Below are 115,343 nucleotides of genomic sequence, written 5' to 3'. Positions count from 1 at the left end.
TCAAAACGTAATTGCTTACGGCTCTGGCGTAATGAAAAACCGTGGCGTTAACTTCGGTGGTTGGTCTGGTGGCGGCGATAAAGAAGAATCACTATTCTTGACTTCTTACGGTGTGCTTAACATCTCTGAAAGATGGCAACTAGGCACGGAAGCAGTGTACTTTACAGCTCTTGACGAATTGTTTGGTGCTGACGGTTTGACTCGTTACATGGTTGCTGCTCGTCCTTCTTACAAACTGAACGACAACGTTCGTTTGGAAGCAACGGTTTCATACGGACATGAAGAAGGCGATGAAGGCTACTTTGGTGGTCGTACTGGCGATGCTGTAGAAAGTAATATCATGAACCTTGAAATTGCAACGGCATTTACAGCAAACTCTGACTACTTTGGTCGTCCTCAAGTTAAGCCTTACATCAGTTACATTAAAGCTGATGATGAAGCAAGTGCAGGTATTATCGGCATCAATGACGGCGATGATGAATTTGTATTCGGTGTACACACTGAAATTTGGTTCTAAACCGTTTAAAGTATAAGGCAGCCATTGGCTGCCTTTTTCTGTTTCCCCCAACAACAACCAATAGTGAGAGAGATTACAATGACAAATAAAAGCTCTATGTTAGCCGTGGTACTAGGTGCCTTGCTAAGCGGTTGTGCTTCCGATGCTCAGGTTCAAACTAAACTCGATGCACCTACCAATGCAGAAGTATGCTGCAGCGATTTTTCGCAGTTCCCATACGCACAATTGAATGATAATGAAGGTTTAAAGTTTGATATCGATTTGGGATCACCTGTCGGTACATTTACAACAGGCAATAGCCACTTTGCAGCGTTCAAGTTCAGCGAACGCTCAGGGGAAATGGTCGTTAAGCTATCGAGCTTGATGATCGATGATTCAGTTTTTGCTCCAGAAGCCATGCTTCTAGATGAAAACTTTAAGCCAGTGCAAACATTGAAGTTTGAAGACTTTAAAGTTCAAGCATCCGACGCTTTTACTCGCACGAGTTACATTGAACGCTTGCGTGTTGATGCGAGCAAAACACCTTATATTGTTATTTACACGCCAGCAGATGAGCTTGGTAATAAGGTGAAAGTTGATCACCCAGCAAAGGTGCGAGCGAAAGAATTTGGTGAAGTGATGCCTATGGTCACCGATCCGGTATACACGAATCAACTAGGTGGTCGTTTAGAGTTAGAAATCGAAACATTAAAACTTCGCCCTTACCGTGCTAAACCTGCCGTAGCGCCAGTCGCGACTCCTGCTGCTGCTTTGGCAACGACTACAGCTGTAACGGCGACGGCAGTAGCAACGAATAAAGCAGACACACAGATACGTGTGCAGCAAGAGACAAAAGACTTCTATTTGTCTGCTATACAAAATGCGGTGAAGTCAGGTGACATACCGAAAGCTTTAGGTTTGTTAGATGAAGCGAAGGCGCTTAATGTTGAAGGTGCACAAGAAGCTTTTGTTCGAGCCGTCAACGCAAAATAGCTTGTTAGTTAGTTCGCTTATTGACCTACTAACTTAATAGATTAGTAGGCTGAATGGTTTAGCAGTCCAGTATCTTAGTCGCTTAGATAAAGATAAAGACAGAACGCTCCTTTAAAGGGGCGTTTTTTATATCTGAATTTATAGACGCTTCAAGTCTAGAGGTCGTAATGCAATCTGAATTGATTATTATCGATGAGTTCTTTATTCCACAGTTGAATCGAACTCGAACGCTCCGCATTTACCTTCCTGCGGGGTATCACCAAGCAGAGCACGCTTATCCTGTCTTATACATGCATGATGGGCAGAATGTCTTTGAGAAGTCTACAGCGACGTATGGGATGTGTTGGGATGCACAAACGACACTTGATGAGATGCAAAGGAGCGGTAAGTTATCAGGGGTAATTGTTGTCGCAATCGACAGCAGTCATGAGCTTGATGGCATGGAGCGTTATAATGAGTATTCGCCTTGGCGCGCAAATCAAGAGATAAAAGAGTTGGGTGTTGGTGATGAACTACTTAAATTTGGTGGTGAAGGGGATGAGTATATGGCGTTTATCTGTCACATATTGAAGCCTTATATAGACCAAACATACAGAACAAAGCCGAACCGAGAGTTTACGTACCTTGCTGGCAGTTCCATGGGCGGACTAATTAGTTTATATGGTGGCTCACTGTACCACAATACCTTTGGCGTGCTTGGAATTTTCTCTCCGGCTTTTTGGTTTAATAAATCCTCATACTTCGAATATATGAAAGAGTTTGATTTTCAGTATCCAACGAAAATATATATGGATATAGGAACGAATGAAGCTCGTGAAGAGACATGCGTAGATTTTGCTGACGTTTATCTGAGTGGTTCAAGGGAGATGAATACGTTGCTCGCTCAAAAGCCGAACGTGACGCTGTTTTATCAAGAAGGGCGAGGCCATAAACACAATGAACTGGCTTGGTCGTTGCGATTCCCTGATTTTATCGACTTTGTTTTTAGATAATAAAAAAAGGCCTAACTCCGCTCTTTTTCTCGTAATCGGTGTATTAGGCCTGTTTTTTTATCGCTTTATAGCTGTATCATTTTATACGTCTATAAAGCGATAGGTTTAATATCAGGGAAGTTAGTCCTTGGCAGCCGATAATTTTTGCTTATTGCGTTTATTCAACAAGTAGTCATTGCTAATCAAGCTGTTGTGTTGCCTTGCAAAGTCGGGCTTGGCAAATTGTAAATCGCGTAAGATGGCGTTATTTGGCTTTGGCTGAATCTCAAACTGCACTTGTTTGTCGTTAATCGTGACCTGTTGTTGGTGACTGTCGGTCATGATTTCTAACGATTGTGTTAATGGTGTCGAGATTACGGCAACAGACTCATGGTTGATGTCTAGCGTAAGCACCAATGAGATTTCGGAACTTACCGTATCTTCAAGATTTGACTGAATCTTGTAGCGAGAAATACCACATTCAGATTCAAATGACAGCCGTAGCTGGTTTCCTTGGCCAAAAGGCAGCGAAGCCACTAATTCACTCCAACAACTTGGAAAATTTGGTGTTAGGTGTATCTCTTTATCTAATAAGCGTGGGCAGTATCCCAAATAGTCCTGTTGCGCGTTACGAGCATATTCGGAAACAGACCAAGCTTGAGCGAATGTGCCTGATTCTACAAGGTCGCGGTCACCTTCTTGGAAAGCATCCAAATTTTCACTCATTGTCCCTCTACAGCCTTGTGTAAGGATCTGTTTTGCCAAGTTTTTGGATAGCTGGTAACTGAGATCTTGCTGCTTAAACTTGTTGAGCGCAGTAATGGTAAAGCCCGCATTCCACCCCCAGATCGTCCCGTTGTGATAAGCCGCGTCTTTATGGTACATGGCTTGATTATCGTGATAAGGGTGAAAATCGACATGCTCTTGTTGTAACGAGCAGATCCCCCATGGGAACAATAGCGTTTCTACCGCGTTCTTGACGATGTATTGCTCTCTTTCATTCTGATTAAGCTGACTTTTCTGAGGAATTGAAATCGTCATCAACTGATTCGGGCGCACGCTATAATCAGGCACATCACCTTGTGATAAATGATCGGCTAGGCGATGGTTTTTATCATCCCAAAACTTGGTGGCGAAATTCTCTTTCACTTTTTCTGCTTGGATTGTCCAGCTCTTTTCTGATTCAGAGTCACCGACCAGAATAGCGAGTTGAATAGCGCAGTTTAAGCTTTCAAACCACAAAGCTTGGATGTCATTGGCTTTAGGACCGCGAGGAGACCAAGGTGTCATCCCATCAATTTTTGCATCCATCCACGTATCAGGGTGGCGATGTGCCATCAGGCTATCTTCATTCAAGCTACCTTCATTCAAGCCATCATTATTCAAGTAGTGTTTTTCGACACCCGTGATGAAACGCTTGAGAGTGGGATAAATGGCCTTAGCGAACGCCACATCGCCAGAGTAGTTGATGTACTCAAGGGCTTCACGAATCATCCAAGGAGTACCATCGGTGGTGTTATAAATGATGTTCGTTTTACTCGTCACTCGATTCGGGATTCGTCCGTAATTCGCGGAATTTTCGTCGAGCATCTGCATGGACGCAAAGTTTTCAATGATCTCTTTTGCTTCACTAAACAGCCCATTAACCAAGCTTGTGCCCGACAAGGCGATAAAGGTGTCGCGGCCCCAACAGTCCTTGAACCAAGGTAATCCAGCCCATATGCCCGTGCCGAACTCATGACTCACAAAGGTTCGGCTTGCAAGGCGCGACCACATAACCGCTCGGTTGTATTCAAGGTCGTTGGTCCACAAATAATTATGGGTTAAGAACTCATAAATCCGCTGTTGGTGAAGAACGTGTTCGTTATTTGTTACAGCTTGATTAACCAATGAGCTAGCGGTTTCAAGAGTTTCAGCAAAGCCGAGGTAGACGACGAGTTCAGTTTGTTTATCTGACGTCGTGAGCATTAGTTTTGCGTTGCTCTCTGAGAGCTGAACTAGATCGCGAAGTTCAGGGTGAGCGTCTAGCGATATCTCTCGCGCATGTACTGCATGGTTGCTCGCGATTGCGACAAACCTTGGGCAGCCGTCTGGGCAAACTTGAGGGTTGAGTTCTATGACGATATTTGAGTCTGAAATGTGAACTTTAGAGTGAGTCGTCGGTACGTTGAGTTCTGGAATTAGGCTTAAAGCGCTCGGTTTGTTTGACGACACAGTAAGCGATACGAGTCTGGAACCTTGAATCAGGCTCAGGGACTCTCGACTATTCTCATAATGATGTTCAATACCATAAGGCGTCAGGCTGGCACGCTCAGCCTCTAACTTATTATTGAATTTGCCATTGGTATAGCTGGCGAAGGTTCCCAGTATCCAACCTTGGTGGTGACGATATTTACCACCGTTTACATAGCTATAGGTTGCTCCATGATAGTAACCATCGACATTATCCCCGAACACAAACGGAAATGACTGTGTCTCTGAGATGGTGAGCTCTTGGTACAGTTGGTCATGTGGCATTGCAAAATCAGGGTGTTGCCAGCTAGGTAGCGCTCCCTCTATATCTATCAGACGTGTGTTAACAGGCTCTCGTTGAGGTGTTGATAGATCATTGTATTCCCCTTTGGTTACGGTGATCGTTGGCGTCGAAGAGCTGAATTGAACCTTCAAGGAGTATTGACCAGCGACAGTAGGTGAGATCAGTAGATCATTGCCAATACCTTGTGTGTTGATAAGCGGCAATGCTTGTTCCAATTCGCAGATCGTGGCTTCGCTTTCATGCCCTGAAAGCGTCCATTGCTTGGTGCCATCTAAATCCGAAATTTTGAAGCGATAAAGGTCGGTAGATAAGCATAGGTTTGCTCTGTAGGAGCCGTCTTGCTCTTTGAAAAATGGGGTGTCTAACCCCCAGCCATTGAACGTACCTTTTAGGTAAAGAGTAGGGATTTGCATAGCGAGTTGATTTCCAAAACAAAAAAGGCACAGCATGCGCTGTGCCAAAGGACAATAGGATATTAATATGAGGAAAGGGTTATTAATATGAAGAAAGCTTATTTGGTAATTTGCTTAGCTGCTGTGTCTAATGCTTCTCTAACGGTTTGCTTACCCTGCATTGCGTTATCAATAGCCGCACCTTCAGCGAACCAGTAAGCCGTCATTTGCGGGATGTTTGGCATGATTTCGCCGTTTTCAGCATTCGTCATGGTTGATTTGATGCGATCATCGCTCTCAAGAATTTTTTGGAATGATTTTAGTGTCACCGCGCCAAGAGGCTTGTCATCATTCATGGTTTTCAGAGCGTCGTCTTGGAATAGGTAGTTTTCTAAGAACTCGACAGCAAGATCAGTATTTGGACTCGCAGCATTGATACCAGCACTTAGGATTCCAACAAATGGGTTACCTTTACCGCCATTTAATGTCGGCAGTTCAGCAACGCCATAATTAACACCAAGTTTGTCTAAGTTACCCCAAGACCAAGGGCCATTAATGGTCATTGCCACATTGCCATTGGTGAACTCAGCTTCTGCTACTGAGTAATCCATATTTGGGTTAACTACCCCTTGGTTTACCATATCAACTAAGAATTGAAGGCCGCGAACACCCGCTGCATTGTTAACACCTGTGCTTTTAGCGTCATAGCCTGTCGCTGTTTTTTCAAACGCAAAGGCACCACCTGCAGAGATCATCGGCCATGTGAAGTACGCGTTTTTTACATCCCACATGATGGCTTTTTTGTCTTGCTTAGCCATCTCTTTCTGAATGGCAGCAAGCTCTTCCCATGTTTTTGGTGGGTTTGGAAGTAGGTCTTTGTTGTAGATTAGAGAGGGTGCTTCGATTGCTAGAGGATAGCCCACAACTTTACCGTTGACTGTCACCGCATCCCAACTGAAGTCGACAAGCTTTTCTTTGAATTCTTTACTTGGATTAAGTTCGTGAAGTAGGCCTGATTCTGCGTAGCCACCAAAACGGTCGTGTGCCCAGAAAATGATGTCAGGACCACCGCCAGTTGCTGCGTGTTGTTGGAATTTAGCTTCCAGTGAGTCTGGATACTGAACGTTAATTTTTACACCAGTATCTTCTTCGAATTGTTTACCAATTTCAGCAAGACCGGCATAACTTTTATCGCCGTTGATCCAGATTGTTATTTCACCTTCTTCCATAGCAAAAGCCGGTGCATTGAAAAGAGCAGCAAGGGTACAAATAGACAGTGTTTTCAATAGAGGTTTCATAGTTTTATTCCATATTCAGAAGGTTATCCATAACGATAATCACTTCTATCAGTTCTTATTATCTAAGAGTGATCTTAGCGATTTCCTCTCTTCTTGAGAAATAGGTAAACAGATAAGAGATATAGTAAAAATCTATATCATTATTGTGAGCCTAGTGTTTTGGAGGCAGCGGGTAGCTTTTGTGATGTTGAACGTGAAAAGAAATGTGAAGACGGGCTCAAACAAATTGATGGTGATTTGGCTATCGTTCGCTAAGAAGAGCGTTGCCTAAATTGGCTTGTTCGATGTCGGATTCAACATACGGATATGTCGGCTAGGTATGCGGCTTTGACAGTTAAGTTTTCGCCCTAAAGAACAACGAAAAAGGCAAGGGGTTACCTTGCCTTTATTCGGAGATTAGCTCTTATCGTGCTATAGCTTCATAGCTTCATAGCTTCATAGCTTCATAGCTTTAAAGCGAATGCTTCATAAGGGGCTAAGTTGAGCTGCGCGTCGAGACTCGAAACCTCACCATAATTGTTGATTAGGCAAGTTGCTGTTTGAGTGTGATATTGCTCTGGGACGTCAAGCTTTAATGAGTCACCAGAGAAATTACATACGACAAATAGCTGCTCACCATCCAACTCACGTACGTAGGCGAAAACTTTGTCGTGTTCTTCAAAAACAGGAATAAATGAACCGTAGACAATCGCTGGATGAGCTTTTCGTAACTCTATCAATGTCTTGTAGTGGTAAAATATTGAGCCAGGATCGGCCAACGCACTTTCGACGTTTATCTCTGGGTAGTTTGGATTCAGCTCAATCCACGGTGCTCCCTCAGAGAACCCTGCGTTAGTTTGGTTGTTCCAGTGCATTGGTGTTCTAGCGTTGTCACGGCTGTTCTCGTGAATGGCGTCCATCATGTGTTCATGAGTGACACCCGATTCCGTTTTTACTTTGTAGAAATTGTGCGTTTCAATATCTTTATATTGGTCTAGATTGTCAAAAGCGACATTGGTCATGCCAATCTCTTCACCTTGGTAGATATAGGGTGTGCCTTTTAAGAAGTGCAAACACGTCGCCAGCATTTTTGCTGACTCAACTCGGAAATTTTTGTCATCACCGTATTTTGAAACCAAACGTGGTAAATCGTGGTTGTTCCAAAAAAGCGAATTCCAACCACCATCGGCCAGCTCAAGCTGCCACTTGGTCAGCACATTTTTGAACTCTCGAAGATCAAGCGGAATAGGGTTCCATTTGTCACCGTTTTCCCATGTCAGGGTGATGTGTTCAAATTGGAATACCATCGAAAGTTCATTTCTATCTTGTCCGCTGTATAGCTTGGCTATTTCTGGTGTCGCGCCCCAAGTTTCTCCTACGGTTAACAAATCCTTGTTACCAAAGGTCGCCTGATTCATTTGTTGTAATAGCTTGTGCAGCCTTGGCCCGTTCCCAGTGATTCCTTTATCGATCTCTTTACCAATAAGATCAATCACATCTAATCGGAAGCCGCCGATGCCAAGGTCAATCCACCAGTTCATCATAGTATGAACTTCTTCTTGAATCTTCGGGTTTTCCCAGTTCAAATCTGGCTGACGTTTCGAAAATAGATGGAAGTAATATTGTTGTGTGAGTTCATCCCATTGCCAAGCACTTCCGCCAAAGATAGAGCCTTGGTCATCCGGTGCACTGCCATCCGGTTTTGCATCGCGCCAAATGTAATAGTCTCGATACGGATTGTCTTTTGAAGAGCGTGCTTGTTCGAACCAACGGTGCTCATCTGACGTATGGTTTACCACTAAATCCATAACAATCTTAATGTCACGTTCCTTCGCTTCATCCATCAGGTGTTTCATCTCTTCCATCGTGCCAAACTCTTCAGCAATCGCTTGGTAATCCGAGATGTCGTAGCCATTATCATCCATTGGAGATTGATAAACTGGAGATAGCCAAATGACATTAATGCCAAGTTCCTTTAGGTAATCCAGTTTGCTGATGATTCCATTTAGGTCACCGATACCGTCATTATTCGAGTCTAAAAAGCTACGCGGGTAAATTTGGTAGACCACTGCGTCATGCCACCATTTCTGTTCCATTTCAATGTCCACTTAATGATTTAATTGACTTTACTATAATGATTTCACCTTTCTGTGGGAAATAGCATTACTAATGCTCTCTATAGAAAAATCCTATATCATGAGTTCTATCCACTGCGCGCTGTGTTCAGTGGTTTAATTCGTTGAATTTCTAACCTCGCATTTTGTGATCGAATGCAAACTAAGAGAATCCTATGAACAAGCTATACCGATATTTTCTGATGGTTGCGCATACAGGCAGCATTAAAGGTGCGGCGGAAAAGCTGAATATTAGCCAGCCCTCCTTGACCGCGGCGATCAAGAAATTAGAGAGTGATGTTGGTGTTGCTATTTTTACTCGCAAGTCAAAAGGCGTTGAACTTACCGAGTATGGGTTGTTGTTTCAGGAGTTTGCACAAGAACAGCAAGAAAAGCATCTGTCGTTGATGCACCGCTTTACTGATATGCAGCAGCGACAATTAGGTAAATTGAAGCTTGGAACCGGCGAAGCTTGGTGGGAACAATTTGTTTGCAAGGCGGTTGAGGAATACAAGCAACAAGAACAAATGGGCTCGCTACATTTAGAGTTCGGTAACAACTTGTCTTTGATGCACCACTTGGTTCAAGGCGATATCGACTTGTTTGTAGGCCATGAAATCTACGGGCTGCATGAGCGATGTAAAGTGACGTTTTACCCACTTTTTCAAGACAAAGAAGCGGTGTTTGTTCGAGTCAACCATCCATTGTTAACGAAGAAACATTTAGACCCGAGCTTGTTAAGGCGTGAGATGTTGGCGTTTCCAATACTCCAAGTGACCCCCGATCACTCTAGACATAACTCTGTGCTGTCTGATCACGTAAATTCACAGCCTGGCGGGCGTGATACCGAGGTGGTTGGGCGAGATGTCTATGATGTTGACTCTCTTTTTGCGAGCTTAGATATGCTAAGAATGTCTGACGCTGTCATGCCATACAGTCATAAAATGTGTAACTGGATGAAAGACAAAGGCTTTGAAACGTTACTGATTGACGATTCTAAGCGCGGGAACGTTGGTCTTTACGCGAAGCAGGGAGCGGACGATCTGAAGATTAAAACCTTCATTGAAATTTTACAAAAGGCTAATTTTGATTAGGCTTTAAAAACTAATAGGATTTTGTTAATTGTCGATGGTTTAACATCTCTACTGCTCATGGCATTTAGGTACTTAACATGTTTGATATTTACGTTAAGTACCGTTTATCCTTATTTCGATGCAACAATAATTAATGACTTCGAGAGCCAGTATATTAGATAGCTAACACCCACGCGAAAGCGGCTAGGGGTTTTAATTCTGCACTGAAGTAACCGACACCATTTTCCACATACAGCGTCTGTTGTTGGACGCCTTCAATATGTTCTTTGAGCGCATAGCTTCCGTCAGTAATGCCTAGTTTTTGAATAACCTCTGCCGTCACCTCCAACTGAATGTGGTCTGTTTTGCTTTGGCTGAAGTTAGCCGCGGCGATAACCAGTTCTTGATTATCAAAACGCAAGAAAGCATAAACAGAATCACTTAGTTGATTGGATTGGTGTAAATCTTGGTATGCTCCGGTCATCGATGAATGATTCAGTGAAAAGGTCATCACTTGTTTGTAGAAGAGTCTGAGCTGCTTTTCGTCATCGTTGAGTTGCCCACCATCGAATTTTCCTCCGTTCATCCATTTTTGATGTTGAGGAACACCGATGTAGTCAAATATAGACGTGCGAGAAGGTTGCCCAAAGCCTGCGTTCTCCGCGCCCGGCTCGCCTACTTCTTGCCCGAAGTAAATCATAGTGGGAGAGCTACTTAATAGCGCACTGACTAACATTCCTGGTTTGGCTATGTGTGGGTTACCAATAAACTCAGGAGACGCGACACGCTGCTCATCGTGGTTGTCTAAGAAGTGCATCATGTGGTGTTCGATGTCCATCATTTGATGCTGGATCTCAGGAATGATTGCCGTTGAAGCCTTACCTTGCATGACTGCTTTTAGGCCGTCGTAAAGATCGACTTTGTCATACAGGTAGTCCATTTTACCCAAGCGAATGTAATCACGATAAAGATCCGGTTGATACACTTCCGCCATCAAAAAGGCGTCTTGATTCTTTACTTTGATTGACGAATTGAGATAGCTCCAGAACTCGACCGGTACCATTTCTGCCATATCGTAGCGAAACCCATCGACGCCTTTTTCTACCCAATATAATGCGATGTCTCGAAACTTAATCCATGAATCCGGCACATCAACGTGCTGCCAGAAATGGTAGTGGGCGAGGTGATCACGCATCGCATAATCATTCGGTAGTTCAGGGAAGTCTTTTGAACCGTCTGGTCGCACGCCATAGTTAATTTTTACGGTTTCATACCAATCATCAAAGCTCGGCTTACTTAAGCGAGATCCATTCCCTGTCCATTTGGCTGGTGCTTCTAGGAAAGGGGAGGTTAAAGCTGGATGTTGCTCACCACCAAGTGGAACAAATGCAGGAGCGATCTCTGGTAGTTCGAATGAGCTGTTAGGGATGTAATAGAAATTGTTGTTACGATGATACTCAACGTCTATTTTATCTTGAGCGCCAAAATCGCTGATGCCTTCAGGGTTATTCAAACCTTCGTAATTACGAGCGATGTGGTTAGGGACGATATCGATGATGACTTTTAAGCCATTGTCGTGACTTCTTTTTATCAAGGCTTCGAATTCCTGTAAACGCTGCGCTGGGCTGTCAGCAAGATCTGGGTTTACGGAGTAGTAATCTTTGACGGCATAAGGTGAGCCAGCCCGTCCTTTCACAACGCTTGGATGATCGTCTGAGATGCCGATGTGCTTGTAGTCGTTGATCACAGCATGATGTGGTACTCCGGTGTACCAAATATGAGTGATGCCGAGTTCTCTAATTTCTGTGAGCGCTTTATTGGTGAAATCACTGAACTTGCCCACGCCATTTTGCTCAATGGTTCCCCAAGGTGTGTTCTGTGTATTCTGATTGCCGAACAAACGTGTAAAAACTTGATAGATTGAATGTTTCTTGTTGTACATACTTATATTCCATCTTGAGAAGTGGAGGTGTAGGGCTTTGTCGTTCTTGTTGTGACTGTGTAGACGTTATATTTGGTATAGACGTTATATTTGATATAGAAGTTATCGTTAGGAGGCTAGCTCAATCAGAATGTTGCTTTATCCTCCTTAGGTAAGAAAATCGGGGCGTAGTTGATGTGGTATGTGAGCGGCTGCTCAAAATAGGATGGTGTGAGGCTTATTTCACTGCAATCTCATGAGAGTTAATATAGAAAAAGGGAAGCTTAATGCCTCCCTCTAAACCTAGTTTTTTTCCTGTATAGCTTACTGCTTGGCCACAGAAACCACGGCCTTATCCACACTGCTGTTTAACTCATGAATCGCATTCAGAGTGAATGTGTAGCTGCCAGCTTCAGTTACGCTCAATTGGCAGTTACCACCAGTACCAAGATTGATAGAGCCATCTGCAAGTTCAACAGAGTCGCAGCCCAAGTTAGGTGTTTTCCAATCTGCATCCGCAAATTTGAAGCCATAGTCACCTGCTTCCAAAGTGGTTGTTACGGAATAAACCCCATTAGCAATAAAGCTCATCGCCCAATCATCAGTTGCGCCCCATCCGTTCATAGTACCTTGAACATAAACAGTCGTTTGGCCGTAAGGGGGAATGCTAGATACATCCTTGTCTGAGTTATCAACTGGCAAACCAGCACCTTGCGCACCGTCTTGAGCTTGCACAAATACTGCAGTGGTTAGTGCTGGTACAGTGAAGGTTTCAGCGGTAAAGCTTGCGCCTTTCACTCTGTCATCAGCGGAGCTCTGTTGAACGGTATGAAGAGCAAACCCCGTCGCTCCTGTGATTTTGAATGATTGAGATTCATTGGTGGAGTTTACAACCGCGACAATCGCATCGTTCGCTGGATCGAGGTTTGTACCTGCGGATACACCATCATCGATAGACATCACGATTAGGCCTTCGACTTGATCCTCACCAACATTACGGAAGTCGACACGCTTCATGACTTCGTCTGCTGTATCTAAACGGAACAGTTCGCTTGAGCTACGGATTTTCAATAGCTCTAGGAATTGTTGTTTAGTTAACTTAATGTCCTCTTCTTCTGGTTTAGCCGTGCTATCAGCTATGATGGTTTTGATCAAATCCCAGTTAGCACCATCTTTATCTTCACGTGGTAAGCCAACGTTCCAGTTATTGTCCGTACCATCGAACATGACGCGGTTGTACCAATCACCAGAGTCGTAAGAATCGCGCTGCATAGACTTAGAACGAAGTAGTTCAGAGCCCATATGGATGAATGGTATACCTTGACCTAACATCACAGTAGAAAGCGATACAGACTGCATGCGAGCACGCTCAGCAGAGCTAGTACCAGTGGCGATCTTGTAAGCGTTGTTGTCCCAAAGCGTTTGGTTATCGTGTTTGGAAACGTAAGAGATGTTCTCTGAAGGCATCTTGGTATAGCCTGCGGGTGCACCGTTGTAATCGACGTTTTTACCCAGTTTGGTGTCGCCTTTGTAGTCAATCAACACGTATTCTGCGAGGTTACCTGCCATCCCTAAACGAACAAGGTCTTGGTTGTGTAAACGACCATTGATAGAGTCTTGGTCGGACTTTGTTTCTTCGTTGGCAATCGCTGCGTTACCAAAGCCTTGGTTAAAGCGAAGTGGGTGGTTGCCTTCTGAATCGACGCCACCATCAAACGGGCTACCGCCACGTACGGCGTCACGCAGACGGTCCGAGAAGGTACCGATCTCAGTGCCTGCCATGTTGATTTGGTTCGCTTGATCGAAGCGTGCGTTATCCGCTACTTCGCCGAAATCCCAACCTTCACCGTAGAACAGTGTGTTCTCGTCGATTTTACGAACTTCAGCAAGAGCTTCTACCATTACGTCTTTTGGCTGGTGGCCCATCAGGTCAAAACGGAAACCATCCACTTTATAATCGTCAGCCCACACCTTAAGTGAGTCGACCATCAATTTACCCATCATTAGGTTTTCGGTCGCGGTGTTGTCACAACAGGTTGAGTTTTCGACGCCACCTGTGTTGACGTTAAGGCGGTGATAGTACCCAGGGACAATCTTATCCAGTACTGATTTATCGTTCACACCAGACGCATTGGTATGGTTGTATACCACGTCCATGATCAGCTTAAGATTCATGTCGTGCGTGGCTTTCACCATTTGACGGAATTCGAGAATACGTTGAGAACCGTTTGGATCTGTCGCGTAGCTGCCCTCTGGAACTGTGTAATGGAATGGGTCGTAGCCCCAGTTGAAGCTGTCGAGCATGCGCAGGTCGTTCATTAGTGCTTGCGCATCGCCTGTTGAAGGATCATAACCATCGAGTACATCTTCGATGATTTTGTTTTCGTCTTCGTTTCCACACAAGGTAGCAGCAGGTTTTACATCACATAGTTTACCAACGGTGTCAGTAATATCGACACGGCTCGTGGCATCTTCATCGACGGTAGCGATATCGAATGCCGGTAAGATATGCAGTGTGGTTAAACCTGCTTTTTGCAAAGCTTGTAGGTGCTTGACCGACTCACGATCTGCTTCTGTGAGAGCGAGGTATTTTCCATTTAAGTTAGCTGTGCCGAGCTTATCGCTGAAGCTAAAGTCACGAAGGTGAGACTCGTAAAGTACATGGTCTTCGTCTTTTTCTACGGTTGGTCGTTCGTAGTCGTCCCAGTTCGTTGGTTTCAAGGTTGAATCATTAAGGTCGATAACTTGAGAGTATGCAGAGTTCTTTGACAAACTAAGTGAGTAAGGGTCGGTTACTAGGCGAGTTTCGATATTGCCTGTGGTTGGGTGGTAAACCTTCACTTGGTAACGATAGTAACTGTTGACTGCATGAGACACAGCATCAGTCGCCCAAATACCCGTCTCAGTGCTTTCTGTCATCGGATAAACTTGTGAGCTTTGTAGATCTTCGCTGTAAAGAACGAGTTCTACATCTTGCGCTGTTGGTGCCCAAAGCTTGAAGGTAGTTGCACTGCCTTCAACAACCGCGCCTAATTCTTCACCCATTGCATTACCAGCATCTTCGCTAGCAAATACGGCATCAAGCACACCAGGTTTTTGAACCTCAGTTGAAGAGATAACATCGCCATTGGCATTGTAGGCAACAAAAATTATCTGAGATTTTAAGATGGTGCGTAACGTATTGCCGTCAACGTCGATAGCAAGGGCAGGTAAGCTTGCAAGGTGGCGGAAACGCTTTTTCAATTCAGAAGACAGCTCCCCGTCTTTACTTAGTTCAATTGCAGTGCCGCCGACAATTTCTTTGTCGTCGTTCATCGTGATGCTGTTATCTAGTGCATAGAAGAGTTTTACAGAATCGGCATTACTAGCGGCTTCCCAAGCAATGGTGGTCGCGTCTAACCAATGTGCCTTTTGGCCATCAATATTGACTGGTCGTTCTGAGATTGGGTCGTAGTATAACTCGCTGCTACCATGGAACCCGAATACACCTTGTGAATCACCAAGCTTGGTTAACTCGATTTTTGAGTTGGCACTACCAAACGCTTTTTCGTCGCCATTGTGTAAGATGAAATTCATGCATTTATGTGGGTCAGAAGCACCTGGATCGACTTTCAACACATAGTAAGCGCCGTAGGTATCACTGATACCATCAAATTCGTAAGGTGCTTCCCAGTTAGTACCACTTTCGCTCAATCCCATACCGATTAAGTCTGTGCTGGTACAGCCATCACCATTCCACAAGTGTAGCCCCCAGCCGTCGTAAGTAGAACCCGAAGTGCTTGCAGCTGCAACATCACGTTTGTAATACACAACGACTTCGTTTTCGCCTGCTTCATATAGTCCGCTGTTTTCTGGATCTGTATTCATACAACCACTAACTATCGTTGTTGTCAGAATGGGTAGAATTGCTTTCGTTAAAGCTGAGCGTTTGAAACTTCCTACTCTTTTGAATTTTTCTGTATTCACGTTTGGTATCCATGTTTTGTTTTTATTAAGGTGGATATCGTAATACTTCTAACAACAAGCCATTTGTGATGTTTATGTATAAAGTTTATTAAATTTGATAAATATAAGAAACTCAGTGATGAAATCACACTTTTAGTAAGGTCCTCCCTGTTTTATTGGCTCAATAGCTCATAAAATACAGTTAGTTAACGATAGGCGTAGAGGGTGGGAGTAGTGACTAGGGATGATAACTCATCCTTATTAATGTGATCTCAGTATCTTTTTATGTACCAGCTATTTTTTATCTAGAAATAAGTTAGTGTTAATCCTCAACCATTAGTACTTTTAGTTCTACAGGGCGTAACTGCTACAGTATGTGAGCTGTTACCCAAAAGGAGTTGATGTTGTCCTCATCTATTCAAATCGCTATCACTTATCTGGTTCTGGTGGCGGTGTCTGTGTTGTTTTCAGAAAGTTCTAAAGCGCTTTTGGTGTGGTATTTAGTTATCGGCGCAGTGACGTTTGTTGTATACGCGAAGGATAAGCGAGCGGCGATTAATGGCAATTGGCGTGTGCCAGAGAAAACCCTGCACATATTTTCTGCTGTTGGTGGCTGGCCAGGGGCATTGATTGCTCAAGATAAGCTGCGTCATAAAACACAAAAACAGCCGTTTAGATCTATATATTGGCTCACCGTTGCTGTGAATATAGCGGCGTTTGTATGGACGTTAACACCGATCGGACAGTCAATATTTGGTCGTTGGTTAAGTGAGATTATTGGATATCTTTAACCATAACCATAACCATAACCATAACCATAACCATAACCATAACGATGACTAGCACTTGTGTACTAACCATCGCAAAGTAAGAAACTATTCGATTAGAGCATCGGAATCGTCGAGGCTATCAACAAGCCCGCCATACCGTAGTTAAAGCTTTTAATGCGCACTGGTGTTGTTAGCCAGTGCTGGAGCTGTTTACCTGCCGCCGTCCAAAATGTCACTGATGGCAAGTTGGCTAGCGTGAAGATACCTGCGATGATGGCAAGCTCCCACCATGAACTGCCGCTGCTATACACTGAGATTGCAGTTAGCGCCATTGACCAACCTTTAGGGTTCACCCATTGAAAACTCGCTGCGCCAATGAAGGTCATCGGTTTATAAGCCTCGGTACTTTTGGCTTTGCCGCTCAATGCAATCTTAATTGCTAGATACACAAGGTAAGTCAGGCTTAGATATTTCAATATTTGGTGAGAGACAGGGTAAGCGTTGAAAATGCCCATCAAGCCAAAACCAACTAATAACAACATCGCGGCAAACCCTAGAGCTACCCCAAGCATGTGCGGAATAGTACGGGCAAAGCCAACATTGGCACCTGATGTCATGAGCATGATGTTGTTTGGACCCGGCGTGAAGGTCGAGACAAACGCAAACAAGGCAAGTGCGCTAAGTTGTTCTAAAGGCATAATGGTTCTCCAGCAATAAAATGAACGAAGTGACTGACCGATCATGACTTTCACGTGTTGAGAAACATAGTAGGTGGAAAGTGAGGCAATTATGTGCTTTTATTTCACTTATTATCACTAAATGCACAATAATAAGTACCTATGAATAGATTTGACGAAAGGATATTGCAAGAGCTTAAATTGGACGGCAGAATCTCCAACATTGAGCTTTCAGAACGAATTGGTTTGTCGGCTTCAGCGACCTTAAGGCGAGTACAGGATCTCGAGCGTAAAGGGATCATTCAAGGTTACCGTGCGGTTCTGGACAGTGGCTTGATGGGAGTGGGTTTTATTGCTTACGTTTCGATTGGTTTATCGAGCCACAGCAAAGCAGCACAGTTGGAGTTTGAACAGCACGTCAGTATGGAAAAAGAGGTGGTGGAGTGCCACAACATTACTGGTGCCAACGAGTACTTGCTACGGGTAGAAACTAAAGATCTACCGGGCTATAAGAAGTTTCATGCCGATGTGCTTGGGGAATGCGCTCAGGTTCAATCCATCACGACCATGGTTGTGATGGACACCCCTAAAGACGAACGCTAGTCGAGTTTTATTTCAGGAGAGGCGCAGTGCCAAATACTAATCAGTTGTTATTGTTCTTAGATGTGGTTCAACAAGGGTCGTTTACCAAAGCGGCAACCTTGCATGATATGGACAACTCGTCGCTCTCTAAGCAGATAAAAAAGCTCGAACAAGATTTAGGTGTTCAGCTGCTTAACCGTTCGACACGCTCGTTTTCTTTGACGTCGGCAGGGGAAGATATTCTCGCGCAAACCTACGTGCTAAAAGATACTATCAATCAGATTCAAGGCATTGCAGATTCATATCAGTCTGAACCCAAAGGTGTGCTGCGAATTACATCGCCAATTTATTTTGGACAGCAATATCTGCAACCTATCATCACTCAGTTCATGAGAAAGTACCCGGATGTTCAGATCGTGTTGTCGTTGGACGATAAGATCGCCAATATTATCTCAGGGCAATTTGATATCGCGTTTCGCTTCAGTAAGCTTGTTGAATCCAACTTGATTGCAAAGAAGATTGCCGACAGTAACTTCATGCTCGTCGCGTCGAATGACTTTGTTAAGCAGCATGGTGAGCCTAAGACGCCGCAAGACCTACTCGCGTTACCTGCCGTGATTTATACCAATGGCGATATGACGGTCGATCATCTACGTATCAGTGAAGAGCCGCATGGCAACACTTTCCAAAGCCTGACGATTCGTGGCAACTATAAGGTGAGTGATGTTCGCACCATGGTCTCTTGTGTTAAGGATGGTTTAGGCTATGGTTTCCTTGACCAATCAAACCTGTATGCCTCAATGAAAGAGTTGGGCTTGGTTACTTTACTTCCAGACTATCCAATCTCTACTGCTGATACCGCTATTTATGCTGTTTACCCGCACCGTAAGCAGACCAAGCTGGTTAAAGAATTCATTACTACGGTTCAAGATTATATTGGCTCTCCCACGATTTGGGAGAAGATGCAGCAAGCACAATTTCCCTACAATAAAACAAGTTAAAAAGGGAGCCAGATCGTCACACGAACCGGCTCCCTCTTATTATTTCGACCATCACTAATTTACAATGTAAAGCACAGCTATAGCTGGCGTAAGCGATTATTTCTGTCTACGAAAGTACATTATCATCGAGACATGAAATTAGTGGTCCTGAATCACTTCTTTGCCACTAGGGTAAGCTTTTGACCCCAATACATGGCCGTCGACTTCTTTGCCGTAGTAGCCTTGATGGTTGTGGTAACGCCTAGACCTTATAGATCTTAGCCGGAAGCGCTTGTCTGGCTGCTGCGCCGACAACCCAATCTAACATGACGCCTTTTCCTTCTCTCGTCGGATCAATCAAGCCAATATCATTGATGTTAACGCCATCGTTTGACTTCATCTTCACAGGTTGTTGTGTGTCACCAATCCAGTGTGCACGCTCACCGAGTTCTTTATGACCAAAGCCGTGTTCAAAGCCTAATGTTCCCGGTTTGATGCCATCAATCACCATCGCCAACGCATATGTGGTTGAGCTCGGTGTTTCAATGGCAAATACATCGCCTGTTTTGATGCCAGCAGAAGACGCGTCTTGCGAGTGAATGTAAACCGGGTTCACGCCTTTAATCGACTCTAAACGTGGTGACAAGTTAGACACCGCACTGTGAATGTTGGACTTAAAGTTGGTTAGCGTAAATGGCCACTCTTTGGTCGGGAACTGCTCTGCTAAAAGTGTGCCGTCTGCCAGCTTCTGTGGATACCATGTCGGGCAACCCATGTACTGTTCGCCACTGATGGTGTTGCGAGAGGTACCCAGCTTTTCATTCCAGATAGCCAAAGGTTTGGTCCATTTGTACTTCATTGTTTCGTTGGTGTAGGCATTGGTTGCGTCTTCAAAACGACCGCCACGCGCAAAGATATACGCCACTTTGAGCATCTCTTCTGGCTTAAGCGTTTTGTTCATCACAGGCACTAGGCGCTCTAGACCAGACCAAACGATATCTTCGGCATCTACATTCGGCACTCCGCCTATAACGAACGCTAGATTAGCCGCAGAGCGTAGGTAGAAATCTTCCGCACTATGGATGCCGTGCCAGTTACCTTGGCTGTCTTTAATTACGTTGTCGCCGAAGCCACCCAAGTCGAGTGTTTTCGCTAGATCAATAAAGAAGTTTTCTAGGTTGATGGCACGTCCGTCTTGAGTGCGTGAGGTTTTAGGCTCAACTATCGGCCAACGAGCGGTGATCGCTTTAGTTGCGACGCCGTGCCACGGTGTTGCCATGCCCCAGCTTTCGTAGGTTACTGTGTCGGGTACTAGGTAATCTGATAATGCTGTTGTCTCATTGATGAAGGCATCGATAGACACGATCAAACCCAGTTGCTTTGGATCTTTAAGCTTCTCGCCCAGCAGGTTGTCTAAGCCAGGAACGCCATAAAGTGGGTTCGCCATGTGGTTGATCCATGCTTTTGCACGATAAGGGTAACCATCAATCGCAGCTGATAAGTGCTCGGTTAAAAGTGGCGCAGAGATTGGGTACCACGGAGCGCGTGTTGGGTAGGGTGATTCACCGGCTGCAACACGACGTTTGTACTCGCTGGTCTTGTGGTAAGGGAACTTGCTGCGGGACAAGAACACACCTTGCGGCTTAGTCTTACCCTTGAACTTGGTAAAGTCGTAACGTGGGCCTGCAACCGAAGTTGGGTAACCGCCCGCTTTCGCCATCGCACCGCCTTTTGCATTGATGTTACCGATCAGCGCGTTCAGCATTAGGATAGAGAACGAGTTGTAGAAGCCGTTGGTGTGCATGTTTCCACCGTGAGTATCCACGACTGCTTTCGTTCCGTAGCTGGTGAAGCGTTTCGCCAGTGCAATAATCTGGTCTTGTGGAATTTCACACTGCTCACTGTAGTAAGCAAGGTCATATTTGAAGGCTTCTTCCTTCAATCTTTGTAGAGAAGACTTAACACGAACGGTTTGACCATCGATTTCTACGTCTTGATCGACGAACAAAGCCGCTTCATTCACCTGAATATGCGATGATATTAGTGACGTTGTCACATCTAGTGCGATAAATCCATCATCGTCAGACATCGGTTCGCCTGTTTCTAGCAAACCCATATCCGATGCACGAAGCATACGCCCGTTCTGAGGGTGTGTTTCATCGCTGATCACAAGGTGAGATGCATTACACCAGTGTGTGGTGCCTGCTTTCTGCATCGCTTGCGCACTTGGGCGAGACAAGAAGTCGTGATTGTAGCGTTGGTTTTCGATGATCCACTGGATCATACCCAATACTAGTGCTGAATCAGTGCCCGGTTTGATTGGAAGCCAGTTATTGCGATCGGCCGCTGCAAGGCTTGAAGACCCGGCAGGAAGGCTTGGTGTCACGATTGTGTAGCTCAGTTTCCCGTTAGTACGAGCCTCAGCCAGTTGTCTTGCTTGACGCTTAAATGGATTACCCGCTTGAGCTGGAGACATACCGATGAAAAGAATGAACTCTGCGTTATTAAAGTCGGGCTTTAAGTGCGAGAACTTGTCTAGATCGTTCATGATCGCGCCTGAACCTGCACGGAACGCGTAGCCACAGTAAGAACCGTGATGACCAAAGTTACGAGTGCCGTAGCTGTTAAATGCAAAGCGCTTCAAGATGTCGTCACGACCTTCATTACCGGCATTGGTCACAAGCAGTTGGTTGGCTTTTGGTCCGTATTCAGGGTTGTTTGGATCTAGTGGTGTTTCAATGTCGCGAATCGATCGTAAGCCTTCAACTTCGCCTTCACCGAACAAGTCACCACCTTCGGTGATCTCAGAGATAAGTTGCTCGTAGCTGATCTGTTCCCACTTACCTTCACCACGTTTACCAACACGTTTTAACGGTTGAGTGATTCGGTATGGGCTGTTTTGAATCTCTAACATGCCGTTGCCACGGGCGCAGGCTGTCGAGCGGTTATTGATGCCTGACTCGCCAGACAAGCCAATGTAGGCATCTTTTACGGGCGTTTTGAACGGGATTTGCTGGTCACTTGATAGCGGATGGTACGGATTGCCTGAGATACGTAAGATCTCGTCATTGCGATTATCGATACGTACACGCAAGCCACACAGTGTCCAGCAACCAAAACACATTGATGGTGCAACGCGTTGGTTTGGATTCGGCGAGATCTTACCTTGCTCATCCACACTGTATTCCGTCTCTAGTGAGTTACCGTGATGAATGTGATTGGTTTTCGTACCTGCGGTGCCATCAATAGCACCGTGAACCATATGCTTTGTGGTTGTCGCATAACCTGCAGCAAAAGCTCCAACACCACCGGCAGCAAGACCTGTTTTCAAAAATTGACGACGTTTGTTATCCATGATGATTCCTCAGACTACAAGCTATGTGAGCGGTTAAGTGGTGACGATGTATTTTGGTTTGGCTTAGATGCTGTTTTTGTCGCAGAGCCAGTTGTTCTTTTAGATCCAGTAGACACGATTTCAGAAGCAAACAACGCAAGCGCAAGCCATAGGCCACACATACCAACAATGCCGAGTAATCCTGCGCTACCCATAGGCAGTTCATAAGGGAATGGACCCACATCAAAACGGGGAATGGTTTGAACCTCCATCATGGTGACCCAACGTACCGCCCATGCGGAAACGATGGTCGCTAACGCTACGCACACAATTCCTAGCTTGCTTTGAGGTAGACGTTGCAGTGGTAAAACTAAGATCATGCATAGCAAAATGTTGGTGGTCATGATGCCTAAATTAATGCCCCAAGCGTCGTTCTCATACAGGTTGAAGTGGCCATGGTTAGATGCCCAAATCGACGTAAGAATGATGGCAAGGCCACCCGTTAACGTAATAGTTCTTTGCACTATAGCGAGGTCTGTTGGTTTTAAGCTTGGCTTACTTGAAGGCAATATAGCCCAAATCAGCAGAGTCAAGCCTGTTGCAGCAAAGAACGCGGTCGTGAACCAAAGCAGTGGAGATGCCGGTTGATGCCAAAGCGGACGGCTCGCCAAAATCGCAATCTCTGCGCCAGTGTAAAGCGCGATACTTAAGCCAGAAATAGCCGTCGCAGCAGCGAGTGCAATCATCAGCTTTGTCGATACCTGCCATTGCCCTAATGTTAGCCAAGACAAGCGTTTTAGAAGCGGGCTTTCACTCTCTTTAAGCTGTGCGATGTCATCGCGTAGGTAAACCCAAGCGGTTGCGACAGACAGGCCAGAAAACAAAGGTAGAAACAGAGAGCCTAACGACATCCATGACCAAGGCGTGACGTGAGCGTAGAAGTGCCACGCACGTCCTGGTTGATGTCAGTCACCAGTTAGAGCCAATGGCCCAACAATTGCGCCGATGGCCATCACAAGCACAAGCGCTGAACGGAATTGGTGGCTGGTTGAGTTCTTGAATATAAGTGCAATCAAAAACAGAATAGCGGCCGCGTAAGCCGAACCAATGTAGAAGAAATATTGAACCGCCCACGGTAGCCAAGCGATCTCTTGAGCGGGAACTAACACCTCAGTGATATTCATGCTGTCTCTCCTTGTTTGTCTTGTGTCGCGATTGCCAATTCTTGTTCGCCAAAGGATGAGTTATCAATGGCAGCTGGATCATAAATCGCAGGCTGACCTTCGATATGGCTAACGAAACGCTCGTTCATGCCGATATAGAAAACATGTGGGTTGGTATTCTGCTCTGGCTTAAGCACCTTGATGTCGTCTTGGTTTTCATTGAGCAGACGGTTGATCTCGCTGTTTGGATCTTTAAGGTCGCCAATGACACGCGCGCCACCGACACAGGTTTCTACACAAGCAGGCAGTAAGCCGTCTTCAAGGCGGTGTGCACAGAAAGTACATTTGTCAGCGGTAAGGGTGTCGTTATTAATGAAACGAGCATCGTAAGGGCAAGCTTGAACACAATAAGCACAGGCTACGCAGCGTTCGTTGTCGACCATCACTATCCCATCTTCACGCTGGAAGGTCGCTTGAACAGGACAAACCTTGATGCAGGGTGCGTTGTCACAGTGATTACACAGGCGAGGTAACATGAATGACTTCACGTCTTGTTGAGCAGTCGAACCATCATCAAGGGAGACTTCATACTGTTTCACGGTGGTTCTGAACTGGCCAATCGGCGCTTGGTTTTCAACGCTGCAGCCAACGGTGCATGCCTGACAGCCAACGCACTTGCGTAAATCAATCGCCATCGCGTAGCGTTTGCCTACTTCGCCCTTGCGGTCCGGCTGGTTGTTATTGCGAATGGCTGTGCTTGCGACTGCGGTGTTGATTCCGGCAATGGGAATAAGCGCAGCACCAGCGGAAACCTTACCGAACTGGCTGAGAAACCGTCTTTTCAATGAGTCCATGTTGGTACCTATAAATGGGTATTCAATCTGTTGGGCTCATTGTCAGATTTTAGGTGTACGCGGGGTATTGTGGATTTCCACATACCCAGATCAAAGTTGATCTAGAACAAATGTGGTTTTCGCTATCTAGCTGTTATGCTTTGTTTTAGGGGCTTGTTTAAGGCGATCAAAAGCATAAGTTAAGCTTAATCATGTCGTCAGCGTAAAGGCGAAGTGAAATGACGAGAGAATCAGTTGAATAAACAATCTGCTTGGAGAAAGAGATTTCAGTGACCGTTCGAAACCTAATGACAGTCGTTATCCTTTGTTGGCTGAGCCTAACCGCAGGAGTGTGTTTTGCGGCTCAATCGGAGCAAGAGATTGCAACGACAAGCACTGTTGAGTCGGAGCAGGTTATTGAGGTCGGTGTGCTGGCGACTCGAGGTAAGCTTTCCGCGCAACAGCGTTGGCAGCCGACAATGGATTGGTTGTCGGAGCGCATTCCTGGAAAGCACTTTGTTCTCAAACCTTTCAACTTGGAAGAGATGGCCGAAGCGGTGAAAGGTGTCACAGTCGATTTTGTTATTACTAACCCAGGTCAGGCGGTTCGATTAGGACGTCAGTATGCGCTTTCTTGGATGGCGACCATGACCAGCCATAACTTTGAAGCTCAAGGCGCCAGTAATACCCGCAGCATTGGTTCCGCTTTGGTGGTGAGAAGAATGTCGCCTTATATATCTCTCGAACAACTCAGCGGTAAGCCGATTGCGGCAGTATCTGAAAATGCTTTTGGTGGTTACCTCACGATGCGTTACCAAGTGATGCAACAAGGACTTAACCCCAACCATTTTTTCTCTGATACTCAGTTCTTAGGTTTCCCTATCGATGCCAGTTTGTACCAACTGCGAGAAGGGCATATTGAAGCGGCTGTCGTTCCCGCTTGTTTGGTCGAGAGCATGATCAGTGAAGGTTTGTTGATCGCTGGGCAATATCGAGTGATTGAAAACCAAGCTCCGGAAGGATTCCGTTGCCAAGTATCTACCCCTTTGTATTCCAACTGGTCGTTTGCCAAAACAGAGCGGGCTTCTTCGGCACTGGCGAAACAAATGAGTCAGGTGTTACTTGCGATGCCAAAAAGCAGTGCGCCAGCCATTGCAGCGAATGCATCGGGCTGGACGTCACCGACAAGCCTGCTGTCGATCGATAAGCTATATCAACAACTCGACATGCATCCACTGCAACAACCTTGGTGGAAAGAAGCGTTAATCTGGCTCAAATACAATCAACAGTGGGCATGGGCGTTCTTTATTCTTGTGGTGTCGCTGAATGCTTACCACTTCTGGCTGGAATACAAGTTCAGTCGCAGTAAAAAGCAACTAGAAGCGACGCTGTACAAGCTGAAAAATAAGAGTGAACAGCTAGAGCACTCTCAACGTATCGCGGTAGTTGGTGAGCTGGGCAGCAGTTTGGCACACGAGATTAATCAACCTTTAGCAGCAATTCGGAATTATAGCGAAGGTGGTTTACTGCGGATTTCAAAGAACAAACCGCTGACTGACATAGAACCTGTATTTGAGAAGATCCAGTCTCAAGTGGATCGTGCTGATGCGATCATCCAGCGCTTAAGAAACATGATCAAAAAACGCTCATCAGAGAAATCTCAAACTGATATAGAAGTGCTTCTTACAGAGACCATTGAGTTGCTGCAATTTCGATTACAGAAGCACAAGATAACCATTGAACGCTATGCCGTAGGTAAGCCTATTAAACTAAATGTTGATCCTGTGGGCTTGCAACAGGTGATTGTAAACCTGATCAACAATGCAACGGACGCGTGTAATGCACAACAGTATCGCGAACAAAGTGCTGCGTCTGATATTGATAATAAAACCAGTGAGTCAGCGACAATTAAAGTGATTACCGAGTATCAACCGGATAAAATGATGCTGTCGATTATCGATAACGGCACCGGTTTAGATTTTACTGAGCAACAAGTCACTCAAGCCTTTGTGAGCAGTAAAGAAAACGGCTTGGGGTTAGGGCTTGCGATTTGCCAAGACGTGATTGAAGACCACAGCGGCCAAATGGTCATCAAATCATTGACTCCTCATGGTTGCCATGTCGCGGTGACACTGCCTTTCTCTCTTTCAAATGATTCATAAGGAATCTTGTTATGTCTGAACTTCATCAAACGTTGCCGGTTTATGTAGTTGATGACGATGAGTCGGTGCGTGACTCATTGGTGTTCTTATTGGAAGAGCATGATTTTACGGTATCAGCCTATCAAGATGGCCGGAGTTTTTTGGATTCGGTTGATTTGAGTGCACCTGGGTGTGTCGTTTTAGACAGCAGGATGCCTGAGATGAGAGGGCAGCAAGTTCATAAATTGATGGTGAAAGCGCAGAGTCCATTGTCGGTAATTTACCTGACGGGCCATGGCGACGTGCCAATGGCGGTTGAAGCCTTACAAGCCGGTGCGGTGAACTTCTTTCAAAAACCAGTTAAAGGCAGCGAACTGGCTACGGCAATCAAGCAAGGGCTAGAGGCTTCTGAAAAGCATTTACACATGAATGTGTACCGTCAAGCGTATGCGTCGTTAACTGAGCGTGAGATAGACATACTAAAGCAGATCATTGATGGCAAACGTAACCAGAAAATTGCCGATGAATTATGTATCGCCATGAGAACGGTGGAAGTACACCGAGCGAGTTTGATGAAGAAGTTTTCTGCGAAAACGGTTGCCGAGTTGGCATACATTTATGGACAGCTTACCTAATCACGATTGTACGAGATGAAGGATGGAAAATCAGTAACGTTACCATTGATTTTCTGATGAAAGGTGGTCTTCATAAGTAATCGATATTGAAGCAAGATCACACCATTTATGGAGTGCATAAGGATAGGTCTCAGTAGACTTTTTATCGCTATGTATTCCTGAGATACTGAACTAAGTTCATTTTAGGGCGGAACGTTTTAAGAACGGCGCTTTTCCCTGTAATTCGAAACATTCACTATAGGTTGATAGCACCTCGACATCGAGGCTGATATCAACCGAGTTAGGTTAAAATATTTTATGAGTACAATGGGAATCGCAATTGGTGCAACGGCTCTTTCGTTAATACTGGTTGCCGTCTGGCTGATCTCTTTATCGTTAAGAAAGCAGCGCTTGGAACAAGAGCGTAAGGCTCGCGCTGTCGCTTACCGAAAGGCGATTGAAAAAGCACGCATCCAAGAGCAAAAAGAGCGTCATTTCAAAGCTGAAACCGGACATGTACCGTCGATTCTGTATTTGGCGAAAGAAGCCGAACGTAACAATATTAAAGAAGCTCTGTATTGGTACGATAAAGCAGCGCAACTCGATAATATCAATGGCATGTACGGCATTGTGCGTTTGAGTATGAAGCGTAAAGAAGACCTGATTTTAAGAGAGAAAGCCAACTTTTGGCAGCTTGCGATATCCGCATTGGACAATGACGTATCGGCGAAATTCGAGATGGGTAAAGCGCTCGTCTTTGGTCGCGGAACTGACAAGAATATCCCTAAGGGTTATACCTATATCGAAGAGTCTGCGGCTGGTGGTAATACCGAAGCGATGCTGTTTATTGGTGACTGGTGTCTAGATAAAGAAAACCCAGACTACTCTGCCGAAAGCTCTGTCGAGTGGTACCAAAAGGCCGCGGAAAAGAATAGCTTAGATGGCAAGATCAAACTCGGTATGAGTTATTTAAACGGTGTTGGTGTTGAGCCTAACCATGGTGAGGCTGTTTACTGGTTTGAGACGGCTGCAGAAAAGAACAGTGCAGAAGCGATGTTTAGAGCGGGTGAAGCTTGGATCGACCATGGTGAACACGGCAATGCTATTGCTTATATCTGGCTATTTCTATCGGCTCATTTTGGTTACTCCGAAGCCAAGCATTTGAGGGATAAAGTTGGTGGGGAGCTTGGTGTGGATGCTGTCGTGGGCTTACAGGCTCTAACTAAACCGATAATGACCAAGCTGACCCAAGAAGCGATCACTAAGCACTCAATCATTAAGGCGCTCAACAAGCTCTACAAACGCAATGTCCCTGTCCCTAAGAAGGTTAAAGAAGCGTCCGGTGAAGAAAGTGATGAGTTAAATGTCGATGGTAGTCATTTAGAGACCAAAGCGTCGAATGAGCAAGGCTCTAACGTCGATTATAGGCAACAGGCGACGTCAAACCATGATAGCGGTGCTGCGAGTCAAGGGTCACCCAGCGATCAAGCAACGCATAACAAAGAAGCAAGTCCTAACTCTCTAGACTTCAGTCAGGCAGCAGTGGATCCAAGCTGGAAAAGCAACCACTAAAACGTATTGGTTAGCTTTGATGAGTTGGACAATAATGACTGAAGCTATAAAGCTATAAAGCTATAAAGCTATAAAGCTATAAAGCTATAAAGCTATAAAGCTATAAATCTATATAGCTTCTAGCCGTAACCTAGGAAACCAAGACAACAAAAAGGGAAGCAGATGCTTCCCTTTTTATTTGTGTGCTATTTGCTTTTAGAGCTTAGAGCTTAGAGCTAAAGCCTAATACCCAAGAGTTGTTAAGCTTTGTTTTGCTCAGCTTTACATACAGCCGCAGTGAACACTACGTCAGTTGAGCTGTTAAGCGCTGTTTCAGCCGAATCTTGAATCACACCAATGATGAAACCAACCGCTACAACCTGCATCGCTACATCGTTTGAGATGCCGAATAGGCCACAAGCTAGAGGGATAAGCAGTAGTGAACCGCCAGCAACACCCGATGCACCACATGCAGAAATTGCAGCAACAAGGCTTAGTAGAATCGCAGTGAAGATATCAATCTCAATCCCCATTGTGTGCACAGCTGCAAGTGTTAACACAGTGATGGTGATTGCAGCACCAGCCATGTTGATGGTTGCGCCTAGAGGGATAGATACAGAGTAAGTATCTTCATCTAGCTCTAGTTTCTTACAAAGGTTCATGTTCACTGGGATGTTCGCAGCGCTTGAACGAGTGAAGAATGCCGTTACACCAGATTCACGAATACATTGCAGTACAAGTGGGTATGGGTTCTGTTTTGTCTTTACAAAGACAAGCAGTGGGTTAACCACAAGAGCAATGATCAGCATTGAGCTTAGTAGAACCGCTAGTAGTTGACCGTAGCTTGCTAGTGCATCAAAGCCCGTTGTTGCGAATGTAGCCGAAACAAGGCCGAAGATACCGAATGGTGCAAGACGAATAATGAAGCGAACAATGTGTGAAACACTGTGGCTTAGGTCTTCGAAAACCGCTTTTGTTGTTGCTGATGCGTGGTGCAGAGCAAGGCCAAGACCGATTGCCCAAGCAAGAATACCGATGTAGTTCGCGTTCATTAGCGCGCTTACTGGGTTATCTACAAGCTTGAATAGAAGCGTATGAAGAACTTCTGCAATACCTTGAGGAGGGTTAGCACCTTCAGCGCCAGCAACCAGTGTCAAAGTGGTTGGGAACATGAAGCTCAATACTACAGCAGTCAGAGCAGCAGAGAACGTACCAATCAGGTAAAGCACAATGATTGGACGCATATGAGTATGCTGACCTTTCTTTTGGTTTGCGATAGAAGCTGCAACAAGAATGAATACTAAAATTGGGGCAACAGCTTTCAGAGCACCAACAAACAGACTACCTAATAGGCCTGCATCTTGAGCTGCTGAAGGAGAAACCATGGCGAGAACGACACCGAAAACAATACCAGCAAGGATCTGTAGAACGAGATTTCCACGAGCGATGCGGGCGAACATGTTGTGATTTTGCATAAAATACCTGCAATTGTTAATTTATTATAGTGATGTATCTTTTTATAAAGTTGTACCAAATCCAACTATACACTAGTGGAATGGGCGGTCATATTAGCGGGATCTAAGAGGGTGTCTAGGAATAGTTTACTTTTAGGGTGATTGTTTGCGCTACGTGGTGTTTTTAGAGCTAAATGTTAATTTTTTGTACTCTGATTGAGATATAAATCTGTGTGACAATGCTCATTAGGGTCAATGTTCTGGCATTGGTGCCGTCATCGCTGATTAGCAAGATCATTGTGTGCAGAAATGATCCCATTGAGTTCCTGTTGATACAAAGAAGCCCAACTGATACAAAAAAGCCCCAGCCTAATGCGTGAATAAGCTAGACAAGCTAAGGCGCGATAGGGACATGGGGCTTAATTATGTGTTGCGAAACTAATCTAAGAAACGGCTATTTAGACGATTTCTTGATTTTACGATTCTCTGACTGCACGGTTTTGTACATTTTAGAAAGTTGTTTGCCGTTTGCTCTCTGCTCTGCCAATGAGGCTCCATTCCTTGCTTGCTCCCTGAGTAGCTTCTCATAGTTAGAGAAGCGTCTTTGAGAAAGCTCACCGCTTTCAATAGCTTTACGTATTGCGCATCCCGGCTCTGATTCATGATGACAATCAGAGAAACGACATTGCATCGCCAATTCTTCTACGTCTGAAAAGGTTTCACTTACTCCATCAGCACAGCCTGCGAGTTGTAACTCTCGCATACCAGGAGTATCGAGCAATAAGCCGCCCGACCTTAGCAAGTGCAGTGAACGCGATGTCGTCGTGTGTCGGCCTTTGCTATCGTCTTCACGAATGCCACCCGTGGCTTGCTGAGCCTCCCCAAGTAACGAGTTGACCAGCGTGGATTTTCCGACACCAGATGAACCCATCAAAGCAACAGTCTTGCCTGTTTTACACCAAGGCGACAATGCTTGAGTCGAATCTTGATCTAGGCTATTGACGGATTCGATCATTAGCATCGGATCTAAGCTTTGCACTTGTTGTACTTTGTCTTGGTAGTCATCACACAAGTCTTTCTTGGTGAGTACGATAACCGCTTCAACCTGTGCTTCGTTGGCGAGCGCTAAGTAGCGTTCGATACGGCTTAGATTAAAGTCGTTATTTAACGAGACCACGATAAACACCGTGTCGATGTTCGCTGAAATATATTGCTCAGCTACGCGACTGCCTGCTGCTTTACGGCTGAAGAGCGATTGACGGCCTAGCAAGCGGTCGAACTGCAGATCAGAGTTCAAAATCACCCAGTCGCCAACGGTCATTGCTGGTTGGTTTTGATGGATGGGCAGAACAATTTCGCCTTGCTCTGACGCTAATGTATAGCCACTACGGTGGTGTGCGACGATACGAGTAATGACGGAGTGGTCATAGTCTTCGAGTGTCAGTTGTTGTTGGAAAACAGGTTGCCATCCAAGTTGTTGAAGTGACATTGGATGAGAAAATGCGTTTTGTGAATTCATGTCTATTTACCCAGACGTGCGAGCTTTCTTTTCTTGTGAGAGCATTAAAGTCTTATCAGTGCATTAAAGTCTTATGAGAGCATTAACTTCTTGTGAGATCTCTTATTGTTGATGAGATAAAAAGAGTTAATGAGACCAAAAAGAGTTGCTGAAATTAAAAAGCGTCGAGACGTCAAAAATGTTTTGAGCTTGGGTCGAATTCAATTAGATAGGACCCCGGATTTAGTCATGCGCTGTTGGCATGAGAGATTGATCACTTACGGATCAATAGCAAACCGGGTAAAAGTGTGCGGTAGTCAACGGGTGACGAAATGTTGGTCTATCGATATTTAAGTTGGATTAACCATACAAATTAACGCGTTACTTTTACTGCCAGTTTTAGTGTGTTGATTACAATCATCTTCTATTCTCCTTGGGTTATTAATGTGTTCAGGCTTCGAATAAAAAGCGAATCCAGTTTAACAAAAAGCCACGATGGCGAGAAGTCATCGTGGCTTAATTTTGTCTAATTTTTGTCTGATATTCACTTCTACTTATAATCAGTATCGTTGAACATCAAGTGGTACCAAATTAGTGATGATCGTGATCCGTCTTTTTCATGCCGCTCATTACTTTCTTCACTGGTGCATCGAATGTCTGAGTTTCACCGTTTGCGAAAGTTAGAGTCATCTCGATTTGCTCACCTTCTTTTAGGCCATCTTTTAGGTCGAACAACATGATGTGTAGGCTACCTGGTTTTAGTACCACTTCACCATTTGCAGGGATGGTTATCTGTTGAATTTGGCGCATTTTCATCACATCGCCATCGACGATAACATCATGAAGTTCTACTTTACCTGCTGCAGGTGTCGTTGCCGCTATGATAGAGCGTTCTTTATCGCTGTGGTTCATCAAAGTCGTGAATACCGCACTGTTAACCGCTGAAGGCGGCGTTGCACGAGCGTAAGCGTCATGAACCATAACGTCGTTATTTGCCTGAGCTAGAGGAGTGAGCAATAAGCCTGCTAAAGCGAGTGCTTTTAACTTCATGTTGTTGTCCTTATTATTTATGTTTTTGGTCGGGGACCTGACTTTTTTGTTCGAACTTTACTGAGTAAGTTCTTTATTTTTGTACACGTTGTTCTTAGTCGTTGATGACTTGGTACGCTAGCGCGTTAACTTGTTGATGGCTTCAACAATCGGCGCAGGTGTCAACGTGTGCGGTACTTTGGTAATCAAGGTACCGTCGGGCTTTAAAAAATAAAAGTACGAGCTGTGGTCAAGGGTGTATTCCAACTCTGAACCTTCAAGCTTGGTCTTTCTGAAAATAACACCATAGTTATGTGCCAGAGTGGTGGTTACATCCAATGGGCCACTTAATCCTTCCATCATCGGGTGGAAGTATTGCGCGTATTCGTATGAGGCTTCAGCTGCATCACGTTCTGGATCAAGAGAAACAAACATTGGGCGAATTTTCGCTTTTGCTTCATCAGAGACTTGGTTAAGTGCTCCGGCTAGCATAGCTAAAGAAGTAGGGCACACATCTGGACAGCGTGTAAAACCGAAATAAACAATACGAATTCTGTCATCGGTTTGGTCAAAGATTTCCGTTGGCTGGTTGTCTTTGCCGAAAAGAGTCGTTGCGGAGAACTCTTGTCTTGCTGCGTGTTGTTCTTGAACTTCGTTTTGCCCATCAAGATAGCTTTTGACACCAAAGCCAAGTACAAAAGCGACAACCAATGCTAACGACCAATTTCTACTCATCTTGCCATCCTTATTGCAGGGTTTACAGTATCGACACCATCAGTGAGTTCACCGATCCATGTCATTTTATCTAAAGTACATACAGGTAAAATCACATCACCTTCATAGGTATTATTGCCAATGCTCTTTAATTGAAAACGCGCTGATCCCATTTCCATTTCTAAACCTGTGAGTGATAACATCAATGTCTCAGATGCAGCACCTTCCCAAACTACCTTTATCTTCGTGGGTAGAAGAGGTTGCGCGGTTTCTCGGTCAAGCGACATTGAAATGGATTCCTGCTCACACGATGTGGTTGAAAGCATGCAGTAATCATTTAAGTTTACGTCAGCAGAGGCTTGCTCCATCGCTGATTTAAATTGCTGAATTGCTTGCGGCCCATAAAAACCTGCCACGAGAGCAATGCCAAGAGCAGCAACTTTTAATGCTGGGTGCATGTCGTGTTCTCATCTAATTTTATAAGAGCGGCGATGTTATCATACCCACCAATACGTGCTTGTATCAAAAAGCAATTTTGTGCGTATGGTAGAACTAAAAAAGCGAAGCCATTGGCTTCGCTTTTGTCTGTTTATCGAGAGGTGAGCATAGTATTTCTAAGCATTATCCGTTCTAAACGCTTTCCAGATGTTGGTTGATTAGTCAGTATTACGCTCTGCAAACTTCTCTAGTCCTAGAACCAATGCAATCGCAACAAACATCATCACAATCGCCATGACAAGCTGAGAAGGCTGAGAGGTTACGGCTTCAAAATCAAACGGTGACAGATTTTCTTGAAGTAGAGGAACTTGTTCACCTTTTGAATTTGTACGCCAGCTGATCGTTTCTTTCCACGGCCAAATCTTAGGCAGCGTGCCGATCATCAAACCAGTTAAGAACACTAATGTAAAATCACGGAATGAACGTAATAACCAAGAGAGTACGTGCGAGAAAGTCAGTAGGCCAATCACACAGCCACTAAGGAATAGCGCAAGCACATCGATTTGGAACTCTTTAACCGCACCAAGAACCGGACCATACATACCAATTAATAGCAGAATGAAGCTCCCCGAGATACCCGGCAAAATCATCGCACAGATCGCAATTGCACCCGCAATGAGAATATTGATGCTGGTAGGCTCCATTTGCAGCGGCTTAAGCACGGTAATGCTGTAAGCGAAGGCAACACCAAGCAACAAAAACACGAATCGAATCATATCGCGCTTTTCTACTTGCTTAAGAATATGGAAAACCGACACCAAGATCAGGCCAAAGAAGAAAGACCAAAGAGGCACCGGGTGAGTGACCAATAACCAAGAAATCAGTTTTGCGAATGTCGCAATACTCGTAAATACGCCAGCGAACAGTGAAATCAGGAAAAACCCGTTGATGTGGTTAAACGCGGCTTTGAAGCCCTCACGTTTCCACAAGCCAAGTACGCTCGGGTTAATTCTGCGAATGCTTTCTAGCAGAGTATCGTAGATACCAGTTATGAATGCGATGGTTCCGCCCGACACGCCAGGAACAACATCTGCTGCGCCCATTGCCATGCCTTTGAAAAAAGTACTTAAGTAGTTCATTGCTTCATAGAGTTGAGGGTAATTTTGTGCAGTATACAAACTTTAGTGTAAAAAAAGTATGAATATGCCTTTGGCGAGGTGCTTTTATTACCTTCTTAATTGTAAGGCAATAAGTTGAAGTGAACATTTGCCTAATATCTAAAATACAATCACTTAGTGATTTGTCATTAAGAGTATCGGTGAAACTGGTCCCTTATCAATATTGCATTTTGGTTGCATTATGCAAATGCACTTTGCAATTCGCATGATGAATTCATGGTTTTTATGCGATGCAGGGCTTATAAAACGCCGAATTAAAGTTGGCACGCTAACTGCATTATGTACATTGACCCTTCTTAAGCCGAGGGTCACCTAGCCAACTGACGTTGTTAGTGAACCTATTGATTTGTTCACAAATATATAGAGCCAATCGCGATTATTGCGGTTGGCTATTTTTTTGCCTGTCGTTTGGTGATTGTCTTTTTTCTTTTCCAGTTGCTACATTTTTAAGCTCTAAACTTCAGATGAAAAAAAAGCCAGCCACCATTAGTGACTAGCTTAAGCTTTTCTCGAATTAATCTCGAATCAATCTCGAATCCGTTTTAGTACCCCATCAACTGCAGCAAGTTCTCAGCAGTGCTGATTGCTTCTTTGCGGTTAGCAATGTTCAGCTTTTGATAAAGGTTACGGATGTGAGTTTTGATCGTGGTTCCCGCTACATCGAGTTCTTGAGCTATTTGCTCATTACTGAACCCTGAATAGATCAGACCAAGTACTTGCCATTCACGCTGGGTGAGTGGGCTAGTGCGCACAAGCTCAGGAATATTCGGGTGATTAACCAGGTTTTCGACAAAGTCTTCATCGAAATGAACCGAGCGGCTGCGTTGGGTCGTTGAGATATCTTTCATGATTTGTTGAGCACGATGGCGTTCTAAATCACCTAAGCCGGGCTTGTTGCTCAACTTATCCAAGATATGCCCGATAGTTCCACCATCTACCAAGAAGTTACCGACCATACCGGTCTGGTTAGTCATATGAAGCGCTTCTTCAAGTAGGACGCGTGCGTTGTCTTCATCGTTAATTTGTGTACGCAACACTGCTTCAACGATCAAGTTTCGGTTGGTGTCTGTAATCAGATGTGAACGCTGCGCTTCACTCTTAAGGAAAGTCAGTGCTTCTTCTGCATCTTCATACTGTTCAAGGATGATGTGAGCACGGACGATGTTTCTCCATTGCAGTTGGCAGAAGTGATTACTTGCCGATTCAGGTCGAACAGCCACACTCAACCAATCACGAATAGCCTCTTTATCGCCTTTTACTTGCCAGAACAAAATTAAAGAAAGAGAAGCGTTTGCGGTCCAATCTACGTGGTAAGTTGATTGACGTAGCAAGTGTTGAATTTGGTCGATAAATTTCGACGCTTTATCAATCTCACCGCGACTCAATGAAATACGAGCCAGCATTGAATAACTGTGTAGGTGTTTACTTGGGGAGTGATGACCAAGGATATCTAAGCCCTTGTAACAACACTCTTCCGCTTCATCTAATCGGTTCCAACACCAGAAAATCTGAGCTCGAACACGCAGCAAGAACTCATGCAAAGGCACGTATTGCAGTTGATGCTCTTCAATCAATTTGAATGCACTGTCTTGCAACTCAAATGCCGCTTGAACATAACCTTGAGCAATCAAGATTTCACTTTGTTGCAGAATCGCCCATAACGCCTGATGATAAACTTGATACTGGCGAGCCAGTTTTTCTGTTTGTTGCATCATCGGTAGGGCACGGCTGAGGTTCCCCATCACGTGATTGACTTCACCAACAACCGACGTTGCCACAATACGGCTACGATAGACGGTGGTGTTCAGTTGGCTCAGCGAAAGCTCAGCCAATTCCAATGCCTTTTCAGGTTCATTGCTGTTGATAGCAACTTGCGCGCGTAAGGCGTTGTATTGACCTTGCTGCTGAGTATCGAGTTCAATGTTTCGAGCTTGATATTGAGTCTCAGCCTCTTCCAACAAAGTTCCTACCTGATCGTAACGGTGCTGACTTTGTGCAAGCCACGCGCGCAGCATTGATAGCTTAGGTTCACTGTAAAGTTGATCGGTTGTTAGTTGCTTGATCGCCATCTCTAGTGATGAAAGCTCACCTTGGTTGAACATCGGCCAACCGTGCTCAGTCAGGATTTGAATGATCAGCTCTGGATCTTCAGCGCGTTGTGCATGTCGTAGTGCTTGATGAGGTGTGTTTTGCTTGATCCATGCTTTCGCGGCACTTCGATGGAGTTCTGCTTCTTGTTGAGGGATGCGAGCTTGGCGCTCGTGGGCAAGGAACTCACCGAATAGATTGTGGAATCGGTACCAGTTCTTCTCGCCTTCAAGAGGGTAGATAAATAAGCCGAATCGGTTGAGTGATTCGATCATGCCGAGCGCGTCTTCACGCTGTGTTAGTGCACATACCAATTCGTCATTGAAGTGATCAAGCACTGAACATTGCATTAAGAACTGTCGAGTTTCTTTGTCTAGTAGGTCGAAGACTTCTTCAACCAAGTAGTCCCAAAGGTGGGCATGGTTAAAGTGAGAGAAAGACTCTGCCGATTGCGCCAACGTGCGTTTTTGATGTTGGGCTTGCAGCGCAATAAGTTGAAGAGCAGAAGGCCACCCCTCAACATAAGTACAGATACTGTCAGCGGTGGTGTCATCTACGCCATCAGCGACACGTTGATTGAAGAAGCGTGTGGTTTCTTCAGTATCAAAAGCTAGAGAGTCGTTACCAATCTCTATCATCAAATCACGAACGCGAAGGTTTGCTGTGCCAAGTGGTGGTGTCCCACGGCTAGTCACAACAAGCGTTAGGTTGTCGGGCATGTGTTTAAGGAAGAAGCGCATTGCTTCGTGGATGTCGTCATTGTTGACCAAGTGATAGTCATCCAACACCAGAAAACATTGGTGGTGGAATTCAGACATCTCAGCAAACACTTCACTTAACAAAGAATGCAAAGATGAAAACTGTCGTTTTTCTGCCAGCTTTTGAGCATTAGGGCAGGCATTTTGAGTCGCTTTATTGAGTGATTGCATTAGGTAGTTGATAAAGCGGAAGGCATCGTTGTCACTATCATCAATGCTGTACCAACCCACATTGGGTTTATCTACCAGCCATTGTGCAGCCATGGTGGTTTTGCCGTATCCCGCTGGAGAGCGGAATAATACAAGCTTATAGCAATCTGCGTGTTGGAGCAGATCGAGAACCCTAGGTCGTAGGATTGCATTGTGTAAGCGGCCGGGACGAGTCAGTTTCGAAGGGATCCACATGTCGAAGTTTTTCACCTATTCCGTGGCTTATGTTCTGGATTACCCCAATCTATCGTTGAGTGTAATCAAATGACATCAGCCTAATTACTTAAGTCTTCAACCATATTACGTGAAGCAAAACGGCACAGACTATGATCCTCCTCAGAAACCTTGCACTCCTGCATGTTTTTAGGCTTCTACGCCCTTTATTTGAGATATTGCTCACATTGTGGGTTGGTTTGTGAATGTGACTTCCTTCATCCCTACACGTAAATTTATGCAAAAGATGATTGGTAGAAATTATTTTCGTGATCTGAACACCAAATTTGACAATGACTTTAATCCGGTTAAATAAAAGTCACATCAATTGAATGTAAGTTATCGAACGGGAGCTTGTGATCTTAGTCACTTCAAGTTTTTGTTCGAAGTCTGAACATGAGAGTCAGATCACTAACCCTATCTCGGTACGCCCCCTACGCCCTCCCATCTACTCCTAGTTAGTCGTATTAGCGGGAGGATGTTTAGTTAATGGTGTCCATGCACGATATGTAACAGATGAATTAGAACTATTAAAAGCGAGATTTCTGAAATGAAACCAACTCAGCAAAAAACTTTCGATAAAGTGTCGTTCCAAGAAAGCGTTAAGAAGCATTTATCTGCAACCTACGCAACAACGATTGAAAACGCAGATAGCCGCGCATGGTACCTAGCAATGGGGCGTGCGCTAGCAGAATTGACAACATTTGACCTGCTAGAAACTGAAAATGATGAAAAAATTAAGAACGCGAAGAGCGTTAACTACCTTTCATTAGAGTTTTTGATTGGTCGTTTAACAGGTAATAACTTGATTAGCATGGGTCTGTACGAACAGATCACTCATGCAATGGAAGAGTTAGGTCAAAACTTAACTGATCTTCTAGAAGAAGAACGCGACCCATCACTAGGTAATGGTGGTCTTGGTCGTCTTGCTGCATGTTTCATGGATTCTTGTGCCGCTCAAGAATACCCAACAGTAGGCTACGGTCTTCACTACGAATACGGTCTATTCAAACAGTCTTTCCAAGACGGTCGTCAACAAGAAGCACCAGACGCATGGCGTGGTGTTGAAGGTTACCCATGGGAAGTCGCTCGTCCAGAACTAGCACAACACATTGGTTTTTACGGTCATGTAGAAGTTGAATACATCGACGGTAAAGAAGTTCGTACTTGGGTTCCAGGTATGGAAGTAAAAGCAATGCCTTGGGATCTACCTATCGTAGGTTACGAGTCAAACACGGTTTACCCATTGCGTCTTTGGGAATGTCAGGCAATCGCACCATTCTCACTAGCAAGCTTTAACAACGGTGACTACTTTGAAGCGCAACACTCTCTAATCGATGCGGGTAACATCACCAAAGTACTTTACCCGAACGACAACCACGAGAAAGGTAAAACTCTGCGTCTAATGCAGCAGTACTTCCACTCAGCAGCGTCTGTTCGCGATATTCTGCGTCGTCACGAAGCGGCTGGCTTCTCTCTAGAAGACCTTCCTAAGCAAGAAACAATTCAACTGAACGATACGCACCCAACTATCGCTATCCCTGAATTGATGCGCATTCTGATCGATGAGAAAGGTTTAACTTGGGACCAAGCTTGGGAAATCAGTGCTCACACGTTCGCGTACACGAACCACACACTACTTCCAGAAGCGCTAGAGACTTGGTCTGAATCTTTGATCAACCGTCTTCTTCCTCGTCACATGGAAATCATCTTTGAAATCAACCACCGCTTCATGCAAGAAGTTCGCAAGATGTGGCCTGGTGACGGTGAGAAGCAAGCGAAGCTTTCTATCATCCAAGAAGGTTTCCACCGCATGGTTCGCATGGCAAACCTATGTGTGATTGGTTCTTACAAAGTAAACGGTGTAGCTGCGCTTCACTCACAACTGGTTAAGAAAGACTTGTTCCCTGAGTTCAACGAAATCTTCCCAGGCAAACTGACTAACGTAACGAACGGTATCACGCCTCGTCGTTGGTTGAAGTTCTGTAACCCAGGTCTATCTACGCTAATTACTGGCAAGATCGGTACTGAGTGGCCTGCGAAACTTGAGCAGCTAGAAGGTATTGCTAAGTTTGCAACAGACGCGAAATTCCAAAAAGAATTCATGGCTGTTAAGAAAGAAAACAAACAGCGCCTTGCTGATTGGGTTCAAGAGAACATGGGTATCGAGCTAGATACTAACGCTATCTTCGACGTGCAAATCAAGCGTCTTCACGAATACAAGCGTCAGCACCTAGATTTGCTACACATTCTATCTCTGTACCACCGTATTCTTAACGAACCTGGTTTCGAGTGTGAGCCTCGCGTATGTTTCTTCGCAGCAAAAGCAGCACCGGGTTACCACCTAGCGAAAGAGATCATCTTCGCGGTTAACAAGATTGCAGAGAAGATCAACAACGACCCTCGCATTGGCAACAAGCTGAAAGTGGTATTCATCCCTGACTACCGTGTAAGCATGGCTGAAATCATTATTCCTGCGGCAGACGTTTCTCAGCAAATCTCACTAGCTGGTAAAGAAGCATCGGGTACGGGCAACATGAAGATGGCTCTAAACGGCGCGCTAACTATCGGTACGATGGATGGTGCAAACGTTGAGATTCGTGAAGAAGTTGGCGATGAAAACATCTACATCTTTGGCCTAGACGTTGATGGTGTAGTGGCATTGCAAGCTCAGGGTTACAACCCATACGATTACTACAATGCAGACCCACTGCTGAAAGCATCTCTAGACCTACTGACTGGCGATGAGTTCTCTCCAGGTCAACCAGGCCTTCTACGTGCAACGTTTGATAGCCTACTAGACGGTGGCGACCCGTACCTATGTCTTGCTGACTTCGCATCTTATGTGAAAGCGCATGAAGACATGGGCAAGCAGTACAAAGACCAAGCAGGTTGGGCTAAGAAAGCGATTCTTAACACAGCATTGGTTGGTAAGTTCACATCAGACCGCTCTATTCGCGATTACGTGAACAACATTTGGAAACTTGAAGCGGTTAACCGTTAATACTTCCAAAGTAGCCAAGGCAGTTTCTGCCTTGGCTCAATTAGCTTGTGAGCAAATAGATGGCTTATAAAGATAGCGATGCTTACAAACTGATTGTCACAAGCTAATTGATTAGTAACAAATTAAATAACAACCCTACAAAATTGAAAGCGTCAGAACGTTTTCGGAGAGAGCGATGAAAGAACAGACCGTATTAAAACAAGTCGCAGAAATGGCAAATATTGCCGACAGTTACGTTAGTGCGTGGGGCGATGAAGCACAAGTATCAAACGAGACGATTACGTCTCTATTGGCTTCGTTGGGCTACGATACAAGCAGCGATGATGCACTGCTTAAATCTGCAGAAAGAAAACACAAAAAAGATGTACTAGACCCAGTTCTTGTCTTGCGTGACGGTGAGCCAGTAGAAGTGGCGCTTAATCTAGGTGTAAGTGCTCGTGAAAGTGAGTTCAGCTGGCGCTTAGAAACCGAGCAAGGAGAGGTACTTGAAGGCTATCTTCAATCTCAAGTCGTTCGTGATGAGCGTGCCGAGGGTGGCCCTTTAGTGTTTGCACTGCCAAGTGATTTGGCATGGGGGTATCACAAGCTCATTGTGAGCCGTAAGCGCCGTAAGAAGCCTTACGAAATGACGCTGATCATTACGCCAAAAGCGTGTTTTAAACAGGCGCCAATCGAGCAAGGCAAAAAGCTTTGGGGCCCGAGTGTTCAGCTTTACACGTTAAGAACTCAGCATAACTGGGGTATTGGTGACTTTGGCGATCTAAAACAGCTTGTTGCAGATATTTCATCTCGCGGCGGCGATTTCGTTGGCCTAAACCCAATTCACTCATTGTTCCCTGCGAACCCTGAAGGTGCGAGCCCATACAGCCCGTCGTCACGTCGTTGGTTGAACATCTTATACATTGATGTGAGCTCAGTACCTGAATTCGCATTAAGTGCTGAAGCACAACAAACGGTAGGCAGCGCTGAATTCCAACAGCGCTTACAAAAAGCTCGCGAAGCGCACTGGGTTAACTACACCGAAGTGTCAGAGCTTAAGATGAGCATCTTGCCTCTGTTATTCGCTGAGTTCAAGACTCGTCATTTAGACAAGAATAGCGATCGTGCACAAGCGTTCTTAGCGTTTGTTGAAGAAGGCGGTGAAAGCCTGATGCATCAAGCGGCGTTTGATGCGCTGCACGGTGAATTACACGCTGAAGATTCAGGCATGTGGGGATGGCCGGTATTCCCTGAGAAGTTCCGTACATTCGATAGCCCAGCCACACAGAAATACATCAAAGAGAACCAAGAAAACGTTCATCTATACATGTACCTGCAATGGTTAGCTGATTGCCAAATCAACGATGCTCAATCGCTTGCTGAAGAAAAAGGCATGGCGGTTGGCCTATACCGCGATTTGGCTGTTGGTGTTGCTGACTCAGGTAGTGAGACTTGGGCTGATGAAGGTAACTTAGTGATGGATGCGAGCATCGGTGCTCCGCCGGATGTTCTAGGTCCTCTAGGTCAAAACTGGGGCTTACCACCGCTTAACCCTGAAGTACTTCAGGAAACAAGCTACGATGCTTACATCAAGTTACTTCGTGCCAATATGAAGCACTGTGGTGCACTTCGTATTGATCACGTATTAGGCCTACTGCGTTTGTGGTGGATTCCAAAGGGTGAAAACGCAACCAAAGGCGCGTACATCTATTACCCAGTACAAGATATGTTGTCGATTCTGGCGCTTGAATCTCATCGTTACCAATGTAGCGTTATCGGTGAAGACTTAGGTACGGTACCGGATGAAATTGTCGACATCCTGGCTGATGCTGGTGTGCATTCTTACAAAGTGTTTTTCTTCGAAACATCAGAAGACGACGGTGGTTTCATTTCACCTAAACACTACGCATCACAATCAATGGCGGCACTGTGTACCCATGATATGCCAACGCTTCGCGGCTTCTGGCATTGTGATGACTTGAAAATGGGTCAAGAGATTGGTTTATACCCAGATGCAGAACAGTTAGAAACCTTGTTCGATGACCGTCTAGAGTGCAAACAAGGTATCTTAGATTCTGTAGCATGGCATGGCTTCCTGCCAGAAGGTGTTGGTCGCGATGCGGCTCATGTACCAATGGATTCATACTTAGCTGAAGCGCTTCAACTGCACGTCGCTGCTGGTGGCTCAACATTATTGAGTGTACAACTTGAAGATTGGTTGGAAATGGACAAGCCGGTTAACATTCCAGGCACGGTTGATGAGTACCCTAACTGGCGTCGTAAACTATCAATGAACTTGGACGAAATATTTGCTCACGAAGGGGTAAATCGTATCGCTTCTAAGCTGACTGACGTTCGAGAAAAAGCAGGTAAGTAATGATGTCGAGTGGCTTGAAAATAGGTGGTTTTTTGCTTACGCCGTACGAAACCACAACCTCGATCACTCAATAATGAATGCTCATCTGGTAGAATAAACCGTCGTTATATTGCCCGCACTAATAGCGGGCATTTTTGTATTATGTTTTTTGGATGTTTGGTTAGGGAGAAGCGTTTTGGAACTAAGTTCGATTTCAAAGCAAAAACAAATATATACCCAACTATCACAGGCTTGTTTCACTGACCCATTTGCGTTTTTAGGGCCATACTTACCTTCTGAGCAAGGTGCATTACGTGTGTGGATTCCTGGGGCAAATAAAGTCGAGTTGATTGTTGGAAAGGAACCTCGTATTGAGTTAGCGCGAGAGGGTGAAAGTGGTTTCATTCTCAAGCAAGAGAGAGACTTACGTTTTACTCACTACAAGCTCGCGGTTGATTGGGCTGGAGTAGAACAGATCATCGACGATCCATACCAGTACCACGATCTGTACGCGAGTTATGAAGATCTTCATACACCGAAAGACATGTATCATCATATGGGGGCTCAGTTTATTACGCTAGAGCGTGATGGACAGACAATTTCCGGTACGCGTTTCTTGGTGTATGCGCCGAATGCAACAGCGGCAAGCTTAGTGGGTAACTTCAACGCTTGGGATGGCCGTCGCCACCCAATGCAACGCTTAGATTATGGCATGTGGGGCCTATTCATTCCTGAACTGGAAGAAGGCGCTCAATACAAATTTGAATTAAAAGGGCCTGATGGCGAAGGCTTACCACACAAAGCTGACCCATGGGGTTTTTACTCTGAGCAGTACCCTTCATTTTCTTCTGTAACTTATGATCACGCTCGTTATGAGTGGCAAGATACTCAGTGGCAGAATCGCCCAGTAACGCAAAAGCGTAAAGAAGCACTTTCGTTCTATGAACTGCATGCTGGTTCTTGGAAGCGTAACGCTGAAGGCGAATTCTTAAACTACCGTGAACTTGCTGCTGAACTTATTCCATATTTAACGGACTTGGGTTACACGCACGTAGAGTTAATGCCGGTTTCAGAGCATCCGTTTTACGGTTCTTGGGGCTATCAGCCAATAGGCTTGTTCGCACCAACGAGTCGTTTTGGGTCTCCTGATGACTTCAAATTCTTCGTCGATCAATGTCACCAAGCTGGTTTAGGTGTTGTTCTGGATTGGGTTCCAGCGCATTTCCCTAGTGATGATCACGGCTTAGCTAACTTTGATGGAACACCTTTGTTCCATGATCCAGATCCGCGTCGTGGTTGGCACCAAGATTGGAATTCATACATTTACGACTTAGGCAAAGAGCATGTGCGCCGTTTCTTGGTAGCAAACGCACTTTACTGGTTTGAACAATTCCATATTGACGGCATTCGTGTTGATGCGGTTGCTTCGATGTTGTACCTCGATTATTCGCGTAGCCATGATCAGTGGATTCCGAACGCAGACGGCGGCAACGAAAATTACGATGCCATCGCAACCCTTAAGTGGATGAACGAAGAAGTTTACAAGCATTTCCCTAATGCGATGACGATTGCTGAAGAATCGACGGCTTTCCCTGGTGTTTCGGCCCCAACCTTTATGGGTGGCTTAGGTTTTGGCTTTAAGTGGAACATGGGCTGGATGCACGATAGCTTGTCTTACATCCAAGAAGATCCAATTAATCGTAAATATCACCACGATACAATCACCTTCCCATTGGTTTATGCACACAGTGAGAACTACGTATTGCCTCTATCTCACGATGAGGTGGTTTATGGTAAAGGATCTATCCATGAAAAAATGCCTGGTGATGAGTGGCAGCAAACGGCAAATCTACGTGCTTACATGGGTTACATGTATGCGCAACCGGGTAAAAAGCTGAACTTCATGGGCGCTGAGTTTGGTCAGACGGCTGAATGGAACCACGATGATCAACTGCAATGGTTCTTGCTAGATTATGAACGTCATCAAGGTGTTCAGCGCTTGACGAAAAATTTGAACAATCTGTACCGCTCTGAAGCTGCAATGCATGATCTTGATTTCGACCCGAAAGGTTTTGAATGGCGTTTACAGGACTCTGCTGAAGCGAGCATCTTAGCTCATGAGCGTATCAGTGAATCAGGCGAGCGTGTATTGGTTGTTTCTAACTTTACACCCGTTCCTCATGAGCACTTCCGCTTAGGTGTTCCAGCGCAAGGTCAGTACTCTTTGTTACTGAATACAGACTCTGCGGATTATGCGGGCAGTGGATTTGAAGTTAAACAAGTTGCAAACGTTGAACCAGTGGCAAGCGAAGGCCTAGATACATCGATAGAGCTACGTATACCACCGCTATCGACGGTCTTTTATAAACTGAATTAACCGGTCGTTAAAATAAAAATGGGAGCATTAAGCTCCCATTTTTATTGCTTCAAAACTAATTAGATGGTGTTCCAAAGTTCGTTAGATAAAACATTGAACGTCCTATTGCCGTTTCAAGGATACGAACAGAGTCTGCTCCAAAGCTATCAAACATTTTTTCACGAAACAGACCATCAGAACTGACATTGAATACTTCTGGGCTTTTGACTTGTGAGGCATGGAAAAACATCAATTTAATAACGTATCGGAACTGTTCATTATCCAAAGCATTTTGCCAAGATTGAAGAAATACCTTTTCCGAAACGAAGTCTAGGTTATCTATAACAATCGACAACATGTGCTTGTGAAGTACAGTTCGGATAGCCCGTGTTGATGGATAATAGCCCTGAAGCGTCGTTAAACTAATGCCAATTTCTTGAGCAATCCTTGCATAAGTTAGAGCTTCATGTCCTTCAGCTAGAAAAAGGTTCAGTACGATTTCATCGTAGTTCTTTTGATTTTCTAGTTTCTGTAGTTGAGTTATTCGAGCCATTAAAAACCCATATTAGGTGTGACATTCTGTATAGAAATTACGGATGGGAGATGTTAACAAAATATCCTCCTATCGACCTCAAAAAACGTCTGAAAAGATATAATCAACTCACATTTTAGACGTAATTTATTGTTTTTTTATTTATATTGCTTGCTGATCGGTACCGCTTAGAAAGGGTACCAAAACAACTGTTCTTCGAGTGCTCTCTTTGTGATTGCGAGTATCACGACTAATGCAATAACCGTTAAGCAAACAAAGTCGACACGCTTCAACGGTGCATAACTATACCAAGTTCGTGCCTTGTGTCGGCCAAAGCCTCGTAGCGTCATTGCATTTGAAATCTCGTCTGCGCGGTCCAAGCTAGAGAAAATGAGCGGACCTAAAACCTTAGCCACGTTTTTGATTCGAGTAATAAGGGGCGCTTTCTTCGAGAGCTCTACACCACGAGCCTGCTGAGCGTGCATGATGTTGATGAAGTCTTTTTTAACTTCAGGTAAGTAACGTAGCGTTAAGCTTACTGCATAGGCGATCTTGTACGGAACACCGATACGGTTGAGGCTTGCTGCAAACTCAGTCGGATGCGTTGTGAAGACAAAGATTAGCGCTATTGGGAACATACTCATGTACTTCAGGGTCACGGTAACCAAGTAAAACAGCGTCTCTTGGCTCAATGAGTAATTACCAGGAAGCATTAGCAATATGGTTTCACTACCGATGAGTTCAGTACCTTGCTGTGGAGCAAGTAAGTACATAAACAGAGCATTTAAACTTAGGACACTTGCGGTACCCAATAGCAAAGGTTTATAGACGTGCACGGGCACTTTGGTGAGCTTTAGCAGGTATAAACCGATCACGATAAGTAGAGTAATCAATCTCAAGTCAAACGTAGTTAATACTACAGTTACCCAAGCTAAGAAGAGTGCAAACTTAGTGATGCCATTGAGGGCGTGCAGAGGGGATTTAGTATCAATGTAGTTGATACCGAATTTTACTTTTGATGCGTTCATAGAGAACTTCTCTCGTAGTCGATGAAGTGCTGCATAAACGCATTGGTATCGTCGATTTTCATCATAGTCGCGAGTTCATAAATACTGGTGGTGCATAGGTTGGCACGTTCTAAAAGCGATGGTTGGCTAAACACTTCGGTCATCGCTGCATTGGCAATCAGTTTACTGTCTGCAATGACGATTGAACGTGTGGTGTATTCTAAAACCAAGTGCATATCATGGGATATGATTACTACCGTAATACCTAAATCACGGTTGAGCTTCTGGATAAACGCCAACATAGATGTGTAGTTACGGTAATCTTGACCAGCAGTTGGTTCATCTAAGATCAGAAGTTCAGGCTCCAACACTAAGATAGAAGCGATCGTTACACGCTTTTTCTGACCGTAGCTCAAAGCTTCGATAGGCCAGTGACGAAACTTACTCAGCCCACACAGGTCAAGAACGTTCTCTACTTTTTCTTTTACTTCATCTTCTGTAACGCCACGGTTACGAAGACCAAAAGCAATCTCGTCAAAAATCATATGATGCGAGATCATATGATTGGGGTTCTGCATTACTACACCGACTCTCTGACTTCTCTCAAATATGGAAAGCTCAGATAAGTCTTCACCATTTAGGTATGAAGAACCAGAATCGGCATCTATCACACCCATGATGAGTTTGGTGATGGTAGATTTGCCTGAACCGTTCTTGCCCAGAATCGAAACAAACTCGCCTTTGCCGATCTTGAAGCTCACATCTTCGAGTGCGTTCTTCTCGCCGTCGTAAGAATAAGTCAGCCCATGAACTTCGAGTATAGGTTGATACTGTTTCTCTGCTACCGGAGTTGGACGATCAGCAAACCAAGCTTGAACTGCTGGGCGGAACCTTTTGTAATCCAAAGCTTTGAGGTTTGACAGTTTATCTTCGTTGGTCAGTGGGGCTTTCGCCGCTTTAAGCGCAGATAAGTAAAGAGGCTCACGAATACCATGCGTATCTAGTAACTTAGACGCTAAGATTTCATCGGGAGTCATATCCGCGACGATTTCTCCGCGCTCCATTAAGATCACACGATCGATACCGCGATGCAGAACATCCTCAAGGCGGTGTTCGATAATCACGATAGTCTTGTTGGTTTCTTTATGAAGTTGGTCGATGATCTCAATCGTTGCCTTGCCTGTTTTAGGGTCAAGGCTTGCTAAAGGCTCATCAAACAACAAGATGTCAACGTCATCAACCAAGATACCGGCTAATGATACGCGTTGTTTCTGGCCACCAGATAGATCATGTGGAGAGCGCTCAAGCATCTCGGCTAAGTCGACCATTTTTGCCGTCGACTTCACTAGCGCGTACATGTCAATGTTCGACATCAGCTGGTTTTCTAATGCGAATGCGATATCTTCTCCGATACTCAAACCTACAAATTGGCTGTCAGTATCTTGCAATACTGTGCCTACCTGCTCGGTATAGTCGTGCATCGAAAATTCAGAGATATTTTTGCCGTTGATCTCTAAAGAACCGGTTACCTCACCTTTAATCGCATGAGGTATTAGACCGTTGAGGCATTGACCTAGGGTCGATTTACCGCTGCCGCTTGGTCCAATAATGACGATTTTCTCTCCTTTCTCTATCCTTAGATTGATATTTTTTAGCGTCGGTTTATCCAGCGACTCATATCTAAAAGAGAAGTTCGAAAATGCTATAGTCATTGGCGCTTATGCCTCAGTCAGGTTGCGACTTTGTTTGTTACGTTTAGCAACTGATTTCAGGATTAGGAAGCCTACAACAGCGATCAGAACGGTGTTACCCGCTGCGATGATAGACAGTTGAGTGAAGACTTTAGTAAACGGTTCTGCGTATAAAATGGTATCTAGGAATGCAGAACAGCCGTAACCCACGACGTTACCCGCGAGAGCCAGAACCACAAACAACACAAAATCTTTCATTGGTAGATCGCCTTGCTGAAGGCGGTTTTTGGTCATCATCGGGAACAAACCGATAACCATCCCTACGATACCTGAGCCTAATACCCAAGTTAACCATACGCCCCAACCAGCAAATAAATCCGTTACCCAGTGACCAATAAAGCCAACCAAGAAGCCAACGATAGGGCCGAACAAAACAGAAAACAGTGCTAAGACTGCCATTGCTGGTTTCAATGTCGTGTTAGCAAACACTGGGACACCAAACATAGGTAAACCACCAATGCCGTACAGTGCCGCACCAATAGCGATAACGACCACTGTTTTAGCTGAAAAGTTCATAGATAACCTCAAATACTGAAAGATAAAGCATAATAAAGAATGAATATTCACCATTATTAATATGTGTCTCAATGAGAACGTTTTTTGGGCAAATATAAAAAATAAGGCGCGCATTATACAGTAGAATCCTTCCATAAGGGAAGGTAAGTGTCTAGATGTCTAAAATTCCATCCGAACACTCAAATATCATGTACAAAGCGCACTTTTACGGTTAATCAAGCAACAAAAAAGCCAGAACGGGTCTGGCTTTTGATTCATCTTAACAATGTGTTAAACGGGTTCGTCGTATATCTACGACCATTTAGTGGCTCAGATATAATTAGTGGTCTAGGTACAGTTAATGGTCTAGGTATAGATAGTTTTGCCAGCTCTTCATGCGAATAAGGACCTTACGCATGATAGACACGTGAGTGAAGCTGTCAGAATAAACGGCAACTTCAACTGCGGTACCCATAGGTAAATGGTAATCAGACAGGTCATCTGTGATGCTTAGTGTAACAAATACACGACCGCTAGTACGCAGGGCATCAGTACCAAGTAACGCACCTCGAGCTTGGAATTGACTCTCGCCGATAGCCGGAATCACTTCATTAATACGTCCCTTAAACACCTTTCCTGGTAAAGCTCTGAACAAAAACTCAGCTTCGTAACCCGGTTGTAGGCGTTGTAAGGAATTCTGTCTAAACGCAGCGGTATAGAACTGTTTCTCTGTGTGAACAAACGTCATCACAGGAGCCAAAGGAAGTGGTACTGCCATTACACCTGGGCGCAATGCTAGTTGTGTAACGTATCCATCAGTGGGAGCTCGAACCACGGTTTGTTCTAAATCAAACTGAGCTTTACGTAATTCCGCTAATAAACTTAAAACCGCTGTATTCTCGCCACCTATTTCAGAGTTCAAGGCTATCTTTGTTTGTTCTAGATTTGCATCTGCAACTTTCACGGCCGCTTCCGATGCTTTATAAGCTTGTCTGCGAGTGTCTAATTGTTGCTCGGTAAAAGCGCCACTGTCGTAACCGCGCTTGTAACGAGAAAACTCACGTTGGGCTTTATCTCTTTCCGCGATGGCTTTAATTTTTGCAGCTTCGGCTTCAGCCACTTCAGATTCCATTCCAAGAGCACCTTGGCTTGCTTCTTTTACCTTGGCTTCTAACCTTGCAACCTCAGCTTCGAACGGAACAGGGTCGATTTTGAAAAGAATATCCCCTTGCTTTAGAGGTTTGTTTGCTTCTACAGGCACTTCAATAACTTTACCTCTAACGCCTGAAACGACAGGTGTGGTTGAGTAAACTTGGTTACCGATTTGCGTAAATGGATGGTTGTAGTTCATTAGTAGGATTAGGGTACCTACTATGATCACACCTCCAAGTACGGCAGTAGGCACTGTCCATTTATTTAGCGGGATATTGAACACCTTGAAAATGGTGATACAAAGCGCCGCATAGGTCATTATCAGCAGTAAATCCATTACTTAACCTCCTGATCTTGAGCGTTGTTTGCTTTTTTCTCTGGGCTTTTTTGCGTAGTACCCGCTTGTTTGAGCTGAGCGATTTCTTCCTGAAGAGTGCTAACTTGATCAATTAAAATATCGACGCGATGATGAATGTCGTGTTGCTCTTCCTCAAGCTTGGCAAAACCCCAACCGCGATCTTTACGCCAGAGCGTGGCCCAAATCCAAAGAAATGGCCAAATAGTATGTAAGGTGAATAGGCTAACCCAGCCTGAAACATGAATAGCATCTTGATGAGGGTGATTGCGTTCTTTCGCTATTTCGTAAGGAATATCGTGAATAACGATGATGCCGTAAAAGATAACCAATGCTACGAAAATAAGTAGACCGAGTGCAAAATAGTCTAAAAACATAACAGTTCCTTGTAATGTTAGATATTAGTTATAAATATACTACGCTATCATCCAAGTAATTGTTATAAAAATGATTTACCCAGTTATAAATAATGTGTTTTCGCTTCTAATGCGAACAAAACCACTGTTGTATCTTATAAAATCCTAACCATATTTGAAGAGGTTTTAGGGATTTACATAGGAAACTTAGTTGATGCGATCTAGGACTCGATTCTATATGACGAACACAACCACAAAGGATAAACACAGATGTATATAGGTGAATTGGCGGCTATTGGTGCTGCGATTGTGTGGGCGTGTGCGACATGGATTTATGGGCAGTTTGGACACCGCTTCTCTGCGATGCAATTGAACATTGTTAAAGGTGTCGTGGCGTCTGGCATGATGTTACTCGTGATGCCTTTAATCCCAATGCCCGAATTTGAATTGAGTACCAACCATTTTCTGATATTGGCGATTTCAGGTGTTATTGGAATTGCGATTGGAGATAGCGCCTATTTTGCGGCATTAAAAAGAATCGGAGCGAATAAGACTTTGCTGCTGGAATCATTAGCACCACCGCTTTCAGGTGTGCTGGCAATAATGTTTCTAGGTGCTGCATTAACATTGCAAAGTTGGCTCGGGGTCGTGATAACGACATTAGCGGTGACCTTTGTGGTTTTTCAGCCGTCGAAATCTGCGAACGGTAATAACCTCTCCAATGACAACGCACAATGGGGGGGGATTGGTTATGGGCTTGTGGCGAGTGTTTGTCAGGCATCTGGTGTGGTTATTTCTCACTACGCATTAGTGGCGGGTGATATCCCACCATTATTAGGTGCACTGATTCGCCTGACGATTGGTGTGTTTGCCGTAATGCTGATTATCCCTTTCGTTGAAAAGAAGCCGTATTCATCGATAAAAAGAGATTTATGGGAAATGACCAAGCTCGATAAACTTTGGTTATTAGGGGCAATCTTTGTCGGAACCTTTTTGGCATTGTGGCTTCAGCAAGTTGCATTGAAGAATGCGAACCCTGCGATTGCACAAACATTGATAGCGACCAGTCCGGTCTTTATTTTGGTGATTTATGCGATTAAAGGGGAGAAGGTGTCAAAGCAAAGCGTCATAGGGACGCTTGCTGCCCTTGTTGGAATATCTCTGTTCTTTTATCAATAAGATGCAGGCTTACCTACAGACCTACAGACCTACAGACCTACAGACCTACAGACCTACGTGGCACTATTCTGTACACACTTGATTACGGCCATTGGCTTTAGCTCGGTATAAGGCTTTATCTGCGCGATAGAAGGTACGTTGCGTATTCTCTCCCTCACGATGTAAAGTGATACCGATACTCACGGTTAAACCGCGCTCTCCGAGTATTTCATGCCATCCGAATTGGAAGATGCGCTCTCGATAATTTTCAGAGTGCATTTGTGCCTTAGCGAGATCACTGTTCTCCAGGATGACCAAGAACTCTTCTCCACCAAATCTGACACATGACGCGCCTCTAAACTTAAAGTATGAACGCAACTCTTGAGAAACGCTTACAATTGCTTTATCACCCACTAGGTGGCTTAGTTCATCATTGATAGACTTAAAGTGGTCGATATCAACAACCATCAAGGCGAAAGGTGTTTCGTGAAGTAACAAGTCTTTTAGCTTCACATCTAACCATCGACGGTTGTGTAGCCCTGTCAGTGGGTCGGTGAAAACATCTTGTTGTAGTTGAGCTACTGTATTCTTGTGTTGTTCAGTCGTCTCTTTGAGTTCTCTATTTTCTTGTTCAGATAGAATAAGTTTGAGTTGTAACTCAAAACGCGATAGGCGGCGTAGTTGGCTTGCACCGAGTTCACTGATTGGGATCTGCTTCATCAGATCCGTTTCAATTCGGTAACCTTTTTTCTCATAGCTCAGTGCTTCTTGAAAACGCCCCTGATTCATACATACATCACTCAAAGAGTCATAGAAACGCTTCGCAAGCACCGGCGATGAGTAGGCTTTTAAACGTTTGTCTGTGCTCGACAAGATCATGCTTGCATAGTCTTGCTTTCCGGTTGCGCTTAGGCAATGTGCTAACTCGAGGCGAGTCATGGTCGCAAGCCAACTTGCTTGAGCGCTGTTGGCTGGATATTGGACCTTTGACAGGCAACGTAGCGCTTCACGGTGTTTTTTCTTAGCACGAAGTACTTTCGCTTGGTAAAGCAATATCTGAGCGGTGAGTAACTTGTCACTCACTAGAATACTTAACTCTTCGCACTCATTCAGTAAATCGCTGGCCGCGGTAATGCGGTTGAGTAGTAGTAGGCTTGCTACCATATGCAGCTTGAATTTGAGGCGAAGTGAGCGACTGCTTATCGCGTGGTCTATGCTGCTGATTTTTTGGTAGTAGCGAAGGGCTCTGTTGTGATCACCGTAGGCATCGCAAAGGTTCCCCATACCTAAAATTGCTAATACATACTCATCGATATGGCCATGTTCAACCGCGATTGTCGATGAACTGACGAATTCATTCAGTGCCGACGTGTAGTCACCAATTTCAACTAAGCGGTCGCTTAGGCTGGTCTTTACTGTGAGAATGTCTTCGATATCTGCTGGAAGGTGGAGTAGGTCGAGTGCAAGCCTGAGTTCTTCGATACTGGTTTGATTTTGTTGTAACTCGGCACGGTACTCAGAGCTGATGATATAGCAGTGCGCTTGCTCTGTTTGCGTAGTCGAAACGTGTTGGCGAATGTGGTTCCAGAATATGATCGCTTCTTCACCCGATACCGATGAAGGGTCTAAACCAGCATCTGTGATCTTGCGTAATAGGGTTTCCATTATTCTGTTACCTCAGCATCGTCTTCTTCTAATTGTTCAAGAGTGAACGGGAACGTCAAAATATCATTGAGGCTGACGCTAGGTCTTGAACCTTTTAATCCTTTTCTATGCCATGGATATATTTCTAGCATGGTGCTGAGAGTTTGGAAGGTTTGTTGTGCGGCCTCGCCTTTCTCAGAAAGCATCATAGCAACACGTTCTGAACTCAGCCTAGCGATGAAGTCGTTTTGATTACATAAGGTATGAGCAATCTCGGTACAGACATCTAAGTAATCGGTATCGACATGATGGAACATAATGATGCTGTGGTTCGAACGCTTAAGCTCTGTCTTAAAGAGGACCAGTTTCTCCCACCAAAAGGTTTCAGAGACGACATAAGATAGGTGCTTTTCAGGATCGTACTCATGCTGGCCACGAATGCGGTTAATCAGCTTTCGTGCTCTCTGTTCAAGCTGGCGTTTTGAACTGCGCGCTTTATCTAAACCGACACGATTAGTTTGCTCTTTAAGCATACCGATAGAATATTGACGGTACTTTTTAAAAGCGACCAACGCAGCTTTGAAATCTTGGTTTTCTTCTGCAACCAAGGATTGTTGGTAACAAATTTGGCTAAGCAACTCACCATTATCGAATTCATTTGCAGAGTGTTCAGCGAGTTTCAGCAATTCTGCCGCTTGTTCTGGTCTTTTTCTCAAGAGCTCCAGTCGAGCTCGACTGATGTAAGAGTGTGCTTTCATCCAGACGAGGTTATGTTCTACAGCTAGTTTGTGCGCTTTGGCTGTAGCGCGCTCTGCATCATCTAAACGTTCAAGGCCAAGCAGGGCAAGGCCTCGAAAGTCCCATACTTCTGCATGCCAAGTGTTATCTTTATGTTCTTTTAACGCTTCTTCTGCACCGTCGAGTACTGATAGCATTTCAACATAGTTGTTGAGCAGGTAGTAATCCCAAGCGAGCAGTATTCTTGCTTTGCCTTCTAGCCAACCAATGCGGCTGTTGTTAGCCACTTTAACAGCAAGCTGGTGGGTAGAACGTGCAAGCTTATATTCATGAGTCATTCGCCAAATGTTGCCAAGCCCAATGAGACATTCAATTTGAATCTCGATTTCATCAACCAGTGCAGACTGCTCTAAAGCATTGATCCAGTATTGTTGGGCGGAGTAATACTTGGCTTGTCCCCAGTACTGGAGCGCGTGTAAATGGAGGATTTCAGGGAGGAAAAGGTCGGTATCTAATCGGCTCTGGCGCTTGTAGGCTTCCTTGATGTATTTCAAGCCTTTCTGGTAATCCATCAGGTTCCAACAGCATTTTGCCATTAACATCAACGACTGGATCGCCCCCTCTTCAAACAGAACTTGCTCTGATCTGACTAGGCACTGTTGAGCAATCTCTAAGATCACCGATGGCTCAGAGTCGACACGAGTTTTGAGCTGTTCTAGTTCTGTTTCAAGAAGGTACTGATTTTTGTCCAAGAGTTAGATCCATAATTATCGAACATATTGATAACACAATCATTATAAGAGTGTGATTTGAGATAAGCACCAATTATCTTTCTCAGGACCTTAAAGGAACATGTATCTTTTCCAATTATGGGTGTTACCTCATGTTGTTGCTTTAAAATCAATGAGTTCCCAAATAATTGTCTAGAGGTCCGTTTCTATGAGAGTAGTTGCTTTAGGGTCAATGGCAGCTCTGCTACACCTAAGCGCTGCGCTGCCGTGAGCCCTTGCTTATCTTGGTAGCACAGATTGTGCCAAGCTCTAAATATGTCGAGTAATGGAAGAATGCCCCCAGGACGAAGCTTGCGTCTGGGTTCATTAATGAAGCTATCAAATAGCAGCTGGAAGCGTTGTTGATAGAACTTGGTTTGCTGAATTGAGGCGGTGTTAAACCACTGTTTTGGTTCTGGATTGTTACCCGTTAGGTAGCAAATGCCTTTCTGGTTATCACCTTGATTTGCGATAGCCCAACGATCGCGCCACCAACTCATGTGAACGATATCGATCTTTTCGAAACCGTGATCGTCTTGCCAGCCAGAATCTTCCTCTACATACATAAGGTCAATATTTTGACGCTGAATGCGCGGCAAACAGACACTTAAAGCGGCAGATCTTAGTAATGGATCTTGTGGCATATAGATGGTGACATGTTTGTCTTCATTACACATATCAAGCACATGTAGGAAGTGAGCATAAGAGGTATAAGGCGGTCGAATTAGCGCGCCTTTTGAAGGGTAGTTAAATGTGGTGAGGTTACCCATAGGGTCCTCAACATTACCTCTCGCTAGAATTACTTGGTACTGCTGTTCAATACGCTCTTTCAACTTGTCAGATGGCTGAGGTTGTTCTAGGTTCGCTTCTGACGAGTGCTCTTTGGATACAAAACGTGCAATATCATCGTAAGGATTATGATCAGCATTCCCTGAAGGCACTTCGTTTTGAGAATAGTTGACGTGTTGGCAAAGGATGTAGCCAGAATGCGCTTCACCAGTCGCTATCCAAACCACACCATTGTTGCTTTGCGGTTGTAGACGTTGATAGTGAGAAGCGAATTGATAATCTTTTGCATGGTTAACCCATCGTGCATCGATCATCGCTAATTTACGACGGCAACGGCTCGCGATATGGTCAACATGATCATAGAAAGTCTTTGGGTTGATTTCTAATTTTCTGCAGATTTCACGTACGGAATAACCCATGAACAATAAGCCCATGAGGTTTTCTTGAAACTGAAGTTTTTTATTGGATCCAGACCACTTGTCAACGAAGGTTGATTGGCAGTCTTTGCATCTGTAACGCTGCCTATCACCACTGTAGCCGAAGGCATGATAAAGATGTTTGTGGGTATGAACCGATAAACCGAAGTTATCGCAATCATTATTACGACAAGCAGGGAGCCCGTCGCTGTGAAGTTGTCTTAGGCGATGAAGTTCGCTTAACACTTCACGATTGTTAAGTAAGGGGGGGAAAGCTCCACATTCACGACAAACCATCGCTGGACGCTTGGGGTTTGCGTGTTGCAAAACATACCGTTTTGCATCGCTCAAGCCAAAGTTGTCACACGCCAATGTTTTACAAAAGTTGAGTTGCAAACCATCCGCATCTTTTGGCAGCTTGTCGTTAGACACGATCTCCCCCTCGGGATTATTTGAGCAGCCAAGTAAGCTTGGCTGCGGGGTAACGCTTTTCAATGTATCTTATCAAATCGTTAGATGTTGATTGCAGTCTCTAGAGCAACTTTCATCATGTCGTTGAAAGATTTTTGACGATCTTCAGAGCTTAATTTCTCACCACGGATGATGTGATCAGACACTGTTAGGATAGTTAGTGCTTTAGCACCAAGATCCGCAGCAACGCCGTAGATACCAGCCGCTTCCATGTCAACACCAAGGATGCCTAGCTTTTCCATTTTCTCGAAAAGGTCAGCTTCTGGAGTGTAGAAAAGGTCTGCAGAGAATACGTTACCAACTTTTACTGGAACTTCTTGTGCACGTGCTTGGTTTACAGCTTCTTCTAGAAGACCGAAATCAGCGATAGCAGCGAAGTCGTGGTTGTTGAAACGAATGCGGTTTACTTTTGAGTCTGTAGAAGCACCCATACCGATTACAACGTCCATTAGTTTAACGTCGTCACGTACCGCACCACAGCTACCTACACGAATAACGTTTTTTACGCCGTATTCAGCGATAAGCTCGTGTACGTAGATGCAGCATGATGGGATACCCATACCGTGGCCCATTACAGAAACTTTCTTACCTTTGTAAGTGCCTGTGTAACCAAACATGTTGCGAACGTCACACACTTGCTTCACGTCATCAAGGAATGTTTCTGCAATGTATTTTGCGCGAAGCGGGTCGCCCGGCATAAGTACTGTTTCTGCGAAATCACCAGCTTGAGCATTAATATGAGGTGTAGCCATGGTCGTTCTCCAAAGTTTAAACGGTAATGATAGGAACAGGATTTAATCAATTACCGATTCTGTTGAATTGAATTCGTTTTGTTGAGGCAATATTAGCGAGTTAAAACGAGGCTCCATGAGACTTTAGTCACAAAATGGCTTTGCCATTATAGTTTTATTAATATTGATAACCAAATATGTTGAAAGCGTAAAGGCAATCGATTTTGTATTGGGTAAATTGCGGCATATTCAAAGAGAAAGCTCGAAATTTAAATCTGTTGCATATTATCTTCGAAGCAACAATACGTTGTAGAGATGTTTGATCAGCGATAATCTAAACTTTGATAAAGAGACAAACCAAGGAATTGTATGTCGTATTGCGCTAACTCGATGTCTTTGCACTCGATGACAACACCGTTACAGACGAAAACACAATTACAGACTAAGACAAAGTTACATAAGCTAGCGTTGATTGCTGTTAAGTCCACACTGATTACTGTTAGAACTACGTTGCTTACTGTGAGATCTGCTTTACTTGCTCAGGTAGTAATTTTGCTTGCTGGCGGTATGGTTTCGTCGTGGGTGTTTGCTGCAACCTTTGAGTTGCCACCAACTGAAAGTCGTATTGTGGGCAGAATACAACAGCATGAAGTGGTCGCGGGTGAAACCTTGGCCATCATTGCAAAGCAATACGATATTGGCTTTCTCTCTTTAATGGCGGCAAACAAAGGAGTTGATCCTTTTCTTCCTGCTGAAGGTTATGTGTTAAGCATTCCTAGTCGTTTGATTCTGCCGGATACTCCGAGAAAAGGCATTGTGATTAACCTTGCAGAGTTGAGGTTGTACTACTTTGAGCCTGAGAAAAACCAGGTGCATGTATTCCCTGTCGGTATTGGTCGAGTAGGGCGTGATACTCCCGAGATGATCACTAAGATAAGCCAAAAACGTCCAAACCCGACTTGGACTCCTCCAAACTCAATCCGCAAAGAGTACTTAGAAAAAGGGATTGAGTTGCCAAGAGTTGTTCCAGCTGGGCCAGAAAACCCTTTGGGCGAGTATGCATTACGACTTGCTTATGGTGCAGGTGATTACCTGATCCACGGTACCAATAAAGATTTTGGGATAGGCTTGCGAGTCAGTTCCGGATGTATTCGGATGGAACCGAAAGATATTGAATGGCTTTTTGAACAGGTTAACCGCGGTGAGCAAGTCACAATCATTGATGAACCGATCAAAGTCTCTTTAGAACCCGATAGAAGTGTGTTTGTTGAAGCGCATGAACCATTGACGCGAAGTGATGGTTCTAAGAAGGCGTTGCAGATTCCGGTTGAACTACAATGGTGGCTTGAAGATGCTGATTTGCCAAATTCGAAGGCTAAAGCGGTTATTTTTGCTCAAAATGGTGTGCCGGTTGAGATAGCACCACCGCACCACCTGTGATTAGGTTTTAGTTGGAAAGGTTCTTTGAAAAGCATCACTGCTGTTTACTTTCTCTCACTTTTTTTATCCTTTCTTTTTTCTTTATCCCAAATAAAAAACACCACCTCTATTTGGAGGTGGTGCTATCAATTTACTGCATTTTGCGACTGATATAATCTACAGCTTAATTGCGTATGTCTTTATTACTTAGTGTAAGACTCAGCAATGTTATCGATACGATCGTTAGCTCGATCCGCTTCTTCTTTTGCTGCCATAGCGGCTGCAGATGCTTCTTGAGCCTTCATTTCAGCGGCTGCTTTGTCACTCTTAAGCGCTTCAACTTCGCTGCTTAGTTCTGCAACTTGGTTAGTCAATTGATCCATTTCTGACATTGCAGCTTCTTCTGGCTCAGAAGAACAACCAGCTAAAATGAAAACTGAGGCTGCAGCTGCGATTAACGTCTTATTCATAAGAACTCCTTGCTTATTTATCATCAAAAGATGCGCTATACATTCTTTATCATATAGTCGCTTCATTAATGATTGTAGCGACTAATTTTTTAACTGCAAAAACAATAACTAAAGAAATTGCTAAATTTTTGAGGTAATTAGCTAAGCATCACGTTCTGTCTCATTTGTGAGATGGCGGGATTAGAATCAATTTTTGCCTTATTTGGAAGACCTATCCCTTTAGTGCCAGTGCATACAATATCCTAGGCAACTTGAGATATAAGGATAAATTTACTGTGATCTCTATCCTTATAAAGTACTTTCGCGGTATCATGTCACGTTAAATTAATTTTATTCAATACCATCATGACTGGAGAGTCCTTTGCACTTTAAAGATTTAGGCTTAGATAACCGCTTACTGAAGAACTTAAAACATTACGACTTCAAGAAAGCGACAGAGATCCAATCAAAAGCGATCCCTGTTGCTATTGCCGGTAAGGATCTATTGGCTTCATCAAAAACGGGATCAGGAAAAACGTTGGCGTTTGTGTTGCCAATGATACACAAAGCATTAAAAACCAAAGCGTTTTCTGCTAAAGATCCTCGTGGTGTAATTTTGGCTCCTACTCGTGAGCTAGCAAAGCAAGTTTACGGCGAACTGCGAAGCATGCTTGGTGGTCTGTCTTACGAAGCCACACTTATCTTAGGTGGTGAAAACTTTAACGACCAAGTTAAAGCTCTGCGTAAGTACCCTCGCTTTATTGTTGCGACTCCAGGCCGTCTTGCGGATCACCTTGAGCACCGCTCATTGTTTTTAGATGGTGTTGAAACGCTAATCCTTGATGAAGCTGACCGTATGCTGGATTTAGGTTTTGCACCTGAATTACGTCGCATTGCGAATGCAGCTAAACACCGTCGTCGTCAAACGTTGATGTTCTCTGCGACGCTTGATCACGCGGAAGTGAATGGCATTGCAAATGAAATGCTAGACGCACCTAAGCGTATTTCTGTTGGTGTTTCTAACGAACAGCACCTTGATATCACTCAGAAGTTCTACCTGTGTGACCATCTAGATCACAAAGAAGCGATTTTAGATCGTGTGATTGAAGAAGCCGAATACCGTCAGGTGATGATCTTCACTGCAACTCGTGCCGATACTGATCGTTTAACGGATAAGTTAAACGAGAAGAAGCTTAAAGCAGTTGCATTGAGCGGCAACCTAAACCAAACGCAACGTAATGCCATCATGAGCCAGTTCGAGCGTGCGGTTTACAAGATCTTGGTAACAACCGATGTTGCTTCGCGTGGTATCGATATTCCAAACGTAAGCCACGTTATTAACTTTGATATGCCTAAGCATACAGAAGAGTACGTGCACCGTGTTGGCCGTACTGGTCGTGCGGGTAACAAAGGTGATGCAATCTCTTTGGTTGGTCCAAAAGACTGGGACAGCTTTAAGCGTGTTGAGCTTTACCTTCAACAAGATCTTACTTTCTCTGTGCTTGAAGGCTTGAAAGGTAAATTCAAAGGTATTAAGCCTCGTAAACCTGCTTTTGCTAAAGGCGGACCTGCGAAGAAGAAGACCAGCACTCAAGTTAAGAAAACACCGAAGAAACCAGTTAAGCGCGATAAGAGCTTCCACCAAAATGTGGCGGTGGGTGATACCGTGTTTATCCCTAAGAAGAAAGTCGCACCAAAAGTGGATGATGAGTAATCATCTCGCGTGACCTAAAGTCGATGTTTATAAAAACAGATCTTTATAAAAGTTGACGTAAATAAAAACCGCCGGTGATGGCGGTTTTTTTGTATCTGTATTTTGTCCAAATTTTTTGTTTCTCATATTTGCAGACGGTATCTGATGATACTGAAAAGAGCTCGTTAGCTAGAAATTAAACGTCGAGAACGAGTACGCCAAGATATGGTCTGCGATGTATTTGTGAGTGGCAGTCGTTGGGTGTGTAACGCCCCAGAATACATAACTGTCTGAACCATAGGTCGCGCAATCATTAGTTAAGCTGTGGCTTCGTAAATAGTCAGCTGCTGAGCTTCTATTGATATCAAGACAAGCATCACTCGCGTTTCGAAAACCATGTTGTTCTGGATTGTCGGTAATGCTGGCGAATAGTGCGCTCGCGTCGAACAGCACCACGTTTTTCCCCATACCTTGGTAATACTCAGCTTGGGATTTGATGAACTGGTTGAATTCTAAGATTTTGCCACGAACTTTAATGATTTCTTGCTCAGTCGAGTATTTGAACTGAGGTGCCTTTGTAGCATCAGGTAATGTGAACAACAAAATGTTGTTGGCGCCAGATTCTGTTAAATGAATTAAAGCACTGCTGAAATCTGCTTTTACATCGGTGACTTCTCGGTTGTAGTTCATGAAATCATTTAGGCCGAATTCTAGAGTAAATAGTGAATTCTCAGGGCGATAGTTTTTAGCCATTTTCATGTAAGTTAAATACGACGCTACTTGGTCTTGAACGCCTGTCAATGCTACATATTGATTCGTACCTGCTGCGCCGCCTACGGCCCAGTTATAAAGAGGAAGATCTTTGGCTTTTGCTAAGTATTCAGTCCAAACCAAACCGTTTGAAAAGTGCCCTAAAAACCATGAATTCGCATTTGGAAAAACCCATTGAGAGCCATTAAATAGGTTCCCAGTATCAGAGAGACTGTCACCAAAAGTGACAATGCGATTAATCGAATTGGCTTGAGTAGCGTTATCGTTGGTCCAGATGGAGTGATTGTAAGAAAAACGATTGTCTGCGGCAAAATAGGTAATATCTGCTGCGTCATGTTGGATGCCGAGAGTCTGTTCACAACGCTTTTTGATTTCAGATTGTGGGGCATCACTGTAAAACATGTTTTTGAAAGAAACGGAAGACCACCAATATCCGTTGATGGTGTAATCGTCACCGTTTTCTTTTTTTGCCCACTTCCAATCCGTGGCTGCAGAGTCGTGTGATGCATCGGTTCGATACCAACATCGGACATAAGAATAGGTCTCTGACCCCTGCGTGCTGAAGACTTGTGCAGATGTAATGGATTCTGGTGTGGGTATTGAGTCTTCTGCAGCATATGCCCCAAACGGTATGGTTAACGCGAGTATTAAAGCCGTATTTTTCATCACTGTATTCTCTTTTATATTTAGTGAGCCAAACAAAACGTTGTTGCTTGTTGAGTGTTGCTATTGTTTGTTGCCTATTGTTTGTTGATAAGTGGATAAGTAAATATCTGGTACGACCTATATCTAATATTAATAATTTTCGTCAACACATTCAGGTTGTTAGTGTTTGATAACTGGCATAAGTATCAAACTTCCAACGACTTTTTGATTGAAAAACAAGCAACTCAAAGCGAGAGATTTATCATTAAATATTCGATTTCAGTGAGTTATGACTCGCCATTTCACCGTCGTAGATCTAAACGAGATGAACCATCCTATAAATTTCGAGGTTATATTTGGTTAAGACAATTGAAGTTGTAGCTTGATGTTTTTCATTAAATGGCATTTAATCAATAGCTTATGGTGTCGGCGTTTGGTCTGGTTCTATTTATCTAATGTTCATCACAACTGTTTAATTCAAGTTCAATATCACAAATATCGAGTTGATATTTTCTGTTTTATAAAATCATCAACTACGGTTCTCTTTACTCATCAGAGGTCTAATCTGTTTAAGGAAAGAGCATTGAAAAAGATATTAATTTGGACGATAGCCTGTCTATCCAGTTTTGGTGTCTATGCCGGAACGAGCGCATCTGCATTAGAAGTCAGCGGATATACGGAAACGAAATACCCCATTATGTTGGTACATGGTCTGTTTGGTTTCGATACATTAGCGGGTGTCGATTATTTCTATGGCGTACCTGAATCCCTAACCAAAGATGGTGCGAGCGTCTATGTAGCGCAAGTATCAGCGACCAATAGCTCTGAAGTCCGTGGCGAGCAATTGTTGGCTCAAGTTGAAACACTGTTAGCCGCGACAGGGGCAAGTAAGGTCAATCTGGTCGGTCACAGCCACGGCGGACCAACAGCGCGCTATGTGGCATCAGTACGTCCTGATTTGGTTGCTTCGGTGACGAGCATTGGTGGTGTTCATAAAGGCTCGAAAGTCGCTGATCTCGTGCGTGGAACTGTATCGGAAGGTTCAACCGCGGAAGGTATTGCGGTTAAGCTGGCTGGTGGGTTGACTACGCTCATCAACCTATTATCTGGCGGGACGGATCTTGATCAAGATGGCCTTGCTTCTCTTGAAGCGTTGACCACCGAAGGCTCGCTTGCATTCAATCAGTTTTACCCTGAAGGCGTACCGACGTCAGAATGTGGTGATGGTGAATGGCAAGCCAATAACGGTGTTTATTACTATTCATGGACAGGGTCTTCCACTTTTACCAACCTTCTTGATCCTACCGACGGAGCGATGACAATCCTTGGTTTAGCCTTTAATGAACCTAATGACGGGTTAGTGGGCGCATGTAGCGCGCATTTGGGCAAAGTGATTGGTGATGATTACAAAATGAACCACCTAGACGAGATTAATGGGTTGTTGGGTATCCATCATCTCTTTGAGACTGATCCCGTGACGCTATATCGCCAACACGCTAATCGATTGAAGTTGGCTGGCCTTTAAGTTGCACTGCCCATTCATAAAGAGAACAAGGAAAGTATGATGAAAAAGACCGCCATTTTGTCGATAACCACGATAGCCCTGATGAGCACAGCGGCGGTCTTTTTATATCTAAAGAAGGAAGATACAAGTTCATATAATAACAACGAACAAAGCGCTTCTTCATTGAAAGTTAGCTCTCAGCAAGACACCGCAATCGATAGTGCGTCAACTAAAGACATGATGGAATATTTCGTCTCAGGCAATACAGAATTAACCCTCGAAGAGATTCGTGACAATGTGGCAAAACATCACGAGCAATCACAAGCCGCGGTGGTCGATGAAGCATTGTTCGCAAAGTATCTTGAGTACAAGTCGGCACTGACAGCATTGGATGTTCAATTCGACACCACCTCAATATCTGCAGAGGACTTACGCGCACTGAATCAAGCTCTGCTTGACCTTCAAACTCAATTTTTCAGTGAGAGCGAGATAAGTATTCTGTTTACCCATGACAATAAAATGAGGGAAATCGCTTTAGAAAAGTTACTTCTGAAACAAGAAGGGCTAGACGAGTCGGAATATCAGCAAAGGCTTGAATCTTATCTATCGGAACAACCCGATTATGTTCAAGCTAGTCATCAAAATCAGGTATTGCTCCCACGGCTATTCAGTTCAGAAGGTCTAGACGAACAAGGTAAATACCTGAAGAGAAACGAACTGGTTGGCGAAGAAGCGACGCAGAGGCTCGAAGCACTTGATCAACAAAGGGCGGACTTTGATGGAGCTTTAGAGGTCTACTTTGTCGAACGAAATGACATTTTGAATGACTCAGCACTCTCTGAAATTGAACAAAAAGAGACGATTGCCCAGCTTCGAGAAGCTCATTTTCAGCCCCAGCAGCTTAGAAGGGTAGAAGCCATTGAGAGAATCAGAGCTGCTGAGTCTAGTCAATAATGTCTAGCGATTAAAAAGCCAACTACTGATGACTCAATAGTTGGCTTAATAATGAAGGTCTGTTACTGCAATCTATGCATGCTAAGTAAGTCCTAACATATTAGCGGCAAGGTTTATATCTGAGAGCCTGTACCATAAGCCCTTACACCTTAAAATAGTCCAACTGCTGCTTTTGCTGCTCGGCTAGGTTCGATAGCTCGTGACTTGCTGCAGCGGCTTGGGTAATGCCAGTTACGTTTTGGCTTACTAGGCTGTAGATGTTTGAGATATTGCGGTTGATGTCTGCGGTCACTTGGCTTTGCTCTTCTGCGGCAGAGGCAACCTGAGTGTTGATTTCCGTCATGTCGGTTACTGAGTTAGCAATGCCAGAAAGGGCTGTGCTTACCTCGCCCGAGAGCGTTTGGTTGTGCTCTAACATCGACAATGAACTGCTCATACTCTCATTGGCATTACCCGATTGAACTTGCAAGCCTTCGATAATCGCTTGGATTTCTTTGGTTGAATCTTGGGTGCGTGCCGCCAGCATTCTTACTTCATCAGCAACAACCGCGAAACCACGACCACTTTCTCCAGCGCGAGCCGCTTCAATCGCTGCGTTAAGCGCAAGAAGGTTGGTTTGTTCAGAGATGCTTTGAATCACCTCAATCACGTTACCAATCTGTTCTGAGTGTTCTTTTAGCGTGCCTACAACGTTTGCCGCTTCGCTCAGCTGAATCGCCATTTGCTCATTGGCTTGGTTGCTTTCATTGAACAAGCTCATACTGTGCGTTGCCATTTGATCGGCTTGTTTAGACGCTGAGTCGGCCTGTACTGCATTTTCGTTAACGTGTGCTGCTGTGCTCTCTAGTTGGTTCACGGCAGAAGCAACCTGTTCCACTTCTTGCTTCTCTTGGTCTGAGTTGGCACTTGATTGTGTCATTACCGCTGCTAGTTCTGTCGATGCAGACGCTACTTCGATACTGATTCGAGACAGTGAGCTTACTGTCTCGCGCAATTGCTCAACCGACTTGTTTACGTCTTGGGCAAGACGCGATATCTCGTTATCACCATATTCTTCAGCTTTAACCAACAGATTACCTTTCGCCACTTCACGCATGGTTTCTTGAATATTGCTAAGCGGCTTCACAATGATGCCAGCAAGCGTCCAGCTGATGACTAATGCGATAGAAAGAATCACTAACAAGGCAATGGTTGCTGTATTAAGTGTGCTGGTGTGTTGTTGGCCATTGATGTCGACTTCTTGAGTGGCAAGCAGGTTTAGCTTTTTAGAAAGCGTGTTGATTGCCTGCACCATGTCATTACCTGCATGACGGTATTGGTCGATTGCAATCTGGTAGCGGTTATCAAAATCTGAAGCGAGTGATGCATTGCCGTGTTTCGCTCTTAATAGAGGGAGCATGGTAGTTCGAGAAAAGTCGACATAGTGATTCATCGCCTTGTTCATCGCCGCCACTTCATCTTGCATGCCTGGCACTGTGTCTAGTGAATTCAGTAGGCGAGTATTTTGGTCACGTTTTTGGTTTAGCGTTTCAACCAGTGTTTTTACATCGTCCGCATTAAATAGGCTGTAAATCGCTTTAATACGCATACCGTAGCTGTTGTCGACGATTTCACTGAGTTCTTCTTTATGTAGAATGAGTTGATCTGTTGCTGTTGATACATCTTTGAAGGCATTTTCCAGTTTGTCACCACCGATAATGACACCTGTCAAAAGTAGTACGACGGAAAAGAGCACTGGGATAAGAATTTGTATTTTTATAGATAAGCCACTGAGAAGTTGTCGCATGTATTGTCCTTCTTTAAATAAGTAAATGAGCAGAAGCAATTGTTATTATTGTTATTAGCTAGTGATTCTAACTATTGAGAATGACAATTCAATCAGTAATGGATGCTATTTTTATATATGCGATAGGTAATTCATAAATTCTGATTATTTATTGTACAAACAAGGCGTTAGCCCTTTTTAAGATAGGGTTATTGGCACGGAACTCTGTGTTGTATTCGGCATGAAAGGTGTGGTGAGATATTGAGCGGTTTAGTTTAAATAAGTTGAATTGAATGTTCAGTGTCTATGAATCAGGCCGATTTATTACTTTAAGGCTATCTGGTAGGGGAAAAGCGAGAAAATAAATTGCAGTTGTCATATAGGCTTCAATTAAGTGAAACACAACTGTCATATTTGGATTCTAAAGTGGGCACCGTTCAAGCAAAACACAACATTACGGCAATAACGCCATTAAAGGAAATTTGTGATGAAAAAGACAGTTATCGGTGCAATCGCTCTTCTAGGTGCACTAACAGTGACTCCAGCTTCAGCTAAAGAAACTATTTCAGCAGTTGGTTCAAGCAGCGTGACTCCACTGATGGAAGTTTTCTCTGAAACATACATGAAAACGAATTCAAACGTATTTATTGAAGTACAAGGCCCTGGTTCTTCTGCTGGTGTAAAAGCAGCTAAGAATGGCAGTGCAGATTTAGGTATGTCTTCTCGTAACCTTAAAGACAGCGAGAAAGAAGCAACACTCGTTGAAGAAGTTGTTGCTCGTGACGGTATTGCAGTTGTCGTTAACCCGAAGAACGGCCTTGAAGGCTTAACAGCTGAGCAAGTAACGGCTATCTACAAAGGCGAAGTAACAAACTGGAAAGATGTTGGCGGCGCAGACAAGCCAATCGTAGCAATCACTCGTGATACAGCGTCAGGTACTCGTGGTGCATTTGAAGACATCATGTCTTTAAAAATGAAAATTTCTGGTACAAAAGTATCAGCAATCTCTCAGCGTGCTCAAGTTGCAAATGGTAACGGTGCACTAAAAACAATGGTTGCATCTAACCCTTACGCAATTGGCTACATCTCTCTTGGTACAGTAGACAGCTCAGTTAACGCACTTGCTATCGACGGTACTGAAGCATCTGTAGACAACGTTAAGAACGGCTCTTACAAAGTAGCTCGTCCTTTCCTAGTCCTTTACAAAGAAGGTAAGCCTTCTTCTGAAACTCAAAAGTTCTTAGATTGGATGCTAACTGACGAAGCTCAATCTCTAGTTGAGAGCAGCGGCTACATCGCAATTAACTAATCTAAACCCTAATAAACAATATTGCTCAGCCTACCTTTTCAGGCTGAGCCTTTTCTATCCCACTTCGAGTTAATCCAACGCTCACGTAGCGTGTTAAGGATTATCGATATGTGAGACTTGTTATGACCATCGCAACGAATAGTGAACAGCTTATGAATAGCGAAGCGACTCAACTGAAACGCAGCTTACGTCAAAAGAAGCGTGTAGATTGGAAAGAGCGTATTTTTCACGGCTTATTTCTAACAAGCGCAATTATTGGTATTGTATCCCTTGCTGTTATTGCTTACTTCATCGTTAGAGAAAGTATCCCTGCATTCCGCGAAGCGGGCCTATCGGGTATCGTTTTAGGGCAAAATTGGCTACCACCAGCACTTTACGGTGTTGCTACCATGATTGTGGCATCTGTCGTATCGACATTAGGTGCGGTAGTGGTTGGTGTGCCAATTGGTGTATTAACGGCAATCTTTATTGCTGAAATCGCGCCAAAGCGTCTAGCGGATATCATTCGTCCTGCCGTTGAATTGCTAGCGGGTATTCCTTCGGTAGTTTACGGGTTCTTCGGCCTAGTTATTATCGTTCCCCTGATTCAAAACGTATTTCAAGTGCCTGCGGGTAACACGATCTTGGCTGGTATCATTGTACTGGGTGTGATGATCCTTCCGACGGTAATCACGGTTTCTGAAACCTCAATCCGCGCTGTACCAAGAACGTATAAAGAAGGCTCTTTAGCGTTGGGTGCTTCAAAGGTTTTTACCATCTTCAAGCTTCTCGTTCCTGCTGCTCGTTCTGGCATTATGACGGGTGTGATTCTTGGTATTGGTCGTGCGCTAGGTGAAACAATGGCAATCATCATGGTGATGGGTAATGCACCAGCAATGCCTGAAGGTATCTTAGATTCAGCTCGTACACTAACCGCAAACATTGCAATTGAAATGTCTTACGCAAGTGGCATTCACGCAAGTGCACTATACGCGACGGGTGTTGTTCTTCTTGTTTTCATCATGTCTCTTAATGCGATTCTCCTTTATTTAAACCGTGAGAAGGCGAGGTAAACATTATGTCTTTAGAAAATAACGTAACACCTCAAGCTAATCCTACGAATTCTCAAGGTAAGACGATGAATAAAGTCGCGTTAAAGAAAGCTCGTGCGCGTAAAGACGCCGTGTTAAGCGGATTCATCTGGGCTGCTGCGGCCCTAACCGTGGGCTTCTTGTTCTGGATTATGTGGTACATCCTTTCTAACGGCTTACAGCACGTTGATTGGAAATTCATTACTGACGATTACACTCGCACTGGCGATGAACACGGTATTTTTCCGATGATCATCTCTACGATCTATATGGTTTTTGCTTCGATAGCGGTTGCCGCACCATTGGGTATCATGACGGCAATCTATCTGACTGAATACGCAAAAGTGGGTAGTAAACTTGTTAAAATTATTCGCTTTTGTACCGAGTCATTAGCGGGTATCCCGTCGATCATCTTCGGTTTGTTTGGTATGACATTCTTCGTCGCTATTTTAGGTCTAGGTTTCTCTATCCTATCTGGTGCGTTGACATTGAGTATCCTGATTCTTCCTGTGATTATTCGTACTACTGAAGAAGCCTTGATGGCGGTATCTCAAACTTATCGCGAAGGCTCGTATGGTTTAGGTGCATCTAAAATCTACACGATCTGGCGTTTGATTCTTCCAAGTGCAATGCCGGGCATCATCACTTCAATTATTCTAAGTATTGGTCGTGTTATTGGTGAATCAGCACCCGTATTTTTGACCGCTGGTATGGTTGCTCGTATCCCAGATTCATTGATGGATTCAGGCCGAACACTAACTGTTCACTTATATAAGCTAACCACAGAACTGTTTACCATTGAAGAATGGAATCAAGCATACGGCACAGCAACAGTACTGATTGTTCTTGTACTGCTGATCAACACATTTACCAAGTTGATCGCAAGACGTTTTAATACTGCAACTTACTAAGCAGGGTTTTCTTGAGCTAAATGAGCTCTTAAAACAAACACAGTACAGACTTTGACGAATTACGAGATTACGAACATGAACAAATTTAATATCAAAGATTTAGACCTTTTTTACGGCGACAACCAAGCACTTAAATCAATTAATTTACCAGTGCCAGAGCGTCAAGTGACTGCTTTGATCGGTCCGTCGGGTTGTGGTAAATCAACATTATTGCGTTGCTTGAACCGCATGAACGATCTTATCGAAGGTGTGAAAATCACAGGTCTTCTTGAGATGGACGGTACTAACATTTACGGCAATATCGATGTTGCTGACCTACGTATCAAAGTGGGCATGGTTTTCCAAAAGCCAAACCCGTTCCCAATGAGCATCTACGAAAATGTAGCCTATGGCTTACGTGCTCAAGGTATTAAAGATAAAAAGCATATTGATGAAGTGGTTGAAAGCTCGCTTCGTGGAGCTGCATTGTGGGATGAAGTGAAAGATCGTCTTAAAGCACACGCATTTGGTCTATCTGGTGGTCAACAACAACGTCTGTGTATTGCTCGCACGATCGCGATGCAGCCTGACGTGATTTTGATGGATGAACCAACTTCAGCATTGGATCCAATTGCGACTCATAAAATTGAAGAGTTGATGGAAGATCTGAAGAAAGACTTCACTATCGTTATCGTAACGCACTCAATGCAGCAAGCGCGTCGTATTTCAGACCGTACTGCTTTCTTCCTAATGGGAGAGCTTGTAGAGCACAACGAAACGAGTGTTATTTTCAGCGAACCCAAAGATGATCGTACTAAAGGTTACGTAAACGGTGACTTTGGTTAATTCGATTAACTAAGTGCTGTTTTAGTTTTTTCTAGACAGTACGCTAACTGAAACGCAGGTTAGATAATCGAATCGATCGACAGAATTATCACTATAACTATAAGCGATGGAAGTTTTGCCCCACTTTATGTGGGGCTTTTTTATGTCTTTTTAACAGTTCTAATGTCGATGAAATTTTGGGCAGGAAATCCCATTTTTGTCGTCCTTCTCATGCTTGTGATAATGTAAAAAGTGAAATTGCGACCCGCTTAACATCTCATTTTTAGTTACATTGATTGCATATCAATGCTTCGGTATTTTTGCGTTATTCTCAATAGCCAATGGACGGAAGCTGTGCCTGTTAAAGCCTTTGCAAAACAAATATCTGCTACGCGCGACCATCGTTTGTTGGCAGAATTTCTTTTTGGTTACCTGGTTGAGGTACTTGCCCCAAAAGGGATTGGAGTATTTGCAGAGCCAACACCGGCAGGCGATTCTTTTCCCTTGTTTTCTTACGGCGAGCTAAGCTCTCTCGACAAGTATCCCTCAACATTTTGGCCTTGGGTTTCCCAGTTTGATACCGCGGATGGTGTGCTCCCAATGTCTATCAATACTTGTAAGTGGGAACACATGGAGGTGTTGGGTGGAGAGTCATTCATCATGATGCTAGATAACGCGCCAGCCTGCAGAACCTATTTGATTGTTCAAAATTGTAATGCTCAGCAGCTAAGCCAAACCTTCGAACAAGATCTTGATGTTCTTCAGCTCGCGGCCGCTCGTTGGCAGTGTATTCGCGCAGAAAAGAACGCTGCATTAGAGATTAAGCATAGAGACACACGTGAAGCGCAGTATCTTGATGAAATTAAGCAGCGAGAGCTATTTGTCGAGAACATGAAACTAGTCCATCAAGTTGCGTTGGAGCTTTCGAACCCTGACTCTTTGGATGCTTTGTATAAGGCTTCTGTTGAGGCAGTGCGCGACCGTCTAGGCTTTGACCGTGCGATCTTCATGTTACTCGATATGAAAAAGCGCTGCTTTAGTGGCACCTACGGCACTGATGAAGCGGGCAAGACCAACAGCGAGCATCATACTCAGTACGATTTACACCAACTTGAAGCTGAATACATTGAGGCGTTGTCTGACAATCACATCAGCCTAGTTATTATTGAGAAAGCGCCGTTATACACTGAAGGCAAGGTTGTAGGGCAAGGGTGGAATGGCATGCTGATCTTACGTGAAGGGGATAAACCCGTCGGTTGGATTGCTATGGACAATTACATTCACCGTTCACCCATCAGCAATTATCAAAAGCAGATGCTTGAATCCTTTGGTTCTCTGCTTTCTCAGATCTACATTCGTAAGCGCCAAGAGCAGAATATACGGATGTTGCACTCAAGCATGGTGGAGTTGTCTCGCTGCGATAGCGTCAGTGAAGTGTGTAAATCGGCAGTGAGCTTTGCGATTCAGCATTTAGGCATCGACCGACTGGCCGTTTTTCTCACCGATAAAAATTGCAGTTACATGCAAGGCACGTGGGGCACGGACATAAAAGGTGACATCGTCGATGAATCCTACTATCGCTCTGAGCTGGTGGAGCGTGACATTGTTGCTGCTGCACGTGCTTGTCCCAATCAAGTCGCTTTTGAAGAATCGGTGCCTATCTATCATGATTTCAATATTGTGGGAGTTGGTTGGACGGCAATGACAATGCTCACCACCAATACGGGTGAGCCGATCGCGTTTATTGCCGCGGATAACTTGTTAACCCGTAGCCCTTTAACCTCACAACTGCGTGAAGTGATACGTATCTTTGCTTCTAGTTTAGCTGAGGTGCTACAGAGAACCATGGCGCAAGAGGAGCTTAAAAAGCTTAATGAAACGCTAGAGCAAGAGGTCAGTAAGCGCACCCAAGAGCTTGAACGAGCCAATGAGCAGTTGGATATTATCTCTAAGCTTGACCCGCTGACGCGTCTTGGTAATCGCCGTATGTTGACTCAGGTGTTAGAGGACTTGAATTGTCACGATCAAGGGGCATTTTCGACTCAACATGAGATCACTTTTGGATTGATTCTCATCGACCTTGATCACTTTGGTTTATACAACAGCGTTTATGGTCATACGGAAGGTGACGCCGCTTTGCGCACTATAGGCAAGATACTTAATGCTCATGTTCATAGCGATAAGGAAACCTTTTGCCGTATTGGTGGTGAAGAGTTTATGTTGTTGATGATCGGCACTCATCACTCTGAAACTAAACAGCGTGCGGAGTCGATCAGAAAATGCATTGAAGAGGCGAAGATCCTTCATTGTGAAAGCAGCACCAGCCAGTATCTAACAGCATCCGTCGGCTACGCGTCGATAACTTCAGATCAGCATCAATTCGACTTTGATCTTCTGTATGGCAAGGCCGACAAAGCCTTGTATCAAGCCAAGGATTCTGGACGAAATCGAATTGTCTCTGCTCTAAAGCGAAGAAAGGTCGCGACGCCACTGACTTAGTTTTGCGTTTATTTTTCTCTATCTCAAAAACGACGGAAGCCGCGATGATCACAATGTGGTCATCACGGCTTCGTTCTTTTTTGCTTACTTAAACTTTTAGCTTACTTAGAACGCCGGTTAATTAAAGCCTTTCTAATGTGCTCTTGTGTGTTTTGTTCGAGATGCGTTTTGGTTTCTTAACCGCTTTGATTGCTAGAGATGGATCCCATGTCTGACTTGGTGACCCAGCTTCTGCATAGAGGCTTTGGTTGAGCTTGGTTAGCTCGACTTCAATTGCTTCTATCGTCTCACCACTCAAGTCTGAGTTTTCTGTTTTCCATTGCTCAAACAAGGTTCTCGTCATCACACCATCTTTCGCTTTCAGCGCGGCGATAAGTGCTTCTGCCGTATCGGATTGACGTTCATCTTGGCGCTTTGGTTTTACTGCGGTACCGCGGCGTGACCAAAAGTAGAAAGCAAACGCCGAGCTGATTAACCATAATGTTGCAAATAGCGCCGTTAGATAAGGCCACATTCCTGGTTTTTCAACGGTAACGATCTTCGGGCTAGCTTGCTGAGTTGGTGTCTCTATAACAGGCGCTGGCGAGCTTGAGCTAGCGCGTTCACTTGCCTGAACTGATAACTCAAGACCAAGAGCTTTACTGGTTTCTTGTGATTGTGAGTCAGTGTTAAACCAAGCTTGAGAAACATCTGGTAGAGAGATGCTTCCAGATTCCTTAGGGATTAGAACCTGCTTATAAACAACGATAGCATTACCGGATTGGGTAGTACCAAATTGCGGTTTCTCTTCATAAACTCGCACCGATTTAGGGTAGGTGATATTTAGTTTCGGCAGTTGATGTTGGGTCAAGTTGCTGGCTGTCATGGTGATGGTTCGAGTTAACGAATCACCGGCTTCCATTTCAATCTTTTGCTTGTCGTCACCTAAAGCATTGCCATCTGTTAGCTCGTTGCCTTGGCTATCTGACCATTGTTGTATCAACTTGAAGTTCGATGTTGGTAACCACTCACCTTGATAGCCTTTTGGTACAGGATTCACTGTTATATCTAAGGTTTCAACAGGCGTGTCGAGCTGGAAAAGGCGTGTTGTGCTTGAGTTGTTGGTTGAGTAAACAGCAGCACCGGTTAACTTTGGCCCTTGAAGTTGAAATTGTCCTGCTTGCTGTGACGATATATGGAAAGATTGCTGAACAACCGTGACTTCTTGTCCGTTGATAACATCTTGAAATTGCTTAGACTCTCCAATTGGTTCCACGTCTAATTGCGCTGAACTTGGTGGCGCAATTTTAGGATCTTGAAGTCTTCTCGGATCAGCCTTAATGATGAGTTTTACATCAAGCTCAGCGACCTCTTGAGGGTATAGCGAGTCTTTACTGAGATTAAGTTGAAACTCGGCCATATCACTCTGCTTTGGAGCGGCTTTATTAACCGAAACGTTGATGGTGATCGGTTGGGTTTTTGCGCCGTCAATATCAAAGCTAGGTATCTCAAAGCGGCCTAATCGAAGTGGGGCAAGGGTAATATTCCATTCGCTAGACACCGAACGGCTGCCATTGACGATTCGCATCGACGACCCAAATCTTGGGGTGCTGACGTAGAAGTCTTTCTGAAGGGGGGATAGATCTAAAGCACCGGACGATACTTTTTCATCGGTCGCCACTCTAAGTAAGAAGACTTCATCTTTGGTAACACTGTTTTGCGAAACACTCGCAACAGCGGTTGCTGCGAATACAGAATGTGACGAGAAAACACCGATTAGCAGTGTCAGTAGTATTGATAAAAATGGCTTGTTTAAAAATTGCATGGTTACCACTTTTTGTTTTGGTTGTTAGGAGCACTTTTTTGTCGTGCTTGTAGAATCATTTGCGCTTTAAGCAGTTGGCTCGGATCACGGGCGCTTTCTACTTGCTCAAGTTTTCGCATATCAGGATCGCTCGACGTAGGTTGACCTGATACTTGCGTTGCGGCTTGTTGAGCGCTGCTATCACTGTCTTCCTTAGCAGTTTCTTGTGCTTGGGCAGTCTGAGATGCTGAGTCATCTTTATCTTGTGACTGCTTACCTGCTTGACCCGCTTTGTTTTGTTGCTCAGCTTGCTTGTCGTTTTCTTCATCCGTTTTGGAATCAGAGCGGCTATCAGCTTGGCTTTGGTCGGTATTCTGCTCTTGGCTTTCACTTTGATCTTGTTTGTTGCTTTGATCTTGGCTGCCGCTTTGACTTTGCGACTTGCCATTGTCAGCAGAGCTTTGTTGTTGATCCTGCGAGCTTTGCGAAGAATCATTTTGCTGACCTTGTTCGTTTTGGTCTTTGGATTCAGAATCGTCCTGTTGCTGTTGCTGTTGCTGTTGCTGTTGCTGTTGCTGTTGCTGTTGCTGTTGCTGTTGCTTCTGAGCCTGTTCGACAATCTCTAGATTCTTCTTCGCGTAAGCATGTTCAGGGTTACTTTCGAGAATACGTTGATACTCTTTTATCGCTTGGTCGTACTTACCTTGCTTTGCTTGTGCATTGGCGAGGTTGTAGCGAGCATCTTCGCCAGAAAAACCTTGTAGCGTCTGTTCGGCCGCTTCGAAATCACCGGCTTTGTATTGCGCGATGCCTTTCCATTCTTGCTGTTCGAACTGTTCTGCGGCTTGTTGAAAGTCCTCATCTTGATACAACTGATAACCCATTTGGTCATCGGTTTTCCAAGGGCTCGCAAACGCCGTATTCGGTTGGCTGAACGAAACAAGTACAGCTAGGCCACACCAAATGACCCCTTTTCGAAATAGCCCAAGTGCAGGAAGTAACAGAAACGGCAATAACCAGAAACCGTTATTCACTCTGGTGTTGAGTGAGTTATTGGTTTTAGTCACCTCTGACGTTGTCGCAATGCGGTCGAGGTAATTTGCGATGTGTTCAACGTCTGAGTTATCAAATTGCACTTCAGTAAACGTGCCACCAAAATGACGAGTCAGGTCGTGCATATTGCCTACGTTGGTTTTCGCAACCACGGTTTGTCCTGAGCCGGTTTGTAACATCGAACCTGTAGGTAACGAGATCGGCGCGCCGCTTTCCGTGCCCACAGCCAAGACTGATAATGTCCAATTACTACCAGAGAGTAGCGAGTCTATATCTTTCTTCTCTTGATCATCAATATCATCGCCAATCAGTACCAGATCGCCTTGATAGATATGAGCACGAGTCATCATCTCAATGGCAAGTTTAACTGCCGATGCTGCATTGCCGCCTTGGAAGGGCATGATATCTGGTGATAGGTTGGGTACGAGGTTCTTGATGGTGTTGATGTCAGACGTTAGCGGACTGATGGTGTAAGCATCTCCGGCGTAGGCCACCATTCCCGTCAGGCCTTCTTTCCAGAGTGATAGTAGATCCAGTGCCTTGTATCGCGTCTGTGTTAAACGGTTTGGTTTAATGTCAGTGGCATACATAGACATCGACATATCCATGATCACAACTCGTGCCTGCGTTTTTTCAAAGCTTGGCTGTTCGTTTTTTTCAAAGCTTGGGCCGGCCAATGCGATGACACCGACCAACCACCAAACACCGAAATAGGTGCTGCGGTTTTTTGATGGCTTGCTCGATTCAGGAGCCAAATAACGGGCGATGTGTGACGCCAATAACCCTTGCTTGGGTTGTCTCTTGCTAAGCCACCAAATAGTGGGCAGCACGGCAAGAGCCAAGAACCAATATGGGTAGATAAAAGTAAAGTTAGACATTGTTTCTCCTAATGGCTAACAGCATAAATGCGAAGAACATTGCCGCAGACAGTGGCCAGACAAAGCACTCTTGTTGTGGTCGCCATATCTTAGTGGCATTTGTCACGGGCTCTAACTGGTTGATGGTGTCGTAAATCGTTGCCAGCTCTTTGCTGTCACGCGCTCGGAAGTACTGACCGCCAGTGCGTTTGGCGATTTCCATTAGCGTACGTTCATCCAAATCTTGAGCGGTATTGACCTTACGAGTCATGAAGAACTCTTTGACCATCATTTCACCCGCACCGACACCTACGGTGTAAATTGTGGCGTTGTATTTCTTTGCAATATCCGCCGCTTCAAGTGGATCTAATACGCCCGCGGTATTACTGCCATCACTGAGTAGAATCATCACGCGCTGAGGGGCATCACTGTCGACGAAGGTTTTGGTGGCAAGGCCGATACCATCACCGATCGCAGTTTGAGTACCAATCAGCTTTAGCACTGCCTGATTGAGTTGCTGTGACAGCGTGTCTCTATCTAACGTCAGTGGCGTCTGCAAGTAGGCGTGATCAGCAAATAGCACCAATCCAACTCGGTCGCTTTTACGGCGATCAATAAAGTCACTCAATACGCGTTTCACAGCCGACAAGCGGTCGATGTATTCGCCATTGAACTGCATGTCTTCTTGGCTCATCGAGTAGGAGAGGTCGACAACTAACATCAAATCACGATGCTTCGGCTGAAACTCCACCGGTTCGCCGTACCAAACTGGGCGTGCCATCGCCGTTACCAATAAAAGCCAAATGATGACGGACAAAGCTTTGGGTAAGCGGCTGCTCGGCGTTTTGGTATTGCTGTCCTCTGGCAAAAACGGAAGCCTTAGAGCGCTACTTGATTCTGATTTTGGTGAAAACAAGTAAACAAGGATCGGCAAGGGCGCTAGGAACAGCATCCACCACCAAACGAACTCAACGTTTAGTATGCTCTTGCTTAGAAACATAGAGTTTAGAAAACCAAAGCTTAGAAAACCAAAGCTTAGAAAATCACTCATAACGACCTCGCTTTGGAGGAAGGGCTTTACGAAGCCAGGTTTCGCAGTCATTAACCAATTGCTGTTGAGCCTTTTTCTGTTCGTCGCTCATTAAGGCTGTATCTTGGTAGAGCGCTTGTTGCCATTGCGATTGTTTTGCGGCGAACAACGGCTTCGCCAATTGCGCATCTAAGAACGTCAACCAATCATCACCAGATAAGCCTGCCACTTTGTCGCGTGGAAAATAGCTCAGTGCAGCCTGACGAACGATGTTTTGAGCTGCGCTCGGAGACAAAGCATTTGAAGGCTGACTATTACGAAAGCAAGCAAGTGCCTCGTTCTTAGCGCGTTGGATCTTTTGTCTGCGTTTTATAATGAAAAACACTAAGGCGATCAGAGCAATAGCCGTGATAATCAATACCCACCAACCCCATGCCAAAGGCCACCATGACGGTGCGCTTGGCGTAATAATAGGGCTCAAGCCGAGAGGTTGATTCATGACTGAACTCCTGATACTTGGCTCATTAACGATTGCGCACAAGACAATGAACTGTATGGGATAGCGAGAGAAAGGCTCATTTTCATAAGCTGTTGTTGCTTCTGATCAAATGCGAGACTTAGCTTTTCCTTTTCCTTCCTGGATGAAAAGTTAAACCATTGGGTTTTATTGCCGTCGGTGATCTGTTTTGAACCTTTGAATGCAGTAACACCTTGCTCTAGTGGATCGTAAAAATGCACTAAGCGAACTCGATTATGTCGACGTATTTGATTGATAAGTGAGTAATTACTTTCGTTATAACGAACAAAATCACTGAGCATAATGATATCACTGCCTTTCGGGCAAAGTTGCTGTAGAGACTTCAGCCCATGCTCTAAGGTTGTGTCGCTGTGATTGTCTTGGTTGGTCAGCGCTGCATTATTGATTTCTATGACTTTTTGTAAAATACGCAGCGGAGCGTGGTTGCTAGCACTTGGTTTAATCTCAATGATCTCTTGGCCAGTATCTATCACTGCGCCTATACGGTCTTTTTGAGCGACGGTTAACCAGCAAAGTTGGCTGGCAAAGTGTGCGAGTTGAACCGATTTAAGCAACAAGGTTGAGCCGAAAATCATACTGCTCGACAGATCTAAGAACAAAATCACAGGCTGTTCTCTTTCTTCAGAAAACAGTTTGGTATGCGCCTTGCCCGTTCTCGCCGTGACGCGCCAATCAATGCTGCGGATATCGTCACCCGCCTGATATTGACGAACCTCAGAGAAATTCATCCCGCGACCTTTGCGATTGCTCTCGTGTTGACCGTTAAGTTGCGACCAAAGACTCTTTGCAGGAGGTAACCATCGAACAGACTGCGCTTTATATTGCAGCAGTTCGTCCAGATTTAACGTGACACCGTCACTGTGGTTGGGTAATTGATTATTCATGCGCGTATCCCTATGCGCTACCAACCAACGAGATAAGGTGTGCGATCACTTGGTTTGCAGTGACCCCTTCGGCTTGTGCGTGGTAGCTACGAAGCAGGCGGTGGCGTAATACAGGGAATGCCATCGCTTGAACATCTTGTGGAGTAACATAGTCGCGGCCAGCAAGCCAAGCGTGAGCGCGGGCACAACGGTCTAACGCAATGGTTGCACGCGGGCTAACACCCATGTCTAACCATTGGTCAAGTTGATCGCTGTATTGCTTAGGCTGGCGAGTCGCCATTACCAGTCTGATGATGTACTGCTCAATGGTGTCTGCCATGTGAATGTTGAGTACTTCTTGGCGAGCTTCGAAGATCGTTTGTTGAGAAATAGGCTCTGGTTGAACAGGTTGATTGCCTTGAGCTTCGCCTCTGTTTAGGCGCAAGATCTCCAGCTCACTTTCCATGTCTGGATAAGCCACTTCTAAATGTAGCAAGAAACGGTCTAATTGAGCTTCTGGTAGCGGGTAAGTGCCTTCTTGCTCTATCGGGTTTTGCGTTGCCATTACCAAAAACAGATCGGGTAAGGCATAGGTTTTTCGACCTGCGGTCACCTGTTTCTCAGCCATCGCTTCTAGCATTGCGGCTTGCACTTTCGCCGGAGCACGGTTGATCTCATCCGCTAGAATCAACGAGTTAAAAATCGGGCCAGATTGGAAGGTGAACTCTCCCGTTTCTGGACGAAATATATCGGTACCCGTTAAATCAGCGGGCAATAGATCTGGCGTGAATTGAATGCGATGGAAGTCCCCCTCAACGCAATCAGCCAGTGATTTTACTGCGCGGGTTTTTGCCAACCCTGGAGGCCCTTCAACAAGGATATGACCATCTGCCAGTAAGGCGATCATCAGTTGTTTTACGAGCTCTTGCTGACCAATGATTTGAGACTCTAAATAGTTTTGAAGGACTTCGAAATTTGTTTTGTGCATTTTGGACTCTCTGGGTATCCATTTGATTTTTATTTTGAGTATTGGTCACTGATTACCATGAAAAAGTTCCAGTACATTTGCGGAATTTATTTTTTCAAAATTGGAAAGATTTACAAGTGTTTAGCTAGAAAGTAACTGAACATTGGATTTTTACCATATCAATCGCTATTTATACAATAAAGCGCAAAGGTGTGATGTTGCCTGACTTAGATGAAACTTAAAGATTTGGATAATAAGGGTGAATGTCAGAAGGAGTTCGCATTTAGTTAACTAATCTCTAACCAAAAGAAAATGATTGAGTTGTTACACCGCATTTGCAAATTTTTGAGAGAACGCTCTCTAGTTCTATTAAATGTGGCCGATATATAGCTCAGGTTGTGCATCACTTTGTTGGGACGCACTAACCAAGTCCTGTTTCAGGTCTACTAATAATGAGCGATTCTTTTTAAAGGTCCAAACATGTTTAAAGCTAAATCTTTGAGTATTAAGCAGAAAGTTGTACTCGGTATTACTTTCGCGGTTCTTGCATCTACGGTTATCGTTGGTGCGATGGCGCAACAGCAAGCAAGAGATGTATTGAGTCATCGATTGGTTAATATTGAGCTTCCTGGGATGCTTGAGCGAATCAATGGTGAAATTGACCGTGAAGTCTCTCAGTTATTATTAGCGGCGGAGCAAATTGCTTCAAATGAATTCATTTCTGATGCTATCGAATCGACCGATCGCGATCCGGAACTAGAAAATAAGCTGGTTAAACAACTGAACAATGTTCGTCACCAATATCAGTTGAATGATGCCTCGGTAGCGAACCGTCAAACCGCATATTACTGGAACCAAAACGGATTCTTGCGTCAGTTAAACCAACAACAAGATGGCTGGTTCTTTGGTTTTACCCAGTCAGGGCAACCAACAATGGTGAGCATGTTCCAAGAAGCCAACGGCGAAGTGAAGATGTTTGCTAACTACCAGCAGCCTTCTGGTTTGGCAATGTCTGGTCTATCAAAGTCTATGGATGACATGGTGAGCTTGCTTAATGGTTTTAAAATCGAGAATACAGGCTTTGTGTTCTTAACCGATAGCCAAGGTGATGTTCAAATTCACCGTGAACGCTCACGCAGCGACTCCTCACTTCAACAACTTTACGGCCCTCAAGCAAGCCAACTATTGAACAAATCAGGCTTCAACTTAATTACTACTGAAAGCCAAGGCCAAGAGCTGTTTGTCGCGAGTTTGTATGTGTCGTCAATGGACTGGTTTGTTATTGGTGTTGTTCCAACTGATGAAGTATTTGCAGAGTTAGATGAGACAGCGCAAAAGATGCTGATCATGACAGCTATCGTGGCTTTAGTCTTTATCCTAATGGGCGTAGTGTTAGCAAACAGCATTACTCAACCTATTAAATTTCTTGCGAAGCGATTTGGTGACCTTGGCGAAGGTGATGGCGATCTGGCGCAGCGTATCGAAGTGAAAGGCGACGATGAAATTGCACAGCTTTCAACGGGTTTCAATGGATTCATTGAAAAGATTCACGAGTCGATGAAAGAGGTGTGTTCTACGAGCCAAGCACTTCAAGTAGCGGCAGAGAGTGTTTCTAATAAAGCACACATCACCCACGACAACAGTCAAGAGCAGCGTGATCAAACTCTTCAAGTGGTTGCTGCCATTAACCAAATGGGTATGACCATCAGCGAGATTGCATCAAATGCGGCAACGGCTGCGGAAACGGCAACGCAAGCTTCGGGCAATACTGAAGTGGGCCGTTCTGTGGTAAACAAAGCAAAAGACGCGATCAGTCGTTTAGCTCAAGATATTGAGAGTACGGGTCAAGTGGTTGAGCAACTGGCTTCAACAACACAAGACATTGGTTCTATTCTGGGTGTTATCCGTGATATTTCAGAGCAAACTAATTTACTCGCATTGAACGCAGCGATTGAAGCAGCGCGGGCTGGTGAGCAAGGCCGTGGCTTTGCCGTGGTAGCTGATGAAGTACGAAACCTAGCAAGTCGCACAGCAGACTCAACGGAAGAGATTCAGAAGATGATCAACCAGCTGCAAAGCGATGCTAAAGATGCAGTAATGGCAATGAGTACAGGTAAAATTATTACGCTTGAAGGTGTAGCAGCATCAGATGAAGCCGTAGATGTACTGGGTGGTATTTCAGACCGTATCGTGGATATCTCCGACCGTAACACGCAAGTAGCAACGGCAACGGAAGAGCAATCAACGGTTGTGCACACCATCAACCAGAACATTGAAGAGATTAACGCAATCAACGAAGTGACAACGGGTACCGCAGAGCAACTTGCAGAGGCGAGCCAAGAACTTCGAGATCTGTCTTCTCGTCTAGATAAGATGGTAGGTTCGTTTAAGCTGTAACTTGTATAAGCTTTAATTTAGATTAGGCCTGTGGCCATATACTTAGAGTTGGATTCATTTAATTATGAATCTGGCTCTTTTTAATTTAAAGCTTGTCTTGTGTTAACTGACGTTCGCTTGATCTGGTTTCGAGCTTTGCACTTAATCGCTCTAGCATCACAGAGCGTAAATGAGTAAAATCTGATTAGGTTTAATATTTAGGTAAGTATCATGAGCGATTTTGAAAAAGAACTAGAGCAGATGACTCAAGGGATGGGCGATGAGCCAGAAGTAAAACTGCCATCAATTGAAGAGCAAAAAGCGATCGTTGCTGAATTTAAGCGACTAGAAGCGGAAGGCAAACTAACACCAGAAGTGTTAGAAAAGCATTTTGGCCAGTTCAACAAAACAAGTGATACGCCAATTCACTAAGTTTCTGCAGGGCCAACCTATATTGTTTAGATAGGGTGGCTTTTAGCTCAAACAGATAAAGGTCTAGCATCCGCTAGGCCTTTTTTGTTGCCGCTCGAAAAAGCTGATTGAGCGGTGCGCAAAGTTAAACAATCAAAGCGAAAGTAGTTGGTGTCTTTAAACAAAAAAATCCCCCTTACTTGGTAAGAGGGATTCGATATGGGCAAGTTATATCTTAAAAAGGCGAACCGATTAGTCGGTGCCGTACTCTTTGTACAAGCGACGACATGCGCGACCATCGCTATGGAACAAGTGACAACGGTGCGCAGGAATACCAATCGCTAGTTTATCACCAGACTCAATCGTCAACGTGTCTGGTTGGCGATAAATAACGTCAGCATCAGCACTTTCGAGGTTTAGGTAAACCTGAGTTTCGTTACCTAGTTTCTCGACCATCATCACTTCAGCTTCAATCGTCGCATCACCTGTTTCAGCAGACAACAAGTGTTCAGGACGAACACCCAGAGACATACGGTCACCAGCATTGACAGTGGTACCATCAACTGGGATCCAGAAAGTCATACCGTTAGAAAGTTGAACTTGTACGCGTTCTGCTTCAGCTTGCTCAATGTGAACCGACATAAAATTCATCTTCGGTGAGCCAATAAAGCCTGCCACGAAACGGTTTTGAGGGTAGTGGTAAAGATCAAGAGGTTTACCCACTTGGGAAACATAACCGCCATCAAGAACAACAATCTTATCGGCCATTGTCATCGCTTCCACTTGATCGTGGGTAACGTAGATCATGGTGCAACCAAGTTGACGTTGTAGTTTAGTGATTTGCGAACGCATTTGAACTCGCAGCGCAGCATCTAGGTTAGATAGAGGCTCATCAAGTAGGAATACGTTTGGTTGAGAAACTAGAGTACGACCAATAGCAACACGTTGACGTTGACCACCAGAAAGTGCTTTAGGTTGACGCTCAAGAAGGTGACCAAGCTGAAGGATTTCTGCAGCATGCTCAACACGCTTGTCAATTTCAGCTTTGTTTGCGTTTGCTAACTTAAGGCCGAAAGACATGTTGTCGTAAAGGTTAAGGTGAGGGTAAAGCGCGTAAGATTGGAATACCATACCTACGCCACGCTTTGAAGGCTCAACGTCATTCATGCGTTGGTCACCAATGTACAAATCACCAGACGTAATGTCTTCTAGACCTGCGATACAGCGTAATAGCGTCGATTTACCACAACCTGATGGTCCAACGAATACTACGAACTCACCTTCGTTGATGTCTAAGGTTACGTCCTTAGAAATCTGTACATCACCATATGATTTATAAACGTTTTTTAACGTGACACTCGCCATCTAGCTAGTCCTCGATCGATCAAATTTTAAGTTTTACTGCTTATCATTATAAGAAATTTTTGGGTCAGCAGTAACTGTAGGAATTGGTAAGTATTGAATGAGTAAGAAAAAAGTGGGTGAGACTTGGATTCTTTAACCAAGCCCACCCGTCATAGCCAAACTGGTGCCTATTTCCCCCACATCCAGCTAAATCTCCCCCGTGATTCAATCACAGATTTAGCTCGATGCTTAATAAAGACAACAGCGTGCAGTGAAGCCAACTAAATGAACAGTGCGGTTATACACGACATTCGCTGGTAAAGGGTTCTTACTATCCACTCTTGGATGAATGCAGTTTCGGTGAATTGGCGCAATCGTACATCCTCCCAATGAAAATTTAACGAGGGGGAGTAGGAGGGGAGGAGTAGATAAATTGGGTTGCTCTCAATTAGCGATCCAGTTCAAATAAATTCACCACATAACGGTGATGTGGATCACGATGAGTATACACTTTGTGACTTCGATCTCCAATCTGACCGGATGACGATCACGAAATTAAGCCATAATAGCTAGGGCGTAGTGGCTAGGATGATGAGTTAGGGGCTGTTTTCTCAGATCATAACCTCGAAAACTGGCTCGTCTTAATTGAATGCGCCCTACGTATAAATATAAAAAGGATATTGACATGAAAAACGCTCTAAGCGCTGTAGCTCTAGGCACAATTGTGGCTCTGGGTTCATTTGGTGCAAACGCTGCTATCGAAGAAGGTCAACTAACTATTTGGGTTGGTGGCGATAAAGCTTATGAAGGAATGGCTGAAGTAGGCAAACGCTTTGAAGAAGACACTGGTGTTAAAGTAACAGTAGCTTTCCCAGATAAACTAGAAGAGAAGTTCTCTCAAGTTGCAGCGGCTGGCGATGGCCCAGACATGATCTTCTACGCTCACGACCGTTTTGGTGGTTTTGCAGAAGCGGGTCTTCTTGCTGATATCAAACCTTCTAAAGAGACTAAAGACGGTATCGTAGATTTTGCATGGGACGCTGTTTCTTACGAAGGTAAAACAATCGCTTACCCAGTAGCGGTTGAGTCAGTTTCTCTTATCTACAACAAAGCACTTGTTCCTAACCCACCTAAGTCTTGGGAAGAAATCCCAGCACTTAACGCTGAGCTTCAAAAAAACGGTAAGAAAGCGATCATGTGGCCTCTACGTGGCGGCGCTTACTTCACATGGCCTCTACTAGCAGCTGACGGCGGTTATGCATTCAAACAAACAGCTGAAGGTTACGACATTAAAGATGCGGGCGTAGCGACTGATGGTGTTCAAAAGTCTCTAGGTTTCATCGAGAAGATGGTACAAGACAAAGTTATCTCTGCAGACATGGACTACTCAGTCGCTGAGTCTGAATTCGTTGCGGGTAACGTTGCAATGACAATCAATGGTCCTTGGGGATGGGCAAACATCGAGAAAGCGGGCGTAGACTACGGCGTTGCAACACTACCTAAGTTCAATGGTAAAGCTTCTAAGCCTTTCGTTGGTGTATGGGCGGGTGGTATCAGCACTGCTTCTCCAAACCGCGACCTAGCTGTTGAGTTCATGGAAAACTACCTACTAACTGATGAAGGTATGAAAAGCTTGAACGATGACAAACCACTAGGCGCAGTTGCTCTTAACTCTTTCCAACGTCAACTAGACAGTGACACGCGTATTGCCGCAACAATGGACAACGCGATGAACGGCGAAATCATGCCTAACATCCCTCAGTTCACTACATTCTGGTACAGCATGGAAGAAGCGATCGGCAACGTTGTTGATGGCCGCCAAACTGTTGATCAAGCGCTGAAAGGTGCAGAAGCTCGAATGACTAAGTAATACTCAAGTTCTACCTTTAAGGAGGGGGCAACCTCTCCTTACTTTTCTATTTTTTATCTATATCGTTAGCAGGTTCCTCTATGCAGTCAGTTCAAGGTTCAGATGCGATCCCGGCACCATCAAGCCTTCCAAGCAGTAAAAGCGTCTTCATCAAATGGGGGTTGCTTGGTAGTGTTGGCTTAATTAATGGCTACGCTACAATTTTAATGTATTCTCGCGGTGAGCTCGCATTTGCGCTTCTTACTGTGATCTTAACGGCTTTGGCACTTTACATTTTTGGTAGTAAGAAAACTTACGCCCACCGTTATATTTACCCAGGTATTGCCGGAATGATTTTATTCATTCTTTTCCCACTGGCATACACCGTAGGGCTTGCGTTCACTAACTACAGCGCAAAAAACCAGCTCTCTCTAGAGCGTACTCAAACCGTTCTTTTAGACCGTTCATTCCAAAGCGGTGAAAGTTACCCATTTACTTTGTACAAAACAGATAACGGTCACCAGATCGTTGTGAAAGATGGCGACCAGCTGTTAGCAACTGATGTATTTTCTCTGGAAGGTATGACAGCAACAGAGATGGACCTATCTGCAATCGAATCTGTACAAGGTGAAAAAGAGAAGATCAAAGCGATCATCCAAAACCGTTCTGCGATCAGTGGTGTAGATTTCCACTTGCCAGATGGTAATGATATCCGTATGAGTGGTTTGCGTAAGTTTGCTGCTGTCGCACCGCTTTACACCCTTCAAGGTGACGGTGAAACGTTAATCAACAATGAATCTGGTGAAGTATTGAAACCAAACATGGAAGTGGGTTTCTATCAACCGGTTGACGAGAAAGGAGAGTTTATTGGTAATACAATATCTCCAGGCTTTGTTGTAGACATCGGTACGGCTAACTTTGAGCGTGTTTGGAAAGATGACGGCATTAAAGAACCTTTCATCAGCATCTTCATCTGGACCGTTGTATTTTCTATTTGTACGGTTGTTTTCACACTTGCCATTGGTCTGATTCTTGCGAATATTGTGCAGTGGGAAGAGTTAAAGGGTCGTTCAATCTACCGTGTTCTACTGATTCTGCCTTACGCAGTCCCAGCGTTTATCTCGATTCTTATCTTTAAGGGCCTATTTAACCAGAGCTTTGGTGAGATCAACATGGTGCTTGAGAGTATCTTTGGCTTAAGCCCAAACTGGTTCTCCGACCCGATTCTTGCGAAAACCATGGTGTTGATTGTTAACACTTGGCTAGGTTTCCCTTACATGATGATTTTATGTATGGGCCTATTAAAAGCGATTCCTGAAGATTTGTATGAAGCGTCAGCAATCGATGGTGCTAACTTTATTGATAATTTCAAGCGAATCACATTCCCATTGATGATTAAGCCGCTTACACCGCTATTGATTGCAGCATTTGCCTTTAATTTCAATAACTTTGTAATGATTCAACTATTGACGAACGGCGGCCCGAACATGATTGGCACTTCAGAGCCCGCGGGTTACACAGACCTACTTGTAAGCTACACCTACCGAATCGCATTCGAAGGCGGTGGCGGTCAAGACTTTGGTCTAGCTAGTGCTATCGCAACGCTTATCTTCCTATTGGTTGGTGCACTTGCGTTACTAAACCTACGTTTCACTAAACTGACTCAAGATTAAGGAGCACGACAATGGCTATGGTACAAGGTAAAGGCCTTAAATACCGAGTGTGGGCAACGCATGCAGTGTTGTGGTGCTTCTTAGCGCTAATTATCTTCCCACTATTAATGATTATTGCTATCTCGTTCCGTGAAGGTAACTTCGCGACTGGTAGTTTGATTCCTGATAATCCATCACTGGAGCACTGGAAATTAGCTCTGGGTATGTCAGTGACCAACGCTGATGGTTCGGTAACGCCACCTCCATTCCCTGTACTTACTTGGTTGTGGAACTCGATAAAAGTAGCGGGTATTACGTCTATTTTGATTGTGGCGCTGTCTACTACATCGGCTTACGCATTTGCTCGTATGCGCTTCAAAGGTAAAGAAACTATCTTGAAAGCGATGATGGTTTTTCAAATGTTCCCTGCAGTATTGGCTTTGGTAGCGATTTACGCGCTGTTCGACAAACTTGGTCAATACATCCCGTTCCTAGGCTTGAACACGCACGGCGGTCTAATCTTCTCTTACCTTGGTGGTATCGCACTGCACGTGTGGACGATTAAGGGTTATTTTGAGACGATTGATAATTCTTTGGAAGAGGCCGCTGCATTGGATGGTGCGACGCCGTGGCAAGCGTTCAGATTGGTTCTATTACCACTCTCTGTGCCAATCCTAGCGGTTGTGTTTATTCTATCTTTCATTGGTGTTGTTGGTGAGGTACCTGTTGCTTCAATCCTATTATCGGATGTGAACTCTTACACGCTAGCGGTAGGTATGCAGCAATACCTATATCCTCAGAACTACCTATGGGGTGACTTTGCGGCAGCAGCTGTACTATCAGCACTTCCAATTACGATCGTGTTCTTACTGGCTCAACGTTGGTTAGTTGGCGGTTTGACGTCGGGTGGTGTAAAAGGATAAGCTGTACCCTATAAAAAAGACAAAGAGCGACCTTCTAGGTCGCTCTATATTGGCATTTTTATTACATCATTTGGTTTGGCCGCCGATCAGTAATAAAAATAACCCTCAGGTTACGCATAGCTGGCTACTAATCAGGTTCCTTACGCTATTAATGATTAGTGGTTTTTGTAACTCTAACCCAAGTATTTACTTGGGTTTTTTTATACCTGCTACTTTTTGTTTTCTACTTTGTCCGGATATTCGTTTTACCTGTCAGTTTTTGTGCTCATAGCTACTTTAGCCATTAAAGTTTCGAGTCACTTCTCTCCCGAATCTCTCCTGCCTCATTCCTCTTACAGGGTGACATGAACGAGTCTCACAAATCAGACACTCAGTATAAGGGGCAGTTGCTCTATTGATAGTTTGCTAATATTTCAATGCGTGATACTTCAATGATTTGTATGCAACGATTAGCCGGATTGCACAGAAAATGTCTATAACGGCGGGCTACTGTTGATGTGTTGTGAGTAGCTATCACTTGTAGTTACTGGTTTGCTTGGAAGTATCTTTCGATTCAAGGGTAAGAGGGGGATCGGATGTTGAGGTTAGAACTCTCTACTAGAAGGAGCACAGCCTAGGTGTTGCAACAACACATAGATGCTTTCTTGATCGAGTGCGACACGGCGAAATAGATCCGCAAACGTCTGGTCACCACCAAAACAAGTTTGGATGTAGTGGTTAATTTCATTGCTGTCGTAGCCTTCGACGTACAAAGTTCTAACCCATTGGTACTCAACAGCCTTTAAATTGTTCAGTGTAGATTCGCTAAGAGTGGGGCGTGTGACGCTCAAAGGTGGCTCCAGGAAATTCAAATACATCCATTATGATTGGCGGTATTTAACCAGAGCTAAATGACGACTTTATTACAGTCAAAATAAATCAGCGAATAAGTGCTGACTCATTTTAACCTTTGGCTGGGTATCACGCTCTCATAGATCGTATTAGATGTACTAGGACTTTGCTTGTGCAGAGTGGGCCATTAGATAAACCAATGCCAAGCAGGTGCTTGGCATTGTAATATGGTTTTGTAGCGTAGTTGGTAAAGTTTACTTAAGGTACTTAACGTGTGCTTCCATCTCTTCACCGATCTGTTTTCGCATGTTCATTAGGCGAATAGCCGAATCTCTTAATTCGATGTCTTCTGGTGTTTCTGGAACCCACTCCGGCACCTTAGTCGGGTTACCATTTTCATCAACAGCGACCATAATAACGATACAGTGAGTCGTTAGGCGGTTGTTGAGTTCTTTAGGGTCGCTGGCTTGAACGTCGATAGCGATGTGCATAGAAGATGAACCGGTATAGATGACCTTCGCACTTACCTCAACAAGGTTGCCAACATGGATCGGCGCTACGAATCGAATCCCCCCTGCGTAAGCGGTAATACAATATTTACCACTCCACCCAGCAGAGCAAGCATAAGCCGCTAAATCGACCCATTTCATTACTGCACCACCATGAACTTTACCACCAAAGTTCACATCCCCAGGTTCAGCTAAAAAACGCAGAGTAACGTCTCGTTTACCATCTGGTCGGTTATTGTTACTGCTCATCTATCTTCCTTCATTATTGTGCTGTATAACATGCTTGTTACTTGCTAATAACAATATACTTAAGATGACATAAATTAAAGCGGTGTTTCTCACGATTAAGACTATTTTTTCAAACGGGTGACGAACGGATGAATATTGATGTTTAAAGGCGGTAGAGGCGAGTGGAAAACGCGGATGAAGCAATGCTGAGTAGGTGCCCAGCCATATTGAGTAAGAACCGATAAATGTTGAGTTGGCAGTTGAAAAGGTCGATTGCAAAAAAAACACCTAGCGCAGTGCTAGGTGTTTCTAAGCCGTTTGGTACTCATTGCGGTACCTTATTTTGTTATAGCCAACTAACCGCTGTTAATCCGGTTTAGTTAAATTATTCTAGTACCTTTACTACTAAGGTGGTAGTAAAATTTGTTTATTATTTAGCTCATTTTTACTCTTGAATAAAGTATAGGTCCTTCGCGTAGATATTTCCTTTCGGATTATTGTTCGGGAAGCCTTTAAGTGTATTTCGCACTAATCGAGTGTGATTGTAGTGGTATAAAGGCATAACTGCTGCAGATTCGTTCAGAAGCGATTCAGCATGCTGATATAGAGCGAAACGTTTAGACTGATCTTCCGTTTTGCTCGCTTGCTGCAAGAGCTCATCATAATCAGAGTTACAGTAGCCACTCTCATTGGCCGTGTGCCCGCAAGTGAAGGCTTCTAACAGAGCTGAAGGCTCTGGATAGTCCCCAAAGGCCCAAGAACGAGCAAGCTGATAATCTCCCGCTCCTTTAGCTGCGACATACGCTTTCCACTCCATGTTCTCTAGCTCTACCTTCACGCCAAGTGGTTTCCACATTGATGCAATTGCGATGGCGATCTTTTTGTTGTTTTCACTGGTGTTGTACGTGAGTGTAAATTTAAGAGGATTCTCTTGGTTGTATCCAGCTTCTTCTAATAGCTGCTTGGCCTTGGCTTGACGTTTTGAGCTATCTAGCGCTTCGAATAAAGACTTAGGAGCTGTGTAGTTCGGGATGTTATTAGGCGTCACGCTGTAGGCTTCAGGCTCTCCTTGTCCCGTCACTTTATCGACTAAAATCTCTCGGTTTACTGTCATGCTTAATGCTTGTCGAACTCTTACATCATCAAACGGAGCTTGACGCGTATTGAACGAATAAACATATGACCCTAACAAAGCCTGTGCCTTAATCTGTTCAGGGCTTTCTTTGACAAGCTTTTGGTAATACTCAAGTTGCACGCGATTCGTCATGTCAATTTCACCAGACTGATAGCGAATTAACTCTGCGTTTTGAGATGATAAACCAAGGTAAGTGACCTTATTGATGACGGTTGAAGCGTTATCCCAGTAATTCGGGTTTCTGGTCACTTCTACGTATTCGTTAGGTACCCATTTACTCAGAGTATAAGCGCCGTTGGTTGCAATGTTCTCTGCGCGAGTCCACTTGTCGCCTTTCTCTTCAACCAACTTAGTAGGCAGAGGGAAGAAGGTTTTGATGCTCATTAAACTCATGAAGTAGGGCGTAGGCTTTGAAAGCGCAATTTCAACCGTGTGTTCATCCAATGCTTTAATGCCCAGTTCCGACGGGTCTTTATCTCCTCGAAGAATCTCACTGGCGTTAACGATATTCGCAGTCGAGAAAACAAACCCTGTATTGTTGCCCGTTTTAGGTGACACGGCACGCTGCCAGCCAAAGACAAAATCTGATGCTGTCACTGGCTCGCCGTTTGACCATTGAAGATCCTCTTTCAACATAAACGTGACGGTTTTACCGTCTTTGCTGAACGACCATTCTTTAGCTTGTCCTGGGATGATCTGCCCATCGCTGTTCTCGATCACAAAGCCTTCAAACATATCATTGACGATAATGTCGCCGGGCATACCAGAATTAACAAAGTTTGGATCGAGAGTGTTGGGCTCTGCGCCATTGCCACGCACAAAATGTTGTTCTTTAGCTAATGGTGTATCAGTAGGAACTGTGGCAGCAAAGCTTGAGGCTGAAGATAGAGCAAGCAGTGACGATATGATCACTGGGATCCTTGATTGAGTCATTGTAATTCCTTTTACAACTTAAACAGTACCCAATGCATTAAACATGAGTCGGCTCAAGGTTGCAACAACAGTCAGTACGCATTAAAGGAATTTGAAAACGGTGTGAACAGAACAGTTGAACAAAATAGGAAAACAACAATACCTGCTGAGGGAGCAGGCATTGTAAGGAGAGGGTGATTCGCGAGTTTTCGTTCGTCTAATCTAAGAAAAGCTAGCTTTGCTGAGGTAGAGCAGCCTCAAGCCTTGGTTTTCTTTTGATTTGAGCAAGAATGACACCCGAAATAACCATCACACAACCAATGATATGGAACTGATTAATCTCTTCGCCTAGCCAAGTGGAGGCTAATACGATCGCGATAACGGGCATCAAGTTCATAAACATCGCACTTGAATCTGCACCAATGGTATCAATCGCTTTCACCCACATCCAAGGTGCCAAAATAGAAGCAGCAACCGCGGCATAAGCGATCAAAGGAATAGCTTGCTGTGATGGTAATAGTTGTTCGCTCGTTAACCAAAGAGGAGTCAACATCGCGACAGCAAATAACCCTTGAATATAAATCACAACCCAACTGCTGATTGGCATTTTCCAGCGTTTGAGTAACACGCAGTAAGAAGCGTAAACACAGGCCGCGATTAACATATAACCATCGCCTTGGGTAAGGTTTTGATGGATAAAGAACAGAGGATCGCCTTTACCTAGCATTAACGCCAACCCAGCCAGAGACAATACACCGCCCACAATACTCAGGCTAGAAATAGACTTGTTCAACAAAGGCACACTAAGGAACACACTGATGAGTGGAACCAAAGACGTAATTAATGCCATGTTAGAAGCGGAGGTGGTTAGGCCTGCGTAGTAACCCAAAGATTGGTTTAACACCATGCCCAAAAAACCAAGGAAAGCTAATTTAGACAAGTTCGGCTTAATGATTGGCCACTGTTTAATCACAGACCGGATGCAGAAAGGCGTCAAAATTAACATCGCAATAAACCAACGGTAAAAACTCATCGCACTTGGTTCTATCGTGCTCGCTGCTAGCTTGTTGACGATCGCATTTGCACCCCAGATACAGACTGTGAAAAATGGTAATAGATAATACATGTGAATTCCGTCGCAAATGACTTGATGCGGCTAGTTTGACAGGTCGTTATACTTACAGATATCTTTAAAAAGACATCAGACGCGATAGGAAGACAAGTTTGAAAAAACACTCAAGAAACCTTCACCCGTCCTTATCAATCGATAAGGCACCATCCAACGTATTTATGAATTTCGAAGCTTTCTTATCGAACACCGAAACTCGTATTCACAGCCACCCTTGGGGACAGGTTCAGTTGATCAGTGGTGGGATTCTTGAAATGGAAGCAGAAGGCATACGCTTTCTCGCGCCGCCACATCTCGCTATTTGGGTGCCAGCTGGGGTCATGCACTGCAGCTACAACCGTAAGCCATTGGATTACTGCTCACTGAACATTGCTCATGAGTTAACTCAGCATCTGCCTGAGAAAACCAGCCTTATTAAGATCACCCCAATCGTGTCTTCGATTATCGATGACTTTCGCCAACGCGATATCAACGTTGCACAAAGCGAACAAGATCAAAGGCTTGTTCAGGTACTACTCGACCAACTTGCGCAGCGTGAAGTTGAACACCACTTCTTGCCTTCAACCGACAATAAGTACCTAGCGCCTATACTGGCTTCTGTGGAAGAAAACCCAACCGATGAAGTGACATTGAAAGATTGGGCTGAGCGTGTCCACACCACGGAAAGAACCCTTTCTCGCCACTGCCAGACGGAGCTTGGGATGAGCTTTACAGAATGGCGATTGCGAGTGCGCTACCTCTACTCAATGGACTTGTTGAGAAACGGCCAATCGGTTAAAGAGGTCGCTCTTACATTGGGTTACAACCAAGCAAGCCCTTTTATCACCATGTTCAAACGTTACGCGAACCAAACGCCAGAACAGTATAAGAATCGTTTGTTGTAACCCGAGCTGATCTCGCATGGCTAATATGACAAGATCCTCTGATATAGCTATCAAGTCGTCAAAGCCGCGCACCTGCTACCTAAAAGCGTACGCTTAATATCACACTAAATATAAATCGTATAAAGACGATACCGTAAGGTTTAACTATAAACCCCGTTTATAGCAAATGTAATCCCCACCAACTATTTAGACCAAAACTGAACCTATAGAATAGTGGAACACACTTATATGGACCGTTTTCATTAATGGCCAAGTCGACGGGTTCTGTTTGTTATTTTGGTTGCAACTCCCTTTTCTATTTCGAAACACACCAACTCTGTCCTGGAAACCCAATCAATTGTTAAATGAGTGATGACACGTTAAATGCGGATATGAATCGGGGCATCGAAAATCTACAAGTGAAATTGGTCTAAGTTAAACGAAATCCAAGACAATATTGAGTTTTGTGGCTGAGTTGAATGACAAGAAAGGTTCGGGCGCGACTTAATTACTAATTACGTGAACGCTCTAGCTTTTATTGCGGATGGTTCAAGTGTGGGCTTGTTGCATGTGTGCAATACGCCGAAAAATTCTCTCGAAACATCCTAAGGAATCTATAAAATGAAGATGACGCAAGTCGCTCTCAATGTTGTGGTTGCATGTGCCACTCTCTCCCCCTTTTGGGTCAATAGTGCTGGCTTAAGCATGTCTCAAATAGCGACAACCAAAAGCGTTGCAACAGCAGGGGCCGCCAACGTTACAAACAGTTCTGATTCTTCTGCAACAATCTCAAATGCTGCTGCACTTTCTGGCATTGAAGATCGATCGTATGTTTCGGGCGCTCAGTATATCAATGTATTCAACCAGTTCACTCGTGATGATTCAGGAGAGAGCACTGAAGCCTCAAAGGGATTAATCGCACCTCACGCTTCTTATGCTAAAAGAGTGAATAAGAAAGCGGTACTTGGAATTAGTCTTCATTCCGCGGGTGGCTTAGGTGCTGAATATAGCAATGGTGTCGGCGCCAATCCAATCAATGCCATTTCAGAGAACGCTATTGCTGTCGTCGATATTACAACTGGTGTTTCATATCAAGTTACAGACAAGCTCTCCCTTGGCGCTTCTTTGATTCTTCAATACATGAAAATAGACGTCGTTGGTGGCGTGAACACTCAATTGGAAGAACTTGCTACCGGTGACAGTGTTGCTCCTTCTTTTGCACTGAGCTCGTACTACACTTTGAGCGACAATACACACTTGGGTCTGCAATATCGCCATAAAACAGACCATGAAATTGATATTGAAACGTCGCTAGATGTGAATCCAACAGCGAATTTATCTTGGGTTACTAGTATCGACTTGGGGCTTAAGCATGCTCTTTCCAAACAAACCGATGTAATGGTTAACGCTAAGTTTGAAAACTGGGAAGATTATGACGACAAATATACATGGACCTATTCTGTAGGCGTTAGCGCAGCGCATAAGATGGATAAGTTTACGATTTATGGCGGCGCTAGCTACGACTCTTCTCCAGTGAACGAGAATGAGCGAGACGTACTACTGCCCGTTGACCAGCAATGGCGCATTGGGTTTGGTAGTGAGTATGAGCTTGAATCTGGCAACAAGTTAGGTTTAGCGTATCAATATCAAAATAATGGAACCGCGGATATCACAGCCGCCAACGTGACGCTCCAGCCAACAGGAAGTTATGAAGATAACCGTGTTCACTTTGTGACCCTTTCTTATCGTCACTGATTCGTTTAACAAGCCTAGATGCCGAGTTATACACTTTAAACTCACCCAGAACCAAAGCAGAAGAATATAAGAGTAGAGAGCAGAAGAAGGCTTTGGTTAATCACTAAAATGTGTCGATATTTGTCGGTGGTCGTGGATTTGAGCTATTCAGAGGCATGAACTATAAATCCTGTTTATAGTAAATGTAACCACCACCGACTATTTAGCCAGAAACTCAACCTATAGAATGGTGATACACACTTATGGACGCTTCTCACTAATTAGCCACAATGGATGGGCTGACTATAAGGTTCACTTATGCAAGCACCGAATAATTGTCACGTAATGGCCAAGCCGACCGGCTCTGTCTGTAACCTTGATTGCAGTTACTGTTTCTATCTTGAAAAACACCAACTCTATCCTGAACGTCAAACAAACTGGCGAATGAGTGATGACACACTAAGTTCCTATATAAAGCAGACCATTGAAGCTCAAAGCAACAACCATGTTCAATTTACTTGGCAGGGTGGTGAGCCAACAATGATGGGGCTCGCGTTTTTTGAAAAAGCCATGCAGTTATGTGAACAATACGGGAAGGGAAAAAAACTTGAACACACCTTTCAAACCAACGGCATTTTGCTAAACGATGCTTGGTGTGAGTTTTTCAAAAAGCATCACTTCTTAGTAGGTGTGTCTATTGATGGGCCACAAGACCTACACGATGCCTACCGAGTTACCCGCTCGGGTAAACAAACACATGCTCAAGTCATGCAAGGTATCGAATTGTTAAAAAAGCATGGTGTTGAGTTTAATACGCTTACCGTCGTCAATGGTGTAAATGTAAAACATCCAAAGCGGGTGTATCAGCATTTGAAAGAGATTGGTTCAACTTATATTCAGTTTATTCCGCTGGTCGAACGAACGAAGCAATCATGTTTTCAAACGGATTTAAAACTCGTCTTACCCGATGAACCTTTGGCGGAAGTGACATCATGGTCAGTGCCTTCGTTAGCCTATGGCGAATTTCTTTGTGATATTTTTGATATCTGGGTGCGAAAAGATGTGGGCTCAATTTTTGTGAATATGTTGGATAGTACGTTGAGTGCATGGTGCGGACAGCAGTCTGGAATGTGTCATTTTACTGAACGTTGTGGTCATGCTTTTGCTCTTGAGGCAAACGGGGACTTATACAATTGCGACCATTATGTATACCCTGAACATCGTTTGGGCAACATACATCATAAATCAATTTCTGAATGCAATAACAGCCAGCAAGCCATTGAGTTTGGATTACAAAAACAAACAACATTGACTCCTGACTGTAAAAAATGCCCATTTCAGTTTGCCTGCAATGGAGGGTGCCCCAAACATCGTTTTGAGCGCAGTTCAAGCGGACATCCAAGGCATAACTATTTTTGCCAAGGCTATAGAAAATTCTTCGCGTACAGCGCTCAATACATGAGAGAAATGCGTAGGCTATTATCTGTTGGTCGTTTTGCAGATGAAATCATGTGGGCATTGGCTTACCAAGATGTGAAGCTTACGACAGTGGCAAGCAAAAATTCAGTGACAATGGGTCGTAATCAATCATGTTCTTGTGGAAGTGGTATAAAATACAAGCATTGTTGCGGTGTAAGAAGGTAGACCATGGATTTTGATTTAAATTTGATAAAAGTATTTTTAGAGGTTTACCAATATCATTCTTATACCAAAGCGTCTGAAACTATAGGTATAACACAACCTGCGGTGAGCGCATCTATAAAGCGAATGGAACAAGAAATTGGCGAGCCCCTGTTTTATCGAGAAGGTCGGACGATGAAACCGACCGCGATGGCCATTCGTTTAGCCGCTCGATTTCGCGTTGGGTTTGATGAAATACAAAATGCCTTGAGTGAACGTTTTACTTATTCGGTTTATGTGAACGAGGCGCTGGCTTTGAATTTACCCGTTCTACCGTCAATGGTGATAGAACATACTCCATTAGATCAGGAAATATTGCTGCACCAACTAAAATCATTATCTGTCGATTTAGCAGTGGGTATATTTATGATAAAAGACCACTCTATAGTGACTGAGCCTTTGTTTAGTGAATCAACCGTTGTTGTGTGTCGTCGTGACCATCCAAGAATTCATGATCATATTTCACGGAATCAATTTTATGAAAAGGGGCATGTCGCACTAGCCACCCAATGGAAAGGAATGGATGGTTTTGAGCATATTCGCTTGGAAAGTCCGAAAAGTAGGAACATCCAGTGCAAGACCCATTCAATTTCAGCGATGCTGCTTGATGTCACCACCAGCGATAGAATTGCGATCGTACCTAGGCATCTTGCTCTCAATTGGCAGGAACGTCTAAATTTTCAAGTACTAGAAAACCCGATAGAACATAAGCCATTGGAATATTGTCTGGCTTACCATCGACGCTATCAAAAAACAGAAAACCACATAAAAGTTAGAGAAGCTATTCGAGCACACCTAAGATGCGTGAATTAGTACTATAAACCCCATTTATTGTTGATATAAACACCACGCTCTACCTGCATATCCCCCTTTTGAATAACCTTAGCACTGAAAAACTACATTGGTGCTGAGGCTGTTTTCTCTGTTCCCACGCCATTGAGTTTTACATCTCTGATCTATTTTGCTTCGCTAAATGACGGTGTACGGATGTCTTTAGCACAACAGGTAGGCCGGAGTTTATTCCTGTTCTCAAAGGTGTCCGAATGAAAAAGCTTAGTGCCATCATGATGTCTTGTTTTGCTGCGGGTTCTGTCGCACAAGAGGTATTACCGTTTCCTAGTCAACCATCAACCTCGGTGGCTAACCATATTCTTGCTGAATCTACCCATAACAAGCGACCTGTTTCCAACCATTTACCTGAAGATGCGCCCAATATCGTCATTGTGATGATCGATGATGTCGGCCCTGGCCAAACGTCGACCTACGGCGGTCCAATCAATACGCCTACGTTAGATGAAATCTCCGGTGAAGGTATTTCCTACAACCGTTTCCATTCGACAGCGATGTGTTCGCCTACGCGAGCTTCATTACTGACTGGTCGTAACCATCACCGAGTGGGTGCAGGGGTTATTGCAGAATACGCTAACGATTGGGATGGTTATGCAGGGGTTATCCCGAAAACCAGTGCCACCTTCCCAGAAGTGCTTAAAAACTATGGTTATTCAACCTCTGCTTTTGGCAAATGGCACAACACTCATCCGTTAGATTCCACTGTAGCGGGGCCTTTTGATAATTGGCCTACGGGTTACGGCTTTGAATATTTCTATGGGTTTGTTGGTGCAGGTGCATCGCAATATGAACCGACCATGGTGGAAAACACCACGTTTGTTGATCCAGAAAAAATCCACCGTGAAGGCTATCACATGAGTGAAGATCTGGCGGATCAAGCGATCAAATGGATGCGCCAACACAAGTCTTTGCAGCCTGACAAACCTTTCATGATGTACTGGTCTAGTGGTGCGGCACACGGCCCTCACCATGTAACCAAAGAATGGGCTGATAAGTACAAGGGTAAATTCGACGCTGGTTGGGATGAATACAGAAAAGACGTATACGAAAAAGCCAAGAAAATGGGCTGGATTCCTGAAAACGCGCAGTTAACACCAAGGCCAGAAAGCATGCCTGCGTGGGACGATGTGCCTGAAGATGAAAAAGCCTTCCAAGCCCGTTTGATGGAAGTGTACGCGGGCTTTATTGAACATACCGATGCTCAAGTGGGTCGTTTGGTTGATGAAATCGATGAGCTTGGCTACAAAGACAACACTGTCTTCTTCTACTTGTGGGGTGATAATGGCGCGTCATCGGAAGGACAAAATGGCACGCTTGCTGAATTGCTCGCTCAGAACGCCATTCCAACCACGACAAAGCAACAAATAGAAGCGATGAACAAGGTCGGTTCAATTGATGAATTAGGCGGTCCTAAATTCGAGAACATGGCGCATGCAGCATGGGCTTGGGCTGGAAGCTCACCTTATAAATCAACCAAGTTAGTTGCGGCTCATTTTGGTGGCACACGTCAACCACTCGCGGTGCGTTGGCCGGCGAAAATTGAACCCGATGCGACGCCACGTTCGCAATTTCACCACGTTAACGACATCGCGCCTACTATCTACGACATCCTAGACATTACACCACCTAAAGTGGTCAACGGTCATGTACAAGATGAAATCGATGGTAAAAGCATGACTTATTCGTTTGACGATGCGGATGCTAATGGGCAAAAGAAAACCCAATACTTTGAGATCTTAGGCAGTCGCGGTATCTATCATGATGGTTGGTTTGCGAGTGCGTTTGGTCCTAGAGCTCCTTGGGTTCAAGGTATGCCTGAAGGATTCAGAGAATGGAGCGCAGACACTGACCAATGGGAGCTTTACCACATTGATGAAGACTGGTCTCAAGCGGTTGACTTAGCAGAAAAGTACCCTAAAAAACTGGAAGAAATGAAGGCGATTTTCAAACAAGAAGCGCAGGATAACAAAGCATTCCCGATTGGTGGTTCATTATGGTCTACCGCAGCACACAGTCCACAAGATGCGCCAGAGAGTAAATATACGCAATGGACGTATCCTGATGAAATCACCAGAATCCCTGAAATAGCAGCGCCAAAAGTCGGCAACCGTTCTACGCTCGTTGAATTTGATGCGGTGGTTACCCCTGATACAAATGGTGTGCTCTACGCGGTCGGTGCATTCTCCGGTGGTATGACGGTGTACGTGAAAGACGGAAAGCTTAACTATGAGTACAACCTGTTTTTGATGGAACATACCCATATCCAATCTGAGAAAGTGTTGCCAAAAGGTGAGGTGACGATAGAGGTTGAATCTAAAGCTACTAAGCCGGGGCCGTTTACGCCTTTCGATATCACCATCAAGGTGAATGGCGAAACGTTCGCTTCTGGTGTGGTTCCAAAAACAGCGCCTTCGTTCTTCTCATTCAATGATGGGTTTGATATTGGCTCTGATTTAGGCTCGCCAGTATCACAAGCTTACTATGATGATATGCCGTTCAAATTTGACGGTAAAATCAAAGAAGTTCGTGTTAAGTACCTAGAACAATAATGTGTATGCCGTCTATTGATACCGATGACAATGGGTATTGATAGGCGGCTTCTTTCGTTCATTCCGGGCTCAGTGCTTAAGTGCGTAAGTATATAAGTGCATAAGTACTTAAGTGATTGGAATAGTCCCAATGGCTTTGACTTAGAGGCGGGATGATAAATTAGGAAATCGTATGAAGATTCATCCTACTACCTTGGTTTACGATGCGTATCCTTCGGTCTACAACATTCTAGAATCGACGTTGTTCATGTGGTTCATTGTGGTCGTCACATTGGGCATCCTTGTATGGACACTGAGCAAGCTATGGTATGTCCATTCTATTCCCAAACACCTTGCAAAAGAGCGTGGTTTGGCTCAGGCCAAGTTGATTTTTTGGTTGTGTATATTGGGCATGTTTTACAAACCTCTTTGGGTTATTGCGGTGCTCGCGATTGTGACGGACTGGGATAAATTACAACAGTGGATTAGAGGCGCTTCGTAATGAAAGAGATCATGCTCCCCTACATATTAGTGGTTTGGTTGTTATTCAAATTTAACGTGCTCAAACGAACCCCAAAGAATTACTTTGCGTCTGTTGTCATTGGCTTGCTGTTACTGGTGAGTTTGTTTGTTGGTCATCGTTTCTATTCGCCGATTGATTTGACCAACTCGACCACGGTTAAAGCACCTCATGCAGTACTCTCCCCAGCGCTAGGTCAACATATCGACAAAATATACGTTGACCATAATCGCGATGTAAAAAAAGGCGAAGTGCTTTACACTCTCAAAGATGATCTGATCTCTGCGTCGATTTCTGAGGTTGATTCTGGTCTGATTGAAATTGAAAGAACCATTGAAGCTCAAGAAGTGAAAGTGGCCCAAGCTAAGCGAAACCTGTCGCGCAATCAGAACCTAGAGCAGCATGTCAGCCTTAAAGAGTTAGAAGAAACTCAAGACAACGTTGAGTTTTTTATGGCTGAGTTGAACGTGTTACACGCCAAGAAAGATGGCTTGCTCGCCAAGAAACAAAGCTTGATGTTTGACCTTGATCGCCTTACGGTTCGAGCTCCGTTTGATGGCATGATCACTCATGTTTTTATTGCGGATGGGTCTCGAGTCGGCTCCCTGCATGTGTGGGATACATCGAAGAAATTTGTTGAAATGCGTATCCCTGATCAAGCGTTTGCCAATATCGAAAAAGGTCAGTTTAGCGAATTCTTTATTGATACCTTTCCAGGGCAAATTTTCCGGTCTCGTGTTCACAGTAAAGTAAAAGCAACCGGTGAAGCTCAAGGAAATTTACTACCACAAGAGCAGCGAGTTTCGACGCACATTCAAAGGGGGTCTCCAGCCATTGGCCGAACGGTTATTTTAGAAATTGATGAAGAAACGATGAAAAAAATACCGATTGGCGCCACAGGTTCAGCATGGATCAGTGCGTCTAAACCTTACCCTATACTCGGTTTTATAGACATCATTGGTGGGGCAACTTTACGTCTCGCGTCTGTTAAATCCTATTTATTGGCGATTTAATCTTTCCATTTGTTAACTTTGAATTGAGTGATGAAGCAGCATAAAGATGGATAGCTCTTTACGCTGCTTTGTTGATTAATACCCGGTTAACTCCATATAACCAGATCCGGAATGAGAACCCTTAATCACGATTGGCCCCTCCCAATAGGGAACCGACAGCGGCATTTTGGCATTTGGATCGAGTGCCGAGACGGTCAGTTCTATTTGCTGACTTGGAATCGAAACTTGCCATTCTGTTGGGTAGTCACGTCCATCGATTTCCGTTTGCTTGATGGCGGTTAAGCTGATGTTTTGTTGTTTAATTGTGATGCCGGAGCCATCTTGATTCATCAACCTCGCATGGGAATAACTGGCTTTGCCTGTTGTTGAGTTTCGAAGTTGAAACACCACCAAGCTGGTTTCATCACTCAGTCTTAGCGCAAACCAATCCCAACCTTGTTGCGAGTCGAGTAAAAACTGCGAGCTCCATTCTCTGTCTATCCAACCTTTACCGGAAACCTGATGTGTGACGCCATCAATGGTTACGTTGCCCGACACATTAATGAATGGTTGGCTGTAGTAATAGGAAGCCACTTTGCCATCGCCACTTTTGATGCTGTAACCTTGCTCGCCTTGTTTTTGATAAGGCGCGTTGTTGGTTAACTTGAGTGAGTATCCAAATTGTTCGGAGCTAGCGTTCAATGTGGCTGGGAACAGGTCATCGGTAGTCGACGTCCATTGCCAATCATCAAGGTAAACTCGAAAGGGTGAAGAATCGACACCCGCGAGTTCGTCTTGTCCGCGAGACCACTTTTCATCGGCGTAGTGTTTGTCTTTGTTCGTGACTGCACTGTGTGCCATGTAGATTTGTTGACTTTGCCACGTAGTTTTCTTAGTACCATTGCCACTGTCCTGCGGTGCAGCCGCAAAGCGAAACTGTGTCCATTGCACGCCGAGAGCATTGCCATTCTCATCGATAAGGTTAGCGGTTAAATACCACCATTCATGACGAAAACTTGGGTGTGCTTGGTGATCGGCAGGGAAGGTGATGTCGATACCTTTTACTACCGGAGAAAATTGCGCTTTATCGATTGCCGTTTCATTCTCGGTTTGTGTTTCAGTACCGAGTATCGAACCCATATTTTGAGCTGATGGTTGAGTAGACTCGTCGCACCCTAAAAGGAGCAAGATGCCAAGTGTGAGAAGGAAAACTCTTATTGGTCGATTCATCACAACACCTCGCTCTGTAAGCTGGATACCACGGGTTTGCTGACCAAACGCCACAGTGGAATCAAGGTCGCAAACACAGCAACTAAAATGGTGATGGCTGCGATGCTGAGTGCGTCACTCCAATTCCATACGTAATTTAAACTCCAACCAAAGGCGCGCAGGGTGACAATGTCCGTCAATACATAACCGACCATAGCGCCGAGTGGTAAGGCGATAATCAGAATAAAGGTGACCAGAACTACGATTTGCCCGATTACCATCGCCATCAATTTTTGCTGGCTAACGCCGAGCGCATACAACCTTGCAATAGCGGCTTTGCGTGCATCGAGCAACATGAAACAGGCGCAGAACAACCCAATCACCGCGACCATTAATGTGACGCCATTAAGCGCCCGAGTGATGGCAAAGGTTTGTGAGAAGATATCCAAAGCGATCGATTTGATCTGTGCTTGATCGTAAAGCTGGCTAGGGTGCAAATTGAGTTGTTGGCGTAGCTGTTCATATACCACTTGTGGGTCGCCAGAGACTTTGATCCCTAAGCTAGTGGGTAGGTCAGTAAAGCCGCTTTCAAGCCATAAATCAGGTGCAAGCAACACTTCACCATTCGGTGAGCCGTAATCGTGGAAAATCGCCCCGACGACGAGTGTTTTGTCTTGGATCGCATCGAGCTTGAGTAGGCTTTGTAGGGACAAGCCTAGCTTCACCGCAGTCGGTTCGCTGATCGCCACCACCTCACCTTGGTAAAAGCGCTGCCAGAAGTCATCAACGCGGGACTGGAACACCATGGTTTGTTCGAGTGTGTCTTTGTCTTTAGTGCCTAGCAAAGTCGGTAAGCCCTGCAAGTTATCATCGACGTAGTATTGCTTGTAGACGGTTTCAACGTTCTTAAATTGCTCTAACGCACGCTCCACATTTGCTATTTCACCTTGGGCAGGGCTAACGTAAATATCGGCATGTAAGCGCTGTTCAAGCCATTGTTTTAACGTGGATTCAAAGCTACCAACTAAGGTATTCATCCCTACATTGGCGGTAACCGCGAGAAGCAACGCCATCATGGCAAGGGAAAGAGGGGAGATAAGTTCACGTAGCTCAGCAAATAGGTATTGTATTAATCCCGATTGGGTGCGCTTTTCGCTCCAATTTGCTAACACGCTAAGCGTTTTGGGTAGATACAAGGGAATCGACACCACTAACACACCGAGCCAGGCCATAGTGAAGCGGTGATGTTCGCTCAACCATAACCCTGCTAACGCTAGAATGGTTAACGCCGTACCGACAACAAACAACTGATTCTCGTTAGACGTTTCCGGCGCTTGATAGAAACCACCATGGGAAGAGAGTGGTTGTCGCACTCGCTGTTTAAAGTGTTGCCAACACGCGATAAGCGTTGCGGCCAACGTGAGTAGCAATGCCTGCACTAACCATTGCCACTGCCATGTGCCGGGAAGCAGTGTTGCACCATAAAGTTGCTCAAGCGTTATTGCGACGGTTGGATGCAGCCAATGGCTGAGTTGAATACCGAGAATGAATCCAAGCGAAGCGCCCAGTGTGACTAAAAGGATCAGCTCGACTAACAGAGCTGAAAACACGATGCTTGGCGCAACCCCGGCTTGCTGAATTTGTACTAACAGCCGATTTCGTTTGAGCAAACTGTATTTCACACCGTTGTAAGCGATGAATAATCCAACCAAAAACGCCAACAAACTCATGGCGGTGAGATTGAGGTGAAAGCTATCGGTAATTGAACCGAGATTCGTGCTTTGGTTGTTGGAAATCCATTGCCCTTGATCACCGATGAGGCTTTGCCACTTATCCTGAGTATTGCTGTTAGTGTCGCTCTTAGTATCGCTCTTAGTATTAAAAACAGCGATGTAGCTCAGTTGCCCTTGTTTGTTAAGCAGTTGCTGAGCGAACCCAATGTCCATCAACATTCGGCTACCCAGTTGCCATTCATCTGGCAATACCACAACTTGGGTGACTATTTCATCGAGAGTAAGTGTGTCTACGTCGCCAAAGCTTTGATGTTGCGATTGGCTCATCATCACGATGGGCTTGCCAGCTAAAAGTTGAGGAAGCGGTAATGCGCTGTCGAACAAGGATATGTTTTGACTGTCTTCTGACGTTCTATCGTTTTCGGCTGGCTTGTCGCTAGAATAGCGAGATCTTGAGGTGAGAGCGGCGATCAACTCACTGCCTTGTACCGACCAACGTTGGCCTTGTTCGTCTCTCACTCGTCCTTCAATCACGGGCAGTGCTGCGCTTAATCCATTCTGTCTTAACTTGAAGTAGAGCGATTCTGATAAATAGTTTTGCCCTGCTGGTGGAATGATAAGGTTCTGCGCTTGGGCGCTAAGTTGTTCGGTCGACTCTGCATAACTGCGCTTGGCATTGAGGTTAATGGCTTGCACCGCGACAAACAAGGTCACCGCCAGAACAATGCCGATTAGAATCGCCGCAGCTTGTAGCGGTGATTGACGATAGTGCGCCGCGAACAGATTTAGAGTCAGTTTGATATGGGTGAACTTGGTGTTCGCAAACCTAGCTTGCTTCATAGGGCTGCTCACTGTTTTGCGACTGAGCCTTTTTTAAATCTACGTTCTTTAAACAACCATCATCTAAAACCAATTTTGTCTGCATAAAGCTGGCGCATTCCGGGCTGTGCGTAACCAAAAGCACGGCAGTGTTACCTTGTGTCGTGATTTCACTCAGCAGTTTCATTACTTCGATGCCTGCTCTGTGGTCTAGGTTGCCTGTGGGTTCGTCTGCAAGCAGCAGTTTCGGTTTATGAGCTAGTGCACGTGCGATTGCCACTCGTTGTTGTTGTCCGCCAGAGAGCGCGGATACGTGTCTTTCGAGTAGCTCGCTGATGCTCAATGCATCAACTAAATAATCGCACCAGTCACTCCATTTTTGTTGATTTAAATGGAGAGGGAAGGCGATGTTTTGTTTTACGTTGAGTGGGGTTAACAAGTTGAACTGTTGAAATACAACGCCTAGTTTTTGATGGCGGAATCGGCTCCACTTTGGATCTTTCCAGTCTGATGTGTTCTCGTCATCGAGCCACAACGTTCCACTGGATAGAGGTTCGAACCCCGCAATTACGTTCAGCAGCGTACTTTTTCCGCTGCCACTCGCCCCTGTCAAAGCAACACTTGCCCCTGTCGCTAAAGCGAAGTCGACATCTTGCAACACGTGATGGGTATCTTTGCCATCAACAAAGCTTTTGCTGGCATGTGTGAGTGTGACAATTGGGCTTTCCATTTCCTCTCCTTATAACCAAAACTAACCATCAAAAGGTGTCGTTACTTGTGGCAATTACCGAAATGGTAAGCTCTATAAAATTTTAGACAACAATTTGAAAAAGAAAGCGATTTATATCGAATTATTAATAACTTGTACTTCGAAAGATGGGAAATAGATCAGTGTGAGGAGGAATACCGATGTTCGCGGAAGCTTTGAGTCACCTCGGAGGCTTTTGGATTTTTCGTTAGATGGCTCGTGACCACGTTTTAAGTGCAATGAATCATGCTTTAACGTATTAAAGGTTTTCTTCATGGAGATGAGGTAGGTTAGTACGTTTCCTTAGCTGTTTTCTGTCTCTTTACGAGTTATGGGTATAGTTAGGTATTTTGCTGGCAGCCGAAATTCCCCACAAATAATGCTAATGTGATAACTATTAATTTGGTGGCTCTAGAGAGCGATATTTTCATAAATGTGTTCATGTTTTACATTTTACTTGGTTGAGACAAGTGAACTGGTATTTCGACACGGTGTTATCGGTACTACAATAAAACGTAGTAAATTGATTTGTAAATGGAAAGCGGCAGGAACTCAATGACTCGAGATGGTTTTTCTAATGAACTAAAAAGGCTTCGTGAAGAGCAAGGCTTGTCACAAGAAGAGTTAGCAACCTTGCTTGCTCATTCCCATCGAGCTTTTGAGGGAGTGAATCAAGTAATGATAAGCAAATGGGAAAGGGGAGAAACCAAAACGAGTTTACTGAGACGTTTGGGCATTGCCAATTATTTTGCCCAAGTGTATGAGTTTGATGCAAAAGAAGTAGACGTAATTTCACCTTCAGTTAAGTTGGGTGAAATTCCAGTGAATCAAGATATATCCTATAGTTACGCAATCGACAATGTCGTTAGCTACACAGTCAAATCGATTCCTAGCGAGTTATGGACTGATATACTATCGCTTCACTCAAAACTCTATTCGTTAGACTTTTTGAAATTTTATAACGCTGACCACCTCTCAGTTGATAACCTCGTCATTCTCAGCTTTTACTGCAAAGGGTTAATTGTGGGTCATATCGTTTATGACGATCAGACGGATATGCTGTTAAGTGTTGGCTCGATCAGCTTATCGATTAGAAAACAGATACTTCAATATATCGCTGATGATTTAAAAAAGCCTTCATTCGTTATTCCAGTCCACGACCCCGCGATGGCACAATTTTTATACGATTTGTACTTGACGCCTAAGCGTTCTATGTTTGGTTTGTTTCTTTTTAGGGTTGATCCACTGCCGCTCGTCAATAATCCTTTTTATCAAAATATGTCGGCCGACCGTGATCAGTCGTTTAAGTATTTTAGCTACTATAGCCAAAAGATGAAAAAGAAAAGTATCGAGTTCACTGTGTAATTTGCCAATTAATCGCGCGATATACCATTTGTGTTTATTTAACGGACAAACAGTATAGAGCTTGATGTTGTTTCCTTGTAAATTGCTCTTCTAGACTTTTTATTCATTTAGCAACAGGCAATTTCAATGTTCAAAAATCACACTAATTTACTGTTATCTTTACCATTATTTTTTTTACCACTTGCTGCACTTGCCTCTGATTGTTCAGAAAAAGTGGGCTGTGATAAAAAGGCATGTGAAATTCAGCACAAAATGGAGATCGCAAAAATTAATGGACACACAGAGAAACTTAATGGATTGAGTGATGCGTTAGAGCAAGTGAATGCGTACTGTAGCAACGATGATCTTAAAGACGAGCTATCAGAAAAGATTGAAGACTCTCAAGATGAAATTCTAGAGTATCGTTCAGACCTTAGTGAAGCCGTAACTTATCAAGAAGAAGATAAAATAGTTAAATACAAAACAAAGATCGAAGAAGAACAGCGTAAAATTGAACATTTTGAAAAGGAATTGTCACTACTTCCATAGCATTTCTGGTAATGGATGTCCGTGTACAACGTAATAATCAGTGTTCTATGTTCGTGTGGATAAATAATAAATAATAAATAATAAATAGAAGCTAGGTGGCTCTAAAGAAGAGGGATTCAAACGTTATTTTGAATCCCTCTTCTTTAATTACATTGATTTCTATGGGACACCTCTAGTAGTTCACTAAATTTCACCACGCTTATGCAGATAGACCATATTTTTCCATACGAACGATATCAAATCTAACTCTATTCGTAATAAGGTAGTGTCCAAAATCTTCATAGGCTGAATTTTATACGTGACACTTTCTAGCTCGAAAGTGCCCCAATATAAGCTTAATTAATAACACTGTGGCTTTCATTATCACAATTTTGGCCGACTTTTTCTAATACGAGCCTTATGAATTACGGTGTAAGCTCAAACCAGCCCATAACCCAGAAATAAGAGGCGATTGCTAACCTCTTATTCGGTAAAACGGGTGATTTTAATTAAAGTAACTTGGTTACACTCGATTGATTAGTACTATCGTTAACTTGATATCCCAAAGCTCGAATTTGCTCTCGGATTGTGTCTGCTTCATCATATCGCCCCTGTTCTTTCAAACATTGACGTTGTTCAGCGAGCTGTTGAACTTGTTTGGGGATTGTTAACTGTTCAACCTTATCAAGGTTAAGGCCAAATACTTGATCAAAATAAAGTAGTGTCGCTTTTTTATTGGCAGGCTCTATGGAACTATCAGTGACCTCCCATAATAAGGCGAGTGCTTGCGGCATATTTAAATCGCGGTTGATACGTGCAAGAAATTCAGCTTTGAACTGGTTGTCAACGTTACCACCGTCAGGCATATCAGTGATTTTCTTTCTTAATCTACGCAGTGCCTTTTGTGCGCCATTCAACCCTTCCCAAGTAAAACTGAGCTGGCTACGATAGTGACTGGTTAAGGTTAAATAACGATAAGCTAAAGGATCATAACCTTTGTCGATTAGGCTTTCTAAACGCAGTGTAGAACCCGACTTAGATATTTTCTCATTGTTAATATTTAAGAAGTAACCATGCAACCAAAAGTTTGCTTGTACATGTCCGTTTTTAGCTTGGCATTGTGCAATTTCATTGGTGTGGTGTATAGGAATGTGATCTTCACCACCGATATGTATATCGAAGGTTTCTCCCAAGTACTTCTCTGCCATCGCTGAACATTCAATATGCCACCCTGGGAAGCCATTTCCCCATGGACTTGTCCACTCCATTTGCCGTTTCTGTTCGCCAGTGAATTTCCATAGTGCAAAATCTGTAGGATGCTTTTTCTCCGCCATATCAACGCGAATGCCAGCTTCCAAACCTTCCATATCTAATCGCGCAAGCTTTCCGTAGTCGGGTAACTTCTCTGTATCAAAATAAATACCATCACTGGTTTGATAGGTATAGCCTTTAGCTTCGAGTGACTGAATAAACGAAATCTGCTCTTGAATATGATCAGTTGCTCGGCAAGTGATAGAAGGTTTGAGAATGTTAAGCCTTTCAAGATCAGTAAAAAATGCGTCTTCAAAAAAAGTAGCAATATCCCAAGCTGATTTTTCTTGTTTGCGTGCACCTTTCTCCATCTTGTCTTCTCCAGTGTCACCATCTGATACTAGATGTCCGACATCGGTTATGTTCATGACATGATTAACTTGATACCCATTGATCTGTAGTACGCGTTTTAGGACGTCAACGAACAAATAGGTACGTAGATTACCGACATGTGCATAGTCATAAACGGTTGGGCCACATGCATAAAGGCCAACCTTACGGGGTTGAATCGTATAAAACGGACTCAGTGTTCTATTAAGGGTATTAAAGAGCTGGAGTGTCGGTTGGGTCATAAATCATATCCTTATAAATACAAAAAGGCCGTGGATGAAAACATCAACGGCCTAGGTAATAGTGCGATAGGTTTGCTACGTAATAGCTACACGAAAACGGCCGTAAATAAGGTATTTACAGCAACAACATAGAGTTTGAGTGGAAGTAGTTATTGGCGTCATTTTTTTAAATTAAAATAGATGATTAACAAAAGCAATACATTTATTCGATGATTATGTTGAGCATCATCGTTGGTAGTAATGGACGTCACCTGCGCTATCAAAACAGGGGCGTTAAACTTAGCTACTTCCCATACTATTAGTTATCCATGAATTGCTAATTTAGCTGAAGCTATAGCTCATTTATGTCCAAAAACATCACAACCTGAATTTTCACGCGTGGCATTTTCTAGCTCGAAAATGCCCCAAAGTGAGCCAGAGAGGGATTGAACTCAGTTTCAAACCCTGCAACTTGCCTTACTTTTCCTCATACCTAGAGATCCAACAACGTAGTTAAATTTTCTAATCCATAACAGACTGACCTTCAATCACAGTTACGTACGAATATGTTGCTCACTATTTCTAGGCTGTTGAATAGTAGAAAACAAAGGGAAGTTTTTGATTGATAAAGTGCCTTGAATCGGAAGCAATATGTGCTCGCACGCTTTTTAATTTAAAATTAGATATAAACTGAATTATATGCATACTTTTCAGTTGGTTAGAGAGAGTGCTTGCGATATGCTGAATACATCAATTCGTGCTGGCACGATATTAAAATGTTATATTTTTTTGGAGTAAGAAGTTCATATGTTTGAAATAGCGATGAAGATTTTGTTGGCTAGTTCATTTCTTGTTTTTGGCCTGTCGCTTACAGCTGGTCCTCTAATAATATCAAGATACAAACTTCATAAAACCAGTTGGTTGAGTCATTTCGATAATTTTCTGATTATCTTTGACAAAAAGGTCGCTCTTTCGGATACGGGGAAAGCAGTTCAGAAAAAAGTGCGTTTGGTGTTTTTCTCCTCTCTTTTAGTCTTCACTTCTTTAGTGGCTTTTTTGCTTTCTATTAAATAATCTTTCTGGGTTAAAACGGGATTAACTTAACATAAAATATAACAAAACAATCAAGGTGATGCGTTTTACTCGGCATTTTTGGTATGGATTTCGGTGTGCTTTGTTGGTTCATTGGGGCACACCTTATTGTGGGCGTTAGCTTAAACATGGAAGTGAGCATGAAAATATTTAGTTTTTTATTTAATACAAACCAAAGTGAAATCGGATATGTAGTGAAATCATATCTATTGCATGCTTGTGTGACTTTTCCTTTAGTATTCGCTGCGTCATACGTTTGGGGTTCTGAACTTGTTGCTCCGGATGATAGACAGGAATCGTCATTATTGTTTTTGATTATTCTAGCTCCGGCTGTCGAAACGCTTCTAATGGTTCCAATATTAAAGCTTATACAAATGTTTAATTTTGAAGTAGTGATGACTTCAGTAATTAGCGCGCTGACATGGGCCGCAGCACATACTTTTAACAGCGTGCTAAACGGATTTGGCGTACTTTTCTTGTTTTTTATTCTTTCAATATCCTATTTAATTTGGCGTCAAAAATCATTTAAATCGGCATTTGGGGTTACATTTGGCATTCATGCCTTAAATAATGCAGTGGTGTTTTTAAGCTAACAAGAGACTATGGCGTCAATAGTTAATTTTTGGCGCTACCTTTATCCCACATTACGCCGTCTCTGATCATTGAATTAAGTATTACAACCATCTTTCTCATGCAGGCAACGATTGCGACTTTTTTTGGTTTACCTGCCGCAAGTAATTTAAGGTTTCGAGATACTTTGTCTGATCTTGTATAAACAATTTAGAGGTATAGATCTAAATCGTTTATGTCCATGAGCTTGCTAGCCCAGCGATGAACGAATGGCTAAAAGCAGCCAACGAAAAGCTCTACAACGCTCTGACATACGGTAATTGCAGCTCTTGCTTAGTTAAGACTTACTGAAATTGCTTCATCAAACGTTGTAATGCTTTTATTCGATCAACCAATACGCCCGTGCGTTCGATTGATGTTTGAGAGGTCGCTGAGGTTTCGTTTGCTAGTGCTTTGATGTTTGAAACGTTACGATTTACTTCCTGAGTTACTATCGCTTGTTGGTCAACCGCTGTGGCGATTTGCATGCTACTGTCTGAAACCATGTTTAGCTTATCAGAAATAGCTTGTAAGACATTACCACTCTCATTTGCTTGCTCTTTGCATCGAACTGACAACTCACCACCTTTCTCCATTGAATTAACGGCACGGTTTGCTGTTTGCTGAAGCTGTGCAATCATAAAGTGAATTTCATTTGCAGACTCGCCTGTTATCGATGCTAGGTTCCGTACCTCATCGGCAACAACTGCGAAACCACGACCAGCTTCACCAGCACGGGCAGCCTCAATTGCAGCATTTAGAGCAAGAAGATTGGTTTGCTCTGAAATAGTTGTGATTAGTTTAAGAATCGTTTCAATTTGTTGGCTGTCTTGTGCAAGTTGGGTGATGATAGAACGAGTCTGTGCAAGTTCATGGGTTAATGAGTTGATCTCATTAATTGTGCTCTTGATACTTCGAAGTCCTTCTTTTGATTCATTATCTGCTTCCTCAGCTAGTTTGGAAGCATTAGCCGCTGATTTGGCCACATCATCAATCGAATGGCTAAGTTCTTCAATAGCAGTAGCTACTTGTTCAGTTTCATGGCATTGGCGGTCGAGGCTTTGTCCTACGGATTGAATGGTGCCGAACTCGTCTTCAGCAGAAAGTAGGATATCACCTGAAGTTTCTGTTGCTCTGGCACAGACCGCGCGAAGTTCAGCACTTTTCATCATTAGTGCTAATTCAAGGCGCGAGTAATCATCAAAGTGATCTGTGTAAAGCATTTCCATCAGGGGGTTGTCATAGATCGACTTTGCCAACTCTTTAGCGATGTTGAAGCGGTATCTCTGTATAAACACCAGTGACATTAAAGTCGCACTGATAAGCGCTATCGCTAAGGCAATAATGGTCGGTTGTATCGTCGCTGATGCTATAGAAATAAGAGCGAGAATGGTACTAAAGGCAGCTGCAATATTGTGAAATGCGACTCTTGGCTTAACTTTATATGCGCCAATATTTATTTTTTGATAGAGCTTGGTTGCTCGATCGGTCTGCGCTTCGGTAGGCTTAGTTCGAACAGATTGATACTCAATTGTGGAGCCATCTACACCTTTGATAGGGGTGACGAAAGCAGATACCCAATAGTGCTTTTCTCCCTTACATTGATTTTTTACTAGTCCCATCCAGCTTTTGCCAGATTGAAGATAGTCCCACATCTGTCTAAATGCCGCTTTTGGCATATCTTTGTGGCGTACCAAATTGTGAGGGTTGGCAATCAGTTCTTCTTCACCATATCCAGATATATCGCAAAACTCCTGGTTAGCATAAGTTATGTAGCTTTTAGGATCGGTGGTTGATATTAAATTTGCTGATTCTGGATAGTCATTGTTGAGCTGTTTGTCGTTCACTATTAACTAGTCTCTCTATTTCTTATATCTAGAACATCTGCGTCATCGGAATATATGTCTTTACCATTTGATGCTTGCTATATTCATAATCTATAAGAATTTATGTTACGTTATACATAAGTGTTTGAAATATGATGTAGATCAAATAGTAGACTTATTTATAAAAAGCTTAATGAATCACTGTAGTGGTCAACTAAAAT

83 protein-coding genes and 2 pseudogenes (1 of these 85 running past the window's edge) are annotated in these 115,343 nt (G+C 44.1%); 39 read left to right on the top strand and 46 right to left on the bottom strand.

Annotation, left to right across the window (positions count from 1 at the left end):
* The 3 genes from BCU75_RS21175 to BCU75_RS21165 form a co-directional block, all read left to right on the top strand.
* Positions 1-517, top strand: the final stretch of a protein-coding gene (locus tag BCU75_RS21175) for a carbohydrate porin (RefSeq protein ID WP_102474999.1). It extends 890 nt beyond the left edge of the window; 517 of the gene's 1,407 nt are visible here — the last part of the coding sequence; the start codon falls outside the window, past its left edge; it ends in the stop codon at positions 515-517.
* A gap of 78 nt (positions 518-595) precedes the next feature.
* Positions 596-1,489, top strand: coding sequence for a MalM family protein (locus BCU75_RS21170; RefSeq protein WP_102474998.1), 894 nt, complete (start codon positions 596-598; stop codon positions 1,487-1,489).
* A 167-nt stretch (positions 1,490-1,656) separates the two neighbouring features.
* Entirely contained in the window at positions 1,657-2,481 is an 825-nt protein-coding gene (locus BCU75_RS21165; RefSeq protein ID WP_102474997.1) for an alpha/beta hydrolase, read from the top strand.
* Positions 2,482-2,601: 120 nt separating this feature from the next.
* Here the strand turns inward: BCU75_RS21165 and BCU75_RS21160 are convergent, their stop codons facing one another.
* The 3 genes from BCU75_RS21160 to BCU75_RS21150 form a co-directional block, all read right to left on the bottom strand.
* Positions 2,602-5,457 (bottom strand): amylo-alpha-1,6-glucosidase, encoded by a 2,856-nt coding sequence (locus BCU75_RS21160; protein WP_102474996.1) that lies wholly within the window; start codon positions 5,455-5,457, stop codon positions 2,602-2,604.
* Positions 5,458-5,507: 50 nt separating this feature from the next.
* Positions 5,508-6,686, bottom strand: a complete 1,179-nt coding sequence (malE, locus tag BCU75_RS21155) for a maltose/maltodextrin ABC transporter substrate-binding protein MalE (RefSeq protein ID WP_102474995.1) — start codon at positions 6,684-6,686, stop codon at positions 5,508-5,510.
* A gap of 443 nt (positions 6,687-7,129) precedes the next feature.
* The gene (locus tag BCU75_RS21150) at positions 7,130-8,761 is read right to left on the bottom strand and encodes a glycoside hydrolase family 13 protein (RefSeq protein ID WP_102475002.1); all 1,632 of its coding nucleotides are present in this window, start codon (positions 8,759-8,761) and stop codon (positions 7,130-7,132) included.
* A 194-nt stretch (positions 8,762-8,955) separates the two neighbouring features.
* Here BCU75_RS21150 and BCU75_RS21145 point away from each other — a divergent pair, with 194 nt between their 5' ends.
* Entirely contained in the window at positions 8,956-9,873 is a 918-nt protein-coding gene (locus tag BCU75_RS21145; protein ID WP_004732144.1) for a LysR family transcriptional regulator, read from the top strand.
* Positions 9,874-10,027: 154 nt separating this feature from the next.
* Here the strand turns inward: BCU75_RS21145 and BCU75_RS21140 are convergent, their stop codons facing one another.
* Both BCU75_RS21140 and pulA read right to left on the bottom strand, forming a co-directional pair.
* Positions 10,028-11,794: an alpha-amylase family protein gene (locus BCU75_RS21140; RefSeq protein WP_102474994.1), complete on the bottom strand. Its 1,767-nt coding sequence runs from the start codon at positions 11,792-11,794 to the stop codon at positions 10,028-10,030.
* Positions 11,795-12,097: 303 nt separating this feature from the next.
* Positions 12,098-15,739: a pullulanase-type alpha-1,6-glucosidase gene (pulA, locus tag BCU75_RS21135; RefSeq protein WP_102474993.1), complete on the bottom strand. Its 3,642-nt coding sequence runs from the start codon at positions 15,737-15,739 to the stop codon at positions 12,098-12,100.
* A gap of 380 nt (positions 15,740-16,119) precedes the next feature.
* On the opposite strand from pulA, the gene BCU75_RS21130 reads away from it, so the two are divergent.
* Entirely contained in the window at positions 16,120-16,509 is a 390-nt protein-coding gene (locus BCU75_RS21130) for a DUF1294 domain-containing protein (RefSeq protein WP_102474992.1), read from the top strand.
* 92 nt (positions 16,510-16,601) lie between these two features.
* Here the strand turns inward: BCU75_RS21130 and BCU75_RS21125 are convergent, their stop codons facing one another.
* Positions 16,602-17,186: a LysE family translocator gene (locus BCU75_RS21125; protein WP_102474991.1), complete on the bottom strand. Its 585-nt coding sequence runs from the start codon at positions 17,184-17,186 to the stop codon at positions 16,602-16,604.
* A 141-nt stretch (positions 17,187-17,327) separates the two neighbouring features.
* Between BCU75_RS21125 and BCU75_RS21120 the strand changes: the two genes are divergently transcribed.
* Both BCU75_RS21120 and BCU75_RS21115 read left to right on the top strand, forming a co-directional pair.
* Positions 17,328-17,768, top strand: coding sequence for an Lrp/AsnC family transcriptional regulator (locus tag BCU75_RS21120; protein WP_102474990.1), 441 nt, complete (start codon positions 17,328-17,330; stop codon positions 17,766-17,768).
* Between the two features lie 26 nt (positions 17,769-17,794).
* The gene (locus tag BCU75_RS21115; protein WP_102474989.1) at positions 17,795-18,748 is read left to right on the top strand and encodes a LysR family transcriptional regulator; all 954 of its coding nucleotides are present in this window, start codon (positions 17,795-17,797) and stop codon (positions 18,746-18,748) included.
* 241 nt (positions 18,749-18,989) lie between these two features.
* Here the strand turns inward: BCU75_RS21115 and BCU75_RS21110 are convergent, their stop codons facing one another.
* From BCU75_RS21110 to dsrO, 3 genes and pseudogenes are all read right to left on the bottom strand, one after another.
* Complete coding sequence (locus BCU75_RS21110) at positions 18,990-22,082, bottom strand: tetrathionate reductase subunit A (protein WP_102474988.1); 3,093 nt, start codon at positions 22,080-22,082, stop codon at positions 18,990-18,992.
* 14 nt (positions 22,083-22,096) lie between these two features.
* A pseudogene (gene nrfD, locus BCU75_RS21105) lies at positions 22,097-23,245 on the bottom strand (NrfD/PsrC family molybdoenzyme membrane anchor subunit).
* Positions 23,242-24,078 carry a sulfate reduction electron transfer complex DsrMKJOP subunit DsrO gene (dsrO, locus tag BCU75_RS21100; RefSeq protein WP_102474987.1) on the bottom strand — a complete coding sequence of 279 codons (837 nt, stop codon included), beginning with the start codon at positions 24,076-24,078 and terminating at the stop codon, positions 23,242-23,244. Before dsrO ends, nrfD begins: the two are co-directional and overlap by 4 nt.
* Before the next feature lie 269 nt (positions 24,079-24,347).
* Between dsrO and BCU75_RS21095 the strand changes: the two genes are divergently transcribed.
* The 3 genes from BCU75_RS21095 to BCU75_RS21085 all read left to right on the top strand — a co-directional run bounded on the left by BCU75_RS21095 (position 24,348) and on the right by BCU75_RS21085 (position 28,384).
* Positions 24,348-26,219 carry a sensor histidine kinase gene (locus tag BCU75_RS21095; protein ID WP_076677371.1) on the top strand — a complete coding sequence of 624 codons (1,872 nt, stop codon included), beginning with the start codon at positions 24,348-24,350 and terminating at the stop codon, positions 26,217-26,219.
* Positions 26,220-26,230: 11 nt separating this feature from the next.
* Entirely contained in the window at positions 26,231-26,833 is a 603-nt protein-coding gene (locus tag BCU75_RS21090; RefSeq protein ID WP_102474986.1) for a response regulator transcription factor, read from the top strand.
* 306 nt (positions 26,834-27,139) lie between these two features.
* Complete coding sequence (locus BCU75_RS21085; protein ID WP_102474985.1) at positions 27,140-28,384, top strand: tetratricopeptide repeat protein; 1,245 nt, start codon at positions 27,140-27,142, stop codon at positions 28,382-28,384.
* Between the two features lie 239 nt (positions 28,385-28,623).
* Here the strand turns inward: BCU75_RS21085 and sstT are convergent, their stop codons facing one another.
* The 7 genes from sstT to malT all read right to left on the bottom strand — a co-directional run bounded on the left by sstT (position 28,624) and on the right by malT (position 37,925).
* Positions 28,624-29,838 carry a serine/threonine transporter SstT gene (sstT, locus tag BCU75_RS21080; RefSeq protein ID WP_076677377.1) on the bottom strand — a complete coding sequence of 405 codons (1,215 nt, stop codon included), beginning with the start codon at positions 29,836-29,838 and terminating at the stop codon, positions 28,624-28,626.
* A 433-nt stretch (positions 29,839-30,271) separates the two neighbouring features.
* A complete protein-coding gene (gene rsgA, locus BCU75_RS21075; protein ID WP_102474984.1) occupies positions 30,272-31,336 on the bottom strand; it encodes a ribosome small subunit-dependent GTPase A in 1,065 nt (354 codons plus the stop codon).
* Positions 31,337-31,906: 570 nt separating this feature from the next.
* On the bottom strand, positions 31,907-32,365 hold the full coding sequence (locus BCU75_RS21070) for a copper chaperone PCu(A)C (RefSeq protein WP_102474983.1): 459 nt from the start codon (positions 32,363-32,365) through the stop codon (positions 31,907-31,909).
* A 117-nt stretch (positions 32,366-32,482) separates the two neighbouring features.
* Positions 32,483-33,079 carry an SCO family protein gene (locus BCU75_RS21065; protein ID WP_076677383.1) on the bottom strand — a complete coding sequence of 199 codons (597 nt, stop codon included), beginning with the start codon at positions 33,077-33,079 and terminating at the stop codon, positions 32,483-32,485.
* Entirely contained in the window at positions 33,076-33,516 is a 441-nt protein-coding gene (locus tag BCU75_RS21060; RefSeq protein ID WP_076677385.1) for a hypothetical protein, read from the bottom strand. The genes BCU75_RS21065 and BCU75_RS21060 overlap by 4 nt, the downstream gene beginning before the upstream one ends.
* Before the next feature lie 198 nt (positions 33,517-33,714).
* Positions 33,715-34,635, bottom strand: a complete 921-nt coding sequence (locus BCU75_RS21055) for a DUF368 domain-containing protein (protein WP_102466769.1) — start codon at positions 34,633-34,635, stop codon at positions 33,715-33,717.
* 581 nt (positions 34,636-35,216) lie between these two features.
* Positions 35,217-37,925 (bottom strand): HTH-type transcriptional regulator MalT, encoded by a 2,709-nt coding sequence (gene malT, locus BCU75_RS21050; RefSeq protein WP_102474982.1) that lies wholly within the window; start codon positions 37,923-37,925, stop codon positions 35,217-35,219.
* 568 nt (positions 37,926-38,493) lie between these two features.
* Here malT and BCU75_RS21045 point away from each other — a divergent pair.
* The 3 genes from BCU75_RS21045 (at position 38,494) to glgB (ending at position 45,659) form a co-directional block, all read left to right on the top strand.
* On the top strand, positions 38,494-40,947 hold the full coding sequence (locus BCU75_RS21045; protein ID WP_010431613.1) for a glycogen/starch/alpha-glucan phosphorylase: 2,454 nt from the start codon (positions 38,494-38,496) through the stop codon (positions 40,945-40,947).
* A 175-nt stretch (positions 40,948-41,122) separates the two neighbouring features.
* Positions 41,123-43,303, top strand: coding sequence for a 4-alpha-glucanotransferase (malQ, locus tag BCU75_RS21040; RefSeq protein WP_102474981.1), 2,181 nt, complete (start codon positions 41,123-41,125; stop codon positions 43,301-43,303).
* Positions 43,304-43,478: 175 nt separating this feature from the next.
* A complete protein-coding gene (gene glgB / locus BCU75_RS21035) occupies positions 43,479-45,659 on the top strand; it encodes a 1,4-alpha-glucan branching protein GlgB (protein ID WP_102474980.1) in 2,181 nt (726 codons plus the stop codon).
* Positions 45,660-45,714: 55 nt separating this feature from the next.
* Here the strand turns inward: glgB and BCU75_RS21030 are convergent, their stop codons facing one another.
* The 6 genes from BCU75_RS21030 to BCU75_RS21005 all read right to left on the bottom strand — a co-directional run bounded on the left by BCU75_RS21030 (position 45,715) and on the right by BCU75_RS21005 (position 51,307).
* Complete coding sequence (locus BCU75_RS21030; RefSeq protein ID WP_076677393.1) at positions 45,715-46,191, bottom strand: TetR/AcrR family transcriptional regulator; 477 nt, start codon at positions 46,189-46,191, stop codon at positions 45,715-45,717.
* 167 nt (positions 46,192-46,358) lie between these two features.
* Positions 46,359-47,198: an energy-coupling factor transporter transmembrane component T family protein gene (locus tag BCU75_RS21025; protein ID WP_102474979.1), complete on the bottom strand. Its 840-nt coding sequence runs from the start codon at positions 47,196-47,198 to the stop codon at positions 46,359-46,361.
* On the bottom strand, positions 47,195-48,889 hold the full coding sequence (locus tag BCU75_RS21020) for an ABC transporter ATP-binding protein (protein ID WP_102474978.1): 1,695 nt from the start codon (positions 48,887-48,889) through the stop codon (positions 47,195-47,197). Before BCU75_RS21020 ends, BCU75_RS21025 begins: the two co-directional genes overlap by 4 nt.
* Positions 48,890-48,895: 6 nt before the next feature.
* Positions 48,896-49,444 carry an ECF-type riboflavin transporter substrate-binding protein gene (locus BCU75_RS21015; protein ID WP_102474977.1) on the bottom strand — a complete coding sequence of 183 codons (549 nt, stop codon included), beginning with the start codon at positions 49,442-49,444 and terminating at the stop codon, positions 48,896-48,898.
* Positions 49,445-49,781: 337 nt separating this feature from the next.
* Entirely contained in the window at positions 49,782-50,912 is a 1,131-nt protein-coding gene (locus BCU75_RS21010; RefSeq protein ID WP_102474976.1) for an HlyD family secretion protein, read from the bottom strand.
* Complete coding sequence (locus BCU75_RS21005) at positions 50,912-51,307, bottom strand: DUF3302 domain-containing protein (RefSeq protein ID WP_076653453.1); 396 nt, start codon at positions 51,305-51,307, stop codon at positions 50,912-50,914. The genes BCU75_RS21010 and BCU75_RS21005 overlap by 1 nt, the downstream gene beginning before the upstream one ends.
* 249 nt (positions 51,308-51,556) lie before the next feature.
* Here BCU75_RS21005 and BCU75_RS21000 point away from each other — a divergent pair, with 249 nt between their 5' ends.
* On the top strand, positions 51,557-52,465 hold the full coding sequence (locus BCU75_RS21000; protein WP_102474975.1) for a DMT family transporter: 909 nt from the start codon (positions 51,557-51,559) through the stop codon (positions 52,463-52,465).
* A 63-nt stretch (positions 52,466-52,528) separates the two neighbouring features.
* Here the strand turns inward: BCU75_RS21000 and BCU75_RS20995 are convergent, their stop codons facing one another.
* From BCU75_RS20995 to deoD, 4 genes are all read right to left on the bottom strand, one after another.
* Positions 52,529-54,109, bottom strand: coding sequence for a GGDEF domain-containing protein (locus tag BCU75_RS20995; protein WP_076677404.1), 1,581 nt, complete (start codon positions 54,107-54,109; stop codon positions 52,529-52,531).
* Positions 54,109-55,578 carry a hypothetical protein gene (locus tag BCU75_RS20990; protein ID WP_102474974.1) on the bottom strand — a complete coding sequence of 490 codons (1,470 nt, stop codon included), beginning with the start codon at positions 55,576-55,578 and terminating at the stop codon, positions 54,109-54,111. Before BCU75_RS20990 ends, BCU75_RS20995 begins: the two co-directional genes overlap by 1 nt.
* A gap of 185 nt (positions 55,579-55,763) precedes the next feature.
* A complete protein-coding gene (locus BCU75_RS20985) occupies positions 55,764-57,233 on the bottom strand; it encodes a lactate dehydrogenase (RefSeq protein ID WP_102474973.1) in 1,470 nt (489 codons plus the stop codon).
* Between the two features lie 80 nt (positions 57,234-57,313).
* Positions 57,314-58,024, bottom strand: coding sequence for a purine-nucleoside phosphorylase (gene deoD / locus BCU75_RS20980; RefSeq protein WP_004732072.1), 711 nt, complete (start codon positions 58,022-58,024; stop codon positions 57,314-57,316).
* Between the two features lie 348 nt (positions 58,025-58,372).
* On the opposite strand from deoD, the gene BCU75_RS20975 reads away from it, so the two are divergent.
* Positions 58,373-59,443 (top strand): L,D-transpeptidase family protein, encoded by a 1,071-nt coding sequence (locus tag BCU75_RS20975; RefSeq protein ID WP_102474972.1) that lies wholly within the window; start codon positions 58,373-58,375, stop codon positions 59,441-59,443.
* Positions 59,444-59,625: 182 nt separating this feature from the next.
* On the opposite strand, the gene BCU75_RS20970 is transcribed toward BCU75_RS20975, so the two are convergent.
* Positions 59,626-59,892 (bottom strand): Lpp/OprI family alanine-zipper lipoprotein, encoded by a 267-nt coding sequence (locus BCU75_RS20970; RefSeq protein ID WP_016767397.1) that lies wholly within the window; start codon positions 59,890-59,892, stop codon positions 59,626-59,628.
* A gap of 361 nt (positions 59,893-60,253) precedes the next feature.
* On the opposite strand from BCU75_RS20970, the gene BCU75_RS20965 reads away from it, so the two are divergent.
* Entirely contained in the window at positions 60,254-61,585 is a 1,332-nt protein-coding gene (locus BCU75_RS20965; RefSeq protein WP_004732064.1) for a DEAD/DEAH box helicase, read from the top strand.
* A gap of 168 nt (positions 61,586-61,753) precedes the next feature.
* Here the strand turns inward: BCU75_RS20965 and BCU75_RS20960 are convergent, their stop codons facing one another.
* Positions 61,754-63,001 carry an SGNH/GDSL hydrolase family protein gene (locus BCU75_RS20960; protein WP_076677410.1) on the bottom strand — a complete coding sequence of 416 codons (1,248 nt, stop codon included), beginning with the start codon at positions 62,999-63,001 and terminating at the stop codon, positions 61,754-61,756.
* A gap of 562 nt (positions 63,002-63,563) precedes the next feature.
* Between BCU75_RS20960 and BCU75_RS20955 the strand changes: the two genes are divergently transcribed.
* Positions 63,564-64,505 carry a lipase family alpha/beta hydrolase gene (locus tag BCU75_RS20955; protein WP_076677412.1) on the top strand — a complete coding sequence of 314 codons (942 nt, stop codon included), beginning with the start codon at positions 63,564-63,566 and terminating at the stop codon, positions 64,503-64,505.
* 39 nt (positions 64,506-64,544) lie between these two features.
* Positions 64,545-65,438 (top strand): lipase secretion chaperone, encoded by an 894-nt coding sequence (locus tag BCU75_RS20950; RefSeq protein ID WP_102474971.1) that lies wholly within the window; start codon positions 64,545-64,547, stop codon positions 65,436-65,438.
* 142 nt (positions 65,439-65,580) lie between these two features.
* Here the strand turns inward: BCU75_RS20950 and BCU75_RS20945 are convergent, their stop codons facing one another.
* Positions 65,581-67,224, bottom strand: coding sequence for a methyl-accepting chemotaxis protein (locus BCU75_RS20945; protein WP_076677416.1), 1,644 nt, complete (start codon positions 67,222-67,224; stop codon positions 65,581-65,583).
* A 466-nt stretch (positions 67,225-67,690) separates the two neighbouring features.
* Here BCU75_RS20945 and BCU75_RS20940 point away from each other — a divergent pair, with 466 nt between their 5' ends.
* The 5 genes from BCU75_RS20940 (at position 67,691) to BCU75_RS20920 (ending at position 73,796) form a co-directional block, all read left to right on the top strand.
* Positions 67,691-68,512 carry a phosphate ABC transporter substrate-binding protein gene (locus BCU75_RS20940; protein WP_102467352.1) on the top strand — a complete coding sequence of 274 codons (822 nt, stop codon included), beginning with the start codon at positions 67,691-67,693 and terminating at the stop codon, positions 68,510-68,512.
* Between the two features lie 122 nt (positions 68,513-68,634).
* Positions 68,635-69,564 (top strand): phosphate ABC transporter permease subunit PstC, encoded by a 930-nt coding sequence (gene pstC / locus BCU75_RS20935; RefSeq protein ID WP_017074662.1) that lies wholly within the window; start codon positions 68,635-68,637, stop codon positions 69,562-69,564.
* Positions 69,565-69,629: 65 nt separating this feature from the next.
* Positions 69,630-70,493, top strand: coding sequence for a phosphate ABC transporter permease PstA (pstA, locus tag BCU75_RS20930; RefSeq protein ID WP_029225008.1), 864 nt, complete (start codon positions 69,630-69,632; stop codon positions 70,491-70,493).
* Between the two features lie 75 nt (positions 70,494-70,568).
* Positions 70,569-71,318 carry a phosphate ABC transporter ATP-binding protein PstB gene (gene pstB / locus BCU75_RS20925; protein WP_076677420.1) on the top strand — a complete coding sequence of 250 codons (750 nt, stop codon included), beginning with the start codon at positions 70,569-70,571 and terminating at the stop codon, positions 71,316-71,318.
* Positions 71,319-71,651: 333 nt separating this feature from the next.
* On the top strand, positions 71,652-73,796 hold the full coding sequence (locus BCU75_RS20920) for a sensor domain-containing diguanylate cyclase (RefSeq protein WP_102474970.1): 2,145 nt from the start codon (positions 71,652-71,654) through the stop codon (positions 73,794-73,796).
* A gap of 121 nt (positions 73,797-73,917) precedes the next feature.
* On the opposite strand, the gene BCU75_RS20915 is transcribed toward BCU75_RS20920, so the two are convergent.
* Genes BCU75_RS20915 through BCU75_RS20890 form a run of 6 tightly spaced genes read right to left on the bottom strand, consistent with a single transcriptional unit; the run spans position 73,918 to position 80,908 of the window.
* The gene (locus tag BCU75_RS20915) at positions 73,918-75,600 is read right to left on the bottom strand and encodes a BatD family protein (RefSeq protein WP_102474969.1); all 1,683 of its coding nucleotides are present in this window, start codon (positions 75,598-75,600) and stop codon (positions 73,918-73,920) included.
* A 2-nt stretch (positions 75,601-75,602) separates the two neighbouring features.
* Positions 75,603-77,510, bottom strand: coding sequence for a vWA domain-containing protein (locus BCU75_RS20910; RefSeq protein WP_102474968.1), 1,908 nt, complete (start codon positions 77,508-77,510; stop codon positions 75,603-75,605).
* The gene (locus BCU75_RS20905; protein WP_102474967.1) at positions 77,503-78,540 is read right to left on the bottom strand and encodes a vWA domain-containing protein; all 1,038 of its coding nucleotides are present in this window, start codon (positions 78,538-78,540) and stop codon (positions 77,503-77,505) included. The genes BCU75_RS20910 and BCU75_RS20905 overlap by 8 nt, the downstream gene beginning before the upstream one ends.
* The gene (locus tag BCU75_RS20900; protein WP_102474966.1) at positions 78,533-79,018 is read right to left on the bottom strand and encodes a DUF4381 domain-containing protein; all 486 of its coding nucleotides are present in this window, start codon (positions 79,016-79,018) and stop codon (positions 78,533-78,535) included. Before BCU75_RS20900 ends, BCU75_RS20905 begins: the two co-directional genes overlap by 8 nt.
* A complete protein-coding gene (locus BCU75_RS20895; RefSeq protein ID WP_102474965.1) occupies positions 79,015-79,941 on the bottom strand; it encodes a DUF58 domain-containing protein in 927 nt (308 codons plus the stop codon). The genes BCU75_RS20900 and BCU75_RS20895 overlap by 4 nt, the downstream gene beginning before the upstream one ends.
* 10 nt (positions 79,942-79,951) lie before the next feature.
* Positions 79,952-80,908 carry an AAA family ATPase gene (locus tag BCU75_RS20890; protein WP_102474964.1) on the bottom strand — a complete coding sequence of 319 codons (957 nt, stop codon included), beginning with the start codon at positions 80,906-80,908 and terminating at the stop codon, positions 79,952-79,954.
* A 459-nt stretch (positions 80,909-81,367) separates the two neighbouring features.
* Here BCU75_RS20890 and BCU75_RS20885 point away from each other — a divergent pair, with 459 nt between their 5' ends.
* Together BCU75_RS20885 and BCU75_RS20880 are read left to right on the top strand one after the other, a co-directional pair.
* On the top strand, positions 81,368-83,284 hold the full coding sequence (locus BCU75_RS20885) for a methyl-accepting chemotaxis protein (RefSeq protein WP_102474963.1): 1,917 nt from the start codon (positions 81,368-81,370) through the stop codon (positions 83,282-83,284).
* 210 nt (positions 83,285-83,494) lie between these two features.
* The gene (locus tag BCU75_RS20880; RefSeq protein WP_102474962.1) at positions 83,495-83,695 is read left to right on the top strand and encodes a chromosome partitioning protein ParA; all 201 of its coding nucleotides are present in this window, start codon (positions 83,495-83,497) and stop codon (positions 83,693-83,695) included.
* A 231-nt stretch (positions 83,696-83,926) separates the two neighbouring features.
* On the opposite strand, the gene malK is transcribed toward BCU75_RS20880, so the two are convergent.
* On the bottom strand, positions 83,927-85,039 hold the full coding sequence (malK, locus tag BCU75_RS20875) for a maltose/maltodextrin ABC transporter ATP-binding protein MalK (protein ID WP_017084833.1): 1,113 nt from the start codon (positions 85,037-85,039) through the stop codon (positions 83,927-83,929).
* 664 nt (positions 85,040-85,703) lie between these two features.
* Here malK and malE (BCU75_RS20870) point away from each other — a divergent pair.
* From malE (BCU75_RS20870) to malG, 3 genes are all read left to right on the top strand, one after another.
* A complete protein-coding gene (malE, locus tag BCU75_RS20870) occupies positions 85,704-86,888 on the top strand; it encodes a maltose/maltodextrin ABC transporter substrate-binding protein MalE (protein WP_076677437.1) in 1,185 nt (394 codons plus the stop codon).
* Between the two features lie 80 nt (positions 86,889-86,968).
* A complete protein-coding gene (malF, locus tag BCU75_RS20865) occupies positions 86,969-88,540 on the top strand; it encodes a maltose ABC transporter permease MalF (protein WP_102465261.1) in 1,572 nt (523 codons plus the stop codon).
* Between the two features lie 11 nt (positions 88,541-88,551).
* Positions 88,552-89,442 (top strand): maltose ABC transporter permease MalG, encoded by an 891-nt coding sequence (gene malG, locus BCU75_RS20860; protein WP_004732010.1) that lies wholly within the window; start codon positions 88,552-88,554, stop codon positions 89,440-89,442.
* Between the two features lie 584 nt (positions 89,443-90,026).
* Here malG and BCU75_RS20855 read toward each other — a convergent pair.
* The 4 genes from BCU75_RS20855 to BCU75_RS20840 all read right to left on the bottom strand — a co-directional run bounded on the left by BCU75_RS20855 (position 90,027) and on the right by BCU75_RS20840 (position 94,183).
* On the bottom strand, positions 90,027-90,299 hold the full coding sequence (locus BCU75_RS20855) for a hypothetical protein (protein WP_198592601.1): 273 nt from the start codon (positions 90,297-90,299) through the stop codon (positions 90,027-90,029).
* A 228-nt stretch (positions 90,300-90,527) separates the two neighbouring features.
* Positions 90,528-91,031 carry an acyl-CoA thioesterase gene (locus tag BCU75_RS20850; RefSeq protein WP_054545838.1) on the bottom strand — a complete coding sequence of 168 codons (504 nt, stop codon included), beginning with the start codon at positions 91,029-91,031 and terminating at the stop codon, positions 90,528-90,530.
* Between the two features lie 424 nt (positions 91,032-91,455).
* Positions 91,456-93,078: a peptide ABC transporter substrate-binding protein gene (locus BCU75_RS20845; RefSeq protein ID WP_102474961.1), complete on the bottom strand. Its 1,623-nt coding sequence runs from the start codon at positions 93,076-93,078 to the stop codon at positions 91,456-91,458.
* A 211-nt stretch (positions 93,079-93,289) separates the two neighbouring features.
* The gene (locus tag BCU75_RS20840; protein ID WP_102474960.1) at positions 93,290-94,183 is read right to left on the bottom strand and encodes a DMT family transporter; all 894 of its coding nucleotides are present in this window, start codon (positions 94,181-94,183) and stop codon (positions 93,290-93,292) included.
* 98 nt (positions 94,184-94,281) lie between these two features.
* Between BCU75_RS20840 and BCU75_RS20835 the strand changes: the two genes are divergently transcribed.
* The 7 genes from BCU75_RS20835 (at position 94,282) to BCU75_RS20805 (ending at position 103,373) form a co-directional block, all read left to right on the top strand.
* Positions 94,282-95,070, top strand: coding sequence for an AraC family transcriptional regulator (locus BCU75_RS20835; RefSeq protein ID WP_102474959.1), 789 nt, complete (start codon positions 94,282-94,284; stop codon positions 95,068-95,070).
* Between the two features lie 600 nt (positions 95,071-95,670).
* Positions 95,671-96,804 (top strand): OmpP1/FadL family transporter, encoded by a 1,134-nt coding sequence (locus BCU75_RS20830; protein ID WP_102474958.1) that lies wholly within the window; start codon positions 95,671-95,673, stop codon positions 96,802-96,804.
* A 297-nt stretch (positions 96,805-97,101) separates the two neighbouring features.
* Positions 97,102-98,427 carry an anaerobic sulfatase maturase gene (locus BCU75_RS20825; RefSeq protein WP_102474957.1) on the top strand — a complete coding sequence of 442 codons (1,326 nt, stop codon included), beginning with the start codon at positions 97,102-97,104 and terminating at the stop codon, positions 98,425-98,427.
* Between the two features lie 3 nt (positions 98,428-98,430).
* Complete coding sequence (locus tag BCU75_RS20820) at positions 98,431-99,276, top strand: LysR family transcriptional regulator (protein ID WP_102474956.1); 846 nt, start codon at positions 98,431-98,433, stop codon at positions 99,274-99,276.
* Between the two features lie 230 nt (positions 99,277-99,506).
* Positions 99,507-101,861, top strand: a complete 2,355-nt coding sequence (locus BCU75_RS20815; RefSeq protein ID WP_102474955.1) for an arylsulfatase — start codon at positions 99,507-99,509, stop codon at positions 101,859-101,861.
* A 172-nt stretch (positions 101,862-102,033) separates the two neighbouring features.
* Positions 102,034-102,342 carry an Mg2+ and Co2+ transporter gene (locus BCU75_RS20810; RefSeq protein WP_102474954.1) on the top strand — a complete coding sequence of 103 codons (309 nt, stop codon included), beginning with the start codon at positions 102,034-102,036 and terminating at the stop codon, positions 102,340-102,342.
* Complete coding sequence (locus BCU75_RS20805; protein ID WP_102466961.1) at positions 102,342-103,373, top strand: HlyD family secretion protein; 1,032 nt, start codon at positions 102,342-102,344, stop codon at positions 103,371-103,373. Before BCU75_RS20810 ends, BCU75_RS20805 begins: the two co-directional genes overlap by 1 nt.
* Before the next feature lie 75 nt (positions 103,374-103,448).
* Here BCU75_RS20805 and BCU75_RS20800 read toward each other — a convergent pair whose 3' ends face one another.
* The 3 genes from BCU75_RS20800 to BCU75_RS20790 are packed head-to-tail and all read right to left on the bottom strand — an operon-like array spanning position 103,449 to position 107,843.
* The gene (locus BCU75_RS20800; RefSeq protein WP_102474953.1) at positions 103,449-104,582 is read right to left on the bottom strand and encodes a lipocalin-like domain-containing protein; all 1,134 of its coding nucleotides are present in this window, start codon (positions 104,580-104,582) and stop codon (positions 103,449-103,451) included.
* Positions 104,582-107,134: an ABC transporter permease gene (locus tag BCU75_RS20795; RefSeq protein WP_102474952.1), complete on the bottom strand. Its 2,553-nt coding sequence runs from the start codon at positions 107,132-107,134 to the stop codon at positions 104,582-104,584. Before BCU75_RS20795 ends, BCU75_RS20800 begins: the two co-directional genes overlap by 1 nt.
* Positions 107,121-107,843 carry an ABC transporter ATP-binding protein gene (locus BCU75_RS20790; RefSeq protein ID WP_102474951.1) on the bottom strand — a complete coding sequence of 241 codons (723 nt, stop codon included), beginning with the start codon at positions 107,841-107,843 and terminating at the stop codon, positions 107,121-107,123. Before BCU75_RS20790 ends, BCU75_RS20795 begins: the two co-directional genes overlap by 14 nt.
* Positions 107,844-108,416: 573 nt before the next feature.
* On the opposite strand from BCU75_RS20790, the gene BCU75_RS20785 reads away from it, so the two are divergent.
* Together BCU75_RS20785 and BCU75_RS20780 are read left to right on the top strand one after the other, a co-directional pair.
* Entirely contained in the window at positions 108,417-109,226 is an 810-nt protein-coding gene (locus BCU75_RS20785; protein WP_157933919.1) for a helix-turn-helix transcriptional regulator, read from the top strand.
* Between the two features lie 126 nt (positions 109,227-109,352).
* A complete protein-coding gene (locus BCU75_RS20780; protein ID WP_102474949.1) occupies positions 109,353-109,754 on the top strand; it encodes a DUF1090 domain-containing protein in 402 nt (133 codons plus the stop codon).
* A 488-nt stretch (positions 109,755-110,242) separates the two neighbouring features.
* Here BCU75_RS20780 and cysS read toward each other — a convergent pair whose 3' ends face one another.
* Positions 110,243-111,616, bottom strand: coding sequence for a cysteine--tRNA ligase (gene cysS, locus BCU75_RS20775; RefSeq protein WP_102474948.1), 1,374 nt, complete (start codon positions 111,614-111,616; stop codon positions 110,243-110,245).
* Between the two features lie 786 nt (positions 111,617-112,402).
* On the opposite strand from cysS, the gene BCU75_RS20770 reads away from it, so the two are divergent.
* Together BCU75_RS20770 and BCU75_RS20765 are read left to right on the top strand one after the other, a co-directional pair.
* Positions 112,403-112,669, top strand: coding sequence for a hypothetical protein (locus BCU75_RS20770; RefSeq protein WP_076675182.1), 267 nt, complete (start codon positions 112,403-112,405; stop codon positions 112,667-112,669).
* 158 nt (positions 112,670-112,827) lie between these two features.
* Positions 112,828-113,280, top strand: a complete 453-nt coding sequence (locus BCU75_RS20765) for a hypothetical protein (RefSeq protein WP_076675364.1) — start codon at positions 112,828-112,830, stop codon at positions 113,278-113,280.
* Between the two features lie 22 nt (positions 113,281-113,302).
* On the opposite strand, the pseudogene BCU75_RS20760 reads toward BCU75_RS20765, so the two are convergent.
* Together BCU75_RS20760 and BCU75_RS20755 are read right to left on the bottom strand one after the other, a co-directional pair.
* A pseudogene (locus tag BCU75_RS20760) lies at positions 113,303-113,428 on the bottom strand (IS110 family transposase); the annotation flags it as partial.
* 173 nt (positions 113,429-113,601) lie between these two features.
* Positions 113,602-115,143 (bottom strand): methyl-accepting chemotaxis protein, encoded by a 1,542-nt coding sequence (locus BCU75_RS20755; RefSeq protein ID WP_076673997.1) that lies wholly within the window; start codon positions 115,141-115,143, stop codon positions 113,602-113,604.
* Between the last annotated feature and the right edge of the window lie 200 nt (positions 115,144-115,343).

This window comes from Vibrio splendidus (assembly GCF_002873455.1).
Taxonomy (GTDB): Bacteria; Pseudomonadota; Gammaproteobacteria; order Enterobacterales; family Vibrionaceae; genus Vibrio; species Vibrio splendidus_J.
The sequence above is the reverse complement of the archived record's forward strand: the minus strand, read 5'-3'. Positions and strand labels throughout refer to the sequence as shown.

What these genes read in the sequence shown, in the direction of transcription:
- BCU75_RS21170 (WP_102474998.1), top strand. Translation starts at nt 596, where the DNA reads ATGACAAATAAAAGCTCTATGTTAGCCGTGGTACTAGGTGCCTTGCTA.
- BCU75_RS21165 (WP_102474997.1), top strand. Translation starts at nt 1,657, where the DNA reads ATGCAATCTGAATTGATTATTATCGATGAGTTCTTTATTCCACAGTTG.
- malE (WP_102474995.1), bottom strand. Translation starts at nt 6,686, where the DNA reads ATGAAACCTCTATTGAAAACACTGTCTATTTGTACCCTTGCTGCTCTT.
- BCU75_RS21150 (WP_102475002.1), bottom strand. Translation starts at nt 8,761, where the DNA reads ATGGAACAGAAATGGTGGCATGACGCAGTGGTCTACCAAATTTACCCG.
- BCU75_RS21145 (WP_004732144.1), top strand. Translation starts at nt 8,956, where the DNA reads ATGAACAAGCTATACCGATATTTTCTGATGGTTGCGCATACAGGCAGC.
- BCU75_RS21140 (WP_102474994.1), bottom strand. Translation starts at nt 11,794, where the DNA reads ATGTACAACAAGAAACATTCAATCTATCAAGTTTTTACACGTTTGTTC.
- BCU75_RS21130 (WP_102474992.1), top strand. Translation starts at nt 16,120, where the DNA reads ATGTTGTCCTCATCTATTCAAATCGCTATCACTTATCTGGTTCTGGTG.
- BCU75_RS21125 (WP_102474991.1), bottom strand. Translation starts at nt 17,186, where the DNA reads ATGCCTTTAGAACAACTTAGCGCACTTGCCTTGTTTGCGTTTGTCTCG.
- BCU75_RS21120 (WP_102474990.1), top strand. Translation starts at nt 17,328, where the DNA reads ATGAATAGATTTGACGAAAGGATATTGCAAGAGCTTAAATTGGACGGC.
- BCU75_RS21110 (WP_102474988.1), bottom strand. Translation starts at nt 22,082, where the DNA reads ATGGATAACAAACGTCGTCAATTTTTGAAAACAGGTCTTGCTGCCGGT.
- dsrO (WP_102474987.1), bottom strand. Translation starts at nt 24,078, where the DNA reads ATGGACTCATTGAAAAGACGGTTTCTCAGCCAGTTCGGTAAGGTTTCC.
- BCU75_RS21090 (WP_102474986.1), top strand. Translation starts at nt 26,231, where the DNA reads ATGTCTGAACTTCATCAAACGTTGCCGGTTTATGTAGTTGATGACGAT.
- BCU75_RS21085 (WP_102474985.1), top strand. Translation starts at nt 27,140, where the DNA reads ATGGGAATCGCAATTGGTGCAACGGCTCTTTCGTTAATACTGGTTGCC.
- sstT (WP_076677377.1), bottom strand. Translation starts at nt 29,838, where the DNA reads ATGCAAAATCACAACATGTTCGCCCGCATCGCTCGTGGAAATCTCGTT.
- rsgA (WP_102474984.1), bottom strand. Translation starts at nt 31,336, where the DNA reads ATGAATTCACAAAACGCATTTTCTCATCCAATGTCACTTCAACAACTT.
- BCU75_RS21070 (WP_102474983.1), bottom strand. Translation starts at nt 32,365, where the DNA reads ATGAAGTTAAAAGCACTCGCTTTAGCAGGCTTATTGCTCACTCCTCTA.
- BCU75_RS21065 (WP_076677383.1), bottom strand. Translation starts at nt 33,079, where the DNA reads ATGAGTAGAAATTGGTCGTTAGCATTGGTTGTCGCTTTTGTACTTGGC.
- BCU75_RS21060 (WP_076677385.1), bottom strand. Translation starts at nt 33,516, where the DNA reads ATGCACCCAGCATTAAAAGTTGCTGCTCTTGGCATTGCTCTCGTGGCA.
- BCU75_RS21055 (WP_102466769.1), bottom strand. Translation starts at nt 34,635, where the DNA reads ATGAACTACTTAAGTACTTTTTTCAAAGGCATGGCAATGGGCGCAGCA.
- malT (WP_102474982.1), bottom strand. Translation starts at nt 37,925, where the DNA reads ATGTGGATCCCTTCGAAACTGACTCGTCCCGGCCGCTTACACAATGCA.
- BCU75_RS21045 (WP_010431613.1), top strand. Translation starts at nt 38,494, where the DNA reads ATGAAACCAACTCAGCAAAAAACTTTCGATAAAGTGTCGTTCCAAGAA.
- malQ (WP_102474981.1), top strand. Translation starts at nt 41,123, where the DNA reads ATGAAAGAACAGACCGTATTAAAACAAGTCGCAGAAATGGCAAATATT.
- BCU75_RS21030 (WP_076677393.1), bottom strand. Translation starts at nt 46,191, where the DNA reads ATGGCTCGAATAACTCAACTACAGAAACTAGAAAATCAAAAGAACTAC.
- BCU75_RS21025 (WP_102474979.1), bottom strand. Translation starts at nt 47,198, where the DNA reads ATGAACGCATCAAAAGTAAAATTCGGTATCAACTACATTGATACTAAA.
- BCU75_RS21020 (WP_102474978.1), bottom strand. Translation starts at nt 48,889, where the DNA reads ATGACTATAGCATTTTCGAACTTCTCTTTTAGATATGAGTCGCTGGAT.
- BCU75_RS21015 (WP_102474977.1), bottom strand. Translation starts at nt 49,444, where the DNA reads ATGAACTTTTCAGCTAAAACAGTGGTCGTTATCGCTATTGGTGCGGCA.
- BCU75_RS21010 (WP_102474976.1), bottom strand. Translation starts at nt 50,912, where the DNA reads ATGGATTTACTGCTGATAATGACCTATGCGGCGCTTTGTATCACCATT.
- BCU75_RS21005 (WP_076653453.1), bottom strand. Translation starts at nt 51,307, where the DNA reads ATGTTTTTAGACTATTTTGCACTCGGTCTACTTATTTTCGTAGCATTG.
- BCU75_RS21000 (WP_102474975.1), top strand. Translation starts at nt 51,557, where the DNA reads ATGTATATAGGTGAATTGGCGGCTATTGGTGCTGCGATTGTGTGGGCG.
- BCU75_RS20995 (WP_076677404.1), bottom strand. Translation starts at nt 54,109, where the DNA reads ATGGAAACCCTATTACGCAAGATCACAGATGCTGGTTTAGACCCTTCA.
- deoD (WP_004732072.1), bottom strand. Translation starts at nt 58,024, where the DNA reads ATGGCTACACCTCATATTAATGCTCAAGCTGGTGATTTCGCAGAAACA.
- BCU75_RS20975 (WP_102474972.1), top strand. Translation starts at nt 58,373, where the DNA reads ATGTCGTATTGCGCTAACTCGATGTCTTTGCACTCGATGACAACACCG.
- BCU75_RS20970 (WP_016767397.1), bottom strand. Translation starts at nt 59,892, where the DNA reads ATGAATAAGACGTTAATCGCAGCTGCAGCCTCAGTTTTCATTTTAGCT.
- BCU75_RS20960 (WP_076677410.1), bottom strand. Translation starts at nt 63,001, where the DNA reads ATGAAAAATACGGCTTTAATACTCGCGTTAACCATACCGTTTGGGGCA.
- BCU75_RS20950 (WP_102474971.1), top strand. Translation starts at nt 64,545, where the DNA reads ATGAAAAAGACCGCCATTTTGTCGATAACCACGATAGCCCTGATGAGC.
- BCU75_RS20945 (WP_076677416.1), bottom strand. Translation starts at nt 67,224, where the DNA reads ATGCGACAACTTCTCAGTGGCTTATCTATAAAAATACAAATTCTTATC.
- BCU75_RS20940 (WP_102467352.1), top strand. Translation starts at nt 67,691, where the DNA reads ATGAAAAAGACAGTTATCGGTGCAATCGCTCTTCTAGGTGCACTAACA.
- pstC (WP_017074662.1), top strand. Translation starts at nt 68,635, where the DNA reads ATGACCATCGCAACGAATAGTGAACAGCTTATGAATAGCGAAGCGACT.
- pstA (WP_029225008.1), top strand. Translation starts at nt 69,630, where the DNA reads ATGAATAAAGTCGCGTTAAAGAAAGCTCGTGCGCGTAAAGACGCCGTG.
- pstB (WP_076677420.1), top strand. Translation starts at nt 70,569, where the DNA reads ATGAACAAATTTAATATCAAAGATTTAGACCTTTTTTACGGCGACAAC.
- BCU75_RS20915 (WP_102474969.1), bottom strand. Translation starts at nt 75,600, where the DNA reads ATGCAATTTTTAAACAAGCCATTTTTATCAATACTACTGACACTGCTA.
- BCU75_RS20910 (WP_102474968.1), bottom strand. Translation starts at nt 77,510, where the DNA reads ATGTCTAACTTTACTTTTATCTACCCATATTGGTTCTTGGCTCTTGCC.
- BCU75_RS20905 (WP_102474967.1), bottom strand. Translation starts at nt 78,540, where the DNA reads ATGAGTGATTTTCTAAGCTTTGGTTTTCTAAGCTTTGGTTTTCTAAAC.
- BCU75_RS20900 (WP_102474966.1), bottom strand. Translation starts at nt 79,018, where the DNA reads ATGAATCAACCTCTCGGCTTGAGCCCTATTATTACGCCAAGCGCACCG.
- BCU75_RS20895 (WP_102474965.1), bottom strand. Translation starts at nt 79,941, where the DNA reads ATGAATAATCAATTACCCAACCACAGTGACGGTGTCACGTTAAATCTG.
- BCU75_RS20890 (WP_102474964.1), bottom strand. Translation starts at nt 80,908, where the DNA reads ATGCACAAAACAAATTTCGAAGTCCTTCAAAACTATTTAGAGTCTCAA.
- BCU75_RS20885 (WP_102474963.1), top strand. Translation starts at nt 81,368, where the DNA reads ATGTTTAAAGCTAAATCTTTGAGTATTAAGCAGAAAGTTGTACTCGGT.
- BCU75_RS20880 (WP_102474962.1), top strand. Translation starts at nt 83,495, where the DNA reads ATGAGCGATTTTGAAAAAGAACTAGAGCAGATGACTCAAGGGATGGGC.
- malK (WP_017084833.1), bottom strand. Translation starts at nt 85,039, where the DNA reads ATGGCGAGTGTCACGTTAAAAAACGTTTATAAATCATATGGTGATGTA.
- malE (WP_076677437.1), top strand. Translation starts at nt 85,704, where the DNA reads ATGAAAAACGCTCTAAGCGCTGTAGCTCTAGGCACAATTGTGGCTCTG.
- malF (WP_102465261.1), top strand. Translation starts at nt 86,969, where the DNA reads ATGCAGTCAGTTCAAGGTTCAGATGCGATCCCGGCACCATCAAGCCTT.
- malG (WP_004732010.1), top strand. Translation starts at nt 88,552, where the DNA reads ATGGCTATGGTACAAGGTAAAGGCCTTAAATACCGAGTGTGGGCAACG.
- BCU75_RS20855 (WP_198592601.1), bottom strand. Translation starts at nt 90,299, where the DNA reads ATGTATTTGAATTTCCTGGAGCCACCTTTGAGCGTCACACGCCCCACT.
- BCU75_RS20850 (WP_054545838.1), bottom strand. Translation starts at nt 91,031, where the DNA reads ATGAGCAGTAACAATAACCGACCAGATGGTAAACGAGACGTTACTCTG.
- BCU75_RS20845 (WP_102474961.1), bottom strand. Translation starts at nt 93,078, where the DNA reads ATGACTCAATCAAGGATCCCAGTGATCATATCGTCACTGCTTGCTCTA.
- BCU75_RS20840 (WP_102474960.1), bottom strand. Translation starts at nt 94,183, where the DNA reads ATGTATTATCTATTACCATTTTTCACAGTCTGTATCTGGGGTGCAAAT.
- BCU75_RS20830 (WP_102474958.1), top strand. Translation starts at nt 95,671, where the DNA reads ATGAAGATGACGCAAGTCGCTCTCAATGTTGTGGTTGCATGTGCCACT.
- BCU75_RS20825 (WP_102474957.1), top strand. Translation starts at nt 97,102, where the DNA reads ATGCAAGCACCGAATAATTGTCACGTAATGGCCAAGCCGACCGGCTCT.
- BCU75_RS20820 (WP_102474956.1), top strand. Translation starts at nt 98,431, where the DNA reads ATGGATTTTGATTTAAATTTGATAAAAGTATTTTTAGAGGTTTACCAA.
- BCU75_RS20815 (WP_102474955.1), top strand. Translation starts at nt 99,507, where the DNA reads ATGAAAAAGCTTAGTGCCATCATGATGTCTTGTTTTGCTGCGGGTTCT.
- BCU75_RS20810 (WP_102474954.1), top strand. Translation starts at nt 102,034, where the DNA reads ATGAAGATTCATCCTACTACCTTGGTTTACGATGCGTATCCTTCGGTC.
- BCU75_RS20805 (WP_102466961.1), top strand. Translation starts at nt 102,342, where the DNA reads ATGAAAGAGATCATGCTCCCCTACATATTAGTGGTTTGGTTGTTATTC.
- BCU75_RS20800 (WP_102474953.1), bottom strand. Translation starts at nt 104,582, where the DNA reads ATGAATCGACCAATAAGAGTTTTCCTTCTCACACTTGGCATCTTGCTC.
- BCU75_RS20795 (WP_102474952.1), bottom strand. Translation starts at nt 107,134, where the DNA reads ATGAAGCAAGCTAGGTTTGCGAACACCAAGTTCACCCATATCAAACTG.
- BCU75_RS20790 (WP_102474951.1), bottom strand. Translation starts at nt 107,843, where the DNA reads ATGGAAAGCCCAATTGTCACACTCACACATGCCAGCAAAAGCTTTGTT.
- BCU75_RS20785 (WP_157933919.1), top strand. Translation starts at nt 108,417, where the DNA reads ATGACTCGAGATGGTTTTTCTAATGAACTAAAAAGGCTTCGTGAAGAG.
- BCU75_RS20780 (WP_102474949.1), top strand. Translation starts at nt 109,353, where the DNA reads ATGTTCAAAAATCACACTAATTTACTGTTATCTTTACCATTATTTTTT.
- cysS (WP_102474948.1), bottom strand. Translation starts at nt 111,616, where the DNA reads ATGACCCAACCGACACTCCAGCTCTTTAATACCCTTAATAGAACACTG.
- BCU75_RS20770 (WP_076675182.1), top strand. Translation starts at nt 112,403, where the DNA reads ATGTTTGAAATAGCGATGAAGATTTTGTTGGCTAGTTCATTTCTTGTT.
- BCU75_RS20765 (WP_076675364.1), top strand. Translation starts at nt 112,828, where the DNA reads ATGAAAATATTTAGTTTTTTATTTAATACAAACCAAAGTGAAATCGGA.